Here is a 115,343-nt window from a genome sequence, read left to right as displayed (position 1 = left end):
AAAATAAAAGATGAGTATGTAGCAGCTCAAGAACATCTCTTTAAAGATGGTAAAAATTCTTTTTATGAAACTTATGCAAAATATCAAAAAGAATTAGAAATTTATAATTCTTATGTTAAAGAAATAGAAGCAGGTAAAAGAAAAATAAACGATCCTGAATATCTAGCTAGTCTTGATAAAATCAATTCTTTGGCAACAACATTAAAAAATCAAAGAGATGCGGTAAATGGCATAGCTACTAAGCTTAATGATGAAAATATAGCAAAAAATGAATACGGCTATACTAATTTTAAATTTACAGGGGATTTTGCATTGGATTTTGTACATAATCCGCAAAGCCCTGATGTAGATAATCCGAATAAACCAGAATTACCAGATACAGATTTAGAATTTAAACAAACTGCTTCACTTAACTTAATAGGCGATCATGCTATTGAAGAAGAAGAAAGTAAAGAAGAGATAGATGAGAGTTCTTTAAAGCAAAAAGGTCTTACATGCATAGTTAGCGATAATTTTAAAACTATGAATCCTTGTATAGTTGGAGGATTATAAAATATGAATAAACAAAGTAAATTCACAAGTCATATCATACTCTCAGGTGTAACGGTATCAATGTTATTTTCTCCACTAATGGCTTTACCTAGTGGAGGTAAATTTACTCATGGGACTAGTGGGACTATAACTTCTGGCAATGGTCATATGCAAATTAATGGTAAAGGACCAAACTCAGTCATACAATGGGGTGGTGGCTTTAATATAGGTCAAGGAGAAAGTGTAAACTTTGGAGGTAATAGTAAAAACTACCTAAACATTGCTCATGGAGCGGGTAAATCTACCATAGAAGGTATATTGAATGCAGGTGGTAATAATGTCTTTTTAATCAATCCTAATGGAATAATCATTACTAAAACAGGTAGGATTGACGCTAATCGCTTTGTGGCATCAACTAGTACATTAAATAACACAGATTATGAGAATTTCTTTAAAATGGCATCAAATTTTTCTCCGGTATTTAAAGGCGATAAACTTGGCAATGTGGTTAATATGGGCAATATTGATGTCAAAGAAAACTTAATCTTACAAGGTAATAAAATCATACTCAAGGCAGAAGTTAATAAAGGAACACTAAATCAAATTAAAGCTGGAAATAAAATTCACCTTGATGCAAATGAAATTTATGCAGATATTTCAACTATAAAAACACCTAGTGTAGAAACATCACATGCAAATAAAGGGGATTTGTATTTAAGTGCTACGGGGTATTATTTTAATCCTGAAAGAAAATATAATGAATTTGATAATATTAGTAATTTAAATAAAAGTTATAAAAACTATGTTGATATAGGTTCTGTGCAGGATTGGTGGTATTTTGCTAAAGGTTGGAATGATAATAAAAAAGGCTTTAGAGAGACTGCTAATGGATATAGACTTACTAATGATATAGATTTTAAAGGCGAAAACTATGCTAATTATTGTATTGATGGGCAATGTACAAATATGATAATTGGCTATGATAATGAAAAAGTTTTTAATAAAAATTTCGATGGACAAGGTTTTAGTCTAAAAAATATTAAGATCGATTTTACTGCAGATCCAAATAGGCATTATGAAAAACATACTTATGTTGGGATTTTTGGATATGCGAAAGATTCTACTATTAAAGACTTTAGAGTTGATTATGCTAACAATAGCATAAGTGCTAAAAATGTTGATTATGTAGGTGGTGTTTTTGGAAAAACCGAAAATAATACTATCTCACAAATAGAACTAAAAAATATATCTAACATTACTTCAATAGGTAGAGATAAGGGTTTATTTTTTATAGGTGGTTTTGCAGGACTTGCCGGAGGAAATTTTTCAGATATTAGTTTAGATACTATTGAAAATATAAGAGCTGAAAAAGGACAAAGTTCTGTAAATTTAGGTGGTTTCGCAGGTAATGCAAGAGGAAATTTTGAAAAAATATCTATTAAAAATATAGATAATATTATTGCAAAGGGTAATCCAAATTTACCAGCTTTTGTTGGAGGATTTGCTGGGCAGTTGTATAGTGGTAATTACATCAGAGATGTAAGAATGGAGAATGTAAAAAATATAGATGTAACTTCTAGTGGATCTTTTGCTAATGTGGGTGGATTTATAGGTGAAATTGGAAGTAAAAATGCAAAGCTTAGTAATATTTACATCAAGAATTTAGAAAGTATAAAAGTAGATAATAAAAAACAACAAGGTGTAGCTTATGTAGGTGGATTTGCGGGAAAAAACTATAGTGCAAATTTAGAAAACATAGCTTTAGAAGGTAAGATAAACATTGATGCAAAATCTACAGATTCTATATACACTGGTGGATTTTTAGGATGTAATGGCGCTAATTCTTGGGGATGTTCAAATAGTGGTGGTTCTATAAAGAATGTTTCGCTATATTTTAAAGACGGGTCTTCTATAAATGCTAAGTCTTATCAAAATAAGACTGTAAATACAGACTTATTTATAGCTAATAAAGTTGGAACAAATAATTCTAATACAGTATATCATTATGCTAATGACTTTGGGGATTTTTCAACTAGTGGGGCAAGTGAAGTCAGTTATATAAATAATGATAAATATAGTGAATTCACATCAAAAATCCCGACTATAACAGACCCTACAAAACCTAGTGAGGTATCTAGAGTTGATCTTGATAACGATGTGTTTTTAGATAATGAGGATTTGTATGAAGATATTATTAATAATGAAATCATTTCAGATCTAAAAAAATACTTAACTATTAATGCAAATAGTGATTTAAAAAAGCTTTTAGAAGCGTATGGGAATTTAACAGATAGAAAATCGAAAGTGCAGTTTATAGCAGAGTTTTTGTTAGATGATAGATATGATGATAAAACAAGCGAAGCTGAAAAATTAATGCAAAGTATGGATTTCTTACTTGCATACTCGAAAAATAACAAGATTGATTCTAAGTTTAAAGAAGGGGTGCAAGATAAATTCAACAATTTAAAACAAGATGCTAAAAAGCATTATGATATCACTATGGCAAACAAAGATAAGTTGATAAGTTTCATTAGAGATTTGCAGAGCAAAGTGGAGAATATTAATGATTTAAAAGATAAATATAACAAAACAAATTATCAAAAACAAATCGATGAACTCGCAACTAGGTATAACATAATAGTATCCACAATCAATAGCAATAAAAATTTAAGTGAAGATTTACTAAATAATTTTTATAGAGAATTAAGTTCTATATCTTCTGAAATAAAAAATCTTATGTTTTTAGCACAACTTGATAAAAATAAAAGTGATATTTCTATAGATGATTTTGAATCATTAAAAGCTAAAGCAAACCAATATGAGTATTTTACGCTCAATGGAAACTTTGACAAGGTTAGTAATGTTGGTATTCCTATCTTAGATTCCATAAAAAATAATGGAGATAATGGTGGTGGAGAAATAGAAATACCTTCAATACCTATCGAACCAGTAGAACCACCAAGTAATGATTCGGATAATTCCTTGGTGTTTGAGCAAACTTCTAATTTGCATTCAATAGGCAATAAAACATTAGAAGAGGAAGAAGATAAAAATGATATTGATGAAACTGCACCTATGCAAAAAGGAAAAATCTGCATAGTTAGTGATAACTCTAAAACTATGAATCCATGTATAGTAAGTGGAATATAGTTATACACACTAGGATTTATCCTAGTGTAATAACGAGTATATTAATGAATACTCGTATTAAATAATATTTTGATTAATCAATAATAAATATTAAAAAACAAAAACTCTTAATTTTAAAAATATATAAATAAAAGGAAAAAACAACCATGAAAAAACTTTTACTTAGCACTATAGCACTTAGCTCTTTAGTCTATGCTAATAATGGAAGTATTACCATAGCTAAAAATGATATAGAAAAGGTTATAGAATTATCCCCTGATAGAAACCTCCCTCAAAACAAAGCTATCAAAGAAAATCTAAAAACCAAAGATGATTATATAAAAAGCCAAGAAGCTAAAAAAGACTTTGAAGAAAAAAAGAAAGCTTTAAAAGAAAAATTCAATCAAGAAGATGAAGCTAATGAGGAAACTAACAATCAAACTAATAATGACACTACCAATCTAAATAACCAAACTAATACTAATACAAACAATGATAAAACTAATACTAGTGTAAAAGATGAAACTAACAATTCTAACTCAACTAATAACAATACAAACAACCAAACCAATAATAGTTCTAACACTAACTCTACTAATTCTAACACTAACACCACCACTAAAAAAGTAATAACCAAATACAAATTTGTTATCACTAATGAAAACACTAGCTTTAAAAAGCTAGGTATTAAAGAAGAAGATTTACAATTACTTATTAGTGAGTTTAGTACTAGAAAATTTAGCTTACAAGATTTACAAGATATATCTAATATCATTGCTTATTATTTCCAAGTTAATGGCTATCCTGCAGCAACAGCTTATGTACCCCAACAAGAATTTGAAGATAGTGTACAAATAAACATAGCCTTAGGAACCTTAGGTAAGTATATAGTAAAGAATAAAACTACTATAAAAGATTATTTCATAGAAAGTAAGCTTAATGAAAGAATCAAAGGTAAAATCATCTCTACTAAGTTAATAGAAGATAGTGTGTATAAAGTCAATGAAATGTATGGAGTACAAACCCTAGCAGGCTTACAAGCAGGAGAGAATGTAGGAGAAACTGATGTAGTTATAGAAGTAGTGCCTGATACTAAGGCTAATGTATTATTATATACTGATAATTATGGTATTGAAAGTGCAGGGGATATTAGAGCTGGTATTAGTATGGGATTTAATTCTATATTTAATATGGGAGATTATTATAATTTTTACTTACAATCAAGTAATGAAAATCAAATCAACTATGGAGCTAGTTATACTTTCTTTTTAGGAAATTTAAAAATTACTCCAAGCGTATCTCAAGGCTCTTATTCTTTAGGTGGGGATTATGAAGGCTTAGGTTTTAATGGTACTTCTAGAAATTTTGGTATAGACTTTTCTTATCCTGTATGGATTAATACTAATTCCTCTTTATATTTTACTTCAAGTATTTATCATAAAATACTTAGTGATGTAACCTTAGATCTTTTAACCTTTGATAAAAGTTCTAATGTAGGTAGTATGGGTTTAGAAGGTTTATTTAGAGGCTTTGAGAATAATACCTTAAGTTATAGTGCTAAGATAAGTGTGGGTAAGGTATATGATGATGGTACTACTATATTTGGAGATACCTCTAAAAGTGGAGGCAAAGGCTTTGGTTGGTTTAGAAAACTCAATGCTAGTGTGAATAATTATTATAGTATTAATGAATACATTACTCATACTTTAAATATAAACTATCAAAAGGTATTAGGGAATTTTGAATTAGATTCTTCTGAGAGTTCCTCTTTAGGTGGAGCTTATGGAGTAAGAGCTTATGATAATGGAGAAGGTGATGGAGATAATACCATAGTAGCTAACTTTGGTATAAGAATAAATATACCAAATACTAATTTTTATTTTACTCCTTTTTATGATGTAGGTTATGCTTGGTATGAAAAAGCTTCAGGGGATAGATTAGCAGATGAGCATTTTTTAGATGCAGTAGGTTTACAAATACTTTATAATAAAACTAATGAGTATTATATAAAACTTGATGCAGCTAGAGCATTACATCAATATAAATACGATGATGATCATAGAATGAAATTATATTTAAGTGGTGGGGTGTATTTTTAAAATACACCACTTTTATAATTAAAGCCCAAAGAAAATTTCAGGTTTTAATCTAAGCATTAAACAATATGCAGCCAAACTAGCTTGTTCTCTTGTGTAGTTTCTATTGCCTTGTATGTGAATGCATTCTTGTAAAAAGGTTCCATCTTTATACATAGCTCCTATGTAGATGGTGCCTGCTTTGGTGTTTTTATCATTTTCTTCTCCAGCCACTCCACTAAGTGCTAAAGCAAAATCACAATTTGTAGTTTTAAAAATCCCTTTTAGCATAAAATAAATACAACGATCAGAGTATTCTCCAACACTTTCTAAGGTATCATTACTTACCCCAAGCCAAGAATTTTTCAAACGATTAGAATAAGTGATCAAAGAACCCTCAAACACACTAGAAATTCCTGAATTTTCAGCAAATTTTGAAGCACAAAGTCCAGCCGTGCAACTTTCTGCAAAGGAAATTTTTAAGTTTTTTTCCAAAAGTTTTTTAGCTATAAATTTAATAGGATCATTCCCTAAAAATACTTTACCCGTAAAAAGTTTAAAAACTCCCTTTAAAAAGCCTTCTAGTTTTCCATACTGACTAGCGCTTGCTCTAATGCAAATGAGATTATCTAACAATGCACTTGAGCTAGTTTGAATTTCAAAAGAAGTAGTAAGTGTATTAAGTAAGATATTTGCACTCGTTTCATCTATATCTAAAAGACAAAAATACGCATAGTCAAGCTCAGGATTTTGTAAAATTAAAGGCAATTTTTGCTCTATATTTATGTTTAATAAATTAATATGACATTGCTCAAAAGAACTTAAAAAGGAATTTTTTTCACGCAAAGCTTTTGAAGGCACTAAGGTGTCATTTTCTAATATTAAAACATCATCATTTAAGGTTGCTATGATTTTAGCTATAGTTGCGTAGTATTCGCTAATGCTAAAAATGGTTATATGGTTATATTCTTTAGAAAGTTTTTCAAGTAAAAAAGGAAGTTCCTTGTCAGGTTTGTTTATAAATTTTAGCTCATGAAGTTCTAAAAAATGTTTTTTGTATTCTTCTTGTATATAATGCATATAATTTTCATTGATAATAATTTCACTACCTATAATGATGATAAGATGTTTCATGGTTTTCCTTTTTTTCTTGCGATTATAACAAAAAAATAAGTGCAAATTAAAAGTATTTTAAGTAGAATTTACTATTTTTAAATTTTTCAAGGTGGATTATATGGATTATAAAGATACGCTATTGCTTCCAAATACGACTTTTGCAATGCGTGCAAATTTAGCAGAGCTTGAGCCTAAGCGTTTTAGTAAGTGGTTTGAAAACAACTATGCTTATGATAAAATGAAACAAAAAAGACAAGGGGTAAGTGAGAGTTTTACTCTGCATGATGGCCCTCCTTATGCAAATGGACATTTGCATATTGGCCATGCTTTAAATAAAATTTTAAAAGATATCATCATCAAAATGCATTATTTTCAAGGTAAAAAAGTGCGTTTTACTCCGGGTTGGGATTGTCATGGTTTGCCGATAGAACAGCAAGTAGAAGTTAAGCTTAAAGATAAAAAGCAAAGTTTAAGTAAAAAAGAAATTCGTGAGTTTTGTAGAGAGCATGCGAGAGAATTTGTAAATATCCAAAGAGATGAATTTAAGTCTTTGGGTGTGATTGCTGATTGGGATGAGCCATACTTGACTATGAAAAATGCTTTTGAAGCTGACATTTACAAAGCTTTATGTAAAATCGCTAAAAAAGGACTTTTGCTAGAAAGAAGTAAGCCTGTTTTTTGGAGCTGGGCTGCTAAGAGTGCGTTAGCAGAAGCTGAAGTAGAGTATGAAGATAAAGAAGATTATTCTATTTTTGTAGCATTTGAGCTTGATAAAACTTCCCTTGAAAAATTAGGAGTTGAAAAAGCAAAAGCAGTGATTTGGACTACCACGCCTTGGACTTTACCGGCAAATCAAGCTATATCTTTAAATCCAAATGAAAAATATGTTATCACTGAAGAAGGTTATATTTTTGCTAAAGCCTTGCTTGAAAATATGGTCAATAAAAACTTCACTCAAGGAAAAATTCAAAAAGAACTTTTAGGTGTTGAATTTGAAAATTTAAGTGCTATTAATCCACTTAATCAAAGAAAATCTACTCTTATTTTAGGCGATCATGTTTTAATGGAAGGTGGTACAGGGCTTGTGCATACTGCACCAGGTCATGGTGAGGATGATTATTATGTGTGCTTAAAATATGGCATTGAAGTGATTATGCCTGTAGATGATGGTGGGTGTTATGATGAAACGCTAAGAGCTAAAGGACTTTTACCAGAGCATTTATTAAGCGAGTTTATAGGACTTCATATTTTTAAAGCAAATGAGCGTATTTTAGAATTGCTTGGCGAAGCTTTGCTTGAGAGTTCTAAATTTACACATTCTTATCCATTTTGTTGGAGAACGCATAAACCGGTTATTTATAGAGCTACAAAACAATGGTTTATCTTAATGGATGAGAAAAAGTTAGATGGAAAATCTTTAAGAGAGCTAGCGCTAGAGCAGTTAAATAATGTGAAATTTTACCCAGAAAGTGGGGTAAAAAGACTTAGTTCTATGATAGAAAATCGCCCTGATTGGTGTATATCAAGACAAAGAGATTGGGGTGTGCCTATAGCGTTTTTTAGAGATAAAGCAACCAAAGAAGTGATTTTTGATGATGATGTTTTAGATCATTTAGTGGGAATTTTTGAAGCAAATGGAGCTGATGCGTGGTGGGATTTAGAAATAAAAGATTTATTACCGCCAAATAGCAAATATGATCCAAATAATTTAGAAAAAGTTTATGATATTTTAGATGTTTGGTTTGATAGCGGTAGTACTTGGGAAGCGGTATTAAACTCAGCAAGATATGACGCAGGAGAATATCAAGCTTCAATGTATCTTGAAGGAAGTGACCAGCACCGTGGATGGTTTCAAAGCTCGCTTTTAATTTCTACCGCGATCAATCACAAAACCCCATATAAAAACATACTTACTCATGGCTTTACCGTAGATGAGAAGGGTCAAAAAATGAGTAAATCTAAGGGTAATGTGATCTTACCTCAAAATGTAGCTAAAAATTATGGGGTAGAAATTTTAAGACTTTGGATAATGCTTAGTGATTATTCAACGGACTTAAAAATTTCAGATAATATCTTAAAACAAGTAAGTGAGCAATATAGAAAGATAAGAAATACTATAAGATTTTTACTTGCAAATACTAATGATATGGAACTTTTAGAAACAAAAAATTTCACACTTTTAGATAAGTGGATTTTAATGCGTGCAAAAGTTGCTTTTGAAGCATGTGAAGCTGCTTTTGAAAAATATGAATTCGCAAAAGGCTTTAGTGTGCTTTTAAATTTCTTAAGTGCGGATTTAAGTGGAATTTATTTAGATGTGTGCAAAGATAGATTATATTGTAATGCAAAAGATGATACAAAAAGAGTAAGTGCGCAAAGTGCTATGGTGCTAATAGCTAGAAAACTTTTTGCGCTTTTAGCTCCAAGTTTAACTTATACCATAGATGAAGCATTAGAGCATGCAAATGTGGCTATTAAAGAAAATGCTAAAGATGTGTTTGATTTGGTGTTGAAAAATGGGTTTGATTATGAGTATAAAATCGAAGATGAATTATTTATAAAATCAAGAGAAAAATTCTTTGAGCTTGTTGATGTATTAAAAAAAGATAAAATCATCAAATCAACTTTAGAGTTAAGTTTGCAAACAAGCGCAAATGAGCTTTTGAGTGAAGATATTGAAGAAGTAGCTGATTGGTTTATGGTAAGCTCGGTAGAAAGCTTAGATGAAAAAGAAGCTTTGAGTGAGTTTAAAATAGATGATCATAGTTTTAAAATCGTGCGTTCTTCGTTACACAAGTGTCCAAGATGTTGGAAATTTTTAGCAAAAGAAGAAGAATGCTTATGTCCAAGATGTAATAGCGTGGAAAAAGCAAAAAATGTTTGAGCAAGCTTTACCTTTTAGCGTAGTGGTGATTACTTTATTGAGCTTTTTATTGATCACGCTTTTTTTGTTTTATTTGGTTAAAAAATTTAAGGATAAATAATGGTAACTTTAAAAGAAGCTTTGAAATTTTCAAATGAAGAATTAGAAAATCTAAAAAAAGAATTAAATGAAAAAGCACATCAGCAAAAGCATTTGGGTGCTTATTTAGAGCAGTTTTTAAATAAAGACTTAAGCACTTCAGGTGCTGGTGTACCAGTAGCTATAAAAGATAATATTAGCGTAAAGGATTGGAAATTAACTTGTGGTTCTAAAATTTTACAAGGCTATGTGGCTCCTTATGATGCAAGCGCTATTGTAAATTTACGTAAAAATAATTTTGCCCCATTTGGAAGATGTAATATGGATGAGTTTGCTATGGGAAGTACGAGTGCGACTTCTTTTTATGGTAAGACTTTAAATCCACTTGATAATGCTAAAGTCCCAGGTGGAAGTAGTGGAGGGAGTGCTGCTGCAGTTGCTGCGGGGATAGCTTTGGCAAGTTTGGGTTCGGATACAGGTGGTTCGGTAAGACAGCCTGCTGCATTTTGTGGTTGTGTTGGTTTTAAGCCAAGTTATGGAAGAGTTAGTAGGTATGGTTTAGCAGCATATTCTTCAAGCCTTGATCAAATCGGAGTTTTAACGCAAAATGTTGAAGATGCTGCGATTTTATATGATGCTATTGCAGGTTATGATGAAAAAGATAGCACAAGCGCAAACATAGCTTTTGAACCAACCGCGCCAAAACTAAATGCAAATAAAAAGCTAAAAATAGCTGTGATTAAAAACTATATAGAGCAAACTAATGATGATGTAAAACAAGCCTTATTAAAAACCATAGATATGTTAAAAGCAAATGGCCATGAGATTATTTATAAAGACTTAATGGATTCTACATTTGATGTTGCAGCTTATTATATCATAGCAGCGGCTGAAGCAAGTGCAAATTTAAGTCGTTATGATGGTGTAAGATATGGCAGAAGAAGCGAAAAATGTGACAATCTTAGCCAAATGTATGTAAATAGCAGAAGTGAGGGCTTTGGAGAGGAAGTAAAAAGAAGAATTTTACTAGGAACCTTTGTTTTAAGTAGTGGGTATTATGATGCATACTATATCAAAGCACAAAAGGCTAGAAGATTTATCAAGCAAAAATATGAAGAAATTTTAAATGATTGTGATTTGATTTTTATGCCAGTTGCTCCAAGTGTTGCTTTTGGCTTTAACGATATAAAAACTCCAGTACAAATGTACTTAGAAGATGTATTTACTATTTCAGTGAATTTGGCAGGACTTGGTGGCATTAGTGTGCCTGTAGGAAAAAATGAAAATGGACTTAATATCTCTGCTCAACTTATATGTAAAGCTTATGATGAGCAAACTTTATTAGATGGTGCTTTGAGCTTGGAAGAAATTATCAAAAACAAATAAAGGAAAAATTATGAAAATCATAAAACGCGCTTTGACTTTTGAAGATGTTTTGCTAGTTCCTCAATATTCTGAGGTTTTACCTAAAGAAGTAGATATTAAAACAAGGCTTACAAAAAATATCACCTTAAATATGCCTTTGATTTCAGCTGCTATGGATACAGTTACTGAACATAGGGCAGCTATCATGATGGCAAGGCTTGGTGGTATAGGGGTAATCCATAAAAATATGGATATAGCTTCACAAGTTAGAGAAATAAAAAGAGTTAAAAAAAGTGAAAGTGGCGTGATTATGGATCCTATTTATATAGGGCCTAAAGCAAGTGTTAAAGAAGCACTAGAACTCATGGCCGAATATAGAATTTCAGGCGTTCCTGTGGTAGATGAGAATAAAACTTTAATAGGAATTTTAACTAATCGTGATTTGAGATTTGAAACTAATTTTGATAACTTAGTAGAAAATGTAATGACAAAAATGCCTTTAATCACTGCTAAAAAAGGCTCTACTTTAGATGATGCAGAAAGGATTTTTTCTACTAATAAGGTAGAAAAGCTCCCTATTGTAGATGAAAATAATCACTTAGAAGGCTTAATCACTATAAAAGATTTAAAAAAACGCAAAGAATATCCAAATTCAAATAAAGACGCTTATGGAAGATTAAGAGTGGCTGCAGCTGTGGGTGTAGGTCAGCTTGATCGCGTAAAAGCTTTAGTGGAAGCTGAAGTTGATGTTATAGTAATGGATAGTGCGCATGGACATTCTAAAGGGATTATTGATACATTAAAAGCGATTAAAGCTGAGTTTAATGTAGATGTGATAGTAGGAAATGTTGCAAGTGCAAAAGCGGTTAAAGATCTATGTGAAGCAGGTGCGGATGCTATTAAGATAGGTATAGGACCTGGTAGTATTTGTACTACGCGTATTGTTTCAGGTGTAGGTGTGCCCCAAATTTCAGCTATAGATGAATGTGCGATAGAAGCAAGTAAATATGGTGTGCCAGTAATCGCTGATGGGGGTATAAAATATTCAGGCGATATTGCAAAAGCTATTGCAGCAGGTGCAAGTAGTGTGATGATAGGTTCACTTTTAGCAGGAACTGATGAGAGCCCAGGTGAGTTATTTACTTATCAAGGAAGACAATATAAGAGTTATCGTGGTATGGGAAGCTTAGGTGCTATGCAAAAAGGAAGTTCAGATAGATATTTCCAAGAAGGTACAGCTCAAGATAAACTTGTGCCTGAAGGAATTGAAGGTAGGGTGCCTTATGTAGGAAGTATAAAAAGTGTAGTGCATCAACTTTTAGGTGGGCTTAGATCTTCTATGGGTTATGTAGGTGCAGTAGATATCAAAGCTTTCCAAGAAAGAGCTGAATTTGTAGAAATCACCGCAGCAGGATTAAAAGAAAGCCATGTGCATGATGTAACTATCACTGCTGAAGCACCAAATTATAAGGTAAGTAATTAATGGAATTTGAAGATCACATTAAACAAGCTGAGCTTTCTTTGGAAAAACTTAACGATAAAGATCTAGACCTTAAAACTTGTGTGGAAATTTATAAAGAAGGTTTAAAAAGTATCAAACAAGCAAGAACTATGCTTGAAAATGCTAAATTAGAAATCGAGCAAGTAGATGAGTAGTGTTGTAGCTTTACAATTTCCCACTTTGGCTTTGAGCGAATCAAGGCTTGATTATTATCTAAAAGCTGCTAAAGAAAGTGGTGCGAATTTGGTGGTTTTAGGTGAGTATGTTTTAAATAGCTTTTTTAGTGAGCTAAAAACTATGCCAAAAAGTATGATTAAAGAACAAAGTCAAAGCAAAAAAGCAAGCTTGATAAAACTTGCTAAAAAGTATGAATTAAACATTATTGCACCTTTCATAAGTGTAGAAAATGATGGCTTAAAAAAACTATGCTTAAAAGTAAGCCCACAAAATGTAAAAGCGTATGAGCAACAAATTTTAATGCCTTATGCACACTGGAATGAAGAAAAATTTTTTAACAATAAAAAAACTGATAAACTTAAACTTTTTACTTTCACACATGAGGGCTTAAAATGTGCTTTGCTTTTTGGCTTTGAGGCACATTTTGATATCTTTTGGCAAATGATTATGAAAAAAAAGATAGACCTAGTCATCATTCCTACAGCTAGTACTTTTGAAAGCAATCAAAGATGGCTAGAGCTTTTAAAAACAAGAGCCTTTTTAAACTCAACAAGCATTTTAAGGGTTAATCGCATAGGTAATTTAAAGCAAGAAAATGAGTGGAAATTTTATGGAGATAGCTTTTTTATCAATGCTTTTGGAGAGGTGCAAGAACAACTTGGCGATCAAGAAGAAATGCTTGTAGTAGAAGTTAGCAAAGCAAATGAAGCTAGAAATTTATGGGGTTTTGATAAGCTTATCAAAAATTATGAAGAATAAAATTTATTTTAGTTTTTTAGAAAGTAAAAACAATGAGTAGATTTTATCTCTAAGGGCTTTTTATATTTTATTTTTAGTAAATAAATGATAGAATTTTGCCTTAAATTTTCAAAAAATTTGAGGCAAGAATGCAAAAAATTCATTTTATAGGTATAGGCGGTATTGGAATTTCAGCTTTGGCGAGATTTTTAAAAGAACAAGGCTTTAAGATTAGTGGTTCTGATATCAAAGAAAGTAAAATCACAAAAGAATTAGAAAAAGAAGGTATAGATATAAAAATTCCTCATCATAAAGACAATGTCAAAGATGTGGATTTAGTGGTGTATTCAGCTGCTATCAAAGAAGACAATGAAGAATTAATCAGCGCAAAAAAACAAAACATCACAACACTTTCAAGAAAAGAAGCCTTGCCTATGATTTTAAAAGACAAAAGAGTTTTTGCAGTTGCGGGAGCTCATGGCAAAAGTACAACTTCAAGCATTTTAGCAAGCTTGATAGAAGCTTCTGTGATTATTGGTGCGGTGCTAAAAGAAAGTGGCACTAATATGCTTTATAAAGAAAGTGAAAATCTCATCTTTGAAGCTGATGAGAGTGATAGTTCTTTTTTAAACTCAAATCCTTATTTGGCTATAGTGACTAATGTTGAAGCGGAACATTTGGATCATTATGGAAACGATCTTGCAAGATTACATAAAGCTTATGAAGACTTTTTGCGTTTGTCTAAAATTCAAGTGATTAATGCTGAAGATGAGTTTTTATCAAGTTTAAATTTAAATAACGCTAAAAAGCTTTACCCAAGTAAAGATATCACAAATATTTATATGAAAGTAGAAAATTTTAAGCCAAAAACCTATTTTACACTTAAAGATTTAGGTGAATTTAGTGTTTTTGGTATGGGTGAGCATGTAGCGATGGACGCTGCTTTGGCTATTTTGGCTGCGAGTGAATTTATAAACATAGAAGAGTTAAAAACTAAGCTTTTAAAATATCAAGGGATTAAAAAAAGATTTGATATTTTGTTTGCAAATGAAAATATGGCTTTGATTGATGATTATGGACACCATCCAACAGAAATCAAAACAACTTTAAAAGCAGCAGGTGAGTATGCAAGGCTAGCTGGGTATGAAAAAATCATAGCTATTTTTGAGCCTCATCGCTATACACGTTTAAGTGCAAATATAGAGTATTTTAGTGAAGTTTTAGCAAATGTTGATGAGCTTTATATTTTACCTGTGTATGCAGCAGGAGAAACTAAAATAGAAATTAATATGCAAAAATACTTTCCAAAAGCTAAATTTATAAAAGAAATTAAAAGAGAAGAAAGCGCTATTTATCTTGATGATGAGTTGATTGAAAATGGTTTGGTAATAGGCTTTGGTGCGGGAGATATAAGCACAAAGCTTAGGGGTAAGTATGTTTAAGATTTTTTTATATACCTTAGCTTTTTTTGCGATTTTACTTTTTTTTGTTTTTTTACGTAAAAAAATAGGTAAGATTAGTAATTATCTTTTGATTTTAGTGTTGATTTTAATGATTGCTTTTGCGATTAAATTTGAGTTAAGTGCCACAAGAAGTGGGGTTTTAAAAAAAGAAACACTCAATGCATTCTTGCAAGGACAAAGTTTAATTTGTAAAGATATTAATGTCACTAAAGAGTATTTTAACTTTGAGCATGGAACGCAAAGTTTTATTTCAAATGGTAAAAATAAACAATTTAAAGCCTATGTTTTTGATATAAAAGATTGCAAGGTAGATAAATAATGCAAGAGCAATTTTTTAAAAAGCTAGATTTAGATGGCTATATAGAAGACTTTAGGGGACTTTTTGCAAGAGATAAAGAAATTTTTTTACAAGGTGATAGCAAGCTTCATTATAAAAGGATTAACGAGCTTTCGCTGATTGATTTTAATCCTCCTCCTATGATAGAAGAGTTAAATAGTGCTTTAACTCATCTTAGCAAGCAAGGAATTTTACATTTAAGTCAAAGCTTTGAATTTATTAAAATCTGTATGTATTTTAGATACTTAAAGGGCTTAAAATTTGAAGAAAGTTTAAAAGAATGGCTTTTAAAAATAGAAATTCCACAGGTTATTTTAGAGCTTTTTGAGTATTTTGATGAAAAGGGTGAGATTAAAGAAAGTGTTGATGAAAGACTTGTTAATCTAAATTTAGCTCTAAAAATGAAAAAAGAAAGCTTGGTAGCTGAGTTTAAAAAACTTACCTATACTAAAAGTCTTAGTGCGTATTTAATCGATACTCAAATCCATCTTATCGATGGTATGGAAGCCTTGCTTTTGCGCGGTGGGTTTAATCATGTCTTAAAAGCAAAAATCATAGGTAGAAGTAGTGGTGGTGGATTTTATGTGGTGCCTTTGAGTGTAGAAAAAATCCAAAGTCAAATAGATGAAATCAAAGATGCCAAAGAAGAAATTTTTTATGAATATGCTAAAAAAATCAGTTTGGTTTTTTATAAAAATTTGATGTTTTTGAAATTTATCAATAATGCTTTTGATTTATTTGATCATTATAGCGCTAGAGTTTTGATGGCTAAAAAACATGATTATGAGTTTGTTTTAGCTGATAGTTCTAATAATTTAAGCTTATATAACTTCGCACATCCAGCTTTAAAAAATGCAAAAAGTGTTAATATAGAATTTAATAAAAAAGTTTTAATCATCACAGGTGTAAATGCAGGTGGTAAATCTATGCTTTTAAAAGGAATTTTAAGTGCAGCTTTACTTGCAAAGCATTTGCTTCCTATGAAGATTAATGCACAAAAAAGCCAAATAGGAAATTTCAAGGAATTTGATGCGATTTTAGAAGATCCGCAAAATGTAAAAAATGATATTTCTACTTTTGCAGGAAGAATGTTGCATTTTTCTAAGCTTTTGGGTAAGAAAAATGTTTTATTAGGGGTTGATGAGATAGAGCTTGGGACAGATTTTGAAGAAGCTGCGTGTTTATATACTGAGCTTATTTCTAAGCTTTTAGAGCAAGATAATAAAATCATCATCACAACCCATCATAAACGCCTTGCTATGCTTTTGGCCAAAAATTCACAAGTAGAACTCATCGCTGCTTTGTATGATGAGGAACTATCACGCCCAAAATATGAGTTTTTAAAAGGCACCATAGGTAAATCTTATGCATTTGAAACGGCTTTAAGATATGGTATAAGTGCAAATTTAGTGCAAAATGCTAAAAAGCTTTATGGAGAAGATAAAGAAAATTTAGAAGAAATGGTAAGTAAAAATATCAATCTTGAACTTTCTTTGCGTAAGAAAAATGAAGAACTTGAGAAAAAAGAAGCCAAAGTAGATGAAATTTTACTTTCACTCAAAGATCAAAAAGAAAAAAATGAGCAAGAATTTAAAAAGCTTATTTCTAATTTAGAATTTAAATATCACAAAGCCATAGAAGAAGCTAAAAAAACGATAAATCTAAAAGATATCAAAGAAAAACAAAGAAGTTTAAACAAAGCCAATGAACTTAAAAAAAGTATTGTTTTACCAAGTATGGGGCAAAATGAAGAGCTTAGAGTTGGGGATTTTGTAAAATATGAAAAAATCAAAGGTAAAATCACTGCAATTTCAAAAAACGATGCGATGATTCAAAGTGATGGTTTGAGTTTGCGTGTACCATTAAAGTTGCTTAAAAAAAGCAATCAAACCCCAACACAAAATGTAAAATCAAGTGTTAATATAACCCGCCCAAGTGCTTTAAATATGACTTTAGATTTACACGGCTTAAGAAGTGATGAGGCACTTGAAAGATTAGATAAATTTATCTCTGATGCTTTGATAGTAGGTTTTGATGAGGTGATAGTTTATCATGGTATAGGCACGGGAAAACTAGCTTTTGCGGTAAAAGAGTTTTTAAAAGCTCACAAAAGTGTAAAAAGCTTTAATGACGCACCAATTAATCAAGGTGGCTTTGGTGCTAAGGTGGTTAAGCTTTAAGTAAAATTATAGTAAAACCTTTAAAACAATAATGAGGTTTATTGAATGAAACAAGTGATGATTTTAAGCGGAGCAGGTTTGTCTGCTCCAAGTGGTATAAAAACTTTTAGAGCTAGTGGTGGATTATGGGAAGAGCATGATGTGATGGAAGTTTGCTCAGCAACTGGCTTTAGAAAAAATCCTAAAAAAGTTTTGGAATTTTATAATAAAAGAAGAAAAGAACTAGCTAATGTTAAGCCAAATCACGCACATGAAATCATCGCTTTATTAAAACAAAAATTTCCAAAACAAATTAGCATTTTAACGCAAAATGTAGATGATTTGTTAGAGCGAGCAGGCTGTGAAGAAGTGGTGCATTTGCATGGCTTTTTACCTGAGCTTAGGTGTTTAGAGTGTGAAAATATTTTTAACATAGGCTATGAAAGTAGTGATGATAAAATTTGTCCTAAATGTCAAAGCAAAAGTGTAAGGCACAATATCGTGATGTTTGAAGAAATGGCACCAAATTATAAAATTTTATATGAAAAATTACAAAATTGCGATTTATTTGTATGTATAGGTACAAGCGGGCAGGTTTTGCCCGTGGGAGAGTATGCAAGAGTATGTAAGCAAAGTATATTAAATAATCTTGATGAGGATAAATATTTAGAAAGTAATTTCATAAAAGTTTATATAGAAGATGTTTGTACAGCCATTGATAAAATCAAAATCGATATAGAAAATCTCTTGGAAGAAAAATGTTAGAAGTAATCTTACAAGGCATAGTTTTAGGTATGGGTGTGTCTGTGCCTTTTGGACCTGTAAATATTTTGATCTTAAATACTGCTTTATCTTCTTTTAAAAATGCTTTTTGCGTTGGACTTGGTGCTTTAAGTGCTGATATACTTTTTTTGATTTTGATTAATCTTGGGCTTTTAAGCTTTGCAAATAATGAATTTTTTTATAAAATACTAGCTGTTTTTGGCTTTTTCTTTTTGAGTTTTATGGTATTTTTAATGCTAAGAAAAACAAGAAAAGTCGATCTTAACAAGGTAAATAAAACCCATCCTTTAAAAGGTTTTAGCAAGGGATTTTTCTTAAATGTTACAAATCCTTATGTGATAGGCTTTTGGGTGAGTGTAGCAGGACTTAGCATGCAGAGTAAGAACTCTTTTGCCTTGCTTTTTGGTTTGGTGGGTTTTATTGTGTTTTGGATTTTTACTTTATCGTTTTTTGTGTCTAAATTTAAAGCCCTTGTAAAAAACAAACATATATTTTACATTAACCTTTTTTCAGCATTTATTTTAGAGTATTTTGCTCTTTCTATGCTGTATAAAGCTTTTATAGGATAAAACATGCAAGTAGTTGAAATTTTTAAAGAATTGAGCAAATTTAAATCCATCACTCCAGATGATGATGGAGCGTTAAATTATATCGCAGTGGAGTTAAGTGATTTTGAAGCTTTTTTTATAGAAAAAGAAGGTGTGAAAAATCTTTTGCTGACTAAAAAATTTAGTGATGATGGCGAGCATTTGGCTTTTGGCGGACATGTGGATGTAGTGCCTGCGGGAGATGGTTGGAGCAGTGATCCTTTTGAGCCTTTAGAAAAAGATGAGTTTATTTATGCAAGAGGCGCACAAGATATGAAAAGTGGCGTGGCTGCTTTTATGTGTGCGGTTAAGGAAGTAGAAAATTTTAAAGGAAGAATTTCATTAATTTTAACAAGCGATGAAGAGGGTGAGGCTAAATTTGGTACGCTTGAAGTGCTTAAATTTATGCAAGAAAAAGATATGCTACCTGATTTTGCTGTGGTTGCTGAGCCAACTTGTGATAAAAAATTTGGAGATAGTATTAAAATAGGGCGTCGTGGTTCTATCAATGCAAAATTACTCATCAAAGGTAAGCAAGGCCATGTAGCATACCCGCAAAAATGCATTAATCCTGTGCATAATTTTGCTTCAGCTTTGAAATTTTTAGCAGGATTTGATCTTGATCCAGGTGATGAGGTATTTACACCATCTAAAATTGTCATTACTGATATACGCGGTGGTATGGAAGTGTGCAATGTAACCCCAAATGATTTAAAATTGATGTTTAATGTGAGAAATTCTCCACAAACTAGCATTGAAGATATAAAAGCTTATGTAGAAAAGACTTGCGAAGGGCTTGATTATGAGTTATGTTTGGAACAAAGTTCTAAGCCTTTTTTAACACAAAGTGATTCTAAAATCGTACAAAAACTAAATGAAAGTGTGCAAAAAATCACTCAAGTAGTGCCAGAACTTAACACCAAAGGTGGCACAAGCGATGCAAGATATTTTGCTGAGTTTGGCGTGAAAGTAGTAGAATTTGGCGTGTGCAATGATAGAATTCATGCTATTGATGAAAGAGTGAGTATAGAAGAGCTTGAAAAATTGTATTTAGTTTTTAAAGATTTATTAGAGAATTTTAACTAGAAAAAAAGCATGGATATAATAGGAATTTAGAGTAGCCTCTCATTTAAGAGTACCTTGCAGCTACCGGCAAGTTAGCCCTCTAAACTTCTAAAATTATATCATTAATTTTTTAAAATGGAGTTAATAGGAAGTAAAATGTCTTTTGAGCTTGATGTAAGTAGCTATGAAAAAATAGAAAAGCTATTTATCAATTTTAAATTAAAATGTGATTTTAAATTTAGAATGATAAAAGGGATCAATGTTTTGCATTTTGGATATTTGTGGGGAGCTTGCAAAGAAGCACAAAAGATTTTAGAAAAAAATCAAAAATGCGAAGATTTGTTTGAGTTAATTATGAAAATTTATTCCAAAAGACGCAAAAATCATCAAGCAAATTTTTTACTTTTACAATGTTATGAAAATGCTCTAAGAAGTACTTTAGCAGTAAAAATAGCAAATTTGTATAATAAGTTAGATGATGATTGGTTTAAATCTGGTGAAGAAGTTTTTAATCCTGCTTTGAAAAATCTTTTAAAAAAAGTTAAAAAGAGATGTCAAAAAATAGATGAATATAATAGTACTTGGCAAATTTTTGATGATTTTTGTTTGATTGATTTAGAAGAGATATTGATAGATCATTGGAGTGAATTTGCTTATATATTTAAAGATAAAAAAATATATAAAAATCAAGTCTTACCAAGTTTTGGCACCAAAGAACATCTTAAGACAAAACTAAGTCAAATAAGAAAAGCTAGAAATGAAACCTATCATAATAAACCTACAAAAATAAAATTTAAAAAAGATTTGGAAATTTTACTTTTGAGACTTGGTTATAATTTAGAAGATGCTATTGATATTGGAGAGATAAAAGAAGCTATTATTTTAAGATTTAATTATAATAATGCAAGCGAGTAAGTATTTTAAGTAAAATAAATAAAGGTTTTAAATGATTATCAATGGGCAAAAGCTTGAGTTAAAAGAGCTTAGATTTATGGATTATATTAAAGAAAAGCAATTAAAAATAGAATTTATCGCTTTAGAATTAAACGGAGAAATTATCCCAAGGGATAAATTTGAAAATTTAATTTTAAAAGAAAATGATAAAGCAGAAATTGTTACTTTTGTAGGTGGTGGTTGATGAGAATTAAATTTAATGGTAGTGTGATAGACACGCATTTTAAAAATACTTTGGATTTTTTTCAAAGTGTGAGTAAAAATGAAAATGATGTGTGGATAATCAATGGTTTTGCGACAAAAGAAAGTTTGGAGCTAAAAGAAAATGATGAGCTTTTTTGTATAGAAAAAAATACTTTACCCCCATATGAAGCTCTTGATGCGATGATGAGGGCAAGACACACTCCAAAACTTCATGATAAACTTAAAAAGGCAAGTGTAGCAGTGTGTGGACTTGGTGGACTTGGTTCGCATATAGCTATAAATTTAGCAAGAAGTGGGGTTGGTAGGCTTCATTTGATTGATTTTGATGTGGTGGAACCAAGCAATCTTAACCGTCAAGCTTATATAGTGGAAGACTTGGGTAAATTTAAGGCTGAAGCTTTAAAAGATCAAGTCGCTAAAATTAATCCTTTTATAGAAGTATTTGCACAAGTTTTAAAAATAGAAAAAGAAAATATAGCCGAACTTTTTATAAATGATGATATAGTCTGTGAAGCCTTTGATAATGCAAAATACAAAGCCCTTTTAGCGCAAAATTTTCACCAACACTATCCTCAAAAAACATTAATTTGTGCTTCTGGTTTAGCAGGATATGGCGATAGCAACAGCATACAAACAAGAAAAATTGCAAAAAACTTTTATGTTTGTGGTGATTTAAAAAATGAGGCAAAAGTAGGCAATGGACTTATGGCACCACGTGTAAATATTTGCGCAGGACATCAAGCAAATTTAGTTTTAGAACTTTTAGCGAGCGAGTAATGGAAAAATTAAAAATAGGAAAATATGAGTTTAATTCCAGGTTTATTCTAGGTTCTGGGAAATTTTCTTTTGAGCTTATAAAATCATCTATTGAAGAAGCAAAAGTTGAGATTATTACCTTAGCTTTGCGTAGGGTAAATGATAAAGGTATAGAAAATATACTTGATTTTATCCCAAAGCATATTAAGCTTTTACCAAATACTTCAGGTGCAAGAAATGCTAATGAGGCATTGCGTATAGCAAGACTTGCAAGAGAGCTTGGCTGTGGAGATATGATTAAGGTTGAAGTAATTAGCGATAGTAAATATTTATTACCGGATAATTATGAAAGTATAAAAGCAGTGGAACTTTTAGCAAATGAGGGTTTTATACCTTTAGTTTATATGTATCCTGATTTATATGCAGCGCGTGCTATGGCAAGTGCAGGAGCTTCTGCTATAATGCCTCTTGGAGCACCTATAGGAAGCAACAAAGGCTTAAAAACTAAAGAATTTATACAAATTTTACTTAATGAAATTAGCTTGCCTATTATAGTAGATGCGGGCATAGGAAATCCAGCACAAGCTTGCGAAGCCATGCAAATGGGAGTAAGCGCAGTGATGGCAAATACTGCCATAGCCCAAGCTAAAGATGTAGCAAAAATGGCAAAGGCTTTTGCTTTAGCTATAGATGCAGGATATAGTGCGTATTTAGCAGGCATAGCAAATGAAAGCACGCCAAGTGCAAGCTCGCCTTTGAGTGGTTTTTTAAGAGATTAAAATGCAAAAATATCCTCATATGCAAAGTATTGAAAGTGAAATTTTAACTAAGGTTTTAAAGGAAGTTGAAAATTTTGACGAAAATAAATTTAGCGCTTTTGATGTAAAACAAGCTTTAGTTAAGGATTATCTTAATATAGATGATTTAAAAGCCTTGCTTTCAAGCACAGCAGAAGATTTCATAGAAGATTTAGCACAAAAATCAAGCAAGATTACTCAAAGACACTTTGGAAATTCCATTTCACTTTTTACACCTTTATATCTTTCTAATTTTTGCAATAGCAAATGCACTTATTGTGGATTTCAAAAAGGAAATAACATTAAAAGAGCTAAGCTAAATGAGGTCGAAATTCACAAAGAAATGCAAGAGATTAAAAAAAGTGGCTTGGAAGAAATTTTACTCTTAACAGGTGAGGGTAGGGAATATGCTAGCGTAGAATATCTTGCCAAAGCTTGTGAAATAGCAAAAGAGTATTTTAAGGTTGTTGGAATTGAAGTTTATCCTATGAATGTAGATGAGTATGCACTGCTTCATGAAAAGGGTTGTGAATATGTAAGTGTTTATCAAGAAACTTATAATCAAAAAACTTATTCTAAAATTCATATTGAAGGTGAAAAAAGTGTATTTGAGTATCGTTTTCATGCGCAAGAGCGAGCGTTAAAAGCGGGTATGAGAGGGGTTGCTTTTGGAGCTTTACTTGGTATAGATGATTTCAGAAGAGATGCTTTTGCCACGGCTTTACATGCGTATTTTTTACAGCAAAAATACCCTCATGCTGAAATAGCTTTATCTATCCCTAGACTAAGACCTATTATTAATAATAAAAAAATTCATCCAAAAGATGTAAGCGAGACAAGACTTTTGCAAGTTTTGTGTGCTTATAGATTGTTTTTACCTTTTGCAAGTATTACGATTTCTACGCGTGAAAGAGCAGGATTTAGAGACGGGGTTATTAAACTTGGAGCTACTAAAATGAGTGCAGGTGTGAGCGTGGGAGTGGGTGAGCATCAAGGCGATAAAAAAGGCGATGATCAGTTTCAAATTAGTGATATGCGTAGTGTTGATGAGGTTTTAGCTATGCTAAAAAATGCAAATTTGCAAGCTATAATGAGCGATAGTATTTATGTGGGATAAAAAAATTATTGCTATTAGTGATAGTCAAAATACGCAAGGAGATTTTTTAAATTTTATTGAAAAACTAAGTCAAAGTAGTATTGATGCTTTGGTACTTAGAGAAAAACATTTAGATGAGTTAGAATATGCTAAATTAGCCAAAGAAGTATTAAAAATTTTTAATAAAACTCAAAAGATTTGCTTTTTGCATTATCATTATGAAGCTTGTTTAAAATTAAATCATCAATTTTTTCATGCTCCTTTATTTGTTTTGCAAAATTACCCACAAAGCTATAAAAAATTTGATCTTTTGGGTACTTCCATCCATTCTAAAGAAGAATTAGATTTAGCTTATAAGCTTAAAGCAAGTCATGCTTTTTTTGGGCATGTATTTAAAAGCTCTTGTAAGACTGATTTGGCTCCAAAAGGTATAAAAAATTTAAAAGATTTATTAGAAGTTTCAAAAATACCCATTTATGCCATAGGTGGCATAAATACTCAAACTATAAACCACTTAAAAGATTTAAATTTAGTAGGTATATGTATAAGAGAAGCTTTGTATAAAAGCGAAAATGTAAAAAAATATATTTTAAGATGTAAAGATCTTTTAGTCCAAAAGGACTAAAAGATTATAGCCAGAAGAAATATGCAATCACCGCAAGTGCGATTGAGCAAAAGATGTTTAATATAATACCAACTTTTACCATTTCTTGTTGTTTAATATGTCCTGTACCAAAAACTATAGCATTTGGTGGTGTAGCAACTGGTAGCATGAAAGCACAAGAAGCACCGATGGCAATGATTAAAGCAAGTCCTAAAGCAGGAACACCTAAAGTATCTGCTATAGAGATAAATAAAGGCACAAGCAAGGCTGCTGAAGCGGTGTTTGAGGTAAATTCTGTTAAAAATACTATAAAAAAGGCTACGATTAAACCTATAACAAATAAATGTCCATTTTCTATAAATGAAATAATAGTATCAGCCATAACTTTGCTAGCACCTGAATCTTTTAGTACTACACTTAGAGTAATACCTCCACCAAAGAGCATTAATACACCCCAATCGGTATTTTTTTGTATATTCTTCCAATCAATTACCTTAAAAGCACATACTAAAACAGCCGCAAGTAGGGCGATAATCGCATCAAGATTTGCTATTTTATGTCCAAAAATGCTTGTAATGATAGGACCTATATTGCCACTAAAAATCCAAGATAGAGCAACCACTAAAAAGATTATTAAAGTGATGATTCTAGGTCTTGTAAGTTCTATATTTTCAGTGTGTAAATCAACTTGTAGATTAAATTTAGGTTTGAACATAAAATACAAAATTAAAATCATTGCAGGTAAGAAGATTAAAACAATAGGAATACCATATTTTAACCACTGTGCAAAACTAATGTGTAATTGGGTAGCAACAATAGCATTTGGCGGGGTTCCTACTATAGTGCCTATACCACCTATACTTGCACTAAAAGCTATACCTAAAAGGATAAAAACATAAGTATTTCTATCTTTTTGCGGATCAAGTGAAGCTAGCATACCTATGGCAAGTGGAAGCATCATGGCTGCGGTTGCAGTATTACTCATCCACATAGACAAAAATGCAGTTGTAATAAAAATATATAAACTTGATAAACCTAAATGTCCTTTTGCTAGGGTTAAAATTTTATGTGCGATCAGTTTATCTAATTTTTGATGATGCATAGCTGCTGCTAGAGCAAAACCACCAAAAAATAAAAAGATATTTGAATCAGCAAAACCAGTTAAAGCTTTAGCAGTAGGCAATAATCCTAAAATTGCTGCTAAAACAGGTACTAAAATAGCTGTAATAGTAACATGTAAAGCCTCGCTAAGCCATAAAACGGCGATAAAGATTAATAAAGATAAGCCTTGATTCACTTTGGTTTCACCAAAAGGGGAAAAGTAAAGCAAAGCGATAAATAACACCAAATCAGCAATGACTATGAGTGTTTTTGTATTTGAACTCATTTAACAACTCCTTTAAAATATTGTAGTTTTGTAACATATTCTAAATGAATTTTCATTTAAATGTCAATTTTTATATAATTTTTTTTATATAAAATTCTTCTTGTGTGAAAAAAAGTAAGTTTTAGTAAATTTTATATGTTTTTGGTATAATTTTTGCTGTTTTAAAAAATTAAGAGATAATTCCTAAAGGAAATAAGATGTTTAAAAAAATATTTGTATTTATCTTGGCTTTGTTTTTTAGTGCTTGTGCGGTAAATTCAAAAAATCAAAGTATTGCAAGAGTTAATGAGGTTATAAAAGTTCAAGCAGAGTGCTATGAACCTTCTAATTCTAAGGCTTATGAGGCAAAAATAAAAGGTCTTTTATATATTAGCGATGTTGGGCTAAAATATTGTGGCAACAAAAGAACAATAGACAAAAGTGTTTCTTTGAAAAAAGTATATATTCACAGAGTATATGATTTAAATGAGAATTTAAAATATGCTTCTTCTGATGGATATAATTATTATATTAATGAAAATTTTAACTACTATTTTTATGTGTTTTTAAAAGAAGAATTAGAAAATAGAGGTATAGTGGTGGTTGAAAATACACAAGATTCTCCTTATGTTTTAAGGGTGGATTTAAGTTTTAACGATTTTTATTCAAAATTTGATTCTAATTCTTTATTTTCAATTATTGCTAGTCAGTTAACATTAAAAGATATTAACACTAGTAAAACTATTAATATCAAAACCAAACAAGAAGTTAAAGGTTTTTATAATATAAAAGATCTACCTTTCTTCACTCAGCTTCTTATTAAACAAGTGGCTAATAAATCCGCAGATATCATTAGTTCTTTGTGAGGTGTTTTAATTGTCATGGATTTTCCTTTGCGAGCTTTTGTCCAGCTTGCAAGGAAGAGCTTTTAGAATATTCTTTGGGTATAAGAGAACTTGAGGGAAATTTTAAAGTTTATTATTTTTATCAATATGAGCAAATTAAACATCTAATTTATTTTAAACACAAATTTCAAGGATATTTTGTTTTAAATGCGCTTGCAAAATTAAGCTTTGCTAAATTTAAAGATTTTTTTCAACCTTCTTGTGAAATTAATGCCATAGCTTTAGATGATAAAACATATAAAAATTACTCTCATACTGCTATTTTAACCAAACATTTAAAAACTCAATTTATAAAGCCTATGTATCATGCTTTACAAGCTAGTTCGCAGCATAAATATAGTGGAAAAAGTTTGCAATTTCGTAAAGATAATAAAAGAACTTATAAGCTTTTAAAGCGTCCAAAATATCCTGTAATTTTAGTAGATGATGTGGTAACTACGGGTTTAAGTTTGCTTGAAGCAAAAGAGTTTTTAGAAAAAAATAATATCGAAGTACTTTTTGCTTTAGTTTTAGCTAATGCAAAATTTGATACAATATAGGCATTAATTTTAAGGATTTTTATGGAAAATATTTTTACTAAAGATTCAGATATTGAAAATATAGATATAGAAAGTTCTATAAAAAGTAGTTATTTAGATTATTCTATGAGTGTTATTATAGGCCGTGCTTTGCCTGATGCTAGAGATGGGCTTAAACCTGTTCATAGAAGAATTTTATATGCTATGAATGATTTAGGTGTTGGAAGTCGTAGTGCTTACAAAAAATCAGCACGTATAGTGGGCGATGTAATTGGTAAATACCATCCACATGGTGATACAGCTGTATATGATGCTTTAGTAAGAATGGCGCAAGATTTTTCTATGCGTTATCCAAGTGTGGATGGGCAAGGAAACTTTGGTTCTATTGATGGTGATGGTGCTGCTGCGATGCGTTATACTGAAGCTAGAATGACAATTTTAGCTGAAGAGCTTTTGCGTGATATAGAAAAAGACACAGTTGATTTTATACCAAATTATGATGATTCTATGAGTGAACCTGATGTTTTACCTGCTAGGGTGCCAAATTTATTACTTAATGGTTCAAGTGGTATTGCAGTAGGTATGGCTACTAATATTCCTCCGCATAGTTTGAATGAGCTTATTGATGGTTTGCTATATTTAATTGACAATAAAAATGCAAGCTTAGAAGAAATCATGCATTTTATCAAAGGCCCTGATTTTCCAACCGGTGGTATTATTTTTGGTAAAAAAGGTATTATAGAAGCTTACCGTACAGGTCGTGGTAGGGTAAAAGTAAGAGCAAAAACCCATATTGAAAAAAGAGCTAATAAAGATATTATCGTCATAGATGAACTTCCTTATCAAACTAACAAAGCAAGATTAATAGAGCAAATTGCTGAACTTGCTAAAGAAAAACAAATCGAAGGTATTGCTGAAGTTAGAGATGAGAGTGATAGAGAAGGAATTCGCGTGGTGATTGAACTAAAACGCGATGCTATGAGTGAGATTGTGTTGAATAATCTTTTTAAATCTACCACTATGGAAAGTACTTTTGGTGTGATTATGCTTGCTATACATAACAAAGAACCAAAAGTTTTTTCTTTAATCGAGCTTTTAAATTTGTTCTTAAATCATAGAAAAACTGTAATTATTAGAAGAACGATTTATGAATTGCAAAAAGCTAGAGCTAGAGCACATATTTTAGAAGGTTTAAAAATTGCACTAGATAATATCGATGAAGTGATAACCTTGATTAAAAATTCTCCTGATAATCCAACGGCTAAAAATTTATTGATGGAAAAATTTGGCTTAAGTGAGCTTCAATCAAACGCGATTTTAGATATGAAATTAGGCCGTTTAACAGGACTTGAGAGAGAAAAGATTGATAATGAATTAAGAGAATTATTAGCAGAAATTGAAAGACTTGATCAAATTTTAAAAAGTGAGACTTTACTTGAAAATTTAATTAAAGATGAGTTAAAAGAAATTAGAACTAAATTTGATGTGCCAAGAATCACCCAAATTGAAGATGATTATGATGATATTGATATAGAAGATTTAATACCAAATGAAAACATGGTAGTTACTATCACGCATCGTGGTTATATTAAACGTGTTCCAAGTAAGCAATATGAAAAACAAAAACGTGGTGGCAAAGGCAAGGTTGCGGTTACAACTTATGATGATGATTTTATAGAAAGCTTCTTTACAGCAAACACGCATGATACTTTGATGTTTGTTACTGATCGTGGACAACTTTACTGGCTTAAAGTTTATAAAATTCCTGAAGGAAGTAGAACTGCTAAAGGTAAAGCCGTGGTTAATCTTATTAATCTACAAGCAGATGAAAAAATCATGGCAATTATCCCAACCACTGACTTTGATGAAAGTAAATCATTGTGTTTCTTTACAAAAAATGGTATCGTAAAACGCACAAATTTAAGTGAGTATCAAAACATTAGAAGCGTGGGTGTAAAAGCGATTAATTTAGATGAGAATGATGAGCTCGTTACTGCAATTATTGTAGCAAGAGATGAAAATGAAATCGCAAATATAAATGCAGATGAAAATTTAGAAATAGATGAAAATCTAGAAAATGAAAGCAGTGAAAATAGTGAAGAATTAGAAAATATTACTAGTGGTAAAATGCTTTTTGCGGTAACTAAAAAAGGTATGTGCATTAAATTCCCACTTGCTAAAGTTAGAGAGATTGGTCGTGTAAGTAGAGGGGTAACTGCGATTAAATTTAAAGAAAAAGATGATGAGGTTGTGGGAGCTGTTGTTATAGAAAATGATGCCCAAGAAATTTTAAGCGTAAGTGCCAAAGGCATAGGCAAGCGTACTGATGCTGGAGAATACAGACTTCAAAGCAGAGGCGGCAAGGGTGTTATTTGTATGAAACTTACTGCTAAAACAAAAGACTTAATCGGTATAGTTATAGTTGATGAAAGTATGGATTTAATGGCATTAACAAGCAGTGGTAAGATGATACGCGTTGATATGCAAAGTATTAGAAAAGCAGGTAGAAATACAAGTGGTGTAATTGTTGTTAATGTTGAAAACGATGAGGTTGTAAGCATTGCTAAATGTCCTAAAGAAGAAGATGAGGAATTAGATGCTGAAGCTAATATGGATTTAAATTTAGAATAGTAAAATTTTTGGAATGCTTTTTGCTGTTTTAATAAAATCAAATAAATTGAAGGTGTAAAAAATGAAAAAAGTTGTTTTTATGTTTTGTTTGGCTTTGGGTTTTAGTGCATGCGCACTAGATCAAAGAGGTGTGAATCCAAATCAAACTCAAGCTGCTCAAGCTTCAAGTTCTGATGTTGTGATTCAAAAGGTTGATAAAGATGATGTGCGTAATATCATTAGAGAAGAAAAAATGCTTGCAAATGATACAAGTACAGACAATGATCTAACTTTTACAGCAGTGGGTGAAGGTATTGCTCCTTTAAATACAGTTTCTGTTGGTCAAGCTTTAGCTTTAGCTAAAAGAGCAGCAATCACTGATGCTTATAGACAATTAGCTAGTAAGTTATATGGTGTAAGAGTTAATGGTAAAGATACAGTAAAAGATGCAATGCTTAAAAGTTCAACTATCACAGCACAAGTAAATGGTTTGATTAAAAATGCAAGTGTAGTTGATCAAGACTTTAAAGATGGTCTTTATAGAGTAAATGTAGAACTTAAAATCGATGCTGACAAGTGGAAAGAATTGTTTGCTTATTAATCCTTATATTTTTTAATGCTACTGCCCAAGATGAATTTATATTTTGGGCAGAACTCTCTAATAAAAATTTTATCCTCTATCATCAAAATGAAACTATTTCTATGGCTATGACTAAAAGTAAAAATAAAAATTTAGAATATGCTTGTGAGTTAGTATATACACCAAGTGATTTAAAATCTTTAGTACGCAATGATTTTGGTATGGTGGATGAAGAGAAAATGACAAAGTTAGATAAATTTAACTTTTTAAATGCTCATAAAAATGATTTAATTGATTGCTTTTTTAATTCAAAAATAGATGTAAAAGACTTTGTAAAAAGCGAGCAAGCAAGCGCACAAAGTGAAACTTATGTAAGAATTTTGCCTTTAAGATTTATAGTTGAATTTCACGATAATAGTGCCTTTGTATATTATCTTAAATGAATACAAAGCTAGCTTTTATAAAAATCAAGTTAAAATACTTAAAAAAATATTAAGAGTAGAAAATGCAAAAAAGTATTCCTCATTATTTATTATTTAAATATTTGCGTTTTGATAAAGATCAGCCTTTTATCATGCTTTCAAAAATTTTAGCCTTTTTAGGTGTAAGCATAGGTCTTTGCGTGCTTTTAGTTGCAATGGCTATCATGAATGGCTTTGATAAAGAATTTGAGAGAAAACTTTTTACGATGAATTATCCTATCACTATATTACCGCGTTTTGGAGCAAGTGTGGATGATAAATTATTGCAAGAATTAAGAGCTAAATTTCCAAATTTATTATTTAGTCCTTATATTGCTACTCAGGTTATAGCAAGAAATGATTTAAAATTAGAAGGCGGTATGCTTTTTGGGGTTAATTTTGAAGATGAAAAAAAAATTAATGAAGTTGTAGCGCAAGCTTTAGAAAATAAAAAATTAGACAATTTTGATATTTTAATTGGCAAGGGTTTAAAGGATGAATTTGGACTTGATTATAATGAAAAAATAACTCTAATTTTTTCAAATCTAAATGCTAGTGGACTTTCACTCATTCCACAGGTTAAAAGATTTGATGTTAAGGCTGATTTTTCTTCAGGATTATTAGCTTATGATAAAGCTTATATGTATACAGATGCTAAAGCCTTAGCTAAAATTTTATCATATCCCCAAGGAAATTATGATGGAGTGCATGTGTATTCAAATAAACCTTTTGAGGATATTAAACAAATTGAAGCTTTTTTGGGTGCAAGGTATGCTAGCATAGGTTGGTGGGAACAAAATGGGAATTTCTTTGCAGCGCTTGCTTTAGAAAAAAGGGCGTTGTTTATTGTGTTGATGTTGATTATTTTGGTCGCAAGTTTAAATATAGTAAGCTCTTTGTTGATGATAGTGATGAATAGACGTAGCGAAATAGCTTTATTGCTTTCCTTAGGAGCTAGTAAATTAGAGATTAAAAAAACCTTTTTTTCTTTAGGTTTTTTAATAGGTGGAAGTGGCATTATAGCAGGTGTGATTCTTGCAGCTATAGCTTTGTGGGTGCTTGGAAATTTTGACATTATTTCATTGCCAAGTGATGTTTATGGTATGAGTAAATTGCCATTAGAACTTTCTTTAGTTGATTTTTGTGCTACACTTTTTGGTGCTATTGTGATAGTGAGTTTATCTTCTTATTATCCTGCCAAAAAAGCAACTCAGGTAGATATTTTAGATACTCTAAGAAACGAATAAATTGTAAAAATTTATTCGTTTAAGAATTTTTGAATTTCATTAAAAAAGTTTTCATAGCTAATATCTTTGATGGTTTTAATAAATTTTCCATTCTCATCGATCAGATAAAATTCACCACTATGTGCTATAGAATATCCCATAGCAGAATTTTTAAGATTGATTTTTTCATATACTACGCCATAATTTTTAGTAACTTTTTCTAATTCTTTTTCATCTTTAGCAACCAAAGCAGTAGAATTTGGATAAAAATATTTTACCCATTGACTAGTTTGAGTTAGATTGCTATCTCTTGCTGGATCTAGTGAGATAAATACTACATGAGCTTTTTCCTTGTTTGGCATTTTTTCTAAAACATTAGCAATCAATGCAAGCTCACTAGGGCAAACATCAGGACAATATGTATAACCAAAATATACAATCAATTTTTTACCGATAAAATCTTTTAAACTAAGCATGCCTTTTTCAGAATTTAAGTGAAAATTGTATTTGTTATTTTCAAAATACTGCACAGATATAAAAAACACCCCAAAAATTACCACAATTAATAAAAAAATATTTATTTTTTTCATATTTTACCTTTTTACATCAAAGTCAAAATAAAAATCTAGCGGAGCTTCATCATCAAAAAGTTCTATTCTAAAACGCATTACATCTAGTGTGCAAGAACTTAAAACTAATTTAGCATGGTAAGTGTTGTTGATTTTTTTAAATTGTGGAACAATATCTCCCATATACATATTAAGTCCATAAACTCTAGCATTTAGTTTTTTAAACTCACCTAAATTAGTGATATTTAAATCAAGCTCGTTTAATGCGGCTATAGGCTTTGGATTTAAATTTACCAATACCTTTTTATCTTTAAAATTATACTCACACTCTTGAGCGTTTAGATCACATGTTAAAGGCGTTAGAGTGGTGATTAACTCTCTTTTTTTTCCAGAATTTGATGAGTTAGTATAAAAATAAGCCCCGCATATAGCAAAGATTATAGCTAGGGCAAAGACAAGTAGATTTTTCATTATTTTTTAATGCTTCTTGACTTGATGTCTTTTAATTCAATTGTGCTATTATCATCAAAATAAAGCGTTAAATTAGCTTTGGTTTGTGGTGTGATATTTTCTTTAAGATTTAATACCATAATATGCTTACCACCTGGTTTAAGTTCAGTGCTTGATTTTGCTTTTATAGTAATTTGAGGAATTTGCACCATCATTTTTTTACCATTTTCCACGATATGATCATGAATTTCAGTCGTGTCACTTAATGAGCTTTGAGCTTTTATTAGTTTTATATCTTTATCAGAGTTATTTTTAAGCTCTAAAAAAAATGCTGTGGTTTTAGAATTTGGTGGAGTTTGTCTTACATAAGGATCATTTATGGTAACTTCGTTTGCGATAGCAAAAGCACTTAATATAGTTAAGCTAAGTAATTTTTTCATTATTTTACCTTTATTGTTTTTTAATCAATTATAAACATTATACACGGAAAAAATTAAAAATATATTTATTGTAAAAATATTATAATTATCTCTTTGTTGTTTTAAATTTTAGTAGAAAGGTATAAATTGTTTAAAATTATATTAGCATTATTTAGTTTAGCCATATTTGCAAATGCAAATAATCTTGCAAAAATTTATTTAAATCAAGGTATTGATGCAGTTGAAAAGGTGCTAGAACAAGAATTAAGTAAAAAAGATTTTTGGCTTGATGAGATAAAAGATAAAAATGTTAGCCTTGGTTATTATGAAGAAAATGTTGCAATCGTTTTAACTAATAAAAGCGATAAGATTATTAGAGTTTATCATTATAATGATGGAAAAGTAGAAAAGAAATTTATTCAAAAAGATGTTTTAACCGGTTTAGCGGGTGATAAAGAAATAGAAGGAGATTTAAAAACTCCTATAGGTTTTTATGAGCTTGGAAAGAAATTTTATCCCGGTGATCCATATTATGGACCATTTGCTTTTGCAACAACTTATCCAAATGTTTTAGATAAAACTTTAGGTAAAACAGGCGGGGGAATTTGGATTCATGGTTATCCTTTAGATGGAACGCGTTTAGATACTTATAAAACTAGAGGTTGCATTGCTGTGCAAAATGATTTGCTAGAAGATTTTAATAAATTAGTAGCTGATAGAAAAGCTTATGCAATGACAGAAGAAAAAAATAAAGTAAGAGCAAATCATGAAGAAGTTGCTATTTTGTTAGCAAATTTATTTGCTTGGAAAGACAGTTGGCAAAAAAGTGATATTAATAAATACTTGTCTTTTTATGATAAAAATATATTCAAGCATAAAAATAAATTTTCATATGAGCAGTTTGCAAAAAACAAAGAAAGAATTTTTGCCAAAAAAGAAGAAAAAACTATTAAATTTTCAGATCTTAGCATAAGTCCTTATCCAAATGAAAAAAATGAAAAGATTTTTAGAATAGGGTTTTATGAAGACTATCGTAGTACTAATTATAAATTCAAAGGGGAAAAAGTTCTTTATGTTAAGTTAGTTGAAGACAAAATGCAAATTTTAGCTGAGCAATAATGGCTTATATAAAAATCGATCGCTTAGCTTATGAGTATAATCTTGATCTAATAGCTTCTAAGGCTGGAGGTTATGAAAAAGTAATCTGTGTTTTTAAAGATAATGCTTATGGACATGGAGCTAAGCTTTTAGCTCCTATAGCTAGAGCAAAAGGTATAAATTTTATAGCAGTAAAAAACGAAGCTGAAGCAAAAGAACTTGAAAATATTTTTGATAATATCTTAATTTTATCTCATCATCCACATGGTGATGAAAGTGAAAAATTTATTTATGCCTTAAATGATAAAAATGATATAAAAAAACTCAAAAAAAATACCAAAATTCATTTAGTTATAGATACAAATATGCATAGAAATGGAATTTTACCTGAAGAAATTCAAGAAGTGATACAAGAGCTAAAAAGCAATAATTTGATACTTCATGGAGTGATGATGCATTTTGCAGGAAGTGATGAAATAGACGCAAGTTACTTTGTGCAAAAGCAAAAATTCCAATATGCTAAAAAAATAATTTATAATTTATTGCGGGAAGAAGCTAAAAAATTAGTGTTTCACTCTCATAATTCTGAAGCCTTATTTAGAGCAAATGCTTTAGAGATTGATGAGTATTGTAGAGTAGGGCTTGTGCAATTTGGTTACGCATATTTTAACAAAAACTTGCGCAAGGTTTTGAGTTTATGGGCTGAAAAATTAAGCCAAAGAGTGTTAAAAAAAGGCCAAAGTGTTGGCTATGGTGGAATGTATAGTGCAAAAGAAGATCTTGTAATAGCAACTTATGATTTAGGTTATGCAGATGGACTTTTACGTTATGATGGAAAAAAAGATTTTTTTCTTCCTAATGGAAAAAAAATACTTGGAAAAATGTCTATGGATAGTTTTTCTTGTGAAAATAGTGGTGATGTAATTTGTGTTATGAATGATGCAAATATTATGGCTAATTTTTTTAATACAATTAATTATGAAATTTTAGTCAAACTTTCTCCAAGTTTAAAAAGAATTGTAATTTAAGATAAAAAATACTAATATATCTTTAGAAAGGCGAAATATGGCATTTTTAAATTGGGCTATTTTGATTTTATTTTTATTCATAGTGTTTTTGCTAATTAACCGTTATGAAAGAAAAATGAAAATTTTATATAAAAATATAGAAATCTTAAAAAATGAGTGTAAAAAAAATAGCGAAAATATAGAACAAAATAGAATTTTGATAGAAAAAAATAGATCAAAAATTGAAGATATAAAAAATCAAGATTAATAAAAATTAATCTTGAAGTAACTTTGCTATTAATTCTAAAGGGTGTAAAAATTGTGTAGAAATTTTTTCATGCTCTAATGCATTTGAAATTTGCATTCTACAAGCTGAGCATTCTGCGCTAATGATTTCTACATCACTTTTTTGTATGTTTTGAGCTTTTTTTATGCCAACTTGCAAAGCTTTTTCATAATGATCAGTTTGCATGCTAACTCCACCAAAACCACAGCATTCATTTGACTTGATAAGTTCTTTAAAGATATAATTTTGCTTTAGTAAAGCTCTTGGCTCTTTAAAAACTCCTTGCATTTTTCTTGCATGGCAAGGATCATGATATGCAATTTTTGTGTTTATTTTTTTCTTTGTTTTTAAAAGTTCTTCTAAATTAGTGTATTCATAAAAATATTTTGTTGCAAGTAGTATTTTACTGGAAATATTTTTAGCTCTTATTACCCATTCTTTATCATTTTGCATATGAAAAAAATGTTCATAGTCTATATTAATCATCGCAGAGCAGGTTGCTTCTGGGATAATAATATAATCTAGTGTTTTTAATTTTTCCTCAAAATAAATGATATTTTTTTTAGCTAAGTTTTCTACACTGCTAAAATCTCCGGTAAAATAATGAGGAGCGCCACAACAAGATTGATCTTTTAATAAATCCACATTGATTTTAAGATGCTTACAAATTTCAAGCAAAGCAAAACCTGTATTAGTGTAAGAATAATTAGACAAACACCCTATAAAAAGACCTATGGTTTTTTTACCTTGATTATTTATAAAATCAGGATTAGAGGCTAAAAAACTTTTTTTAGCTAAAGAAGGAAGCAAACGATCTTTTTTGATTAAAGGTAGGCTAAATTTAGCTTTCATTCCTAAATTTTTATCTTGCAAGCTAAAGGCACAACTTTGAAAAACATAGCCTAATCTTGCTAGGATATCTAAAATCTTTCTGTGTCTTAAAAAAAAGAAAGCAAGTTTTTTATACCATGCTATGCCAAATTTTTGAGCTATATCAAAGCGTACTTTTTCAATAGCACTATCTACTCTTAAATGATTTGGGCAAACTTCAACGCAATTTGTGCATAAAAAACATGATTCAAAAGTTTTTTTAAGATTTTTATCAAGTTCTAGTTCTTGGTTTTCATAAGCACTAATTAAATCTAAAAAACCACGAGGAGAAGTGCTCTCATCGCGGTTTATCTCATGTATAGTGCAAACTGGTATGCATTTGCCACATTTTACGCAGGCATTAGAAATTTCATTAACATTTAGCATATTAAACCGTTTTAGAAAATACTTTTTTATCTTCGCTAATGCGTTTTAAATATTTATCAAAACACATAGCAATATTACGTATTAAAAGTACTCCTGTTTCATTAACTTTGATATAATTTTCATCTATAGTAACAAATTCGCTAAGTTCTTCAAGCTCTTTTAAATCTTGTTGAAAATATTCAAAAAAATCAATCTTAAATTTATTTTCTATATTTTTTATATTAAGGGCAAAATTACTCATAAGTTCCATAATAACAGCTTTTCTTAATTCATCATCATCATCAAGCATAATGCCTTTTTCACAAGGTAATCTACCCTCATCAATAGCTTTTTCATAACTTGGCATGTCTTTGAAATTTTGCATATAATGTCTTTGTCCTTCACCTATACTTGTTAAGCCAATGCCAATTAAATCAGTTCCACCTTTGGTGGTATAGCCTTGGAAATTTCTATGCAAGCTACCATTTTCTAAAGCTTTAAAAAGTTCATCTTGTGGTTTTGCGAAATGATCCATTCCTATCATTTTATAACCATTTTGAGTTAAAAATTTTTCACAGTATTCTAAAATCTGAAGTTTTACATCAGGGCTTGGCAGTGTACTTTCATCAAATTTTCTCATGTTTTTTTTAAGCCAAGGCACATGTGCATAGTTAAAAATAGCAAAACGATCAGGATTGATTAGCAATGCTTTTTCTAAAGTTTGCTTAAAACTTTCTAGGCTTTGATAAGGAAGACCATAGATTAAGTCCATATTTACTGAGTTAATCCCCTTTTTTCTTACCATATCTACTGCATTTTTGGTTAATTCAAAAGGTTGAACTCTATGAATCTCCTTTTGAACTTTTTCGTCAAAATCTTGCACACCAAAACTAATACGATTAAAACCATTTTGGATTAAAACATCAGCTTGTTCTTCGTTTAAAAATCTAGGATCAATCTCACAACTTACTTCGCTATCTTGGGTAAAATTTGGAAAAATGCTTTTTATTTTTAAAATCAAACTTTGTAATTGTTTAGCGCAAAAGAACGTAGGTGTACCACCACCAAAATGCATTTGAGCTACTTCTCTTTGAGTATCGATGATATTTGCTAAAAGATCAAGCTCTTTAAAAAGATAGTTTAAATATCTTTCTTTGCTTTCTTCTTTAGCGGTATATATTACATTACAACCACAAAAATAACAAGCGCTTCTGCAAAAAGGCAAATGAAAGTACAAAGACAATTGTGCTTTTTGATCTTTTAAAATTTGTATATAATCTTCATATTTAAATTGAGTGTTAAACTCCACTGCGGTAGGATAGGATGTATATCTTGGGCCTGCTTTAGAGTATTTGACAAAGCTTTTATAATCTTTCATTTTGTTTTACCTTTTGCATCATTTCTTTCATATCAATAAATAAATTAGGATGTTTTATATGAATATTACTAATTAATTGATCTAAATCAATATTTACTTCTTTTACACCTTTAGCAACTTGATGTTTAATTTCATCCATAGCAACTGTCCAAACATCGTTAAAATCAATAGGAATTTGTTGATAAATAGCCTTTTCTAATTTAAGTTCAAAATTATCTTTTTGCATTTCTTTGGCATTTTGTAAAAACTCAATTAAGGTTTTTACGGAAAACATGGTTTTAACATCATCATTTTCATCTACTATAAACCATGGCTCAGGTGCTAATTCATGTCCATTTTTTAGACTTAATTTTTTTTCTTTTTCATTAATATGGGTTAGATGAAATATAGTTTGATTGTGTTTTTCTATACCTAAATGGCTTGATAATTCGTTGATAATATCTTGAGAACTTTTTTTACTTAGACTACTCAATCTTACTCCTTGTTTAATAATTTTGCAATTTCTTTTGCATGATAAGTTATAATAAGCTTAGCTCCTGCTCTTTTAAAAGCAAGCATAGTTTCAAGCACTATTTTTTCATAGTCAATCACTCCTGCTTTTTGACCTGCTTTCAATAAAGCGTATTCTCCACTTACATTATACACACAAAGTGGAAGTTTGGAATGATTTGCTATATCTTTAACTACATCTAAATACGCAAGTGCTGGTTTAACCATCAAAATATCAGCACCTTGTTTTTCATCTTCTAAGCTCTCACATAAGGCTTCTTTGCCATTAGCAAAATCCATTTGATAGGTTTTTCTATCTCCATAACTTGGTGCAGAATCAGCCACATCTCTAAAAGGTCCATAATAAGCTGAGGCAAATTTGGTAGAATAGGCCATGATAGGTAAATTCTCAAAACCATTTTCATCTAAGGTTTTTCTTAAAGTTTCAATAATACCATCCATCATACCGCTTGGTGCTATCATATCAGCACCATTTTTTGCATGAATTAGGGCTTGTTTGGCTGAAATTTCTAAGGTTAAATCATTATCTACACTTTTACTTTTTGGATCAATAATGCCACAATGACCATGGTCAGTATATTCACAAAAACAAAGATCAGTAATCACTACTAAATCAGGAAATTTTGCCTTAATAGCTCTTAGACTTGTAGCTATCAAACCGTCATCACTTAATGCATCACTGCCACAGCTATCTTTTTTAGAGCTTTCTAACACACCAAATAAAATAATCGCTTTAATACCAAGATTAACTAACTCTTCGCATTCTTTTAAAATTTCATCTAAGCTCATTTGAAACACACCTGGCATAGATGCGATTTCATTTTTAATATTAGTGCCATTGACAACAAAAAGTGGATAGATTAAATCATCTGAATTTAAGGTATTTTCTTTTACTAGGCTTCTAATATTCTCATTAAGTCTTAATCTTCTAAAGCGTTTAAACATAAATTTCCTTTTTGTTTGTTAAAATTGCTTAAATTCTAGCATATTTTTTATAAAAAGGTAAAGTAAAATAATGACTATTCAAATTTCTGAAATAGCAAAACTTCCTACTCGTTTTGGAGAATTTAATATACAAAGTTTTAAAGAAAATGATAAAGAACACCTTTGTATTTTTAAAGGAAAATTAGATAAAGAAGTTAATATTAGAATTCATTCAGAATGTTTAACGGGTGATGTTTTGGGAAGTTTAAAGTGTGATTGTGGAGAACAGCTTGATTTTTCTTTAAAATACATTCAAGAATACGGTGGTATGGTAATTTATTTAAGACAAGAAGGCAGAGGTATAGGGCTTTTTAATAAAATTAATGCCTATGCATTGCAAGATAAGGGTTTTAATACTATAGAAGCAAATCATCAATTAGGCTTTAAAGCAGATGAGCGTAGTTATGAAATAGTGGATTTTATACTTAAGCATTATCAGATTTCTAAAATTAATCTTTTGACTAATAATCCTGAAAAACTTAGTTCTTTAAAAGAAAAAGTAAATTTAAGAATTCCTATTTTAATAGAAGCAAATCGTTTTAATAAAGATTATTTAGAAATTAAACATACACAAATGGGACATTTAAATTGAAAAAATACGAAGAACAATTAAATTTTTTGCAAAATTTCAATAAAGATGATTTTTTCAAAAAAATCACGCTCTATAAAGAGTTATTAGAAAAATTTAATGCTGTGCATAATCTAACTCATCTTGAAAACATAGATGATAATGTTATCGATAGTATAAAAATTTTAGACTATTGTGATTTGACTGATAAAAAAAAGATTGTTGATGTTGGAAGTGGGGCTGGTTTTCCTGCGATATTTTTAGCCTGTATTTTACAAGAAAGTGAATTTTTTCTTTTTGAGCCTAGTGCTAAAAAAGCTTCTTTTCTAAGGGTAGTTAAAACTGAACTTAATTTAAAAAATATAAACATTATAAAAGAAAAAATACAAAATTACCAGTCCTTTAAAGCAGATTTAATCACTTCAAGAGCTTTAATGGATATAAAACCTTTAGTAGAAATTTCAAATGGTTTTTATGATGAAAATACTTTGTTTTTGTTTTATAAAGGTAGTGAGGTTTATGATGAACTACAAGGAATGAAAGATTATAAAATTTTCAACCGTGGTTTTAGAAATTATTGTCTTTTAAAGATAAAGGAAAAAATATGTTAATTTTTGGACATCCTTTGATAAATATGCAAAAATTTAGTCATTATGAAAATATTTTTATTAAAACCAATGTGAATTGTTTTGATTATAATGAACAAAATATAAAAAGCGCAAAAGAAGAAAAGGTGGATTTTGCCATATATGCTAAAAATGATGATGAGGTTTTGCTTTCTAATGCTTTAGGAGCAAAATATATTTTAATAGAAGATGAGAATTTGGCAATAATTGCTTCAAAAATGGCCGAGTTTTATATGTTTGATTCTAAAATTTTATTTTTACTTGATACTTTTAAAAACAATCTAAAAAAAGCTTACGAGTTAAGTGTTGATGGGGTTTGTTTAAAATCTTATATTAATTAAACTAAACCCACTAAGGGTTTAGTTTAATTATTTAAAACTTCTTCTTCCTAGCATCCTCTAAGATATCATTAGCTATTTTATTTACATTATCAGATATAGCTGCACTATCTTTTGCTATCTTTAAGTTCTCTTGGGTTACATGATCAATTTGTGCTACAGCATCATTTATTTGAGTAATACCTGTAGTTTGTTCTTTAATACTCTCACCCATTTCATTAATAGATTGAACTAAGATATTAGTATTAGCTTCAATCTCACCTAAAGACTTTTGAGTTCTTTCAGCTAGGTTTCTAACTTCATCTGCAACAACAGCAAAGCCACGACCGTGTTCTCCTGCACGAGCTGCTTCAATAGCAGCATTTAATGCAAGCAAGTTAATTTGATCTGCAATATCACCTATTATAGAAGTAACATTTTTAATCTCTTCACTTTGAGCAATAACTTCACTAGTTTTATGCGATACATTTTGCATAGAAGAAGTAATCTCTTCTAGTGCTGCTGCTGTTTCTTCTAAAGAAGAAGCTTGAGAAGATGAAGAATCTGTTAAGTTCTTAACAGCACTTTGTAATTTACCACTTTCATCTGCTAATAAAGAAGCAAATTCAGATGATTGTCTTAGCATAGCTACGATTTCTTGACCTAATACATTAGTAGTTACTTCAACTCCACCTTTAGCATTTTTAACTTCAGTAGTAAAGTCTAATGCCTTATAGCTATCAAATACTCTATTAATTTCATTCATATTAGAACCAACCTTTTGTTCTAATACATTAAGCATTTCATTAATATAATTTTTTAACTCGAGTAGCTGAGGATGTGCAGGAATTGCAGTAATTCTAGCTGTTAGATTACCACCTTCTACCTCCCTAACAGTATCTACTGATTGTTCTACTGCTTTAGCATCTTGTTCTAATGCATTTTTAGTTTTGGTGATGTTTTCATTGATAGCTTTTGCTATAGCACCAAGCTCATCATTTGTTTTAACATCTATCATAGCTGAATCTTTAGTTTTATGATTGATGAAATCAAAGAAAGAGTTGAGGCCGGTTTGTATAGCTTGCAAAGGTGATAAATAATAAGAAATAATAAAGTAAAGTAAAATAATGCTAGCAATACTTGTAAAAATAACTATAGTAGTTTGAATATAAGCAATTTTTAACGCAGGGGTTTCTATTACTTCTACATCTTCGCCAGCACAAGTTGTATAGCCATCAATTTTTACACAAATACCAAATCTATCGCCACCATTTTGAGTAGTATAATTAAAAATGTTATAATTTCCAGCATTTTCATAAGCTTTAGCTACTGTAACTATATCTGGATTTTGCTCTCCGCCAACTAATGATTTATCAGTTGAAGCAAATACAGTATAAGCATGGTCAAATACAAAAGTTCTTCCTGGTAGTTCGTTAAATTTTTCTTGTAAGTCTTTAACTAAAACATCAATTGCTAATACTCCTATAAATTTACCATCTTTAATTAAGGGCATAGCATAGGTAAAACATGGCAATCCTGTTGTTGCATCAATATAAGCTGCTGTGATATATAAGCCATTTTTCTTTCTAGCTTCTATATAGAATTCTCTTGTGGTAGCATCATAATTGTCAGCTTTTCCATAAATTCCATAGTCTAAACCTTTACTATCACTATCTGGATCGCTTACTATTAATTCTCCATTTGATTGAGCTATATAGACAGCCAAATAGCTGTTTATATCTCTAACGGTTTTAAGTAAATCACCTGTGTTTTCCATAAGCTTTTCTTGGGTATTAAGTTCGTTATATGGAAGTCTTAAAATAGCTTGAGAAAGTTGCTCTAAAGAATGAGTATGGAGACTTTTAAAATCTCTCATTGATTTTTCTGCAACTTTTACATAGTTAGTTTCAGCATTAACCACTTCATGATTTAAAGCTTTTTTTGTGAATATATAGCTAATAATACCAAGGATAATAAGGCAAATAATAGCTATAATATTTGCAATTAATGAAATTTTTAATTTAATACTTTTCATTGATAAACTCCTTTTGTGTTATAGTAAGATTTAAGTGAGTTTATTATAGCACTAAAAATTAAAAAAAGAACCAAATATTATTTAAATGATAAATTTTTATAAAGCGTATTTAAAAGATTAGAGCATGCTTTTGAAAGTATAGTATAAGTTTCATCAAAATCTCCACTATACCAAGGATCAGGAACTTCATCATATCCTAATTCTAAAGCATAAGAGGTGATTTTGTGAATTTTGTGTTTAAAATTTGGAAAATTTTTAACTACATCATTATAATTAGAATTATCCATAACAATGATAAGATCATTTTCTTCACACATTTTTAAGCTCAACTTTTGACTGCAAAATGGCTTAGAATTGATATTTTTACTATTTAACATGGCTTTGGTTTTAAAGTGCATATCCTCTCCATCATGATAACCTGAAGTGCCTGCACTAGAAACAATAAATTTATCGTTTAAATTTACTTTTATTAAAAGATCTTTCATAATAAATTCAGCCATAGGGGAACGACAGATATTCCCTAAGCAAACAAAAATAATCTTAGTCATTTTTACCTCAAAAATTGTGTAATTTTTTTCAAAATTATAGCAGTATTTTAAAATATTTTTTAAGATTAATTAAAACTAAGATATAATTTTTCATTAATGGGGAGCTTTTGCTGAGAGGAAGTTAGACTTCGACCCTTGAGAAGTTTGGTAATGCGAACTTTGAATTCTTGCAAAAACTTTCCTTTTTTATAAAAAAGGATAAAAATGATACAAGCAAAAACAAAAACTAAAATTCCTATCTTAACTATAGCAGGAAGTGATTGTAGTGGTGGGGCTGGCATACAAGCTGATTTAAAAACCTTTAGTGCACATAATTTATTTGGTATGAGTGTAGTTTTAAGTGTTGTGGCTGAAAATACTGCAAGGGTAATTTCTTGTTTTGATATACCTACTAAGATAATAGATGAGCAGATATTGGCAGTTTATGAAGACATAGAACCAATGGCTGTGAAAATTGGAATGCTAGGTTCAAAAGAAATTATAACTTGTGTAAAAGAAAATTTATTACGCTTTAAAGCTAAAAATGTAGTGATAGATCCTGTGATGTTTGCAAAAAATGGCTATGCTTTAATGCCTTTGGAAAATTGTCAGTTTTTTAAAGATGAAATTTTATCTTTAGCTGATGTACTTACTCCAAATATACCTGAAGCTGAGTTTTTGTGTGATTTTAAAATACTTAATGAAGAGGATATGAAAAAAGCCGCTATAAAGCTTCACAAAGAAGGTGCAAAAAGTGTTTTGATTAAAGGTGGGCATAGTAAAGATAATACTAATGATGTTTTTTATGATGGAAAGGAATTTAGTATTTTTAAAGCAGAAAAAATTGATACAAAAAACACACATGGCACAGGTTGTACATTAAGTTCAGCTATAGCTAGTAATCTTGCCTTAGGTAAAGAAAAACATGAAGCTATAAAGCTTGCTAAAGATTATGTATATGGGGCTATATTTAATTCCTTAGCACTTGGAAAAGGTTGTGGTCCAACTAATCACTTTTTCCAATTTGATAAGGAGTAAAAATGATTATCAAAGCAGTAAGAGAAAAAAATCCTTTGATCCATCATATTACTAATTATGTTACAGCCAATGATTGCGCGAATGTAACTATAGCAGTGGGAGCAAGTGCTGCTATGGCTGATTTTTATGAAGAACAAACTGATTTTGCCAAAATAAGCTCAGCCTTAGTATTAAATACAGGTACAATTAATCAGCTTGTAGCAAATTCTATGTTAAAAGCAACCAAAGAATATGCTTTATTAAATAAACCTATAGTTTTTGATCCTGTTGCTTTGGGTGTGAGTAAGGCAAGAGATGGGATTAATTTTGAATTGCTTAATCTAAAAGGCATTAGTATTGTTAAAGCAAATGCGTCTGAAATGGCTAGTGTTATAGGTTTAGATGGTAAAGCAAGAGGGGTTGATAGTACTTTTGTGATTAATGATGAGTTTTTAGAAAAAGCTAGAGAATACTCATATAAAACTAAGCGTGTTTTGGCTATAACTGGAAAAATTGATTATATTATAAATCAAGAGCGCATTGCAAAAGTTTATAATGGCTCTATTATGGCTACTAAAATAACTGGAGCAGGTTGTATGTGTGCTTCTTTGTGTGGAGTTTTTGCAGGAGCATTAGAAGATAAATTTCAAGCTAGTTTATATGCTTTGCTTAGTTTTGGTATAGCTAGTGAAATCGCTCAAGATCTTTCTAGTGGAAGTGGTAGTTTTAGAGTGAATTTAATCGATGCTTTAAGTAATTTAGATGATGAAGAAATTAAAAAAAGAGCTAAATATGAAATCATTTAAAATTTATCTTGTTGCAAGCAAGGGTGAGAAAAGTGAAAGTGAGTTTTTAAATATTTTAGAAGCTTCTTTGAAAGCTAAGATTGATATTTTGCAACTTAGGGAAAAAAATCTTAGCACTTTAGAATTTTATAATCTTGCTTTAAAAGTTAAAGCTTTGTGTGAAAAATATAATACGCCTTTTGTGATAAATGATAGAATCGATATAGCCATGGCTGTGAATGCAAATGGAGTGCATATAGGACAAAAGGATATGCCTTTAAAAAAAGCAAGAGAACTTTTAGGCGAAGATAAAATCATAGGACTTACGATCAATCATAAAAGCGAGCTTGCTAATATTCAAAGCGCTACTTATCTTGGAGTAGGGGCTGTTTTTGCTACGCCTAGTAAGCAAGATTGTATTGTGCTTGGTATAGATGGATTAAAAGAAATTACTAGTTTAAGTTCTTTACCTATTGTAGCTATAGGTGGGATAGATGAGGCTAATTTAAATTTGCTTAAAGATTGTAATATACAAGGTGTAGCTGTTGTTAGAGCGATAATGCAAGCAAATGATCCTTATATGGCAACTTTAAATTTAAGATCAAATTTTGATAAAACTTTTATAGGAAAATAATGATTTATTTTATAGGGGATAAAGAATTTGATGGCGTTAAGACTATAAAATTAAATGAAATTAAATTTCTTGATTTTGAAGTTAATTTAAAGGAATTTGATTGTTTAATCATTAGCTCCAAGAATGCATTAAAAGCATTAATGTCAAGTAAAAACAAAATTAATTTTGATATTAAACTTTATGCTGTGGGGCAAAAAAGTGCTGATTTTGCAAAAGAACTTGGTTTTAAAAATGTCAAATATCCCAGTAAAGCTTATGGTAAAAATTTAGCTAGCGAGTTTTTATCTGAGTTTAAAAATAAAAAATGTCTTTATTTAAGAGCTAAGAAAATTAGCTCAGGCCTTGATGAGGTTTTATTAAATGAAAATATCTCTTTAAAACAATTAATTGTTTATGAAAATGTAGCCATAGAGCCCAAAAAAGATGAGTTAAAAATACAACATCCTAGTGTTTTTATCTTTAGTGCTCCTTCAGGCATAGAACAATTTTTGAAATTTTTTACATTAGAAAAAGAAGATAAAGTTGTAGTTATAGGTCAAAGTACAGCTTTAAAACTTCATAATTTTAAAAATTTGCATATATGCAAAGAGCAAGATCTAAACTCTTGTTTGAAATTAGCTAAGAGTTTAGATCTTTAAAAGTTTTATATAGTAAATAAGAAGCAATAAACACCATAAGAACCTCGCTTGCAAAAGAAGCAAGCCAAACTCCATTTAAGCTAAGATAATATGATAATACCTGTATAAAGATAAAAGGTAATACTAAACTTTGTATGATGGATATGGCTAAAGAAAGCATAGGTTTATCTAAAGCGGTAAAAAAAGATGCGCAAAGTTTTCCAAGCCAGCTTAATAAAAAAGAAAAAGAAAACAATACAAGTGCATTTTGCGCTAGATTTGCAAAACTAATATCATTATTTTTATTAAAGAGTGAAACTATAATTTCGTTGAAAAAAAATGCAAGTAAAAATACAAATATTCCAAATACACTAGATGCTATAAACATTCTTTTAAAAATAGCTTGAATTCTTAATATGTTTTTATATCCATAGTTGTAACTTATAACAGGTTGCATAGCTTCACACATTGATAAGATTAAAGCAAAGGTAAAGGTACTTAAATAAAGTATAATGGAAAATGCAGCAAGTGCTTGATTTCCTGCTATTTTTAATAATATAGCATTAGCTAGTATAGTATAAATAGAGCTTGATATATTTGAAAAAAATTCAGATGAGCCATTATAGATGATATTCTTGAGTATTTTTAAACTAATTATAGGTTTTTTAAATTTTAGAATTAAATTTTTAAAAACAAAAGGTATAAAACCTAAAATAGTACCCAAAAGCATTCCTAGACAGGTTGCTAGAGCAGCTGAAAATAAGCTCCACTCAAGAATAACTATAAAAAGCCAATCTAATATTATATTGCTTAAAGCTACTGTGATATTAACCACCATGCTATAAAATGTTTTACCGCATATTCTTAAATAATTATCCATAGCAAAAGCTAACATAGTAAAAGGTGCAAAAAGAGCAAAAATTTGCATATATTCAGTGGATAAATTTTGTATGTTTTCATCAGCACCCATAAAAGCACTTAAAGGTTTTGCTAAGAAAAATCCTAATATTCCCATTATGCAAGAAATTACAAAAATAAGAACGATGCAAAAAGAAAAAATAGCTCTTGCTTTTTCGATTTTTCCTTTGCCTAGGTTGATTGCGATTTGCACTGATGAACCTATGGCTATCATATCTGCTAAGGCAAAGCTTATCATGATAAAGGGCATTACTAAATTCATAGCAGCAAGAGCATCTGCTCCTAAGTATCTTCCAACAAAAACCCCATCAATGATAACATAAAGATATATAAATGCAGCACTTGCCATGTTAGGTAGGGCGCATTTGTAAAACAATATAGTAGCGTTTGTATTAGTATAAAAATTGTGTAATGACATAGTTTTCCTTATTAGTGTTTATTTTGCGTTCTGTTTGATAATTTACGAATAAAATAAAGCTAATAGAGAGATTCTATGCCTTCTATAGTATCTTTAAAATATGGATCTGAAATTTCAATAAAATAATCTTTGAAAAACATAAATCACCTAAATTTTAAAAATCCTATATTAATATAATACAAATATTATATTGTAAATGTCTTTATTTTTGGCTTAATATTCATTTTATTTCTTTTTATCCGATTTTTATAAACCCACAAAAAAGGAGCAAGGATGCAAATAAATTCGTATTCACGTGTGGCAGTGGAGTCGCAAGTTGGCAATAGGAAGGCTAATTTGAATACAAAACTTGAAGATGCCAATACTAAAAGTGCTAATAGCACAAAAAATATTGATGAGGATAAGCTTAGTAAGCTTGCTAGCATAGGTGGAAAAGGCATAACAGAACTTTATGCTATGAGTTTTATGCAACAAGCATTTAGTATGAGTTCCTCTAATGGTTTGGCTCAAGTTGGGATTTTTCAAGGAGCTCAATCTAAGGATTCTTTAACAGCTATTTTATCAAATGTAGATTTTAAAGCTATAGGATATGAAGGTAAAGATATACTTAGTTTAAATGCTGATGAGGCAAAAGAGCTTATTGGGGAAGATGGATATTTTGGTGTAGCAAAAACATCTCAAAGATTGGCTGATTTTGTTATTAATGGGGCTGGTGATGATATGGAAAAACTTCAAAAGGGTTTAGAAGGTCTAAAGGCAGGATTTGCGCAAGCGGAAAAAATGTGGGGTGGCAAACTTCCTGATATCAGCTATGAAACAATTGATAAGGCTATTGAAAAAGTAACTCAAAAAATCAATGAAATGGGTGGAAATTCTTTAGATATCAATGCATAAATTTATATCCCTAGTTCTAAGCTAGGGATTTAGTCTATTTTTAAAACACTTAAAAATGCTTCTTGAGGTAAATGTACTTTACCGATAGCTTTCATTCTTTTTTTACCTTCTTTTTGTTTTTCAAGAAGTTTCCTTTTTCTAGTAATATCCCCGCCATAGCATTTTGCGGTTACATTTTTACCCATAGATTTTACATTTTCTCTTGCGATGATTTTATTTCCTATACTTGCTTGGATAGCAACTTCAAAAAGCTGCCTTGGGACGATTTCTTTCATCGCTTTTACTAATTCTCTACCCTTGCTTAGTGCCTTTTCATTTGGCACTATGATGCTTAGTGCATCGACATTTTCACCCGCTACTTTAATATCAAGTTTTACAAGATCACCCACTCTAAATTCAATAGGCTCATAATCAAAACTAGCATAACCTTTAGTGAGTGATTTGAGTTTATCGTAAAAGTCCATAACGATTTCATTTAAAGGTATATCATACTCAAGTAAAACACGCTCAGGGGTAATATAATCCATCTTAACCTGCATACCACGTTTGCGATTTAAAAGAGTGATTAAATTTCCTAAATATTCACTTGGAGTTATGATAGTTGCTTTTACATAAGGTTCTTTTATGTGATCAATTTTATTTACCGGAGGTAGTTCGCTTGGATTTTGAATTTTTAAAACTTCTCCATCAGTTTGATAAATTTCATAAGTAACAGTTGGAGCAGTAGCAATCAAATCAAGATTAAACTCACGCTCAAGTCTTTCTTTAATAACCTCCATATGCAAAAGACCTAAAAAACCAACCCTAAAACCAAACCCTAAAGCTAGTGATGTTTCAGGTTCATAGGTAATAGAACTATCATTGAGTTTTAATTTATCTAAAGCATCTCTTAAATCTTCAAATTTATCTGTTTCTATAGGGTATAACCCTGCAAAAACAAAAGCTTTAGCTTTTTCAAAACCACCAATGGCTTCTTTTGCTTTGTTTTTGGTAAGCGTTATAGTATCACCCACTTGAACATCAGCAACATTTTTAAGTCCAAGCACGATAACACCTACTTCACCTGATTCTAATTTTTTGGTTTTTATAGGGCTTAATGGGTGAGGGTAAAAAAGATCTTGCACAAGATGTTTTTTATCTGTACTCATAACTAAAACTTCATCATTTTTAGCTATATTTCCTTCATAAATTCTAACCAAAGCCAAAGCTCCAAGATAATTATCAAACCAAGAATCATAGATTAAAGCTTTGGTGGGTGCTTCATCATCGGTTTTTGGCGCAGGAATTTTTGTAATAATGGTTTCTATGAGTTCTTTTATGCCCGCACCTGTTTTTGCGCTAACGCAAATTGCATTAGAGCAATCAATGCCTATAATATGCTCTATTTCGTGTTTAACTTTTTCTATGTCAGCCGAAGGAAGATCGATTTTATTAATCACTGGTATGATTTCAAGATCATTTTCTAAGGCTATGTAAACATTAGCTATAGTTTGAGCTTCTACTCCTTGTGAAGCATCAACAACAAGCAAAGCTCCTTCGCAACTTGCTAAAGAGCGACTTACTTCATAAGAAAAATCAACATGGCCTGGAGTGTCTATCAAATTTAATACATATTCTTCATTATTGAATTTATAATTTAAACGTACAGATTGAGCTTTTATGGTTATACCGCGTTCTTTTTCTATATCCATAGTATCCATTACTTGAGCGCTCATTTGTCTATCGCTAATTGCACCACATTCACTAATAATTCTATCAGCTAGTGTACTTTTTCCATGGTCAATATGAGCTATGATAGAGAAATTTCTAATATTTTTCATTCAAAACCCTTAAGATTGTCTCATTTTTCTTTTTGCTAGACCTATTTGCTCATAAGCATCTATTTCCTTTTTTAAGGCCTTATAACGCTTTTTTAGTTCATTATTTAAAAATGAAATATTTTTAGGAGTGGCATTAGCATTAGCTGAAATTGCACTAATAAAATCAAGTTTTCTTTTGGTTGCGCTATCTTTTGGATTGGAACCAAATTTTTGTGAATTTAAAAATTGCAAGATTAAAGCCTGAATTTCTTGAGAATTTTTTGCTCCATTGGCTTTGGAAATAAAGTCTTCTATATTGCTTATTTTTGGAGCTTTGGTTGCATTAGATTTGTTGGGTTGTTTATCTTTATGGGTAAAAAATAATACCAAAAGAACACCAAGTATAATAACAACAACTAAAGCTACAATTAAAAATATAAAAAGAGAATTATTCATTTAAAACCTTTCTATAATTTTCTTGCATAGGATCTTTTGAAATAACTTGCTATGCTTAGTGCTACCATAAATAAAAAGCCCCAATATACATAATCAGGAATTTTTACTGAATCTCCTGCTGCGTAAGAGTGCATGCCAGTTAAAAAGTAATTTACTCCAAAATAAGTCATGATAATTACCCAATATGCAAACATAGAGCAAACTGCAAAAGTATATTGATTTGCCCATTTTGGCACCATTCTAATGTGTAAAATAGCAGCGTAAACTAAAATACTAATTAAAGCCCAGGTTTCCTTAGAATCCCAGCTCCAATATCTTCCCCAGCTTTCATTTGCCCATATAGCACCTAAGAAATTTCCAACTGTAAGCAAGCAAAGTCCTAAAATCATAGCCATTTCATTAATTCTTGTTGCTTCTGTAATGTTTCTTAAAATATTTTCATTATGTTTACTATTGATTTTTAGCATACATAATAAAACAAGTACAAATATACCCAATAATGCACATAGTCCTAAAAATCCATAGCTAGCAGTAATAACTGAAACATGTATAGTAAGCCAGTATGATTGCAACACTGGAACTAAGTTGGTAATTTGTGGATCCATTTGGCTAAGATGAGCTACACCTAAAGTAACTCCTGCTAAAATAGAAGTTAAAGAAAGCGCAATAGGACTTTTTCTAGAAAAGAAAATTCCAGATAACGATAAAGCCCAAGCTATATAAACCATACTCTCATAGGCATTACTCCATGGAGCGCGACCTGCTATATACCAGCGCAAAGCCAAACCTAAAGTATGGATGAAAAATGCCACAATGTTAAATACATAAACACATTTAAATATAAAATCAATACGAATTTTTGGCAGCAGCATTTTAACAAAAACTATAATTAAAAGCAAAAATCCAGCACATAAATAAAGCGGAGCAAGATTTACAAAAATTTGACTTTTATTAAAAAAGATCTCCGTACTAATTTTTTTAGCACTTGGCATAACTTCATGGCCATATTTTTCTTGATAGTTTTTAATAGTATTTAAGTTTTTAGTTGCTTCATCCCAGTTATTGTGTGCAATAGAGTTACTAACTGCGTTGAAATAATTTTCTAAAATACTTTTAACTTCTGCGCCTTCTGCTCCTTTTAAACCTATATAAGCTTCGCGTGGTGCCACCCATTGATTATTGGTGCTATTTTGCAAAGGAATAAATCTAAAAATATCACCTGAGAAGATTAAATTTACAATATTAACCCTTTCATCAAGCTTGATGATTTCTTTATCAAAAACACTTCTACGGTTTGGATTTTTTCTATTAGCATTTTCTACATATTTTTGTAGTTTATATGAATCTGTAGTGAAAAAATCTTTAAAACTAGTATAGGCTCTAGGCTCAATTTCTAAAATTTTAGAAATTTCTTCATTAACCAAACGACTTTTTGGCATGAAAATGATGTCTTTATCATACCATGCACTACCATCAAAAATCATCGATATAATTGTTGCTTCAGCGCTTTGTCCTTGAAAGGTTGTGTTTTTGTATATTTTTTCTAAAACTTCCATGGCTAAAGTATTAAAAGGCACCATTCTACCATCAGGTTTTTGCACTACTAAAGAAGCAAGTTCTTTAGCATGTGCCTCATCTACCTTGATAGGTTCATTTGCGTAAGTATTTTGGCCTGCAAATAAAACTAATATAAAAGCCAAAATAGCACTTGTTTTTTTTAAGGTGTCTTGATTGATTAATTTAGCTAAGGTTCTAAATCTTGAATAAGGATTTAAAATATTTAAAAACATTCCTAGTGTGAGTAAAAAATATCCTATGTATGTAGGAATTTTACCTGGATCTTTATTAACTGAAAGTATGGTGCCAAGCTCATCTTGATCATATGAGCTTTGGTAAAATCTATAACCTTGATAATCTAAAACATTATTCATGAAAATTTTATATTCTAGTTTCTTATCAGCATTGTCAATTTCTACATAACTTGCATAAGACATAGGCGACATCGAGCCAGGATAGCGTTCTAATTCAAAGTCTTTTAGGTACATTTCAAATGGCATTTCTATTCCTTTAGGGCCCCATCTTAAAAAGAAAGGTTGGCCTGCTACATCAATACGGATAGGCGAGTTGTATTCTACTAGGAAAACTTCTTTAGTTTCTCCTTTGTAGCTTAGTTTTAATTTTAAAGCATTAATGGCATTATCCGAAAGTTGAGTTGGCATATATTTAGTACTTTGTGCAAAGTCTTTGAAATTATTTAATAAAGAATTATTCCAGTATTTTGCCTCGCCAAATAAAGAAATCAAAGCATTACGTCCTAGCTCTATCCAACTGTTTTTAAACCAAGTAAAAAAACTTTCATCTTGAGCTTGATTGATACCTTCTAAAGTTTTTTTACCATGCAAGGAAGCAAATTTAACCACTAAATTAATATCATTAAAAGAATACAATCTTAAATCTTTAGCTTGTGCTTTTTGATTTGCTTTTAAAATATTTTCTTTTCCATCGCTCATTGACATGTATTTTAAATCAAAATCAGCACTAAGTTTTAAGTCTTTATCGATTTTTATATAAGGACTTGGAACAGAGTCATTTAAAAATGCTATATTAATGCCATTAATATTTTCAATATCTCCTGCCTGAAAAAGTAATTCTTTAGACTCGTTATTTTGTGAAAGCATTAAAGATAAAAGTGGGGCAGAATTGTTATCATCAATATAAATTTCTTTTGCATCTAAGATTAAATTTTCATATGCAATTTGGGCTTTTTCATCAGGTAAGATTAAATCAAATGAAAAATCATTTACAAAAGGTAGGGTTGCAATATATTCAGATTTTGAAGCACTATATACTTTATCATCTTTTAAGGTTGCTATGTAAATATAACTTTTTGAAGTTTCAATGATGTTGTTTTTTTCATTTTCTCTAATGTGTAAATTTCCTTCAAATCCCATATATCTAGTCATAGCTGAGCCTAGTAATATAAATAAAAATGAGATATGAAAGATTAAAAGTGGTATTTTTTTCTTATTAAACATTTTGTATTTAAAAAGAGCTGATAAAAGATTAATCCCTAGTATGAGTTGTATAAAGCCAAACCAAGAAGAACCATAGATCATCGCCCAAGCTGTTGGTGTATTGTAAGCGCTTTCTATGAAAGTAGCTAGGGCGCAAAATAGGGCAAAAATTAAAAATAAAAAAATAGAAATTTTTATATCCCCAAAAGCTAAAAGTTGTTTTTTCATGAATTAAGCTCCAAGGTATTTTTTTCTAATCTCATCATTACCGATAAGATCTTTTGCAGGTGCATGCATAGCAATTTTACCATTTTCCAAAACATAAGCATAGTCACTAATTTTTAAAGCTGAAAATGCATTTTGTTCTACTAATAAAATGGTAATTCCTTCTTCTTTTAATTTGACTATAATATCAAAAACCTCTCCAACTATTTTTGGAGCAAGACCTAATGAAGGCTCATCAAGCATTAAAAGTTTTGGCTCACTCATAAGCGCTCTTGAGATAGCTAGCATTTGAGCTTCCCCACCACTTAGAGTTCCTGCAAGAGCATTTTTTTTATCTTTTAATCTTGGGAAAAGTCTATACATTTGATTTTTTAAATGCTCGTAATTTTCTGCATTATTAAAAGCACCAATTTTTAAATTTTCTTCTATGGTAAGATTTATAAAAACCCTCCTTCCTTCAGGTACTAAGGCGATACCTTTTTGAACTAGAGTGTGCGGTAAGTGTCTTTGAGTATCATAGCCTAAAAAGGTTACTTCGCCGGTTTTTTTAACACAATTTAGCATAGCATTAAGTGTTGAGGTTTTTCCTGCGCCATTTGAGCCTATTAAGCTAACTATACTTCCTGTTTTTATAGTAAAATCAATACCTTTAACAGCCTCTATTAAACCATAATAAACATGTAAATCTTTAACTACTAGCATTAAAATCTCCCAAATACGCACTAATTACTTCAGGGTTTTGTACCGCATCGTTTGGTTTTCCCTCAAAAATAGTTCTACCATAATCAAGCACCATAACTCTATCACAAAGTTTATTTACAAATTTCATATCATGCTCTATAAGTAAAACACTAATTTTTTTGTTATCTCTTATGTTAAAAATTAACTCAGCTAAATCATCGCTTTCTGTAGAATTCATCCCTGCTGCAGGTTCATCTAGTAATAAAAGCTTAGGATTTGTTGCCAAAGCTCTTGCTATTTCAACTTTTCTTTGCTGACCATAGCTTAAACTAGTAGCTTTTTCATCAGCCAAATGAGCGATATTGAGCTGTTCTAAAATTTCATAAGCTGCTTTTTTTGCATTTTTTTCTGCTTTGGAAAATCTTCCAAGGTGCAAAAAAGCTTCAAAAATATTATATTTAATGCTCTTATCAAAACCAATCAATACATTTTCTAAAACACTCATGCTTGAAAAAAGTCTGATATTTTGAAAAGTTCTTGCTATACCTAGATGAACTATTTTGTGTGGTTTTAAATGATCAATTTTTTTTCCTAGAAAAAAGACTTCTCCGCTACTTGGCTTATAATTTCCTGTGATAATATTAAATAGTGTCGTTTTTCCTGCGCCATTTGGACCTATAAGCCCAAAAATTTCACTTTCTCTAATAGCAAAAGAAGTATTTGTTATAGCGTTAACTCCGCCAAAATTTTTATGAATTTCTTTAAGTTCTAAAATCATTTCTTCTTCCTTTTAGAAAACTTAAATAAAATATCTGTTAGTTCTTTATCGCCCATTATTCCTCTTCTTGCAAAAAGCATTACTAAAATTAATATAACAGAAAATACAACCATTCTAAGACCAGGCATAGCAGGGGTTTCATAGCCAAAAATATTCATACTTTCATCTAAAAATCTTAAATACTCACTTCCGCCTATTACCAAAATAGCTCCGATGATAGCACCGGTAGTTGAACCCAAACCACCTAAAACAATGATGATTAAAAGTTGGAAGGTAAATAAAAAGTCAAATTGCTCAGGTGAAACTGAAGCTAGCGCACAAGCAAGTAAGCCTCCGCCGACACCTTCTAAAAATGCTGAAGTGCTAAAGGCTAGGGTTTTGATATTAAAGGTGTTTATACCCATTGCTAATGCTGCATCCTCATCATCTCTTACGGCTTTCATAGCTCTACCAAATTTTGAACTAACAATATTTAAGATGATAATAACAGAAAATATGGCAATCCCGCCACTCCAGTATAATGTGGTATGTTTAGGAATATCATTTAAACCTAAAGAACCATTTGTAACAGAAGCAAAGTTAATCGCCATAAGTTTGATGATAATACCAAAACCTAGTGTTACAATAGCTAAATAATCCCCTCTAACTCTAAATACCGCAAAGGCCAAAACTAAAGATAAAAGCATAGCACAAAGCCCAGCAGCAAGTAAAGCCACAATAAAACTTGGTGAATGAATCATCAAAATAAAGCTACTTGGATCTTCTAAAGAAAACTGGTCGATTTTGCTTTCACTTGTAAGTAAAACTAAAGCTGCAACATAAGCTCCTATAGCTACAAAGCCATTTGGTTCTAGTGAAAATTGTCCTGTAACCCCATTGATAAGATTATAGCTTACTGCCAAGATAACAAAAATAGCAATATTGCTTAAAATTCCTATTTTATAATCATTGAAAAAATAAGGAGATATAAAAAGAAAAGCAAGTGCTATGATAAAAAAACTTAAATGTGTAATTTTTCTTGCAACCATCTTAAAACCTACTTTTTTCAAAATTAATACCTAAAATTCCGGTTGGTTTAAAAAGTAAAATCAATACTAAAAAGATAAACGCAAAAGCATCTTTAAAACCAGAAAGATCAGGGAAAATAGCAACTACAACAACTTCTGTAAATCCTATAATCAAGCCACCTAAAACCGCTCCAGCAACCGAACCAATACCACCTAAAACAGCAGCGCCAAATGCCTTAAGTCCTATAAGAGTTCCCATGCTAGGTTCAACAGAAGGATAACTAACAGCCCAAAAAATACCACCAATAGCAGCTAAAGCCGAGCCCAATGCAAACACAATAGCAATAATACGATTTGCATCAATTCCCATTAAATTTACAGTATGAATATCAAAAGCTAAAGCTCTAATAGCAATGCCATATTTGCTTTTATAAAGTATAAATAAAACTACTAATAATATAAAAAATGTCAAAATAGGCACTAAAATACTATTAATGCTAATGCTGATATTATTAAAATTAATCACTGTTTCAAGATAGCTTGGCACAGGAAAATATTTTGGGGTTGAGCCAAATAAGACATTAAATACATTTTGTATTAAAAAGCTTATGCCTATGGCTGTGATAAGTAAAGAAATTCTAGGTGCTTTTCTTAAAGGTTTATAAGCTACCCTATCAATAGCTATACCTAAAGCTGCTGCAAATAACATAGCCAAAGAAAGAGCTCCTAAAAAAGGCACATTCATACTTGTAACACAAAATAAAGCCGAGTATGCACCTACCATCATGATATCACCATGTGCAAAATTAATCAATCTTAAAACACCATAGACCATTGTATAGCCTATAGCAATAAGTGCATACATGCTACCTAAGCTAAAACCATTTATAATTTGCTGTAAAATTAAAGAACTATCCATTGAACCTCTTAAAATTTTATTTACGGAAAAATCGTATCTTTATAAATTTGCTTTTGATTTTCTATTGATTTTATAACAATTGAACGCGTAGCATTACCTGTTTTATCAATGCTAATTACTCCACTAACACCTTCAAATTTTGAAGTAGTGTGGATATTGTTGTTGATACATTCACTGTTAAAATCATTAATACATTTTTGCATAGCTTCAAAAATCACAAAATACGCATCTGCACCCATAGCTGTGAAATTTGGAACTTCTTTACTTTGTTTTTCTTTTTCATAAGCTAATATAAAGTCTTTTGAAAGTTGTGTTGGGGGATTGTGATAATCAAAGCTATCGGTAAATAAATATCCTTCAGCTGCTTCTTGAGCTAGATTAATAAAAGTTTCATCAGCCACCCCATCTGCTGAACCCATAGGGATATTTATACCCATTGCTTTTGCTTGGCGTGCAAACAAAGAAGCCTCGGTGTAATATACCGGAAGATAAATAAAATCAGGTTTTAAATTTTTAATTTGTGAAAGAATAGCTTTGAAGTCTTTATCGCCTGCTGTAATTCTAAATTTATCTAAAATTTTTCCACCTTGTTTGCTAAATTCTTTTTCAAAGGCTCTAGTTAAACCTAAAGAATAATCCGCACTTTGATCGCTAATTATCACAGCTTTGGTGTAATTTAGCTTATTTTTTACATAATTAGCTAAAGATGAGCCTTGAAAGCTATCCATAAAACAAACTCTGCTAGCGTATAATTTTTTATTTAAAATTTTATCAGCAGTAGCTGCAGGAGCAACCACTGGGATCTTTTTTTCCTCACCAATTCTTATCACTTGCAAAGTATTAGCTGTTAGCATTTCTCCAATTAGTGCATACGCTTTGTTTTGTGAAACTAGTCTTGCACTAGCATTTGCACTTTCTATTTTATCGCCTTTTGTATCAACTACTACTAAATTTACTTTATCTCCATTGCTTAAAGTGTTTTTCATAGAATTTGCAATTTTCACTCCATCTAAAGCACTTTGCCCATAAGCTGCAGTAGAGCCTGTTAGAGGTAAAACTACGCCGATGTTAATTTCTTTTGCTTGTATGATATTACTAGCTATGATAGACAATATAGCTATGCTAATTTTTTTCATAGTTTAACCTTTCAAGGATTGATAATAGTTTTATAAACTTGTTTTTGTTCTTGTATTTCTTTTATAACTACAGAACGACTTGCATTGCCACTAGCGTCTATGCTTATAACTCCACCTACGCCTTCAAAATTATTTGTTGAATGAATTTTTTCATTAATGCATTGTGCGTTAAGATTATTCGCACATTCATTCATTGCATTTACCATTACATAATATGCATCAGCTCCCATAGCAGAAAATGCTGGAAGTTCTTTTGTGCCATGATCTTTTTCATAAGCTTCAATAAATTTTTTAGAAAGAGTTGTCGGAGGATTATTATAATCAAAACTATCGGTAAAGATTACTCCATTTACAGCATCACCGCCAAGCTCGATAAAGGTTTTATTATTTACTCCATCGCCTGCACTTAAAAGCTTGTTAAAGCCAACTGCTTTTGCTTGTCTTGCTATTAAAGCAGCTTCTGGGTGATAAATTGGCATATAAACAAAATCAGGGTTGATACTTTTAAGTTGTGAAACAATAGCTTTAAAGTCCTTATCGCCTGAAGAAATAGTTAGTTTTTTAAGTACTTTTCCACCATTTTGTTTAAATTCTTTTTCAAAAGCTCTTGCCAAACCTAATGAATATACATTGCTTTGATCAACTATCACAACCACGCTTTTTAAATTTAAATCTTTATAGGCATAGTTAGCAAATTTATCTCCTTGAAAACTATCCATAAAGCAAACTCTGCTAGCATAGCTTTTTTTATCTAAAAGTTTATCACCTGATGCAACTGGAGCTATAGCAGGAATTTTTCTTTCTTCAGCTATAGATAAAACTTGCATAGTATTTGGTGTAACAGCTTCGCCTATAAGGCCTAAAACTTTATCTTGAGAGATAAGTCTAGTAGTAGCATTTGCTGCTTCTATTTTATCGCCTTTTGTGTCAATAGCTATGATTTTAACACTATCTCCATTTTTTAAATTTGGATTTAAAGTATTAGCTAGTTTAATACCCTCATATACATCATTGCCATAAGCTGCCAAAGTACCAGTAAGTGGTAAAACAATGCCTATTTTTACTTCTGCGGCATAAATTGAACTAGCACAAAGTAAGCTAGCTAGCAGTAGATTTTTTTTCATGAAAACTCCTTTTTTTGTTATTTTAAAAATGTATTGTGCTTGGTTTTTGGTGCAGGCTCTTCTTCTAAAAGATCTTTTTGATTAAGCTCTATAGAAAAATTTTGTCCTTTCAAATAAGCAATAATGTGATTCATATCACTATCACTTAATTTTTTAGCATACAAACTCATTTGAATATTATCGCTTGATTGATTTTTGAAATATCCATTAGCATAGTCTTTTAAAGCGCCTTTGATCTCTTCTGGGCTTAAGTCTTTAATGGCTCTTTTACCATAAGAATTTTTTTCTCCATTTTCTCCATGGCAAGTATTGCATTTGTTTTTAAAATAAATTTCTTTAGCTTTTTCTAAGTCATAGCTAATGTTATCATTAAAAGTATAAGTAAATAAAGATTTTACATTAAAAGCTAATAGTGAATTGACAAATAAAATACTTACAATAAACAAGCGTAACATAAATATGCCTTTTTTAAATATAAATAAAGCTCGATTATATCTAAAAAAAATAAACAATTTTACTCCACTCTCACTTTTTTAAAAAATTCCAAAACTTTAAGCCATTTTGCAAAAGCTTATAGGGGTAAAATGTTAAGAATATTAGCAAATAAAAATATACATAGTAAAGAAGCTTTGCTTGAAAACTTACCTAATGATTTAAAAATAAAAGAAATTAAAATACAAGGATTAAAAGAAGAGATAATTTTAGATATAGTAAGCTAAGCCTTTTGGCTTAGCTTTTATAATTAGAATTTATATAGAGCTTCAAGTCTGATGAATTGATCGTCAGCATCCTGATCTTTTACACCATTATGATTATCTTCAGTTAAGTAAGAATAGAAGCCACTAAATGTAAGTTTTGGGCTGTATTTATAAGATACTCTTGCTATGTATTCGTTTTTATCTGTATCAGGGATACCTGCTGCATATTCAGTTTTACCACCGATATAGTCAAATCCTACTCTTACAGTTTCAGCAAAAGTATAACCTAAACCTGCAAAATAGAAGAAGTTTTCACCCATATCTCCAGTTAATTTACTACCATCAGAATAGAAAATTTGTTCACCTGGAGCAATCACTCTACCTTTATCTTCTAATACAACAATAGTATTTTTGTCTTTTTCACCATAACCAACTACACCAGCTTGGAAATCAAATGCTGAAATATTTGCTTGGATTTGAGCAGCGTAGAAGTTACTATTGTCTGCATTTAAGCGTTTTTCTGTATCGCTATCAACACTATTTCCTAGATATTGACCTTGGATTTTGAAATTAGCATCATTAAATGCAAATTTATAGCTAGCATCTATTGCATATAAGAATGCATAATTATTTGAGTAAGCTGCCCATAATTGGAATGCAAATGGATCAAAATCACCTAATACAGCAGCACCATATAGTGAAGATTTAGCCATATTGATTCCATCTTCAATTGCAGTATCACCATCATCTTCAGCATTAAAGCTATCAAACCAATAACCTGCGAAAGTTAAACCTTCAATAGAAGTGTTTACTACTTTAGCTCCTGTTCCTACTAAGTCATCAGTCCAAATAGAGCCAACTTCCATTTTACCGAAAGTTACATTTGTAGCGTAAGCTTCGTTAGTGTATTCTAAGTAAGCTTGTTGAACATTGAAAGTTTTATTTGTAACTGTTTGATTACCTGTACCAAAGCCAGCTTCATTTGTGCTGTATTGGAATTGAACAAAAGCTTTAAAGTTATCATCTAAAGCTGCTTTGAAGTTTAATTGAGATTTAAATCTGTGTTTGTTTTCTTTGGTGTTGTTATAACCTTCCGCTTGAACTGCATTACCAATTTCTTGTCTATCAGATTCAAATCTGTATCTGAACATTCCTGATACATCAACATCTTTTATAGCTTCTTCAAGTGAAACAGCGTTAGCTGCTGAAAAAGCACCTGCAGCTAAAGCTGCTACTAAACTAAGTTTAACTAGTTTCATGAGAATTCTCCTTATTAAAATTAAAACTATGGCTTGTATTATAGCATAGTTTTATATAAGAATTCTTAAAGTAAATAAAAACAATATAAAATATATTAGATTATATAGTATTAATATAAGTAGATAGATATATCTTTAAAGATCTAGTTTGAAACTAGATCTTTAAAAACTAAGGAGTTATCTATGAATGTTTGCTTTTACAAATGTAATTATGCTCTTTGATAGTTAATGTATGGAAACTGAGGGAGTTAGCATTTTAATTTTTTGATAATACTATCTAATTTTTCACTATCTCCATCTTTTAGATCTTCTAAAGCTTCTATAGCTGGAGCAAAATCTTCCATTTCATCAAGATAATTTTCTAAAGCATTGCGTAAAATTTCAGCTTTTTTCTTTTTAGAAAATTTCGCAGTTTGACTTAAGCGTTCATAAAGTTCTTCTGAAAGGGTTAAGGTGTATCTTTTATTCATTGTGTAGCCTTTATTTTAGTCTTATTGCTTCTTGGCAAGTTTTGCACTTATAACTTGCATTCGTTTTTTGAATTTTTTGATGAATTTCGCAAGGCACTTTATGGATTTTATCAGCACATGAGCAAATATACTCATAAAATTCTTGCAAATCTTCTGAAGTTGTTTCATTGTCTTTTTTGTTTAACTGTGTTTGATGCCATTTTTCTATTTTCATATCTTCTCTTAAGATATGCTCTAATAGCCATTTTGATGCGATGATATTGAGTTTTTCTTTTAAATCATTAGTGCTTTTGATATTTTGAATTAAATCTATCATAGATTGAATAATGCTTTTGTGAATTTTTTGATGATTAGCAAGTTCAGGATAGCCTATTTTTGCCATATATTTTTCTTCTTCAGCGAAATGTTCTTTCATATAGTTAAAAAAATCTGCAAGTAAAAATTTGATTTGTCCTTTATGAATGGGTTTATCTGAAATCATCTCAACATTAGCAGCGAGTTCAAAAAGTTTTTTGTGCTGTTTGTCGATTTCATTATTGTGAATACTGTATTTATCACACCATTTTGGTAGCATGTTAACTCCTTGTTTATATTTGGCAGAGTTTTGCAGGCATTATAATTTACAATATTTTAAACTATGATTAATTTTTGTTAAATTTCAGTTTTTTCTTTGCATAAAATTAAATTAGCAGAGCATTCTTTGCATTTAAATTGTACTTTAGAATATTGCATTTTTAAATGAATATCATAAGGGACTTTGTGAGTTTTTCCTTCACATTGACATTGATATAAAAATTTTTTTGGTTTTGGTTTTTCTTCTTCGAAAGTGTCTGAAGAATTTTTTACTTGTGTGCTTTGTCTCCAGTGTTCTATCATCATATCATGCTGAATAATATGTTCTATAAGCCATGAATTAACCACTATATATAATTTTTCTTTTAAGTCATTAGTGCTTTTTATGCTTTGTATGAGTTTTATCATTGAGCTGGTGATTTGCTTATGCATAAGTTTGTGTTGGTTTAAATAGGGATAATTAATCTCAGCCATATAGTTTTCTTCATCTTGAAAATGAATTTTAATATAATTAAAAAATTCAGCAATGAGTTTTTTAAGTTCTACTTGATAGATTGGTCTATCAGAAATTTCTTCAACTCTAGCAGCAAGTTCAAAGAGTTTTTGGTGCTGGGCATCGATTTTTACATTATTGATACTATATTTTTGATCCCATTCAGGTAGCATAACAAATCCTAAGTACAAATTATAAAACGGTTAATATTTTATAAATATTTGGCTTTAACTCCGCTAAATTCACACTTAATTTACACAAAAAAAATATAATGTTTTAAGTAAATATAATAAAAAGGTTAAAAATGGCCACACAAATTCTTTTGCTAGAAGATGATATTAATTTAGGAGAAATTGTTAGTGAGTTTTTAGAAGAAGAAGGTTTTGTAGTTACTTTAGTGGATAATGCTCAAGATGCGCAAGATAAAGCTTATGAGAAAAATTTTGATTTATGGATTTTAGATGTAAAAGTTCCACAAGGTGATGGTTTTAGTGTGCTTAAAAATTTAAGAGAAGCTGGCAAATATACTCCGGCTATTTTTATGACTTCATTAAATACTACTATGGATTTACAAAAGGGATTTGAAAGCGGTTGTGATGATTATATTAAAAAGCCTTTTGAATTGCAGGAGTTAAAAATAAGAATTAATGCTATTTTAAAGCGTTCTTTTGCTCATAAAAATGAAGATTATGAAGACTTAGGAAATGGTTTTAAATTTGCTTTTGTTTCGCAAACTTTATACCAAGATGACAAGCCTTTAACCCTGCCTTTAAAAGAGTTAAAGCTTTTATCTTTACTTTTAAAAAACAAAGGTAAATTTATAGATACTGCTTGTATTTTTGAAGAAATTTGGGAGTATGATCAAGAGCCAAGCGAACTTAGTTTAAGGGCTTATGTAAAAAATTTACGAAAAATTTTAGGTAAAGATAGCATTGTTAATCAAAGGGGAAGAGGGTATTGCTATGTATGAAGCCAAGCGTGTTGCATGGCAAATTCTTTCTTTATACTTGGTAAGTATAGGAAGTGTTCTTATAGTGCTTTTTGGTGTATGGTATGCAAAGTTAATAGAAGAATTAGTAACTGAGCATAGTATAAAATTAAGACAAGAACACCGTTTTGTAATTTTACAAATGGAAAAATTACGTTTTGAGCCTATAGAAAAAGGTGCTAGAAAAATTGCTCAAATTTCTAATATAAAATTTGCAATATTTGATAGAACAAAAGTTTATTTTTCTAATCTTGACTTGCCTGCTCAAACAACTTTTTTTAAACTCAATAATGCAAATATTTATAATAATAACACTCTAATTTATGTAGCTGATGTGAATTTAAATAATTTATTGCTTGCAAATACTCAAGGACAAGATGCTTTGGAGGTCTTAGGTGATGTTAATCGTTTGAGAGTTTTAGTACAAGGTGATGATATTTCTAAAGAGCTTGGATTTATAAGGTTTAAAGTAGCTTTGGCTATGGTTTTTTCTTTGATTTTTGTAAGTATAATGGGGTATTTAATCCTTAAATTTGCGCTCAAGCCTTTAGAAATGAGAATAAGATTTTTAAATAATTTTATAAAAGACACTACTCATGAGATTAATACGCCAATTAGTGCGATATTAATGAGTGTAGAGAGTTTGGAAAGAAAAAAGAATTTTGAAGAAATTAAGGCTTTAAAGCGTGTAAAAATAGCTGCTTTGACTTTGAGTCATTTGTATTCAGATTTAACTTTTTTAAATTTTTCTCAAGCTTATGAGGCTAAAAAAGATTGGATATTTTTAAAAGACTTGATTAGAGAAAGAATGGAATATTTCAAGATATTTTTGGAGCAAAAAAATATCGACTTAGAGCTTAGCTTAGAAAATGATGGAAAAATTTATGCTAATAAAGAGCAATTTTTTAAAATGTTTGATAATCTTGTTAATAACGCTATAAAATATAATATAAAAAATGGTCATATCAAAATAACGCTTTTAGAGCAAAAACTTATAATAGCAGATAGTGGCTGTGGTATAGCAAAGGAAAATTTGGCTAATATTTTTGAACGTTATTCAAGATTTAATGAAAATCAAGGTGGTTTTGGTATAGGGCTTTCTTTGGTAGATAAAATTTGTAAAGAGCATAATATAAAAATAAAAGTAGAAAGTGAGCTAAATAAAGGAACAAAATTTATTTTAACTTGGAAAAATTAAAATTATTTATTACTCATTTTAGCTTTTTCTTTAGCATTTATAAGCGTTGTGATAAGTTCATTTAAATTTTTAGTATCGTTTTGAGTTAGAGTTTGTGGGGTGTGATTTAGCATTTGAGTGATTAAAACTTCGTTGCTTAAGTCATTATCGCCAAATTCTCTAGCCTTTTGTAAAATTTTTAAAGCAAGCAAATTTTTTACTTCATACATTTTAATCCTTTAAATAAATCACGCTAACAATGCGCTTTGGAGTTTGGTTTTTTCTATAAGAAAAAAATCTCTCATCATCAAAGGTGCAAAGATTGATATCAAAAATATCATTAATACCTAATTCTTTTGCTTGAAATTTAACTAATGCTTTTAAATCAAGCTTATTTTCATGTAAAAAAGGTGCAAATTTTTCTTTGCTATAGTTTAAAACATCGCCATTAATTTCATAATTTTTAGCACAAATTCCTGCTGAAATGATGAGTTTTAAATTCTTTGTTTGAGTGTTAAAGTTTTTTTGCATTTTTAAAACAGCTTCTTTTAAGATATTTTCAAAACATCCTTTTCTGCCTGAATGCAAAGCTGCTATGGCTTTATTTTTATCATCATATAAAAGCAAAGGCAAGCAATCAGCACTTAAAATGCACAAAGCTATATTTTTTTCATTGCTAATTATTCCATCAGCATTAAAGTGAAAATCTTTATTATAATGAGTGATGATATTAGAATGAATTTGATTTAAAAATACACACTTTTTTATAGAATTTTCCCAAGGAAAAATATTATCATGAATTTTTGCTCTAAAAATATTATAATCTTGATCAAAGGCTACAAAAGCTTTTACAAAATCATTTTCTAATAAAGTGATGCAATCTTGTCTATTTGTTGCCATGAAATTTCTTTTTTATAATTTAATTGTCTGTGTATGTATCTTGCTAAAAGATCACTTTCTATATTAACGCGTCTTCCTATGGTGTAATTTTTAAACAAGGTTTCATTAAAGGTTATAGGAATGATAGTTAAGCGAATACCATCTTTTAAAACTTCATTGATAGTCAAGCTCACTCCATCTATAGCTACACTTGCTTTATTTGCCATATAAATTTGTATATCATCAGGACATTTAATATAAAAATCAACTCCATTTTCTTTTTTAGAAATATTAGTAATTTCACCTATACCATCAATATGCCCTTGCATTAAATGTCCATCTATTCTATCGCCATAAGCTAGTGCAGGTTCAATATGTACGTAATCTTTTAAATTTTCAATAGCTATGTGGGTTCTTGTTTCATAAGAAAGTTCAAGATTAAAACCATCATCAAAAAGTTTTGTTACGCTCAAACACGCACCATTAACTGCTATGCTATCGCCTAGTTTTGGTTTGTAATTTGCTTTTAATCTTAAAGTGTTGTTTTGATATGATTTAACAAAGGCTAATTCGCGGATTAATCCATTAAACATTCAATACCTTTAATTTTTATGAGATTTTATCTAAAACTTTTAAATTTCAAAAAATATTTTTAGTGTTTTATTTTAAAAAATATTATATAATTTTTGCCTTTTTATAAAAATGAGGTCAAAATATGTATGATATAATCGTAATTGGTGGCGGGCATGCTGGAGTTGAGGCTAGTGCCGGGGCTGCTAGAATGGGCAAAAAAACTTTACTTTTAACTACTTTAATCGAGCAAATTGGTGCTGCAAGTTGTAATCCTGCCATAGGTGGTTTAGCAAAAGGACATTTAGTAAAAGAGCTTGATGCTATGGGTGGACTTATGGGGCAAATTACCGATGAGGCTGGAATTCAATTTAGAATTTTAAATGAAAGCAAAGGTGTTGCAGTGCGCGGAAGTAGAGCGCAAATTGACATGGATGCTTATAGAATTTGTGCTAGAAATAAGCTTTTAAAACTTGAAAATTTAGAAATTTCTCAAGAGCAAGCTTTGTCTTTACTTATAGAAAATGATGAAGTTAAGGGCGTTAAAACTAATTTAGAAAATACATATTTTGCCAAAAAAATCATACTTACAACAGGAACTTTTTTAAACGGACTTATCCATATAGGTGAAACCAAGCTTCAAGCAGGTAGGGTAGGTGAGCTTGCGTCTGTAAATTTGGGAGATTACTTAAAACAAAGTGGATTAAAAGTAGGAAGATTAAAAACAGGAACTTGTCCAAGGGTTGATGCTAAAAGTATTGATTTTAGTGTTTTAGAAATTCAACCTGGAGATGAAAACCCTAAAGCTTTTAGTTTTAAAACAAAAAATTTCAAGCCTAATCAACTTCCATGTTATATAGCAAGAACAAATTTAAAAACACATGAGATTATAAAAAGTAATTTTTACCGTGCTCCGCTTTTTACAGGGCAAATTGAAGGTATAGGACCAAGATATTGTCCTTCTATAGAAGATAAGATTAATCGTTTTGGTGATAAAGAAAGTCATCATTTATTTATAGAGCCACAAACTAAAGATGCGACAGAGTATTATATTAACGGTTTTTCTACTTCTTTACCTTATGAAGTACAAATTGCAATGCTAAGAAGTATAAAAGGTTTTGAAAATGCTAAAATCACGCGTTTTGGTTATGCTATAGAGTATGATTATATTGATCCAACAGAGCTAAAACATACTTTAGAAACCAAAAAGATTAAAAATTTATATTGTGCTGGGCAAATTAATGGAACTACTGGTTATGAGGAAGCAGCTGCGCAAGGTTTTATGGCAGGAGTAAATGCGGTTTTAGCAATTGATGAAAAAGAACCTTTTGTGTTAAGGCGTGATGAGGCCTATATAGGGGTGTTAATTGATGATTTGGTGATGAAAGGCACTAAAGAGCCTTATAGAATGTTTACTTCAAGAGCTGAGTATAGACTGCTCTTAAGAGAAGAAAATGCTATTTTAAGACTTGGAGAATATGGATATAATTTTAAACTTTTAAGCCAAGAAGATTATGCATATATTGATAATATAAAGCAAAATGTTAGCAAAGGACTTGAGTTTTTACTTCAAACCACATGGACACCAAGTAATCAAAATAATGAATTTTTACAAAGTATTGAAGAAGAAAAGATCACTTCAATAGTGAGTTTACAAAAAATTGTTGCAAGAGCTAGTTTTAATATAGAAAAATTAAAAGCTTTAGATGAAATGTTTAAAAATATGGATGAGTATTCTTTGAATGAAATTTTAAATGAAGCAAAGTATTATCATTATATTGCAATGCAAAAAGCACAAATTGAAAAAATGAAAAATTTAAATGATTTGAAAATCCCTGAAAATTTTGACTTTAAAAGTGTGAGTGGATTGAGTAATGAAGTAGTAGAAAAACTGCAAAAATTTAATCCACCAACTATTTTTGCTGCTTCACAAATTAGCGGTATTACTCCTGCTGCTTTGGATATTTTACATATTTATATCAAAATGAAAAAATGATAAATAAAAATTTTAATGGCTGTAAAAAATAAAGTCTTTGAAGTAGCTACTGTGTTTGGCGAAGGCTCTGTAGCTGCTACATATTATGATGACAAGTTTTATAGAATTCTTCTTCCTGATGTTATTGCTTATAAAAATTTAGAAAACAATGAAATAATTGAAAATAAAATATTAATAAATAAAATTGATTCTGATACGACTTATTATCATCAAACATTCAAAGAAAAAACTATAATGAAATTAAAAGTAAAAGAAATTAATAACAAAACCTTTGAGTTTATTGATGTAATTGAAAATAATTACAAAGATGAGGAATTACAGAATATTCTAAATAGTTATTTAGAGCCTATTTATTACAAAGATGAGGTGTTGGGAAAATTTACACTAAATAAATCATTAAATATTTTTGAAAAAGATTTTAGTTGGATTAATAATATAACAGTTCTTATTCATTTTAATAACGATAATAAACAGCAAACTTATATAAAAACTGCAAGAAAAATAATTGAAAATAGAAATGAATTAGATAAAAAAGTTAAAGAATATGCTTACGGGCAATTAGTGGGTAAACTAAACGATAAAAAGTTATCAAAAGAAGAATTTATAAATTCATTAAGTTTTGAATCTATTGATATATCAAATGATACTATAGAATTTTATATAGATGATAGAGGACTTTTTGGCTGGCATGTTATTATAGTTGAAAGTAGTCTTAATTTTGATTTAAAAAAAGTTAAACTAGCTGGATAAAATAGGGGTAATAAACATGGAAGATAGAGAAATAAAAGAATTTAATAGTCAGTTTGAAGATGAAATTTTAGATATTGCCTTTGTATTAAAAGAATATGCTGTTGGAGCTGGAAAAGTACCTAATAAAGAAAAATATTATAAAGTATCTATTTTGGCTATTGCATATAAAAATTTTGCTGATAATATAGTAGTAGAAAATGAAAATATATCAATTGAACAAAAATCTGATGATACTAAATATTATTTTGATACATTCAAGAATAAAACTATAGTAAGATTAAAAGTAAGAAAACATAAAGATTTTGATAGTGCTTTATATAAAAGATTTTTGCTTGTTGAATTAATAGAAAATAATTATAAAGATGAAGATTTAAAACCTATACTAGATGAATATATAAAGCCTATATATTATAAAGATGAGGTATTAGGAATTTTTGAGCTTGATAAGGGATTAAATACATTTATAAATAATATTAATTGGGTTGATAAAAAGAAAGTTGAAGTTACCTTTAATAATGATAATATTGAAAATTCTATACAAATACTTAGAAAAATATTTGAAGATAAAAAGGAATTAGATAAAAAAATAAAAGAATATATTGCTAGTCAATTATTAGAAGAAGCTAATAGTTATAATGAAGATGCTGATAAAAAGAAAATCAACGAAAAGCAATTTGTAAAACTTTTAACTTTTGAATCTATTAGTATAAAAAGTAATGGTATAGATTTTTATGTTGATGATGGTGATGTTTTCTGGGGACATGTTGTTATAGTTGAAAGCGATTTTGATTTTAATTTTAAAGATGCTTATATAGCAGGTTGATCTTATTTTTGGCATATAAAAAATTTTAATTTTTATCTATGAAAGATTAAATTTTATATAAATGTTTTTCAAAAGAAAAAATTTATCATTTTTTAGATAAACTGCTGTGTTTTACATACAAATCAAAACAAAGGAAGTAAAATGGCTACATCTGAAAGTAGACGAAGCTTTATGGGCTTTGCCTTTGGAACAGTAGCTGCTGTGGGTGGTGCTTTTTCATTAGTTGCAATGAAAAAAACATGGGATCCGCTCCCAAGTGTAAAAGCAGCAGGTATTACTACTGTGGATCTTTCTGGTATGAAAGAGGGCGAGCTAAGAACAATTGAATGGCGTAAAAAGCCTATATTTATCTTAAAAAAAGATGCAGATATGGCAAAAGATAGCAATAGAGATGTTGTTGTAGGTGATGTTGCTTATACTGTAGTTATTGGTCTTTGTACGCATTTAGGCTGTATTCCAGCTTATGCTCCAAGCGAAAAATTATTTAAGTGTGCTTGCCATGGTGGTGAATTTGACACTAGTGGTAAAAATGTATTTGGTCCTCCTCCAAGACCTTTGGATATTCCTCCTTTTAGAATTGATGGAACAAAATTAGTATTAGGCGAAGAAGGTCCAGAATATAAAAAAATGATCGCGGAGGCTTAATATGGCACAGATAAAAAAAGCAAACGGTATTGTAGATTGGCTTGATCAAAGACTAGCGGTAAATAAGCTTTTTAATGTTTTAATGGCTCAATATTGGATACCAAAACAAATTAACTTTTTATGGGCGATGGGTGTTATTTTAACTACTCTTTTTGCTATTTTATTTATTTCAGGTCTATTTTTGGTAATGTATTATAAGCCAGATGTGGCTTTAGCTTTTGATAGTGTAAATAAAACTATCATGCAAGAAGTAGAGTATGGTTGGCTTTGGCGTCATATGCATGGTGTGGCTGCTTCAGTTGTATTTTTAATCATATATATTCACATGCTAACAGGAATTTATTATGGCTCTTATAAAAAGGGTCGCGAGATGATTTGGATTAGTGGTATGCTTTTATTTGTTGTATTTTCAGCAGAAGCATTTAGTGGATATATGCTACCTTGGGGACAAATGAGCTTTTGGGCTGCTCAAGTTATTACTCAGCTTTTTGGCGGAATTCCTTTTATAGGCGATGCGTTAGTTATTTGGATAAGAGGGGATTTTGCGGTTTCAGATCCAACTTTAACTAGATTTTTTATGCTACATGTATGTTTATTACCTATTGTAATTTTGGCAATTATTGCATTCCACTTTTATTCTTTAAGAATTCCTCACGTAAATAATGAAATTTCAGAAGAAATTGATTTTGATTTAGAAGCTGAAAAATATTTAGCAGGTGATACAAAAGGCTCTAAAGTTATTCCTTTTTGGCCAGGATTTTTAGCTAAAGATTTTATGTACATTGCATTATTTATGATTTTCTTCTTTTATTTGGTATGTTTTAAATTTAATTTTGCAATGGATCCAATCAACTTTGACCCGGCAAATTCTTTAAAAACACCTCCTCATATTTATCCTGAGTGGTATTTCTTATGGAGTTATGAAGTTTTAAGAGGATTTTTCTTTGATGTTGGAAGCATTAAAGCTTTTGATATAGGTCTTGCGGCATTTGGTATAGCACAAATTATTTTCTTCTTATTGCCTTGGCTTGATAGAAGTGATGTTGTAAAACCAGCACACGAAAGACCAATGTTTTTTGTATGGTTTTGGGTGTTGTTGATAGATTTAATTGTATTAACAGTTTATGGAAAGCTTCCTCCAACAGGAATTAATGCTTGGATAGGATTTTATGCTTCTATGGTATTTTTACTATTATTGTTAGTGGTCTTACCAATTATTACTATCATGGAAAGAAAAAGGGGCTAATAATGAGAGAATTAAAAATATTTTTTGTAGTTGTCTTTTTCACAGGTTTAGTTTATTGGGGTGTTGAGCCTTATGCACATTCAGTGATGAATCCTCCTTCAACTCCGGTTAATTTTGACTTTGCAAAAGCTGATGCAGAATTTACCAAAGGTGAAGTTACTTTAAAAGAAAAGGCAGCAATGGATGCTAATGCTTCAGGAAGTGAAAAAGCTATAGCTAATGCTCAAAAAGCATTAGAGCTTGCTAAAAGCCAAGAAGAAGCTACTAAGCAATTATGGGAAAAAATCGCAAAAATCGATTTTACTAAAGGCAATGCGCAAAAAGGAAAAGAACTTTTTGAAGGAAATTGTATTGCATGTCATGGTGTAAAAGCTGCTGGAATTCCTGCTACTATCACAGATTCTTCTTTAGGTGTAACACCTCCTGATTTAAGTGATGCGGGTGCTATTTATGATGAAAAATTTTTAACCGCACTTATCATTGATCCGGTTAAAGCTTTGCAAATTTCACATAAATTTAATGATGAAAATCCATTCTTAATGCCTGCTTATCCTTTAAGTGGCGATGAAGTACAAGATAATCAAGATTTAGCAGACTTAATTGCATTCTTTAAAAATACAGCTAGTGAATATGAAAAAGAATTTGATGCAAAATTAAAAGCTGATTTAGAAGAAAAATATGCTAAAAATCAAGAGCTTTCAGAGCAAGCAAAAACGGCTTTAATTGCAAAAGAATTTGATTTTGCTAAAAATAAACATACGTTTGAAAATGCTTGCGGAAGATGTCATGATGTAAAATACGATGGCTTTGTTTCAAGCTCAAATATGAGTGATTTAAAAAATTATCTTGGCATGACACCTCCAGATTTATCTATGATGATTCGTTCTAAAGGTGCGCATTATCTTGAAATTTTCATTAACGAACCTCAAAAGAAAATTCACGGTACTGCTATGCCAAGAGTTGGCTTAAATGAAAAAGCACAAACTCAAGTTATTAATTATCTTGAAAAAGTTGGTGATAGCAAAAAAGAAGAAAGAGAGCAAACAGGAATTTATATTATGATATTCTTTGCTATCTTAAGTATTTTTGCTATAGGTTGGAAAAGATCAGTTTGGTCTAAACTGCACTAATTTACCCAAAGAACGCCTCGTGGCGTTCTTTTTTCTTCAATAATAAGCTAAATATAAAATAAAATTTGATATAATATTTTTTCATTTCACACGCATTAATTTCCTTATTAGGTTGCTTATGGGTTAAAGAATGCGGAGGAATAAACCTAATTATTTTATTTATAAGGAGAATTTCATGGTAAGCATGAGAGATTTATTAGAGTGCGGTGTGCACTTTGGACACCAAACAAGAAGATGGAATCCAAAAATGAAAAAATTTATTTTTGGAGAAAGAAAAGGTATTTATGTAATTGATTTACAAAAAACACTTAGATACTTTAGATATACATATAATATCGTTCGTGATGCTGCTGCAGAAGGTAAGACAATTTTATTTGTTGGTACTAAAAAACAAGCAGGTGGTGCGATTAAAGAATATGCTGAAAAATGCGGTATGCCTTATGTAAATCACAGATGGCTTGGTGGTATGATGACTAACTTTGGAACTATCCGCCAATCTATTAGAAAATTAGAAGTTATAGAAAAAATGGAAGAAGATGGAAGCATTAAGCTTTTAACTAAAAAAGAAGCATTAATGCTTACTAGAAAAAAAGAAAAGTTGTTAGCATATCTTGGTGGTATTAGATATATGAAAACTCAACCTGATATGATTTTTGTTATTGATACCGTTAAAGAAAAAATTGCAGTACAAGAAGCTAATAGATTAAAAATCCCTGTAGTTGCTCCGCTAGATACAAACTGCGATCCTGACTTAGTTGATTTCCCAATTCCAGGAAATGATGATGCAATTCGTTCGGTTCAACTTTTCTGCCAAGAAATGGCTGAAGCAATCAATGAAGGTAAAGCATTAAGAGAGCAAGATGGTGAAGCAAATGAAGAACAACCAATCTCTGAAGAAGAAAAAAAAGAAGTTTTAGAAGAAGCTATGAGTGAAGAAGATTTTGAAGGAGATAAAGAATAATGGCTGAAATCACTGCACAAATGGTAAAAGAACTGCGCGAAAGTACTGGCGCAGGTATGATGGATTGTAAAAATGCTTTAAAAGATACAGATGGTGATTTTGAAAAAGCAGTACAGCTTTTAAGAGAAAAAGGACTTGGAAAAGCTGATAAAAAAGCTGATCGTTTAGCTGCTGAAGGTTTAGTAAGTGTAAAAGTAAGTGATGATTTTAAATGTGCAACTGTAAGTGAAATCAATTCAGAAACTGATTTTGTTGCTAAAAATGAACAATTTATCGCTCTAACAAAAGATACAACAGCACATATTCAAGCTAAAAGTCTTCAAAATGTTGAAGAATTGCATTCAAGTGAGATTAACAGTGTTAAATTTGAAGAGTATTTAAAAAGCCAAATTGCAACTATTGGTGAAAATTTAGTTGTTAGAAGATTTGCTACTTTAAAAGCAGGTGCTAATGGCATAGTAAATGGTTATATTCATACTAATGGTCGTGTTGGTGTGGTTATTGCTGCAGCTTGTGATAGTGAAGCTACAGCTAGCAAGTGTGGAGAATTTTTAAAGCATATTTGTATGCATATTGCTGCAATGAAGCCAAGTTATCTATCTTATGAAGAACTTGATATGGATTTTGTAGAAAATGAGTACAAAGCTTTAGTTGCTGAGTTGGAAAAAGAAAATGAAGAAAGAAGAAGATTAAAAGATCCTAATAAACCAGAGCATAAAATTCCAAAATATGCAAGTAGAAAACAATTAACTCAAGAGGTAATTCAAGCAGCTGAAGAAGCTATTAAAGCTGAGCTTCAAGCACAAGGAAAACCAGAAAAAATTTGGCCTAATATTATCCCAGGTAAGTTAAATAGCTTTATTGCGGATAATTCTCAACTTGACAGCAGACTTACTTTAATGGGTCAGTTTTATGTAATGGATGATAAAAAAACTATCGAGCAAGTAATTGCTGATAAAGAAAAAGAGCTAGGTGGAACTATTAAAATAGTTGAATTTATTCGCTTTGAAGTAGGTGAAGGCCTAGAAAAGAAAACCGAAGATTTTGCTGCTGAAGTTGCTGCGCAAATTGGTTAAAAATGGAACTTTTAAAAGCGGAAAATTTAAGCCATAGTTTTGATATTCCGCTTTTTGAAAATTTAAATTTTGCTGTAAATGCAAAAGATTGTATTGCAATATGTGGAAGTAGTGGATGTGGTAAATCCACTCTTTTGCATATTTTATCTACCTTATTAAAACCTCAATCAGGAAAAGTTTTTTATAATAATCAAGACTTATACGGTTTAAATGATGATGCTTTGCTAGAAATTCGTAGAAAAGATTTTGGAATTATTTTTCAAATGCATTATTTATTTAAAGGTTTTTTGGCTTTTGAGAATATAGAGCTTGCGAGTGTTTTAAGTGGACAGAATATTGATTATGAATTATTAAAAAAACTTGATATTGTAGATTTAATGAATCAAAAAATCACAAAGCTAAGCGGTGGACAGCAGCAAAGAGTAAGCATAGCTAGGGTTTTAAGCAAAAGGCCAAAGATTATTTTTGCTGATGAAGCTACTGGAAATTTAGATTTTAAAAATGCTTTAAATGTAATGGATATTTTGATTGATTATATTAAAGAAAACAATGCAGCTTTAATTTTTGTTACGCATGATCAAGAGCTTGCTAAAAAATGCGACAAGGTTTTTCGCTTAAATAATCATGGAATTTGTTAAATATTTAGGCGATGAAAATGTAGTTATTTTCATGCTTTTGTTTGCTAGAATGAGTGGGTTAATAGTTTTTTTCCCTTTTTTTTCTCATAATAGCATACCTTTGGTGGTAAAAACAACCTTAGCTTTATTTTTAACAATGTTTTTATATCCCTTAGCAAAGCTTGAAGGTAATACACCAGATTCTTTTTTTATTTTATATCTTTTAAGTGAAGTACTTTTTGGTATGATGGCAGGGTTGATTTTGCAAATGACTTTTGCTGTTTTGCAAATGGCAGGTGAGCAGGTTTCTTTTACCATGGGATTTTCCATGGCTAGTGTTATGGATCCTACAACTGGCACAAACACACCTGTCATATCACAAGTTTTAAATTTATTGGCTTTGCTTGTATTTTTGGCCTTTGATGGACATCATTTAGTTTTGCTTTTTATATCTAATTCATTAGAATATATTAGTTTAGGTGGGTTTTATCCGCATGAAAATTTAATGCTTTATTTAAATAAAGCCATGGTAAATATTTTTGTACTTGGTTTTTCTATGGCTTTTCCGGTTTTGGCTATATCTTTATTATCAGATGTGATTTTTGGCATGCTTATGAAAACTATGCCTCAGTTTAATCTTTTGGTAGTGGGGTATCCTATTAAAATATTCTTATCTTTTGCAGTGCTTATTGCTATTTTGCTTATTATGATGCAGTATTTTAAAAATTTAACAATGAAAAGTTTTGAACATATGGAATTATTATTTTTTAATATATAAGCAATAAATAATTAAAAATGTTTTAAAATAAGATATTTCTTTAATTTTGGGAGATGACAGATGAAGGTTTTGCTGATAAATTCTAATACGGCTGTTTCAAAGCTAATCAGTTTAGGGGTTCAAAAATTAGGTTATGATTTTGAAGAAATTACAAATACTGAGGAGCTTGGAGAATTTTATGATGTTATTATCATAGATCATGATATTGAAGCTAATTTAGATGATTTAAAAAGCAAATGTAATAGATTGATTTGTTTATTACCTAGAAATCAAGAGCAAGTTGAAGGCGTAGAATGTTTATATAAACCTTTTTTGCCAACTGACTTTATAGAGCTTTTAGGTGGTGAAAAAACTTTAAATGAAGATAAAAATAATATTTTAGAAGAAGATGAATTAAATTTTGATGATGATATTTTAATTGATAAAGATACGCCTTTAGATGGAAATGAACTTTTAGCTGGTATTGACTTGTCTGAGCATGAAGAGAGTTTAAGTGAAGATGATTTAAGTTTGCAAGAAGAATTTTTTGAAGAGAATTTAGATGATGAATTAAAAGCTGACAATATGCCTGAAACAACAGATGTGTTAGCGGTTGAAAAAAAAGATGAAGATGATTTGGCGTTGCTAGATGATTTACATGAAGAAAATATAGAAGAAAATATAGAAGAAAATATAGAAGAAAATATAGAAGAAAATATAGAAGAAAATATAGAAGAAAATATAGAAGAAAATATAGAAGAAAATATAGAAGAAAATATAGAAGAAAATATAGAAGAAAATATAGAAGAAAATATAGAAGAAAATATAGAAGAAAATATAGAAGAAAATATAGAAGAAAATATAGAAGAAAATATAGAAGAAAATATAGAAGAAAATATAGAAGAAAATATAGAAGAAAATATAGAAGAAAATATAGAAGAAAATATAGAAGAAAATCCTGCTGAATTGGATTCTTTTGATGAATTGCCTATAGTTGAAGAAATAGGTGAAAAGGAGATGAGTTTTGATGATTTGCCTGAGGATGCTCAATTTATTGGTGAAATAAAAGATGATGATAGCATTGCAGAAGAAAATGAACCTTTGGTGGAAGAGCTTTTAGAAGATGAAGCTATGGATTTTGAGCCTGAAGAAGAATTAAGCACTCAAGATAAAATCAAAGAAGAGCTAGCTGCTATTGATGAACTTGACGAAGAATTAAACGATCTTGATGAGGAAACGATGCAAGATTTTGATACCCAAGAAACAGGTAATAATGAAAATGCACAAGCTCTAGATATAGAGGAAAATATAGAGGAAAATATAGAGGAAAATATAGAGGAAAATATAGAGGAAAATATAGAGGAAAATATAGAGGAAAATATAGAGGAAAATATAGAGGAAAATATAGAGGAAAATATAGAGGAAAATATAGAGGAAAATATAGAGGAAAATATAGAGGAAAATATAGAGGAAAATATGGGCGCAATTTTAGATGATATACAAGATGAGTTTGCAAATTTAAATGAAAATGATATTATGTTAGCTTTAGGTGAAGAGCTTGCTCCAGTTATTGTAGAAAAGAAAGAAGAGAGCAAGATAAATGTTGAAGGAAAAGTAGAAAATTTACAAGAAGATGAAATGGTAAATGAACTTAGTAAAAGCATAGCTCAAACTATTACTTCAAGCATTACTGATGATACTTTAAAAGCAGCCCTAAAAGGCATGAAAATGAATATAAACATTAATATAAGCTTTGATGAGGATAAACATTGAGTGGTCAAATTTTAATTATCTCAGGACCAAGTGGAGCAGGGAAGAGTACCTTGCTTCAAAGGCTTTTTAAAGAAAAAGATAATATTTATTTTTCTATTTCAAGTACAACAAGAGCTCCTAGAGAAAATGAAAAAAATGGAGTAGATTATTTTTTTATCAGTGAAGAAGAATTTAAACAAGGTATAGAAAAAGGCGATTTTTTAGAATGGGCTTTGGTGCATAAAAATTATTATGGCACTTCGTTAATCCCCGTAAAAAAAGCATTGCAAGAGGGTAAAAGTGTTGTTTTTGATATTGATGTGCAAGGTTTTTGTATAGCTAAAGAAAAAATGCCTGAATATATTACTTCTGTCTTTATTACAACCAAAAATAAAAAAGAACTTGAAAAAAGATTGCTTAAGCGAAATACTGATAAAATAGAAGATATTAGCAAAAGATTAGAAAATGCTAGCGATGAAATGGCTTATTTGGATCGATATGATTTTTTAATCATAAATGATGATCTTGAAAAAAGCTATAGGGAGTTAGAAGCAGTTTTTGAAGCTTCAAAATTAAAAAGTACAAAACATGATTTAAAACAAATTCAAATTCAATGGAATAAAGGAGAATAAAATGCATATGCCAAGCGGAACTCAATGGTTGATTATATTACTTATTGTGGTGTTACTTTTTGGTGCAAAAAAAATTCCAGAGCTTGCTAAAGGCTTAGGAAAAGGTATTAAAACTTTTAAAGATGAAATGAACACAGAAGATGATAAAAAAATTGTTCAAGAAGATGCACAAAAAATTGAAAAAATCAATGAAAAAGATGTGCTTGTAAAAGAAAACAATGAAGAAGTAAAAAAAGCTTAAGGTAAAACATTGAAAACTTTAGTTTATAAAGAAATTAAAGAAAAACTAGGAAGAGATTTTATCTTAGAAAATCCTAAGAATAAAAATCTAGCCCACTTTGCTACACCTTTGGCTTTTTCTTTGGCTAAAGAATTAAAGCAAAACCCTATGGTAATTGCTAATGATATTGTTGCTAAGTTAAAAGATTGTGATTGTTTTGAAAGCGTAGAAGCTTTAAATGGTTATGTAAATTTTAAGCTTTCAAGAGCTTTTTTAAATTCTTTAACTACACAAGCTTTGAGCGATAGTGAGAATTTTGCAAAAGATGAGGCAAAAAACGAAAGTTTTTTACTAGAGTATGTTAGTGCCAATCCAACAGGACCTTTGCATATAGGACATGCTAGAGGTGCTATTTTTGGTGATACCTTAACTAGAGTTGCTAGACATTTAGGATATAAATTTGATACAGAATATTATGTTAATGATGCGGGAAATCAAATTTATCTTTTAGGTCTTTCTATATTACTTGCAGTAAAAGAGCATTGTTTGAATGAGCAAGTTCAATATCCTGATGAGTATTATAAAGGCGAATATATCATAGATGTAGCAAAAGAAGCTTTTATTGAATTTGAAAAAGGTTTCTTTGCAGAAGAAAACATTCCGCAATTAGCACTTTGGGCTAAGGATAAAATGCTTAAAATTATCAAGAAAAATTTGGCCGATGCTAAGATATTTATTGATGCTTATGTGAGTGAAACAAGTTATTATAATGAATTAGAAAATACCTTAAAAGCTTTAAAAGAGCATGGTGGTACTTATGAACAAGATGGTAAAATATGGCTTGCATCAAGTGCTAAAGGTGATGAAAAAGATCGTGTGATTATCAAAGATGATGGAAAAGGAACTTATCTAGCTGCTGATATAGTTTATCATAAAGATAAAATGAGCCGTGGTTATGATAAGTGTATTAATATATGGGGAGCTGATCATCATGGCTATATAGCTAGAATGAAAGCTGCTATGGAATTTTTAGGTCATGATAGTCAAAATCTTGAAATTATTCTAGCGCAAATGGTTTCATTATTAAAAAATGGCGAGCCTTATAAAATGAGCAAAAGAGCAGGAAATTTCATCTTAATGGGTGATGTTTTAGAAGAGCTTGGTAGTGATGTGCTAAGATATATTTTTATTAGTAAAAAATGTGATACACATTTGGAATTTGATGTAGATGAGTTTAAAAAAGAAGATAGCTCTAATCCTGTGTATTATATTAATTATGCTCATGCGAGAATTCATCAAGTATTTGCTAAAGCGGGTAAAAGTGTAAATGATATTATGCATGCTAAATTTGAGAGTTTAAATGAAGATGGCATGAATCTTTTATTCGAAAGCTTAAATTTAAAAGCAGTGCTTAATGACGCATTTGAGTCAAGAGCCTTGCAAAAAATTCCTGATTATTTAAAAAATTTAGCTTCTTTATTTCATAAATTTTATAATGAAAATAAAGTAGTTGGCTCAGATAATGAAGATGAGCTTTTAAAACTTTTTGCCATATGTGCTTTAAGTATTAAAACAGCTTTTGCACTTATGGGAATAGAAGCAAAAAATAAAATGAATCACGATTAATTTTGGTCGTGATTTTTACTTTTTTTAATACTTCTTGTCATCATAAAACTTTGTTCAAAAAACAAAAGCAAAGTCACACTTACTCCTACTGCTAAGGCTAATGTTACTGAAAGCGTTGTAAAAAAATAATCAAAAAACTGAATTAAGAAATTAGTCTTTTCGTTGATATCTTCTGAACGTATAAATGAAATAAGATATAAAATTGCTTTATAGGCATAAATTCCAGGTATCATAGGAATGAGAGCGGGAAAAGCTATGATTTCAGCAGGTGTTTTAAAGATCTTAGCTAAAAACAAACCAAGACAGCCTATGCTAAAAGAAGCTATAAAGGTTGCAATAGCCAAGGTTTGAAAGCCAAAATACCCCATCAAAGTAAAGCGTATGCCATGAGCTATAGCGGCTAATATGGCTGAGAGTATGAGTGTTTTAAAGGGCGGATTACACACATAAGCAAAGCCAAAACCTGTTAAAGCTGCAAAAAACATATCCCAAAGTATAGAAGAATAATCAATCATCTTAAAATCCCAAAATCACTAATACTAAGAGTAGTATAAATTCCAATGGCAATACAACACACCAATATCGCCACACTTATAATGCGACTAAGTCCCATGAGTATATGATCTTTTAAAATGTCTATAACGGAGTTTATAAAATAAACCCCAGGAATTAAATACAATATACTAGAACCCAAAGCAACATTAGCTTCTTGCACGAGTTTTAAATCTACCCCAAAAAATACAATAAAAGAGGATAAAAAAGAACAAATAATGTATTGAATTCTTAAATCAATTTTTATTCTAGTAAGTAAAACTCTCAGGCTAAAACCTACTAAAGTAGCCAAAAATACAAATAAACAGCCGTAAAAATCCCCTCCAAATAGCTTGCAAAATGCTGAGTTTGCCACTGAAACTAAAAATAAATTAGCTAAAAAAGGATTTTTTGTGCTTTGTTTGAGTTTTAAAAGAGAAAATTTAGCTTCTTCTAAGTTGTATTTATGATCATGAATTTGCCAACTTAACGCACTTAGTTCTAAAATCAGTTTAAAATTAATATGATTGTGCTTATTAGGTATGATATAGGTTCTTTGTATGGAATTATCACTTTTGTCAAAAATATTTAGTGTGGTATGGTGAAAGAAAAAATTCATATTAATCTCATAACCATATGCATTAGCTATTCTTCCAACGCACTTTGCCACTCTTGCTGTGTAAGTTCCAGCACTTAGAAAAACACTAATGTATTCGATTAAAAAATCCGTTAAATTTTGAATTGATGGTTTTTCCATAGTATTTTCTTTGAAATAATTTATAGGATTTTATCAAATTTTAAATATAAAATATTATAAAATTAATGATAATCTAAAAAAACTGCGGAAAATCATTTTCACTTTTTGAAAAAGTATAAAGTAAATTTTCACTTGGATAGGTAATTTTTTTAACTACTGTTTTTTTCTTTTGCTTGGAGATTTTTTCTAATATTATTGGCAGTTCTTTATTGATTAGCATTTTTAAGGACATACCCATACCATGTTCAAGATTTTTTATAAATTTTCCATCAACTTGACTTTCTTTTTCGATTATTGTTAAGTCAGCGTCAAAGCCAAGTTTTTTTAGTGTTTTGTAAAGTTGAATTTTATCTTCAGGCGGAGCAAATCTCAAATCTTGTATACTATGATAAGATCTATAAATGGTTTTTGGAAATTGTGCTTGAATTTGTAAATGCTCTTCGTCTAAAATGTTTACGTATTCTTCTAAAGGCTTTTGAAAAATAATAGGGTGAGTTAGGATTACTTGTAAAATGCGTTTTTGTAAAAGCATTAAACTTTAAGTGTTGGTAATTGTTATCCAATAAAGAAGTTTCATAGAAATTTATAAAATCAAGTTCTTTTGTAAAGCCAACTAAAGGTAGAAAAACTTTAGCATAAGATGAATTATCTATAACCCCATCAATTTCCCACGGCATTAATTTTGCCATTAGATGTGATACATATCCGCCGTGAGAAGTACCAACTAGTACAACTGGCAACTGTGTAGTAACTTTGTTATTAAAAAAAATATTTTTAGTAAAAGCCAAAGCTTGCAAGCAATCAAGTGCTTGCATGATACCAAAATTTTGATATTCATTTTTTGTTGGTTCAAATGTAATGCTGAGATTAATAATTTCATCTTTTGGAATGATATGGAGTTGTTTTAGTTTTTCTATTTCACTATTTAAAAACAATGCAATTTCATGAATACCTTTGAATGTTTTATTTTGAATATTGATATTATAAGTACTACAAATAGAAGCAATAATGTTTTGATCAAAGTTATCTAATATTAATTTGGCGCCATTTTGTGGTCTACATTGTATGCAAAAATAATCTACGCTTAAGCAAATTACATTATGATTTTCTAAAACTCTATAAATAAGTTTATTTTGGTATGCATCATTGATATCACCTCCTAAGCCAGGTAAAAGAAATACAATAGCTTCGATTTCTTTTTCATCATCATAATCAATTCTAAAATCCAATAAAGATTGTCTTTGTGTGTTAAGTTCTATATCATCAAAAGATGGAATTTGGAAAAATTTAGTTTGAAGCATGATTTTTCCTTTTTTGGATATAGATATAAATAACTACAATCATAGTGGTAAAAATAATACAAGCTATAATAACAAAATGCAGATATTCTTTGATTAGATCTTCATTTTTACCTAAAATATAACCTAATATAAGCAAAATTAAACACCAAATTCCAGCCCCCAAACTAGTATAAAATATAAACTTTTTCAAATTCATTCTTGCAAGTCCAGCAGGTAAAGAAATGTATTGACGTAAACCAGGGATTAATCTACCACTAAAGGTGGATATTTCACCATGTTTATTAAAAAAGGCTTCAAATTGAGCAAATTTTGCTTCATTAACTCCAAAATATTTGCATATTTTCAAAAGAACTTCCCGTCCTAAGAAATAACATAAATAATAATTAAGCAAAGCTCCTAAAAGAGCTCCAAAAGTCCCACAAAGCAGGCATAGCCAAAAGTTGAATTCGTTTTGATGGGCTAAATACCCAGCAGGTATCATCACTACTTCGCTAGGAAAGGGAAAAAAGGAACTTTCTATAAACATAAGAAAAATAATCCCCCAATAACCCCAATCTTTTGCAAGTGTAAGTAAAAAATCTATAATATCACTAAGCATAAATAACCTTTATTTTTTAAGCTAATGATATAAGTTTAGTTTTAATGTTTTAAAAATATAACATGGCTTTTGCACAAATGACTATTAAAATACATAAAATCAATGCAATCAAGTGAGATTTTAAAGGGTCTTTTCTTTTTAAAACTTTTATAAAAAATAAAGAGTAAAAAGTCAAAACTAGCATTGTTATTAATAATAAAAGTTTGATAAATAAAAATATGCCAAAATTGCTTGCAAAAAAATCCCAAAAAGAGTTAAACTCATAAAAGCTTAAAAGATAAAATCCACTCAATAAAAGCAAGATAAAAATACTAGCAAAGATAACAATGCTTGATTTAGTATAGGCTTTTTTTATTTTATCGCAATCTTCTTTGCTTTGGTGTTTATAAGCAAAGCGATAAACACATACATCAAAAAACACATAAGCTATAAAAAATATAGCACAAATAAGATGAATACAAATAAAAATAAAATGCATAGTTAATCTCCTTAAAAAATCATAGCACAATTTTAAGGAGATGTAAAATTAAAGTTTTTCTAAAATTTGGATAGTTTTGATTTTATCTCCTGCTCTAATGCTATCTAGTACTTCTAAACTTTCTTTGTCTTCAGGATTGATTTGTCCAAAGATAGTATGTACTCCATCCAAATGAGGTTGTGGGCTATGACAAATAAAAAATTGTGATCCACCTGTATCTCTACCAGCATGAGCCATAGATAAGCTACCTCTTAAGTGTTTGTGTTTTTGATCGTCGCATTCGCACTCTATCTCATAACCAGGACCACCTGAACCTATACCATAAGGGCAACCACCTTGTATTACAAAATTTGGAATCACACGGTGAAAAACAAGTTCGTTGTAAAAACCATCATTAGCTAGGTTGGCGAAGTTGCATACAGTTTGTGGTGCTTCATCAGGAAATAATTCTAGTTTCATATCACCTTTTTCGGTGCTAATAATAGCAAAATTGTATTTTTTTGCATCTTTTGTGTCGATTTTTTTAAGCATTTTTTGCTCCTATTCTATGTTGGTATAAACTGCTTGCACATCATCATCATCTTCTAATTTATCAAGCAATTTTTCAATATCAAGAAGTTGTTCTTCACTAAAACTTACAGGATTGTTAGCAAGGTATTCAAGTCCTGCTTTTTTAAGCACTAAACCTTTTTTTTCTATGGCATTGCTAAGTTCTCCAAAGGCAGTGTAATCACCTATAATTAGTAATTCTTCTTCATTTTGCTCAAGTTCTTCAAGCCCTGCATCAATGAGTTCAAGCTCAAGTTCTTCTAAATCTCCATCATATTTTTCAAGATGAAAAACAGCTTTATGTGAAAACATAAAAGTCAAAGAGCCATTTTGTAAAATTTCTCCACCATTTTTGCTAAAAATAGCTTTTACATTTGCTACTGTACGTGTAGGATTGTCGCTCATGCACTCAACAATGATTAAAGCTCCATGTGCTGCTTTTCCTTCATAGTGGATATTTTTAATATCAGCGCTATCTTTTCCACTTGCTCTTTTAATAGCTGCGTCAATATTATCTTTTGGCATATTGTTAGCTTTTGCAGTAGCTATGGCACTGCGAAGCTTTGGATTCATGTCAGGATCAGCTCCGCCTTCTTTTGCTGCTACTTGTATAGCCTTTGCAAGTTTTGGAAAAAGTTTGCTCATTTTATCCCATCTTGCTTCTTTAGAGGCTCTGCGATATTCAAACGCTCTTCCCATAAATTCTCTCTTTCTTATATTGTTTTAAAGTTAAAAGTATAAACTAAGAAGTCTAAATTTGATTTTAAAGGAGTAAAAGAGTGATTAGAAAAGCTAGGAAAGGTGACGCTAAAAAATGCATACAATTGCTTGCCTTGGCAATGGATCATTTTATTTATAAACTTAGTGGTTATGATGAGTATCAAAAAGCCATAGAGGTTTTGGAGAATTTTTTTATCCAAGAGAACAATCGTTTGAGTTATGAAAATGTGTGTGTATATGAGGAAAATGAGGAAATTTTAGGCGCAATTTGTTTTTATGATGGAGCTTTGGCAGATGAGCTAGATAAGCCTTTAAATGAACATTTAGAATTTTTAGGAATTAATGAAAAGGTTTTAAAAGAATGCGAAGATGAATTTTATTTAGACAGTATTTGTGTGGATGAAAAAGCAAGAGGAAAAGGTATTGCTAAGAAATTGATTGAATATGCTTTCAATGAAGCTTTGGATAATGGCAAAAAGCTTTCATTAATCGTAGAAGATGAAAATATAAATGCAAAAATGCTTTATGAAAAAATGGGCTTTAAATTTATAAAAAATAAAATTTTTCATTCTCATAAATATGAATACAGAGAAAAAGGAGAGTAAATGATTATAAAAACTAAAAATATTAATTGTCAAAGTTGTGTTAATTTAATCAAGGCTTCACTAGAAGATGAATTTGGTACCATACAAATAAATGTTGAAACAAAAAGCATAGAGATTGACTTAAAAGCAGAGCAAGTTGAAGAGTTTAAAAAACAATTACAAGAATTAGGTTTTGAAATAGATAATGCATGAAGTAAAATTAAAAATAGGCAATATGACTTGTGTTAATTGCTCTAATGCTATAGAAAAAGTTTGTGCAAAAATTGATGGAGTAGAAGATGTAAGTGTTTCTTATGTCAATTCTAGTGGAGTGTTTTTGCTTAAAGATTTATCTTTGGAAGCAAAAATCAAAGCAAAAATCAAAGCTTTGGGTTTTGAGATATTGCAAGAAGAGCAAAATTTATACGAGTTTAAACTCAAAGAGCTTAAAAATATGAAAATAAAGCTTATCATGAGTATAATTTTGAGCTCTATTGTGATGTATTTTGAAATGTTTGTTCAAGGAAATGTTTCTGCTTTAATTCAAATGTTTTTATCTATGATAGCGATTTTTTATTGTGGAAAAGGTTTTTTCATCCACGCTCTTAAAGGATTAAGACATAAAAATTTAGATATGAATACCTTGATATCTCTAGGTGCTTTTACTTCTTTTATATATTCTTTTTTTGTGTATTTTGAGGTATTTAGTAAAGATGGTTATTTGTATTTTAGTGGCGGAGCGATGATTATAAGCTTTGTTTTATTAGGTAAATACTTAGAAGAAAAGGCTAAATTTAAATCCTTAGAATATCAAAATAAATTAAAAAACATAGATATTAAAAAAGCTAATATAATCTTAGAAGATGGAAGTATAAAAAGCATACCTAGTGCTTTTGTAAAAGAAAATGATGTGATTTTAGTAAAAGAGGGTGAAAGCGTTGTCGCTGATGGGGTAATTATAGCAGGCGAGGCTGAGGTTGATGTGAGTTTTTTAACAGGAGAGTTTTTGCCACTTTTTAAAAAGCAAGATGATGAGATTTTAGCAGGAACTGTGCTGATAAATGGAAGCTTAAAGATTAAAGCTAGTAAAAAGGCTATTGAAAGTTCATTAGAACAAATCAAAGATCTTGTTTTTAAAGCAGGTAATGTCAAAACACCTTTAGCAAACTTAGCTAATAAAATTTCAGCTTATTTTGTAGCTTGTATTATTGTTTTATCGCTTTTTGTATTTGCTTTTTGGTATTTTAAAGAAGGAATCAACGCTGCATTTTTACATGCTTGTGCTACGCTTTTAATCTCTTGTCCTTGTGCTTTGGGCTTAGCAACTCCTATAGCCATAGTTAGTGCTTTAGCAAATGGAGCAAGAAATTTTATCTTAGTGAAAAATCCAGCAGTATTAGAGAATTTAGCTAGTATAAAACTTGCTATTTTTGATAAAACAGGCACTTTAAGTCAAAATGATTTAAGTGTTTATAAGCATAATCTCTCTCAAGAAGACTTTCAAAAACTTACCCAAATTGAAAATTTAAGCTCACACCCAATCGCAAAGGCATTTACTAAAGAATTAAATGTAAATTTAAATTTGCAGGGAAAATTAAGTGTTTTGGTGGGGAGTGGTTTGCTTTATGAGGAAAATGATGATGTGTATTTAATAGGCAATGAAAAACTAATGCTTGAAAATGGCGTTGATATACAAAAAAGCAAGCAATTTTTGCAAGAATTTGAAGATCAAGCACCCATATGTTTGTATTTTGCAAAAAATAAAATTTGTCTTGGCGGGGTTTGCTTGAAAAATGAACTTAAAAATGAAGCTAAGGATTTGATAGCAAATTTAAAACAAAAAGATATAAAAAGCATTATTTTAAGTGGTGATAATGAAAAAAGTGTTGCTAAAATAGCAAATGAGCTTAATATTGATGAATATTATTCTGACTTAAAACCCGAGCAAAAGCTTGATTTTATAAAACAAAAAATTAAAAAAGAAAAAGTGCTTTTTATAGGAGATGGTATTAATGATGCTCCTGCTTTAAATTTAGCTAGCGCAAGCATAAGTTTTACCAAAGCAAGCGAGCTTGCTAAAAAAAGCGGAGATTTGATTTTAATAAAAGATGATTTATCTTTAATAGCTTATTGTTTTGAGCTTTCTCAAAAAACTAAAAACATCATCAAGCTTAATCTTTTTTGGGCTTTTATTTACAATGCTTTGTGTATTCCTATTGCGGCAGGTTTTGTGCCATTTATAACACTTAGTCCACATTTGGCAGCTTTGGCAATGTGTTTTAGTTCGGTAACAGTTGTATTGAATTCTTTAAGATTGCGTTAGATATTTCAGTTTTGTTTAATATTCATTATATTATATTAATATAATTTTAACAAAAAGGAGTATCATAATGAATTGCAATTGCGGTTTTTCTATGACGAGCATAGTAAGATATTCTAAAATGATTATCTTACTTACAGTTGTCTCTTTAGCGGCTATTGTTGTTTTTGGCAATATAACTGATTATAATTCAAATTTTCAGTTTGTAAAGCATGTTATGAGTATGGATACTAAACCTGATTATTTAGGTAATGCTATTGTTTATAGAGCTATTACAAATCCCACTATTCATCATGTTGCTTATATTTTTATTATCTGTTTTGAAGCTTTTATTATGCTAACTGCTTTAAAAGGTGCTTTGGATATGTTTAATGCAAGAAATTCAGATGCAAAAACTTTTCATGAAGCTAAAAAATTTGGAATTATTGCTTTAACTTGTTGTTGTTTGCTTTGGTTTTTTGGTTTTCAAGTGGTAGCTGCGGAGTGGTTTGGTATGTGGATGAGTAAAACTTGGAATGGCTTGCCTGATGCTACTAGATTAGTAAATTATATGCTTTTAGCTTTAATTTATATTGGTATCAAAAACGATGATTGATTTATCAAACTCCTAAAAAGGAGTTTGATTGTTAAAGTTCGTTAACAGCACGATATGCTTGATCGATTGCTGAATGCATATAAGCTGACCAATCAGAATCTGAATTTGCTATAACGATATTGCCAAAAGGTTTTCTTGCAAGCTCTATAGTTTTTTGTGCTTCTTCGCTATCATCAAAAAGACTGTTTTCTGTATATGAATAGCAGTGTCCCCAACGATTTACAACTATAGCTTTAATGTCTTTTTCATGATTAAATCCAGCTGAGCCTAGCATACCTTGAAGCTGATCGCGAATAATTTTCTCATGCTCTTCAAAACTCATAGTAAATAATAAATTTCTGCCTACTCTAGCTCTATCCCTTGCATCCATTCCATCAAGATCAATCCCTTGAATGTTTGCAAAAGCTAAAGGAGAGCAAACCATGTGAACACAAATAGGCTTTTTAGGATCTCTTGGGTGGTGATATCCTCCCATATCCACAGGGTAATCAAGTTTAGTCCTAGCATAAGGCATTTTTGGTGAATAAATTTCATGAACCCCAAGTTTTATAAATGGCTCCCAATTGCTTATGATAACTTTAGTGTGTAAAAGAGAGGTTTTTACGTTTTTGCTTAAAGCATCTTTTTGATCTTGTGGCATGCTTGGTACTATATATGGAATCATACTATTATAATTTGCCATTACAACTTTTTTAGCTTTTACTCTGTAATTTTTGCCTTTATTAACGTAAGTTACTAAAGCTCCATCTTTTGTATTTTCTACATTTATAACAGTGCTGTTTAATCTTAAACGTACTTTGTTTTTAGCAAGATCAAGTTTAGAATAATCAAAATGAGCCAAGGTAATCTCGTCCATATCTTTACCTTTTTTAGATACATCAGGAATTAATCTTCTAACCATTAATCTAGCAACAGTAGCATTGCCATCAGCACAGTGATGGATATATGGCTCTTCCATTTCGGCTAAAGCCTCTCCTTCGATTGGATCAAGACCAAGTTTATCAAAACCAGGTAAGAAAGAAACTCTAGCATCTTCACAAGAAACAGCATCAATGCCTAAAGCTAAAAAGTCATCTGTCATACCTTCAAAGAATTTTACAGCTTGTGGTGAAAGTTTAACTTTTTCTTCTAAGAATTTTTTATAGCTTGTTTTTGCTACATATTCATCTCTTTGCTTTTTATCCATGCCTTTTAAATAGTCTTTTTCGCTTTTAAATAAAGCAATAAGGTCTTTTTTATCTTTATCATTAAGTGGAAAATCCCCTATAAAGGCTTCAATGCTTCTTCCATTGCTTTTTTCTTCAGGAATATCATCACAAATTACTTTTCTAGGATTGCCATTTACAACTTTGTCTACTCCAAATTCAGACTTAGAAAAATACACACCTCTGCTAAGTTTTAAATCAGGGTAAAAATTTACATCAAAACGTTTAGCAAGCTCATCAATATCCACACCTAAAGATGATAGTAAATCTACTACCTCTTTAGAATATAAAGCTTTTGGAGATTGGAAGGTTTCGCTACCACCATAACTTAAAATAGTACCATCTTCTAATTCTATTTCATTTCTTCTAGCGTGTCCACCAAAATCATCGTGATTATCAAGGATGAGAATTTTTTTATCTTTTCCAAATTTATTTTGATAAAAACAAGCAGCTGCTAAGCCACTAATTCCAGCTCCAACTACAACTAGATCATATTCTTGTTTAGGTTTGATAGCGCTAAAGTCAAATTTTTCACCATCTCTTAACATATGCGCAAACTCATAACTTGCATTGTTGCTACCTCTTAATCCAAGCCACTTTGGTGGGTAGTATTCTTTGGTAAAATCTTCAATTTTGGCTTCTTTACCGTATAATACTTGCAAAGGAGTCATTCCTGCTAGTATAGTTAAAGCCATTCCGTTTAAAAAGTCTCTTCTTTGCATGATTGTCCTTAAAATAAGATATATTACATCTTATTTTAAGGACAACTTTATATTATTTTTCTTAAACAATGTGTATTTTTGAAAGAAATTACAAAAAAGTTACTTTTTTTCTCTTTTTATAATTTTTATATAATTTAATAAGTAGAAAAATAAAGGCTAGGCTTAAAGCTAAAAAATGTGGAATTTGTGGTATTTTTGCAGATAAAAAATAATGCCAAGCTACTAGCAAAAAACAAAAATATCCGAGTTTTCTTATTTTACTTAATTTTTTTAAAAAATTAAAAGAGCTTATAAACATAAGTGAGAGTATGAAAAAGCATACAAAGCCACTAAATTCTAAATTTTTACTAAAAGTATCTTTGAAAAAAAGTATTAGATCTAAATTTTTTCCAAAAGCAAAATAATTTAAAAAGTGGATTAAAGCCCAAAAAAAAGCATAAAAACCTAAAAATTTAGGGTAATCTTTTGTGTGCTTATACTTTAAAAGTGAAAAAAATAGGCTTAATCCAAAAAAGATTAAGCCAAATATACCACTATAAAAATACAAAGATTTTACAATATCAAATTCTTGCTTGATTTGATAAATGCTAAAAATAACACTTAAAGTAAATGCTAAAAATCCGCCGATATTATAAACTTTTTTGTTCATTAAAAATTAACCTTTAAATCCATATCTTTATATAAATGCGCTACTTCTTTTTCATAACCATTAAACATTTGCGTAGGTTTAGTGAAAAAATCTCCCAAAGGACGTTCGTTCGCTTGAGACCATCTTGGATGAGAAACATTTGGATTAACATTAGCATAAAAACCATATTCTCTAGGGTTTGCTAACTCCCATGTGGTTTTAGGTTGTTCTTTGGTAAATTCTATTTTTACAATAGATTTGATACTTTTAAAGCCGTATTTCCATGGAACTACAAGGCGAATTGGTGCTCCATTTTGTCCTAATAAAGGCTTTTTATACATTCCTACGGCCATAAGTGTTAGTGGGTGCATAGCTTCATCTAATCTTAAGCCCTCTACATAAGGATAATCAAGAGTTGGGAAAAATGAAGCTTGGTCAGCAAATTGATTTTTATCAAAAAGAGTGGTAAATTTTATAAATTTAGCTTCACTTTTAACTTTGCATTTTTCTATCAAAGCGCGTAATTCAAAACCAACCCAAGGCACAACCATAGACCAAGTTTCAACACAACGAAATCTATAAATTCTCTCTTCTAAAGGAAAGGCTAATAAATCTTCCATAGTCAAAGTCAAAGGCTCTTCAACTTCCCCACTAACTTCTATTTTCCAGCCCTTTGTATTGAAATTTTTTGCAAGCTCAACAGCTCTTTTTTTATCAGTAGAAAATTCATAAAAATTAACATAATTAGTTGCAATTTTTTCATCGCTAAGTTTTAATTTTTCATTATTAGGATCAGGAAAGAAATTTAATGCCATTAATTCAGATTGAACTAAGGCTGAACTAACCAAAGCTCCAGCACCTAACTTTAAAAAGTGACGTCTTTTGTTGTACAATTGCTCGTTTGTGATATTCATAAAAATCCTTTATATATTTTATGATATTAAAACATATAAAGGAAAATGAAAGGATAATTTTTATTATTTTATAAAAAATATTTTAAAAAATTATTTCACTATTTTCAGATAAAGCAGGGTTGTTTTTTGGAAATGGGGAGGTATTGGTGTAATACTCTTTTTGTTTTTCATAAATTCCTTGATGAACCCCTTTTGGAATGATAAATTTTCTAGCGCTATCAGGATAAAGTTCTAAGTATTTTGTTAAAAATTCTTTAAAAACTGGAGCAGCAGTCCTTGCGCCACCTTCGATTTGTTTCATAGGTTTATTATCATCATTGCCATACCATATGATAGCTTCTATTTCAGGAGTTAATCCACAAAACCACGCATCAATACTTTTGTTTGAAGTACCTGTTTTTCCAGCTATTTCAATCCCTTCTACTCTAGCATTGCGCCCAGTGCCTTTTTTAACAACATTTTGCATCATATCATTAACTAAAAAGGCTTGCTCGGGTTCGCTGATTTTTCTTTCTCCAGAGTTAAACTCTACTACTATTTTGCCATTTTTATCGATTACTCTTTTAATGAGTATTAAATCTTTTTGCACCCCATAATTCCCAAATACTGTATAAAGTTTAGCATAATCATAAATAGAAATTCCAAAGCTACCTAAAACTATAGATAAATCAACCGGTATATTTTCAAAACCCATAAAACTAAGTTTATCGTGGATTACATCAAGTCCTAAAGCAAGAGCTAAATTTATAGTAGCTAGGTTTCTTGAGCCAGTTAGTGCTTCTTTTAAACTTATAAGTCCTAGAAATTTTCCACCAAAATTTTTAGGTTTCCAATCTTTTTCATCTTTTTTGGTACTTTCAAAAATCCTTGAAATATCAGCAATCTTACTCATAGGAGAATAGCCCATGTCAATAGCAATTTGGTATAAAAAAGGTTTAAAAGAACTTCCAGGCTGTCTTAAACTTTGAGTAGCACGGTTAAAATTACTTTTTGTGTAATTTACCCCACCTACTAAAGCTAATATATCTCCATTTTGGTGATTTGCTACTATCATAGCTCCATTAAGTGTGCTTAAATTTGCATCTTTATCTCTTTTAACTATTTCATCATAGCCAAATTTTAAAGCCTCTCTTGCAATGCTTTGTACATCAAGATCGATGGCAAGTTCTATTTTATAACCACCACTTTTTAAATCTTTAATTCCGCTTAGTTGTTTTAAAACTTCTTGAGTAACATAAGGAGCTGCATTTTGTGTTAAAGTATCATCATATACTTTTGGAATCTCTTTTAAGGCATTTTTATACTCTTCTTTAGAAATCCAACCAAGATTATACATCCTTTGTACTACGCTATTTGCTCTTGCTAAAGAAAGATCTAAATGTCTAGTAGGATCATAAGTGCTTGGAGCCTTTGGCATACCTACTAAAATGGCAATTTCTTTCAAACTAAGCTCATCTAAATTTTTTCTAAAATACCCAAGCGCAGCGGTTTTTACTCCATAATATCCATGTCCAAAGAAGATGAAATTTAAATATCTTTCTAAAATTTGCTCTTTAGTTAAAGTGCTTTCTATCTTATATGCAAGCAAAGCTTCTTTTAGTTTTCTATTTAAAGTGCGTTCAGGGGTTAATTCTGTATTTTTTATGAATTGTTGCGTAAGAGTGGAGGCTCCTTCCATGGTTTTTCCACCGCTTCTTATGATTTTAATAGCTGCTCTAAAAATCGCATCTATATTAACCCCACCATGTTCAAAAAAGCTAGTATCTTCAATAGCCACCAAAGCTTCTATAAGTCTTGGTGGGAGCTCTTCATAAGGAGCGTAAAAGCGGTGTTGCTCGAAAACATTTGCAACTAATTTTCCATTTTTATCAAAAATTTGTGTTGTAAGAGGTGGTTTGTAATCTTTAAAAGTGTATTGATTTAAATCAGAATCAGAAAACAAATAAGCAATAAATATAAAAACTCCAACCGCACACACTATACAAAAAGAAAGAAATATTTTTAAAATTTTTATCATAAAAATGCTTTCAAAAGTTCTATATTAAGCCCTAGTGCTGTACTTTGATGGCCTATGATTTTTTTAATGTATTTTTTATGAAAGCCCTCACACATCACAGCTCCGGCTTTACCTTGATAAAGTTTTGACTCAATGTATTCTTGCATATCTTTTAGATCAAATTTATTCAAAATCAAATCACACTTGCTAAGATTAAAAATCTTTTTATCTTCTAAAACCAAAATCATCGCGCTTAAAACGCTAATGCTTTTACCACTTTGCAAATTGAGCATATTAAAAGCCTCATTGTCACTTTTAGCTTTAGTTAGAATGATATTTTGAGCACAAACTATGCTATCAGCAAATAAAACATTTTTTAAGTCAGGATATTTTGCAAAAAACTGTCTTTCTTTTTCTAAAACAATTTTTTGCACATAAGAGCTTGGATTGTCTTTTTTTACCAAGCTCTCATCATAATCGATAATAATTTGCTCAAAAGCGATATTTGTTTCTTTTAATAAAGCAACGCGTGAAGGTGAACTTGAAGCTAAATAAAGCATTAAGCAAGACTTTCTTCTATGATTTTTCTAGCATGATCAAGTGCTTGTTCTATTTTGCTTGTATCTTTACCGCCAGCTGTTGCAAAATCATCCCTACCGCCACCGTTTCCACCAAGTATTTGCGCAATTTCTTTTACCAAAACACCAGCTTTTAATGAAGTGTCTTTAACACCTGCTGCGATGATGATTTTGCCTTCTTTTTCTTGTAAAAGTAAAATCACAGCTTTGTTAAATTTATTTTTAAACTCATCTATCATGGTTTTTATATCGCCACTGTCTATTTTTTGCACACAATATTGAATGCCATTTAGTTCTTTAGAGTTTAATTCTGCTTTGCTCGAATTTTTTAATTCATTTTTTAAACTAGCTATTTCATTTTTTAATTTTGCTACATAGCTTAAAATATCATGAGTTTTTAACTCTTCTTTAGCTTGGTTTAGTTCTTTTAAATTTTCATTAACATAATCAAGTGCAGCTTTGCTTACCACTGCTTCTATTCTTCTTACTCCAGCACTAACACCGCTTTCTTTGATGATGTAAAAACTTCCTATTTCAGAGCTATTTTTCACATGAGTGCCACCACAAAGCTCCTTACTAGCTCCTAGGGTTAAAACTCTTACTTTTTCTTGATATTTTTCACTAAATAAAGCTATGGCACCACTTTTTTTAGCTTCATCTAAAGCTAAAATTTCAATTTTAGCTTCGTTTGCTTGCATGATGTAAGTATTTACCAAAGCTTCTATTTGTTTTAATTCTTCTTTGTTTAGGGCTTTTGGGTGAGTAAAATCAAATCTTAATTTATTGTGTTCTACCAAAGAACCTGCTTGACTAATGTGTGAGCCAAGAATTTCTCTTAAAGCATGGTGTAATAAATGTGTCGCACTATGATGTCTTGCGATTTGCTCTCTTTTTTTAGTATCTATGCAAGCCAACACTTCATCATTTGTTTTAAGATTTTGTTTTAATTTCACTTGACTAAGATTAATATCAAAGAATTTTTGTGTATCTAAAACCTCATTTTCATTGATAAAACCTATATCAGCACTTTGCCCTCCACTTGTTGCATAAAATGGAGTTTTTTCAAGCATTAACCATGCTATATCTCCTGCCTTTGCTTCGGTTATGATTTTAAAATTTTCATCTAAAATGGCCATGATTTTAGTTTTTTCTTCATAATTTTCATAACCACTAAAAGTATTTTTACCAAATTTTTCTAATAAAACTTTAAAGTCTCCGCTAATTGCTTTATCCCCGCTTCCTTTCCAAGAAGCTTTGGCTCTGTCTTTTTGTTCTTGCATAAGCTCATTAAATTTAGCCTCATCTACACTAAGATTTTTTTCTCTTAGCATATCTTGGGTTAAATCAAGTGGAAAACCATAAGTATCATAAAGTTTAAAAGCTACTTCACCACTAAAAATATCTTTAGTTTTTTTAAGTTCTTCGTTAAAAATTTCTATACCATTTTCAATGGTGCTTAAAAATCTTTCTTCTTCTAGTTTAATCTGCTCTTTGATAAATTCTTTTTTTTCATTTAAGTAAGTATAATGCTCACCCATTAACTCGCACACTACATCTACAAGCTCATACATAAAAGCTCTTTTAAGACCTAATAAATATCCATGTCTTAAGGCACGGCGCATAATCCTTCTTAAAACATAGCCCCTGCCTTCTTTATCAAAACCAACTCCTTGAGCAAGTAAAAATACACTTGATCTAATATGATCAGCGATTACTCTATAGCTAGCCCCATTTTCATAAGTATAAGTTTTGCCACAAAGTTTTGCAATACTCTCAATAATAGGCATAAACAAAGAACTATCAAAATTGCTAAATTTTCCTTCTTTTATAGCACTAACTCTTTCAAGTCCCATGCCTGTATCAATACTAGGTTTTGGCAATGGAGTAAGTGTGCCATCAGCACTTCTTTCATACTGCATGAAAACGAGGTTCCAAATTTCTAAGAACCTATCTCCATCACCACCCATATAATCTTCATTAGAATTAAAATGCTCAGCACCTTGATCATAAAAAATTTCACTACAAGGCCCGCATGGTCCAGTATCGCCCATTTGCCAGAAATTATCTTTATCGCCAAATTTATAAATTCTTTCTTTTTCTATATGTTTTTGCCAAAGTTCATATGCTTCATCATCGCTCTCATGTACAGTTACATATAGTCTTTCTTTAGGTAGTTTTAAAACTTCAGTTACAAACTCCCAAGCATAAGCAATGGCTTGTTCTTTAAAATAATCTCCAAAACTAAAATTTCCAAGCATTTCAAAGAAAGTATGATGTCTTGCTGTGTAGCCTACATTGTCTAAGTCATTATGTTTTCCACCAGCTCTTATACAAGTTTGACAACTTGTTTTACGCGGAGGATTAGGGCGTGGTACTTCTCCGGTAAATATACTTTTAAAAGGCACCATACCTGCATTAGTAAAAAGTAAAGTTGCATCATCAGGAACTAAAGGGCTCGAAGGAGTGATTTCATGTCCTTTTGACTTAAAAAATTCTAAATATTCTTTTCTTATATCCATAGATTTTCCTAGCTAGTTTTTTGCTTAAAATAATACCAAAAATACTTTAAATTAAGTAAAACTATCTTATAATCATGATTTTAAATTTACTAAGGTAATACAATGAAAATTCCTTTTATAGACTTAAATGCTCAATATAATGCTTATAAAAATGAAATCGATGAGGCCATTAGTGAAGTTTTACAAAGCAGCTCTTTTATAGGTGGTGCAAAATTAGAAGAATTTGAAAACAATTTAGCTAAATATGTAGGTATTAAACACGCAATAGGTTGTTCAAGTGGTACAAGTGCATTATTTTTAGCCTTGATGGCTTTGGGCGTGGGTAGAGATGATGAGGTAATAGTGCCAAGTTTTACCTTTATAGCTACAGCTGAAATGGTTGCTCTAATCGGTGCTAAGCCTGTTTTTGTGGATATTGATTTTAAAGATTATAATCTTAGTTTAGAAAAAGTTCAAAGTGCTATCACGCCTAAAACTAAAGCTGTAATTGCTGTGAGTATTTTTGGGCTTATGCCTGATATGTTTGCTCTAAAAGAGCTTTGTAAAAGTCAAAATATTGCTTTGATAGAAGATAGTGCGCAAAGTTTTGGAGCTAGTCAAAAAGACATAAAATCATGTGCTATAGCTGATATATCTTGCACAAGCTTTTTCCCATCTAAGCCTTTAGGTGCTTATGGAGATGGTGGAGCGATCTTTACCCAAGATGATGAATTAGCACAAAAAATAAAAATTTATTTAAATCATGGACAAGTGCAAAGATATAAGCATAAATACATCGGTATTAATGGAAGGCTTGATACTATCCAAGCAGCTATTTTAAATGTGAAATTAAAATATTTAGATGAAGAGATTAAAAAAAGAGAAGCAATAGCAAAAGTTTATGATGAAAATTTAAAAAATTGTATTTTACCGCCAAGGAAAGATGGTTTTGTGAGTGCCCAGGCTCAATATAGCGTGCGTGTAAAGAATAGAGAAAATTTCATGCAAAAATTACAAGAGCAAGGCATACCTACTGCTGTGCATTATCCTTTAGGACTTCATTTGCAAGAAGCTTTTGATTATCTTGCTTATAAAAAGGGTGATTTACCAAATACAGAGCTTTTAAGTGATGAAATTTTATCCTTACCTATGAGTGCATTTTTAAAAGAAGAGCACCAATCTAGAGTGATTGAGGCTTTTAAATGAAAATAGGGCTTATGGGCCTTGGTAAAATGGGTAAAAACCATTTAAGAGAACTTGAGCGTAATTTAAAAGTAAAAGAAATTCATCTTTATGATCCTTTTTGTAAAGATGAATTTAAACACTTTTTGTATAAAAATTTTGATGATTTTTTAAAGCAAAATCTTGATGGTGTTATCATTGCTACGCCTACTCATACGCATTTAGACATAGCTTTGAAAGTTTTTCCTAAAATAAAAAATGTTTTGATAGAAAAGCCTTTGGCATTAAATGTTGATGAAATTTTAACTTTAAATCAAAAAGCTAGAGAAAATAAAGTCAGAGTAGGGGTGGGTTTTTGTGAGAGATTTAATCCTGCTGTTTTAACTTTAAAAGAAAAACTTTTAGAAGATGAGATTATAAGTATTAACATACAAAGAATTTCGCCTTATCCACAAAGAATAAATGATGTAGGTGTTTTAAGTGATCTTAGTGTGCATGATATTGACTTAGTTAGATTTTTAAGTCAAGAGCAAATTTTAAAAGCAAATATTTATAAAAGTTTTCATCATTATAAATTTGAAGATGAGGTAATGATAAGCTTAAAATTAGAAAATATTTTAGCAAGTATTCATGATAGCTGGAATGGACAATGCATTATAAGAAAAATCACACTTTTAGGTAAAAAACATACTTATGAACTTGATCTTAAAAATTTTGAACTTTTTATTAATACGCAAAAAATTCCAAATTTATATGAAAACTCTCCTTTGTATGCTGAGCATGAAGACTTTTTTGAGCTTTTGCAAAATGGGGTTTGTAAAAATTTAGCTAGCATTGAAGATGCTTTGAGAGTGCAAGAAATTTTAGAAGGTGTTTGATAGTGAAATATGTATTTTTTTTAAATATGGGCGGGGTTAATAAACTTGATGAATGTGAAGTTTTTTTAAAAAATATGTTTAATGATCCTTATATTTTAGGGATAAAAAATGTTTTTTTAAGAAAATTTGTAGCCTTTATGATAAGAAAATCAAGACTAAAAGCTATGAAGCAAAACTATGAAAAAATGGGCGGGAAATCCCCGCTTACTCAAATCACACAAAGTTTATGTGATAAATTAAATTCTAAAACTAAAGAATATAACTTTGATTTTATTAGTCTTTATGTGTCACCCTTTGCAAATGATGTTTTTTCAAAATATGATTTTCAAAAAAATGATGAAATCATTTTATTTCCTTTATATCCTCATCATTCTAAAACCACTGTAACTAGTTCTTTAGAAGTGGTGCAAAATGAGCTAAGAAATATCCAAAATCAAGCTAATGTAAAAGTCATTGATGTTTTTTATAAAGATGAACTTTATAATGAAATGATCATAAAGCATATTTTAGAAAAAAAGAAAGAATGTGATTATAAAACTTTGATTTTTTCTGCTCATTCTTTACCACTTTCAGTGATTAAAAAAGGTGATTTGTATGAAAAACATGTACAAGAGCATGTGAGTATTTTAAAAGAAAAACTTAAAAATGAATTTGATCAAATCATTTTATCCTATCAATCAAAACTAGGTCCAGTAAAATGGCTTGAACCAAATACAAGTGATATTTTAGAAAATTTAGACCAAAAAGCTTTGATTTACCCAATATCTTTTTGTATAGATTGTTCTGAAACGATTTTTGAGCTTGGAATTGAGTATAGACACTTAGCAAAAAGTGATTATGAGCTTATTGCTTGCCCTAATGATAGCGATGAATTTATAGAGTTTGTCTTAAATAAAACAGATATTTAATGGCTACATTCGTATAAAAAGAAATCAGATTGGTTGCTGTTTATAAGAGTTTTTGAAAAAGAAAAATAAGAATTTATTTTTGTAAAACCAACTTCTTTTAAATAATCTTCCATTTCTCCTTGTCTATATAAATGTATTTGAAAATCCATATATTCGCTTTTTATTAATTTATCTTCATCGTATAGTTCATATATGCTAGGATAAAATTGAGTTTGTGTTTTTTCGTCAAAGTAACTTTTATTTTTCAACACAAGATTGAAGCCGTTATGAGTTGATACCGATGATGTTATTTTATAGTTATCATCATTATAGCTTTTTGTGTTTATGCTGTCTACTGCAAATACAAATACTCCATCTTTCTTTAATGCGTTTTTTATGTTTTTTAAAACAATCTTGCATTCTGTGATATTAGTAAATAGAGAAATTGATCCTGATGGGATAAATATATAATCATATTTTTCTTTGAAATTATATTTTAAAAAATCAGCGCAAAATGTTTGCGCAAGGGGATATTTTTGTTTTAGTTTTCTTAACATTTCCTCAGAAGAATCTATTCCTATAATATCAAAACCTTGTGTTAAAAAAGGAATCATAAATCTTCCGTTTCCACATAAAGGTTCTAAAATTTTATATTCTTTTTTAGCATATGATAAATAAAAATCTAATTCGTCTTGAGGTGCTTTATTATGTAAAATATCATACATTTCACTACAAAGATTATTATAATAGTTAATTTCCATTAATTAATCCCTGTTGATTTGGTTTTAAATAACTTTCTTTTATCATAAGATTTACTGTATCTTTAAACATAGGTAAAGCACTTTGTGCAGCGTAATAACTATAAGCCTTGGTAGGATTTCTTACCAAAACCCCTATGGTATAATTATTTTTCTCATCATTTGCAAAGCCAAAAAATGAAGCATTGTAGCGATTTGAAGTATAGCCTTTTCTCTCAGCAATCCTAGCTGTACCTGTTTTACCACCTATGATAATGCCTTGAGTTTGTGCTTTTTTACCTGTTCCTTTTTCTATAACATTGATTAAAATTTGTTGCATTTCTTTGGCAGCTTTACTTGAGAGAATTTTTTCTTTTTTAACTTCATCATCAAGTTTTATTAAGCGTCCATCTTGATAAATTTTATTTGCAATTTGCGGTGTGATATAAATTCCATCATTGTTAAATACATTATAAGCAGCTAGAAGTTGCATGAAAGTTGTTTTCAGACCATAACCATAGCTCAATACGGATTTTTCTACCTCTCTTAATCTTTTTGGGTTTGGTATTTCTCCTTTTTGTTCATAAGGAAGATCAATACCACTTTTTTCTCCAAAACGAAAAATTCTAAGCCCTGAGATGATTTCAAGATTGCTTAATCTTTGGGCAATTTTAATCATACCAACATTTGAAGAGTAGGTGATAACTTCTTCCATGCTCATTTTATCTTTTCTATGATCATCGCGTATGGTAAAACGACCAAGCTTATATTGACCACCTTGGGTATTGATGATTTCATTGACTTTGATTTTATCAAGCATTAAAGCAGTGGTAAATATAAAAGGTTTTATAACAGAACCTGCTTCATAGCCATATTCTATTGCACTTGCATTAAGCACAGAAAGATCTTTTCCACGATTTTGTGGATCATACCTTCTTGAACTAGCAAGGGCTAAAATTTTCCCACTTTTACTTTCCATAATCGCAACTATAATTTCATTCGCTTTTAGATCTTCATTTCTTTTATCAATAGCTTTTTCTAAACCTTTTTGAAGTTTTAGTGAAATATTTAAGTATAAATTACAACCATCTATTTTCCGCTTTTCATAAGAGTGCGAATTCAATATAATATTACCACCTATATCTCTTAAGCCTTGAATTTTTGCATTTTGTAAAGGATTTAAACATTCGTTGTAGTATTTTTCTAAACCTTTTATACCTACATTTTTAAAAATTTCACTTTGCTCATCCATATAAGCTCTTGTATAACCTATGATTGGAGTAAGAGAATCTTTTGGCATATACACACGATCTTCTTTGTGTTCTATAATATCAAGCCCTCTTGTTTCAACCCTGCCATTACTATTTGTAAAAGACTTAAAAAATCCTTGAGTATAAAGTTTTTTGGCTAATTCTTTTAAATAGCTTGCATCTTTTGAATTAATATCTTGGAGCAAAATAAAACTATAGCTTCTTTTTTTCTTCACAAGCATTCTTTTTTTGATATCTTGCATTTGCTCATCGCTTGCGCCACTATAAATCTGAAAAAGTGTTAAAAATAAATCTTTTTTATCAGGATTTAAACTTCTTAGATCAATTTCAGCTCTATAAATTTGTCTACTAGAGGTTACTGTAAAATTATCGCTTGTGATGATATTACCTCTAAGAGCGGAAAAATATTGCTCTTTTTGGGTGTTTGGTATATGGCGTTTTGAGGTTAGAAAAAAAGTAGAAAGTAAAAACAAGGCCATAAAAAACAGAGCCATACAAAAAGCAAAAGCTACCTTTGAAACTCTATTTCTAATGGTGTTTGAAAGCATATATTAAATTTGAGTTCTTGAAATTTCTTTATATGCGTTTATAGCCTTATTTCTAACTTCAAGCATAAATTTCATACTTGATTCAGCTTTGCTAATTGCGATTGCTGCTTGGTGTAAATCTTTTACTTCACCTGTTGCAATGTCTACCATAGCAGCTTCAGCTGTTTCTTGCGTTTTGTTAAGGTCATTGATAGAATTTTTCAATAAATTTGAAAACTCATCGCCTATACTTGCGTTATTGTTATTGTTTTTGTTATTAATATTGTTAAATTGATTTATACCATTAATAGTGTTCATTTATTAACCTCTTAGTAAATCTATCGCACTTTGTGCTATAGTTTTAGTGCTTGTAAAAGCACTTACATTTGCTTGGTAAGCTCTTGTTGCTTCTATTAAATCGGCCATTTCAATTACCGGGTTTATATTTGGAAAAGCAACATAGCCTTGTTCGTTCGCATCTGGATGAGATGGATCAAATTTCATACGAAAATCTTTATCATCTCTTACAACTTTATCAACCACTACACTCATTATAGCAGGTTTTGCATCTTTTTGTGAAGCTGGATCATTTAAAGGATTTTCATATTCTAAAAAATTATTATCTTTAGCAATTTGTTTATTTAGCAATTCATTAAAATCAGTTGCTTTAAAAATCACTTCTCTTCTTCTATACGGACCACCTTCTGCTGTTCTGGTAGTGTTTGCATTAGCTATATTTGAGCTAATTACATTCATTCTAAAGCGTTGAGCACTAAGTCCGTATCCGCTAATATCAAAATCACTTAAATAAGCCATTATTTTTCTCCTAGCCTAATTTAGAGCTTGTGTCTATGATGGCTGAAAAAATATTACTTTGTCTTCTTAAAACACCATCTAAAGCAGTAATCATCATAGTATTTTTACTCATTTCAGTAGTTTCTACATCAAGATCTACTGTGTTTGCGTCATTTCTTGCTAAATGTCCATCTCTTAAATAAATAGTTGATTTATTAGGATCTGGAAATTTCCAAGGTTTTTGATGATTTGCATCTGTACTTGCTAATTCAAGCTCTTTAGTATCTTTCTTTTTAAAAATTTCATTTGCTCTATTAACTAAAGCAGTTTCAAATTCTATATCTCTTGCTTTATAAAAAGGAGTATCAACATTTGCAAGGTTAGAATTAATCATTTGACTTCTTAGGTTTCTTCCTGCTAAAGCATCAACAATAAGTTCTTTTGATTTAAAAGGGCTTATCATAGTTTTTCCTTTAAAATAAAGCTTTTATAGACTAAAAGCAAAAATCATTCCAAAATATTTATGCAATTTTGTTTATCTATAAGTATATCTTTTTATAGTAAATTTTTGAAATTTTTAAAGCCACTTTCAAGCGAAACTTTTTTTTCTAGTGTTTTTAAAAAATCTTTTTTTGTCATTTCTTTAGCACCCATAAATTTTAAATGCTCGTTAGGTACTTGACAATCTATTAAAAAATCATATGGTTTTAAAAACTCACAAAGTCTTATTAGGGCTACTTTTGAGGCATCTTTTTTAAGACTTATCATGCTTTCGCCAAAAAATATTTTACCTATTATAAGTCCATATAAACCGCCGATTAAAACATCATTTTCATAAACTTCGACACTATGAGCTAAATTTTGCTTAAAAAGCTTTGTATAAACTTGTATAAATTCTTGACTTATCCAAGTTTTTTTTCTTTTTGCGCAATGACTTATAAGCGAGTTAAAATCAAAATCAAGTCTTATTTCATAAGTTTTTAAAGCTTTTTTTATGCTTTTTTGTATGCGCACTTCATCAGGTAAAAGCACCATTCTAGGAGAAGGGCACCACCAAGTAACAGGATTACTAGTCCATGGAAAAAGCCCTAAGCTATAAGCATGAGGTATAAAATCTACTTCTAGTTTTTCACTAATAAAAACAGGCGCATCATCAGGGCTTTTTAAAAGTTTAGAATACAAATTCGATTTTCTCATTTTTGGAAAGTTTGAGTTTTAATTTTCCACCATTTTTTAATTTTCCAAATAAAATCTCATCGCTCAATCTCTCTCCTAATTCTTCAGCAATAATGCGTTTTAGTAATCTTACTCCAAATTCTTTATTATTAGTTTTTTTAGCAAGAAATTCTTTTACTTTTTTATCAGCTTCTATGGTGATATTATTTAAATTTTTTGCCATTAAATCTAGCTCTTTTTGGACGATTTGTTCTAAAATTTCTTGATTTAAGTCATTAAAATGAATGATTTTATCTATACGGTTGATAAATTCAGGCGCAAAAAAATCTTTTATGGCTTTATTACTTTTTTCTTTATCACTGCTTAAAAAACCAAGCTCATTATTTTCTTTGAGACCTAAATTTGAAGTCATAATGATAATAGTATTTTTAAAATCAGCTTTTAATCCACTATTATCTGTCAAGCTTGCATTATCAAAAATTTGTAAAAAAGTATTAGTTAAATCAGGATGAGCTTTTTCTATTTCATCAAATAAAACTACACTAAAGGGATTTTTTCTAATACTATTACTAAGCAAGCCACCATCTTCATAGCCCACATAACCTGCTGAAGTTCCTATGAGTTTGCTCACATCGTGTTTTTGTGAGTATTCGCTCATGTCAAATCTTTCAAGATTAAGGTTTAAAATTTGTGCTAAATTTTTAGCAAGTTCGGTTTTACCAACCCCGCTTGAACCAGTAAATAAAAACACGCCTTTTGGGATATTTTTACCTTTTAATCCTGCATAGCTTTGTTTTAAAATAGAACATAAAGCTTTAATAGCTTCATCTTGTCCAAAGATGTTTTGTTTTAAATCATGCTCTAAGTTCTTAAGAATTTTACCTTGATCACTTTCATAAATTTTATGAGAATGCGTCATTCTTGCTAAAGTATTTTCTAAATCTTTTACTTTTACTATTTTTTTAGTTTTTTTATCTTCTAAAGCAAAGCTTGCGCCAAGCTCGTCGATTAAATCAATCGCACTATCTGGTAAAAATTTATCATGTAAAAATTGTTTTGCTAGTTTTATACTTGTTTGTAAAATTTCATCACTGATTTTGATTTTGTGAAAATTTTCATATTTGCTTTTTAAGCCTTGTAAAATCAAAAAACATTCTTCTTCACTTGGTTCATCTATGTCAATTTTTGCAAATCTTCTACTTAGAGCTTTGTTTTTATCAAAGGTATTTTTGTATTCTATAAAAGTAGTTGCACCTATACATTTTATATTGCCATTACTTAATGCAGGTTTTAATAAATTTGACATATCTGCATGACTTTCATTGCTTGCGCCAGTCCCTACTATGGTATGAATTTCATCTATAAATAAAATAGCATTAGGGATATTTTCCAATTCTTTAATGATGTCTTTTAGTCTTTTTTCAAAATCACCTCTGTATTTTGTCCCTGAAAGCAAGCTCGCCATATCAAGACTATAAATTTTTGAGTTTTTTAAGTGTTTTGGCACTTTTTCTTCAGCTATAGCTAGTGCTAGCCCATCTATAACAGCACTTTTACCAACACCTGGTTCACCAACTAAAATAGGATTATTTTTCTTACGACGGCTTAGAATTTGCATCATTCTTTCAAGTTCAAATTTCCTACCTATAACAGGATCGATTTTGCCTTTTTTTGCAAGTTCAACTAGCTCTATGGTATGGGTTTTTAAATTTTCAAATTCAGCATTTTGTAACAATTCTTTTATTTTTTCTTCTTCTATTAGGTGTTTTTTTAAAATATTATAAGAATAAGCTTTTTCTTCTTTGCAAAGTGCGATAATAAAATCAATCACACTTGTTTGGTTTTTTGCATTTAGCTTGTGCAATATATTTTCCAAGATTACAGAAAAAATAGGTTCTATTTCTTTTTTTAAAATTTCGTTATTTTTAGCTAAGTAGTTTTTTAACTCATTTTCAAAGCCTTGTAAATCACCATCTCCGATTTCTTCAAGTAGATTTTTAAAATCATTGCTAAGCTTAACTAAAGCAAAAAGCAAATGCTCGCAAGTGATAAATTCATGATGATTGATAAAGCTTAAATGTCTTGCATTTGGTATAAATGAGTCAATTAGTTCTTTATATTTCATTGTTCTTCTATCCTTGTTTGGAGTGGAAAATCATTGTTTTTTGCTGCCGTGTCAACTTGCTGTTTTTTGCTAAGTGCAATTTCTTCTGTGTATATACCACAAACTCCACTTCCTTGATGATGGATTTCAAGCATGATCGCGCTTGCTTTTTCAAAATCATGATGAAAAATATTCATTAAAATTTCAATTACAAAATCCATGGTGGTAACATCATCGTTTAAAAGCAAAACCTTAAACATTTTAGGTTCTGCTAGTTTTTGTTGCTCTAAAATTTCACTTTTTAGACCCATTTAATATCCTATTAATATCTTCTTGCATAATCTCAGTAGAAACTTTTCCAAGATAATATTTCACATAACTTTTTGAGTCTTTATTCCAAAAGTCTGTTAAATCTTGATAAACACCATCTTTTAAAACTACTTTAAAAGGAAGTTGTTCCATGCTTTGATAGTTGATATCTTTTAAAGCTTGTGCGACAATTCTATCATTTTCTTTAGAATTGCTTAAAAAATAATATGCCCCATATTTAATAGCAAAATCTTTAACAGTTTGATCGCTTACATTTTCAAAATGACTAAGCCCTATGATGATAAAATTATCTGTATTTTTTTGCCATAAGCTTGTTAGATGGGTAGCTTCTTCTTGGCAAGGTGTGCAAAAGGTTCCAAAAAAATCAAACATTAAAATTTTATTCTCTTCGCCTTTTACCATAAAACCATTTTGTGTTCTTACTAAGGTTTTTTCACCACCATTGACACTTTTTAAAAGAATTTCATCACCGATTTTATACTCAGCAAATGCAAATTCGTTTTCGATTTTTTCTTCGCTTGAGCAAGCACTTATTAAAAATGCAAAAGCAAATGTAAAAAATAAATAAGCAAATTTTTTCATCAAAATCCTTTTTTAATAATGATTTTTCATAGCAGCTCTTGCCTCAAGATCTGCTTGTTTTTTCTTTAAACTTTCTCTTTTATCGTGCAAGTTTTTTCCTTTGGCTAAGGCTATTAAAACTTTTACTTTATTTTTTTCATTAAAATAAAGTTCTAATGGCACTATAGTAAAACCTTGAGTGCTAATTTTACCAAAAAGCCTATCGATTTGCTTTTTATGCATTAAAAGTTTTCGCGCACCTTTTTCATCATGCTTATAAAAAGAATGTGTAGTACTAAGATGAGAAATATGAGCATTAAGTAAGAAAATTTCACCTTTGATAATACGCACAAAAGAATCTTTTAAATTTGCTCTACTAGCTCTTAATGCTACCACTTCAGAACCTTTTAAAACAATGCCTGCTTCAAATTTTTCCAAAATTTCATAATCAAAAAAAGCTTTTTTGTTTTTTACTATAGTTTTTTTCATCATTTAGCCTTAAAAACTCCACTTCCACTTCCACTTAAAAAATAAGCTTCATCAAGAAAAGTTTGCATTTTAGGATAAATTTTTACACAAGGAGCAAATAAGTCATTTAAATCAGTGTTTTTATACTCTAAAATTTCACTTGTTTTGAGTGTTTTAAGTGTTTTGGCTAAATTTAAATTCGCTGTTAAATCATATGAGCTTTCATCAAATGCTTTATATACTTTTGCGCTTGAGCATTCAATAGCAGGAAAAGTAAAATCAAGTTGAGTAAAATCATCTTCAAAATATTCTATAATCTCGCCACACCCACTAACATTTGCACTATCATATCCGCTTAAAAAAAAGATTAAATCAGAGCCGAGTTTTTGGCAGATTTGTTCAAGTTGTTGTTGGTTGAGTTTTAAATTTAAAGCTTCGTTGATCATAAGTAAAAATGTCACCGCATCAGTGCTACTTCCACCAAGGCCTCCACCTATGGGAATATTTTTAATAAGCTTTAAACTTTTGTCTTTAAAAAATTCATTTAATTCATTAGAAAATCCTAAATTTTCTAATTCTTTATAAGCTTTGTGTATGATGGTATCTTGGGTAAAATTTCCAGTGATTTCAAATCCTTCTTTTGTTTTTTCATCACTAAAGCTTAATTCATCAAAAATATCTTTTAGTAAAATAAAGCGTGATTGTAATAAATGATAAGATCTTGAATCAATTCCTATGATTTTTAAAAAAATATTAGCTTTTGCGTAAGCTTTCATTTTTTAAGCTTTTTACTCAGATCATCAAGTTTTATCGTTTCATCGCTAATTGCATGTAAATTTTCACTTTTTACTTGCTCGATAAGCTCTTTACGTAGTATCATTAAAGACTTTGGTGCTTCGATGCCTATTTTGGCATAGCCTTTACCTGTTTGAACTACTTTAATTTCTATATCATCTCCGATTTTTATACTTTCATTTTCTTTTCTTGATAAAATTAACATTTTAATACCTTATTTAAATAATATTGCACTTGATTATCTTGGATAGAAATGATAGAAAAAAAATCTTTTTCTTCTAAAATATAGCTACCTTCTTCTTGAATTTCCAAATCGTCCAAAAATATTTTTTGTCCATTGTGTAATTTTTGGGGGTATTTTATCGTATTTTTTCTAAGATTTAAATAAGCTAAAGGATTTAACTCTTTTTCATTCTCATAAAAAAACTTTCCTTCACTTAAGCGTTCTAATGAGCTTAGCGTGGCTTTAATACCAAGTTTTCTAGCAAATAATTCACAATAAGAGCGTATATAAGAACCCTCACTAACTGCTATTTCTATGGTTAAAAAGGGGTGGTTATAGTGTAAAATTTTAGTATAAAAAATTTCCATAACACAAGGTTTTAAATTGACTTCAAAACCTCTTTTTGCAAGCTCATAAGAGCGTACTCCATCTATTTTTTTTGCACAAAATGCGGGTGGGGTGTAGGTGATTTTACCTAAAAGTTCATTTTTAATTTGTTCTAAAATTTGCTCATCAAAAGCATTTATAAGATTGATTTCTTTGATATTTTGATTATCAAGGCTTAGTGAATGCACGCCTAGCCAAAGCGTTGCTTTGTAAACCTTTGGATTTTTATCAAAAAAGCGAAAAAGTTTTGTGTATTGATCAAAGGCTATGAGTAAAACACCTTTTGCAAAAGGATCAAGTGTTCCTGAAAAACCTGCTTTTTTGTTTTTATATTTTTTTTTGAGTTTGCCTAAAAAAGCATTAGAACTCATTCCACTTGGTTTGTAAGCTACAAAAAGTTTATTCATATCACTTTTTCCACAAAACTTGACATTATCATTCTTTCTATGCCTCCAAAATTAATCGTGAGTTTTTCTTCAGCACCTATTTTACTTACCCCAGTGACTCTGCCTATGCCAAAAATTTTATGTTTGATTAAATCGCCTTTTTTATAGCAATTTTTTTGATGATCTAGTGTTAATTCTTTTTTGATTACATTACTCTCGCCAAAAAATCTACTTTTTTCTAATCTTGTGCGACTTCCTTTATAAAATCTAGAATTAGCATAGCTTAAATAAAGTTTTTTCTTGGCTCTAGTGATTGCTACATAAGCAAGTCTTCTTTCTTCTTCTATATTGCTTGATTCGCTAGTGAGTGGGAAAAATCCTTCTTCTAAGCCTATGATAAAAACATAATCAAACTCAAGTCCTTTGCTTGCATGAATACTCATAATACAAATACTTTCTTTATCAAGTCCATCTTGCTCATTAAGTAAAGAAATTTCATTTAAAATATCATCTAAGCCATTATAATTTCCATGAGTGATTTTATCTTTTAAGTTAGCATAAAGTTCATCTATATTTAAAAGTTTATCTTCACCTTCTGGGTTATCTTTATAAAATTCTTTGATTTTAAATTCTTCTTCTAAGGCTAAAATCATTGCAAGCAAATCATCTTTTTCTTTGATTTTGTGTATGCTTAGTATGAATTTTTCTAATTCTTTGTCTGTTTTTTTACTAAAAAAACCACTCCCTTGCAAAACACATAGACTTTCAAATAAAGACAAATGGTTTTCTTTGGCATAATTTTCTAGCTTTTCTAAACTTGCATTACCAAAATTTCTTTTAGGACGGTTGATAATGCGTTTAAAAGAATAATCATCATTTAGATTTGAAAGTAATCTTAAATAAGAAATGATATCTTTAATCTCAGCTCTTTCATAAAAACGAATTCCACTTAGCAATTTAAAAGGAATTTTTTCTTTACTAAAAGCTTCTTCAAGAGCACGAGATAGGGCATTTACTCTATAAAGTATGGCTATTTCACTAGGATTAATCCCTGAGTTTAAAAGTTTTGAAACTTCTCTTGCAACCTTAAAGCTTTCAATTTTCTCATCATCATTTTGCAAAATTGTGATTTCTTCGCCCTCATCTTTGGTACAAATTAAAGTTTTCCCTAGTCTTTTTCTATTATGCTCTATAAGTTCATTTGCAGCTTGTAAAATAGCGCTAGTTGAGCGATAATTTTGCTCTAATTTGACTAATTTTACATTGTTAAATTGCTCTTTGAAATTTAAGATATTTTCTATTTTAGCCCCACGCCATCCATAAATACTTTGATCATCATCGCCTACCACGCAAATATTTTCATGAGACGTGCAAAGTTTTTTTAGAATTTGATATTGTAAGGCATTGGTATCTTGATACTCATCTACTGTTATATAAGTATATTTTTGACTTTGCTCTTTTGCAAATTGTTCATCTTCTAAAATTTTATTAGTTAGCATGAGTAAATCATCAAAATCCATGAAATTATTTTGGATTAAAAAATGTTCATATTGCTCATATAAATGAATGATTTCTTCGTAATTTTTGTTTTTTTCATCTTTTAAAAATTCTAATTCTTTGCGTATTTCTTGGGCGCTTTTGCTTTGATTTTTAAAATTTGAAATATAAGCACCTATGCTTGCTAAAGAGCTTTGTAAATTTTCGCTAGCTAAATCTTTTAGTATTTTCTTTTTATCATCTGTATCGATAATGACAAAATTATTTGCTCTATTAATTCTTTCGCTATAAAGTCTTAAGAATAACAAGCCAAATTTATGAAAAGTGCATAAAAGGGGATTGTGTAGATTTTGATCTTGTAAAAGTGCTAAGGCTCTTGCTTTCATTACATTAGCAGCTTTATTTGTAAAGGTTAGTGTGAGGGTGTTTTGCGCAGGAATACCTACATGATCGATTAAATAAGCAAGCCTAGTGGTAATGGTTTTAGTCTTTCCACTACCTGCGCCTGCTAGTATTAGCATAGCTCCATCAATATGCATGATAGCTTCTTTTTGGCTATCATTTAAACCTTCAAAAAAACTCATTTTTTAAATAAATCTTTATTGTTAGGATTATTTAAAAAAGCATTCATGGATTTTTCTTTTAATTTTTGATCATTTTGCTTTTTGAAATAGTTTGAAAAATTGACAAAAATGATATTATCTTCAACTTGAATTTGAGTAATTGCCCCTAAATCCACTTTCACAAAAGTTGCAAAATCATCAGGTCCAAAACCTGCATGAAATTCTATATGCTCATTTGCTAAAACTATGGATTTAAAAGTATAACCACCAAGAGCAAAAAGACAATAAGGATTTTTACTCACTACATCTAATTCTGGTGGTAAAGGGGGTTCGAGTGTAACAAATTTAGTATTTACAATGATATTAAACTCAATATCTTCTTGGATTAAAATTTGTAAACATTCATAAATGCTTTTTTGCATTAAACTTATAAAATTTTTATTGTTTAAAATTTTATCAATCATTGCTTAGCCTTAAAAATTCATCTACTAGTATTCTAACTTGCTCTAAACCTATATTCCAAAACTCATCACTTTCTATATCAAAGCCAAACATAGCTACAAGCTCTTTTGGACTTTTGCTTCCCCCGCTACTTAAAAACTCAGTATAAATCGAAGTAAAATCAGTACATTTACCACTTTTATATAGTCCATAAAGCGCTAAAACTAAAAGTTGTGCATAAGCATAAGCATAGCAGTAAAATGGAGAGTGTATAAAATGTGGTATATAAGAATACCAAAGGCCATAATTTTTGGTTAAAACTACACTATCTTGAAACATTTTTCTTGATTCTTCAAGCCAAATCTCACTTAGTTCTTGAGCGCTTAGTTCTTCTTTTTTAGCATGAAATCTGCGTTCAAAAGTAGTAAAATTAATCTGTCTATAAAGAGTAGCAAAAATATCTTCTATTTTTGCTGCATATAAAGACAAAAGCTCTTCTTTGCCTAAATTTTCTTTAATATAATCAAAAATCAACATTTCTGCAAACACTGAAGCAGTTTCTGCTGTAGTTAGCGGTGTATCTTGATTTAAAAAACTTACTTTATAGGAAAGTTTTTGATGTATAGTGTGGCCTAACTCATGTGCTAGAGTAAAAAGATCGCGTCTTTGGTTGGTATAGTTTAAAAGTATAAAAGGATGACTTAGTGGCGTGCTTGAGTGAGAAAAAGCACCGCTTTGTTTAAATTCTTTAGGGTAAACATCGATCCAATTATTCTCAAAAGCTTCTTTTGTTATCCTATAAAAATCTTTAGAAAATTTTTCAAAAGCTTTTAAAACTATATCCTTTCCTTGATCAAAATCAACTTGCATTTCCTTTCCAATAGGCGCATAACGATCATAATCTTTTAGCTTTTTATATCCTAGAATTTTTTTCTTTGCGTTGTAAAATTTAGAAACAATATCAAAACTATTTTCACTAGCACTAATAAGCACATCAACGCTTTTTTTAGAAATTTGATTTCTTATATGTCTTGGGGTTTCTGGACTTTCATAAGATCTTAACTCGCAAATACTAGCAAGTTCGCTTTTAATCATATTAAAAATATATACTAAAAGCTTGTTTTGTTTTTTCAAGGTTTTACTAAAGCATTTTGAAGCTTTTTTTCTAATGCTTCTATCTTTATCATAAAGCTTGCTTAGAATTTCTTCTTCGCTTAATTTTTGTCCTTCAAAATTAAATTTTAAAGCACTAAATGTCTCATCAAATAATCTTGCAAATGCATTTGAACCTGTACTTGATAGAGCTAGGATAACTCTTTCTTCTTT

Annotated in this window: 120 protein-coding genes and 1 pseudogene (2 of these 121 running past the window's edge); 61 read left to right on the top strand and 60 right to left on the bottom strand. The window is 30.1% G+C overall.

Annotated features, from left to right (window positions below):
- The 3 genes from CD56_RS06015 to CD56_RS06005 form a co-directional block, all read left to right on the top strand.
- On the top strand, positions 1 to 552 hold the 3' end of the coding sequence (locus CD56_RS06015) for a two-partner secretion domain-containing protein (RefSeq protein WP_047208498.1). Its footprint begins 2,520 nt before the window's first position; the window shows 552 of its 3,072 coding nt (coding positions 2,521–3,072); its start codon lies off the left edge, out of view; the stop codon is at positions 550 to 552.
- Positions 553 to 555: 3 nt separating this feature from the next.
- On the top strand, positions 556 to 3,681 hold the full coding sequence (locus tag CD56_RS06010) for a two-partner secretion domain-containing protein (protein ID WP_047208497.1): 3,126 nt from the start codon (positions 556 to 558) through the stop codon (positions 3,679 to 3,681).
- Positions 3,682 to 3,827: 146 nt separating this feature from the next.
- Positions 3,828 to 5,759 (top strand): ShlB/FhaC/HecB family hemolysin secretion/activation protein, encoded by a 1,932-nt coding sequence (locus tag CD56_RS06005; protein WP_235375832.1) that lies wholly within the window; start codon positions 3,828 to 3,830, stop codon positions 5,757 to 5,759.
- Between the two features lie 18 nt (positions 5,760 to 5,777).
- Here CD56_RS06005 and CD56_RS06000 read toward each other — a convergent pair whose 3' ends face one another.
- Positions 5,778 to 6,869 carry a CinA family protein gene (locus tag CD56_RS06000; RefSeq protein ID WP_047208496.1) on the bottom strand — a complete coding sequence of 364 codons (1,092 nt, stop codon included), beginning with the start codon at positions 6,867 to 6,869 and terminating at the stop codon, positions 5,778 to 5,780.
- Between the two features lie 100 nt (positions 6,870 to 6,969).
- On the opposite strand from CD56_RS06000, the gene ileS reads away from it, so the two are divergent.
- From ileS to CD56_RS05915, 17 genes are all read left to right on the top strand, one after another.
- Positions 6,970 to 9,735 carry an isoleucine--tRNA ligase gene (gene ileS / locus CD56_RS05995; protein WP_047208495.1) on the top strand — a complete coding sequence of 922 codons (2,766 nt, stop codon included), beginning with the start codon at positions 6,970 to 6,972 and terminating at the stop codon, positions 9,733 to 9,735.
- Between the two features lie 99 nt (positions 9,736 to 9,834).
- Entirely contained in the window at positions 9,835 to 11,199 is a 1,365-nt protein-coding gene (gene gatA, locus CD56_RS05990; RefSeq protein WP_047208494.1) for an Asp-tRNA(Asn)/Glu-tRNA(Gln) amidotransferase subunit GatA, read from the top strand.
- 10 nt (positions 11,200 to 11,209) lie between these two features.
- The gene (gene guaB, locus CD56_RS05985) at positions 11,210 to 12,661 is read left to right on the top strand and encodes an IMP dehydrogenase (protein ID WP_039618890.1); all 1,452 of its coding nucleotides are present in this window, start codon (positions 11,210 to 11,212) and stop codon (positions 12,659 to 12,661) included.
- Positions 12,661 to 12,834, top strand: a complete 174-nt coding sequence (gene xseB, locus CD56_RS05980; protein WP_039628709.1) for an exodeoxyribonuclease VII small subunit — start codon at positions 12,661 to 12,663, stop codon at positions 12,832 to 12,834. Before guaB ends, xseB begins: the two co-directional genes overlap by 1 nt.
- Positions 12,827 to 13,615 (top strand): carbon-nitrogen hydrolase family protein, encoded by a 789-nt coding sequence (locus tag CD56_RS05975; protein ID WP_047208493.1) that lies wholly within the window; start codon positions 12,827 to 12,829, stop codon positions 13,613 to 13,615. Before xseB ends, CD56_RS05975 begins: the two co-directional genes overlap by 8 nt.
- Positions 13,616 to 13,743: 128 nt before the next feature.
- Positions 13,744 to 15,036 (top strand): UDP-N-acetylmuramate--L-alanine ligase, encoded by a 1,293-nt coding sequence (gene murC, locus CD56_RS05970; protein ID WP_047208492.1) that lies wholly within the window; start codon positions 13,744 to 13,746, stop codon positions 15,034 to 15,036.
- Positions 15,029 to 15,376 (top strand): hypothetical protein, encoded by a 348-nt coding sequence (locus tag CD56_RS05965; protein WP_047208491.1) that lies wholly within the window; start codon positions 15,029 to 15,031, stop codon positions 15,374 to 15,376. The genes murC and CD56_RS05965 overlap by 8 nt, the downstream gene beginning before the upstream one ends.
- Positions 15,376 to 17,574, top strand: a complete 2,199-nt coding sequence (locus tag CD56_RS05960; protein ID WP_047208490.1) for an endonuclease MutS2 — start codon at positions 15,376 to 15,378, stop codon at positions 17,572 to 17,574. The genes CD56_RS05965 and CD56_RS05960 overlap by 1 nt, the downstream gene beginning before the upstream one ends.
- Before the next feature lie 45 nt (positions 17,575 to 17,619).
- Positions 17,620 to 18,318, top strand: a complete 699-nt coding sequence (locus tag CD56_RS05955) for an SIR2 family NAD-dependent protein deacylase (RefSeq protein WP_047208489.1) — start codon at positions 17,620 to 17,622, stop codon at positions 18,316 to 18,318.
- Positions 18,312 to 18,905 (top strand): LysE family transporter, encoded by a 594-nt coding sequence (locus CD56_RS05950; RefSeq protein ID WP_039628698.1) that lies wholly within the window; start codon positions 18,312 to 18,314, stop codon positions 18,903 to 18,905. The genes CD56_RS05955 and CD56_RS05950 overlap by 7 nt, the downstream gene beginning before the upstream one ends.
- A gap of 3 nt (positions 18,906 to 18,908) precedes the next feature.
- Positions 18,909 to 20,009 carry a succinyl-diaminopimelate desuccinylase gene (gene dapE / locus CD56_RS05945; protein WP_047208488.1) on the top strand — a complete coding sequence of 367 codons (1,101 nt, stop codon included), beginning with the start codon at positions 18,909 to 18,911 and terminating at the stop codon, positions 20,007 to 20,009.
- Positions 20,010 to 20,144: 135 nt separating this feature from the next.
- Positions 20,145 to 20,903, top strand: coding sequence for a hypothetical protein (locus CD56_RS05940; RefSeq protein WP_052243108.1), 759 nt, complete (start codon positions 20,145 to 20,147; stop codon positions 20,901 to 20,903).
- A 31-nt stretch (positions 20,904 to 20,934) separates the two neighbouring features.
- Complete coding sequence (thiS, locus tag CD56_RS05935) at positions 20,935 to 21,126, top strand: sulfur carrier protein ThiS (RefSeq protein ID WP_039618872.1); 192 nt, start codon at positions 20,935 to 20,937, stop codon at positions 21,124 to 21,126.
- Positions 21,123 to 21,923, top strand: a complete 801-nt coding sequence (gene thiF / locus CD56_RS05930; RefSeq protein WP_144411994.1) for a thiamine biosynthesis protein ThiF — start codon at positions 21,123 to 21,125, stop codon at positions 21,921 to 21,923. The genes thiS and thiF overlap by 4 nt, the downstream gene beginning before the upstream one ends.
- Positions 21,923 to 22,681 (top strand): thiazole synthase, encoded by a 759-nt coding sequence (locus tag CD56_RS05925; RefSeq protein WP_047208486.1) that lies wholly within the window; start codon positions 21,923 to 21,925, stop codon positions 22,679 to 22,681. Before thiF ends, CD56_RS05925 begins: the two co-directional genes overlap by 1 nt.
- 1 nt (position 22,682) lies before the next feature.
- Positions 22,683 to 23,816: a 2-iminoacetate synthase ThiH gene (thiH, locus tag CD56_RS05920; RefSeq protein ID WP_047208485.1), complete on the top strand. Its 1,134-nt coding sequence runs from the start codon at positions 22,683 to 22,685 to the stop codon at positions 23,814 to 23,816.
- Positions 23,806 to 24,420 (top strand): thiamine phosphate synthase, encoded by a 615-nt coding sequence (locus tag CD56_RS05915; RefSeq protein WP_047208484.1) that lies wholly within the window; start codon positions 23,806 to 23,808, stop codon positions 24,418 to 24,420. The genes thiH and CD56_RS05915 overlap by 11 nt, the downstream gene beginning before the upstream one ends.
- Positions 24,421 to 24,424: 4 nt before the next feature.
- Here CD56_RS05915 and CD56_RS05910 read toward each other — a convergent pair whose 3' ends face one another.
- Entirely contained in the window at positions 24,425 to 25,786 is a 1,362-nt protein-coding gene (locus CD56_RS05910; RefSeq protein WP_039628687.1) for a DASS family sodium-coupled anion symporter, read from the bottom strand.
- A 197-nt stretch (positions 25,787 to 25,983) separates the two neighbouring features.
- Here CD56_RS05910 and mapA point away from each other — a divergent pair, with 197 nt between their 5' ends.
- The 6 genes from mapA to CD56_RS05880 all read left to right on the top strand — a co-directional run bounded on the left by mapA (position 25,984) and on the right by CD56_RS05880 (position 32,086).
- Positions 25,984 to 26,631 carry an outer membrane lipoprotein MapA gene (mapA, locus tag CD56_RS05905; RefSeq protein WP_047208483.1) on the top strand — a complete coding sequence of 216 codons (648 nt, stop codon included), beginning with the start codon at positions 25,984 to 25,986 and terminating at the stop codon, positions 26,629 to 26,631.
- Complete coding sequence (locus CD56_RS05900; RefSeq protein WP_039618858.1) at positions 26,628 to 27,209, top strand: ComF family protein; 582 nt, start codon at positions 26,628 to 26,630, stop codon at positions 27,207 to 27,209. The genes mapA and CD56_RS05900 overlap by 4 nt, the downstream gene beginning before the upstream one ends.
- A 21-nt stretch (positions 27,210 to 27,230) precedes the next feature.
- Positions 27,231 to 29,819, top strand: coding sequence for a DNA gyrase subunit A (gene gyrA / locus CD56_RS05895; RefSeq protein WP_047208482.1), 2,589 nt, complete (start codon positions 27,231 to 27,233; stop codon positions 29,817 to 29,819).
- Between the two features lie 61 nt (positions 29,820 to 29,880).
- Entirely contained in the window at positions 29,881 to 30,399 is a 519-nt protein-coding gene (locus tag CD56_RS05890) for an LPP20 family lipoprotein (RefSeq protein WP_039641979.1), read from the top strand.
- Positions 30,375 to 30,821 carry a hypothetical protein gene (locus tag CD56_RS05885; protein ID WP_039618852.1) on the top strand — a complete coding sequence of 149 codons (447 nt, stop codon included), beginning with the start codon at positions 30,375 to 30,377 and terminating at the stop codon, positions 30,819 to 30,821. The genes CD56_RS05890 and CD56_RS05885 overlap by 25 nt, the downstream gene beginning before the upstream one ends.
- 62 nt (positions 30,822 to 30,883) lie before the next feature.
- Positions 30,884 to 32,086 (top strand): ABC transporter permease, encoded by a 1,203-nt coding sequence (locus tag CD56_RS05880; RefSeq protein WP_047208481.1) that lies wholly within the window; start codon positions 30,884 to 30,886, stop codon positions 32,084 to 32,086.
- A gap of 11 nt (positions 32,087 to 32,097) precedes the next feature.
- On the opposite strand, the gene CD56_RS05875 is transcribed toward CD56_RS05880, so the two are convergent.
- From CD56_RS05875 to CD56_RS05865, 3 genes are read right to left on the bottom strand one after another with little or no spacing between them, the layout of a single operon-like run.
- Positions 32,098 to 32,655 carry an SCO family protein gene (locus CD56_RS05875; RefSeq protein WP_047208480.1) on the bottom strand — a complete coding sequence of 186 codons (558 nt, stop codon included), beginning with the start codon at positions 32,653 to 32,655 and terminating at the stop codon, positions 32,098 to 32,100.
- Positions 32,656 to 32,658: 3 nt separating this feature from the next.
- The gene (locus CD56_RS05870) at positions 32,659 to 33,105 is read right to left on the bottom strand and encodes a hypothetical protein (protein ID WP_047208479.1); all 447 of its coding nucleotides are present in this window, start codon (positions 33,103 to 33,105) and stop codon (positions 32,659 to 32,661) included.
- Positions 33,105 to 33,524 carry a copper chaperone PCu(A)C gene (locus tag CD56_RS05865; RefSeq protein WP_039618845.1) on the bottom strand — a complete coding sequence of 140 codons (420 nt, stop codon included), beginning with the start codon at positions 33,522 to 33,524 and terminating at the stop codon, positions 33,105 to 33,107. Before CD56_RS05865 ends, CD56_RS05870 begins: the two co-directional genes overlap by 1 nt.
- Positions 33,525 to 33,650: 126 nt before the next feature.
- On the opposite strand from CD56_RS05865, the gene CD56_RS05860 reads away from it, so the two are divergent.
- Genes CD56_RS05860 through CD56_RS05850 form a run of 3 tightly spaced genes read left to right on the top strand, consistent with a single transcriptional unit; the run spans position 33,651 to position 35,876 of the window.
- Positions 33,651 to 34,622, top strand: coding sequence for a L,D-transpeptidase family protein (locus tag CD56_RS05860; RefSeq protein WP_039641969.1), 972 nt, complete (start codon positions 33,651 to 33,653; stop codon positions 34,620 to 34,622).
- Positions 34,622 to 35,629: an alanine racemase gene (locus tag CD56_RS05855; protein ID WP_047208478.1), complete on the top strand. Its 1,008-nt coding sequence runs from the start codon at positions 34,622 to 34,624 to the stop codon at positions 35,627 to 35,629. Before CD56_RS05860 ends, CD56_RS05855 begins: the two co-directional genes overlap by 1 nt.
- A gap of 37 nt (positions 35,630 to 35,666) precedes the next feature.
- Positions 35,667 to 35,876 carry a hypothetical protein gene (locus CD56_RS05850; RefSeq protein ID WP_039618841.1) on the top strand — a complete coding sequence of 70 codons (210 nt, stop codon included), beginning with the start codon at positions 35,667 to 35,669 and terminating at the stop codon, positions 35,874 to 35,876.
- Positions 35,877 to 35,882: 6 nt separating this feature from the next.
- Here CD56_RS05850 and CD56_RS05845 read toward each other — a convergent pair whose 3' ends face one another.
- The 4 genes from CD56_RS05845 to hemB are packed head-to-tail and all read right to left on the bottom strand — an operon-like array spanning position 35,883 to position 39,963.
- A complete protein-coding gene (locus CD56_RS05845; protein WP_047208477.1) occupies positions 35,883 to 37,151 on the bottom strand; it encodes a (Fe-S)-binding protein in 1,269 nt (422 codons plus the stop codon).
- A 1-nt stretch (position 37,152) separates the two neighbouring features.
- Positions 37,153 to 38,508: an oxygen-independent coproporphyrinogen III oxidase gene (hemN, locus tag CD56_RS05840; RefSeq protein ID WP_047208476.1), complete on the bottom strand. Its 1,356-nt coding sequence runs from the start codon at positions 38,506 to 38,508 to the stop codon at positions 37,153 to 37,155.
- Positions 38,495 to 38,980, bottom strand: a complete 486-nt coding sequence (locus CD56_RS05835; RefSeq protein WP_047208475.1) for a DUF2603 domain-containing protein — start codon at positions 38,978 to 38,980, stop codon at positions 38,495 to 38,497. The genes hemN and CD56_RS05835 overlap by 14 nt, the downstream gene beginning before the upstream one ends.
- Before the next feature lie 2 nt (positions 38,981 to 38,982).
- Complete coding sequence (hemB, locus tag CD56_RS05830) at positions 38,983 to 39,963, bottom strand: porphobilinogen synthase (protein WP_047208474.1); 981 nt, start codon at positions 39,961 to 39,963, stop codon at positions 38,983 to 38,985.
- A gap of 70 nt (positions 39,964 to 40,033) precedes the next feature.
- Between hemB and ribA the strand changes: the two genes are divergently transcribed.
- From ribA to CD56_RS05815, 3 genes are read left to right on the top strand one after another with little or no spacing between them, the layout of a single operon-like run.
- Positions 40,034 to 40,594, top strand: a complete 561-nt coding sequence (gene ribA / locus CD56_RS05825) for a GTP cyclohydrolase II (protein ID WP_047208473.1) — start codon at positions 40,034 to 40,036, stop codon at positions 40,592 to 40,594.
- Positions 40,591 to 41,181, top strand: a complete 591-nt coding sequence (gene rsmG / locus CD56_RS05820) for a 16S rRNA (guanine(527)-N(7))-methyltransferase RsmG (RefSeq protein WP_080956339.1) — start codon at positions 40,591 to 40,593, stop codon at positions 41,179 to 41,181. Before ribA ends, rsmG begins: the two co-directional genes overlap by 4 nt.
- Complete coding sequence (locus CD56_RS05815) at positions 41,175 to 41,537, top strand: hypothetical protein (RefSeq protein WP_047208472.1); 363 nt, start codon at positions 41,175 to 41,177, stop codon at positions 41,535 to 41,537. Before rsmG ends, CD56_RS05815 begins: the two co-directional genes overlap by 7 nt.
- Positions 41,538 to 41,568: 31 nt before the next feature.
- Here the strand turns inward: CD56_RS05815 and CD56_RS08550 are convergent, their stop codons facing one another.
- The 3 genes and pseudogenes from CD56_RS08550 to CD56_RS05805 form a co-directional block, all read right to left on the bottom strand.
- The gene (locus CD56_RS08550) at positions 41,569 to 42,009 is read right to left on the bottom strand and encodes a methyl-accepting chemotaxis protein (RefSeq protein WP_407044205.1); all 441 of its coding nucleotides are present in this window, start codon (positions 42,007 to 42,009) and stop codon (positions 41,569 to 41,571) included.
- 816 nt (positions 42,010 to 42,825) lie between these two features.
- Positions 42,826 to 43,290, bottom strand: a pseudogene (locus tag CD56_RS08545) (cache domain-containing protein); the annotation flags it as partial.
- A 335-nt stretch (positions 43,291 to 43,625) separates the two neighbouring features.
- The gene (locus tag CD56_RS05805; protein ID WP_047208470.1) at positions 43,626 to 44,096 is read right to left on the bottom strand and encodes a low molecular weight protein-tyrosine-phosphatase; all 471 of its coding nucleotides are present in this window, start codon (positions 44,094 to 44,096) and stop codon (positions 43,626 to 43,628) included.
- A gap of 204 nt (positions 44,097 to 44,300) precedes the next feature.
- On the opposite strand from CD56_RS05805, the gene thiD reads away from it, so the two are divergent.
- From thiD to CD56_RS05785, 4 genes are read left to right on the top strand one after another with little or no spacing between them, the layout of a single operon-like run.
- On the top strand, positions 44,301 to 45,113 hold the full coding sequence (thiD, locus tag CD56_RS05800; protein ID WP_144411993.1) for a bifunctional hydroxymethylpyrimidine kinase/phosphomethylpyrimidine kinase: 813 nt from the start codon (positions 44,301 to 44,303) through the stop codon (positions 45,111 to 45,113).
- Between the two features lie 2 nt (positions 45,114 to 45,115).
- A complete protein-coding gene (thiM, locus tag CD56_RS05795) occupies positions 45,116 to 45,898 on the top strand; it encodes a hydroxyethylthiazole kinase (RefSeq protein ID WP_039618821.1) in 783 nt (260 codons plus the stop codon).
- A complete protein-coding gene (thiE, locus tag CD56_RS05790; protein WP_047208808.1) occupies positions 45,885 to 46,511 on the top strand; it encodes a thiamine phosphate synthase in 627 nt (208 codons plus the stop codon). Before thiM ends, thiE begins: the two co-directional genes overlap by 14 nt.
- A complete protein-coding gene (locus CD56_RS05785) occupies positions 46,508 to 47,149 on the top strand; it encodes a uroporphyrinogen-III synthase (RefSeq protein ID WP_047208469.1) in 642 nt (213 codons plus the stop codon). The genes thiE and CD56_RS05785 overlap by 4 nt, the downstream gene beginning before the upstream one ends.
- Here the strand turns inward: CD56_RS05785 and CD56_RS05780 are convergent.
- Positions 47,130 to 48,464 carry an MATE family efflux transporter gene (locus CD56_RS05780; protein WP_047208468.1) on the bottom strand — a complete coding sequence of 445 codons (1,335 nt, stop codon included), beginning with the start codon at positions 48,462 to 48,464 and terminating at the stop codon, positions 47,130 to 47,132. The genes CD56_RS05785 and CD56_RS05780 overlap by 20 nt on opposite strands.
- A 273-nt stretch (positions 48,465 to 48,737) precedes the next feature.
- Between CD56_RS05780 and CD56_RS05775 the strand changes: the two genes are divergently transcribed.
- Positions 48,738 to 49,358, top strand: a complete 621-nt coding sequence (locus CD56_RS05775; RefSeq protein WP_047208467.1) for a hypothetical protein — start codon at positions 48,738 to 48,740, stop codon at positions 49,356 to 49,358.
- 29 nt (positions 49,359 to 49,387) lie between these two features.
- Here CD56_RS05775 and lepA read toward each other — a convergent pair whose 3' ends face one another.
- The 10 genes from lepA to CD56_RS05725 are packed head-to-tail and all read right to left on the bottom strand — an operon-like array spanning position 49,388 to position 60,952.
- Positions 49,388 to 51,178 carry a translation elongation factor 4 gene (lepA, locus tag CD56_RS05770; protein ID WP_047208466.1) on the bottom strand — a complete coding sequence of 597 codons (1,791 nt, stop codon included), beginning with the start codon at positions 51,176 to 51,178 and terminating at the stop codon, positions 49,388 to 49,390.
- 9 nt (positions 51,179 to 51,187) lie between these two features.
- Positions 51,188 to 51,613, bottom strand: coding sequence for a hypothetical protein (locus CD56_RS08110; protein WP_052243106.1), 426 nt, complete (start codon positions 51,611 to 51,613; stop codon positions 51,188 to 51,190).
- A gap of 11 nt (positions 51,614 to 51,624) precedes the next feature.
- Entirely contained in the window at positions 51,625 to 54,855 is a 3,231-nt protein-coding gene (ccsB, locus tag CD56_RS05760) for a c-type cytochrome biogenesis protein CcsB (RefSeq protein WP_047208465.1), read from the bottom strand.
- A gap of 3 nt (positions 54,856 to 54,858) precedes the next feature.
- The gene (locus CD56_RS05755) at positions 54,859 to 55,554 is read right to left on the bottom strand and encodes a high-affinity branched-chain amino acid transporter, ATP-binding protein (protein WP_039618807.1); all 696 of its coding nucleotides are present in this window, start codon (positions 55,552 to 55,554) and stop codon (positions 54,859 to 54,861) included.
- Entirely contained in the window at positions 55,541 to 56,311 is a 771-nt protein-coding gene (locus tag CD56_RS05750; protein ID WP_039618805.1) for a high-affinity branched-chain amino acid transporter, ATP-binding protein, read from the bottom strand. Before CD56_RS05750 ends, CD56_RS05755 begins: the two co-directional genes overlap by 14 nt.
- A complete protein-coding gene (locus CD56_RS05745; protein WP_039619660.1) occupies positions 56,308 to 57,339 on the bottom strand; it encodes a branched-chain amino acid ABC transporter permease in 1,032 nt (343 codons plus the stop codon). Before CD56_RS05745 ends, CD56_RS05750 begins: the two co-directional genes overlap by 4 nt.
- Before the next feature lies 1 nt (position 57,340).
- Complete coding sequence (locus CD56_RS05740; RefSeq protein ID WP_039628648.1) at positions 57,341 to 58,237, bottom strand: branched-chain amino acid ABC transporter permease; 897 nt, start codon at positions 58,235 to 58,237, stop codon at positions 57,341 to 57,343.
- A gap of 20 nt (positions 58,238 to 58,257) precedes the next feature.
- On the bottom strand, positions 58,258 to 59,373 hold the full coding sequence (locus CD56_RS05735) for an ABC transporter substrate-binding protein (RefSeq protein ID WP_047208464.1): 1,116 nt from the start codon (positions 59,371 to 59,373) through the stop codon (positions 58,258 to 58,260).
- Positions 59,374 to 59,384: 11 nt separating this feature from the next.
- Positions 59,385 to 60,497 (bottom strand): ABC transporter substrate-binding protein, encoded by a 1,113-nt coding sequence (locus CD56_RS05730; RefSeq protein ID WP_039618799.1) that lies wholly within the window; start codon positions 60,495 to 60,497, stop codon positions 59,385 to 59,387.
- A gap of 17 nt (positions 60,498 to 60,514) precedes the next feature.
- Positions 60,515 to 60,952 carry a c-type cytochrome gene (locus tag CD56_RS05725; protein WP_039618797.1) on the bottom strand — a complete coding sequence of 146 codons (438 nt, stop codon included), beginning with the start codon at positions 60,950 to 60,952 and terminating at the stop codon, positions 60,515 to 60,517.
- Positions 60,953 to 61,081: 129 nt separating this feature from the next.
- On the opposite strand from CD56_RS05725, the gene CD56_RS08470 reads away from it, so the two are divergent.
- Positions 61,082 to 61,216, top strand: a complete 135-nt coding sequence (locus CD56_RS08470) for a hypothetical protein (RefSeq protein ID WP_265183175.1) — start codon at positions 61,082 to 61,084, stop codon at positions 61,214 to 61,216.
- Between the two features lie 23 nt (positions 61,217 to 61,239).
- Here CD56_RS08470 and CD56_RS05720 read toward each other — a convergent pair whose 3' ends face one another.
- The 4 genes from CD56_RS05720 to CD56_RS05705 form a co-directional block, all read right to left on the bottom strand.
- Positions 61,240 to 62,454: a major outer membrane protein gene (locus CD56_RS05720; RefSeq protein WP_047208060.1), complete on the bottom strand. Its 1,215-nt coding sequence runs from the start codon at positions 62,452 to 62,454 to the stop codon at positions 61,240 to 61,242.
- A 248-nt stretch (positions 62,455 to 62,702) separates the two neighbouring features.
- Positions 62,703 to 62,924, bottom strand: coding sequence for a ribbon-helix-helix protein, CopG family (locus CD56_RS05715; protein WP_047208463.1), 222 nt, complete (start codon positions 62,922 to 62,924; stop codon positions 62,703 to 62,705).
- A 10-nt stretch (positions 62,925 to 62,934) separates the two neighbouring features.
- Positions 62,935 to 63,498, bottom strand: coding sequence for a bacteriohemerythrin (locus CD56_RS05710; RefSeq protein WP_047208462.1), 564 nt, complete (start codon positions 63,496 to 63,498; stop codon positions 62,935 to 62,937).
- 77 nt (positions 63,499 to 63,575) lie between these two features.
- Positions 63,576 to 64,163, bottom strand: a complete 588-nt coding sequence (locus CD56_RS05705; protein ID WP_039618789.1) for a bacteriohemerythrin — start codon at positions 64,161 to 64,163, stop codon at positions 63,576 to 63,578.
- Positions 64,164 to 64,294: 131 nt separating this feature from the next.
- Between CD56_RS05705 and dccR the strand changes: the two genes are divergently transcribed.
- Positions 64,295 to 64,960: a two-component system response regulator DccR gene (gene dccR, locus CD56_RS05700; protein WP_047208461.1), complete on the top strand. Its 666-nt coding sequence runs from the start codon at positions 64,295 to 64,297 to the stop codon at positions 64,958 to 64,960.
- A complete protein-coding gene (locus CD56_RS05695; RefSeq protein ID WP_080956338.1) occupies positions 64,923 to 66,176 on the top strand; it encodes a sensor histidine kinase in 1,254 nt (417 codons plus the stop codon). The genes dccR and CD56_RS05695 overlap by 38 nt, the downstream gene beginning before the upstream one ends.
- 2 nt (positions 66,177 to 66,178) lie before the next feature.
- Here CD56_RS05695 and CD56_RS05690 read toward each other — a convergent pair whose 3' ends face one another.
- The 3 genes from CD56_RS05690 to ribE are packed head-to-tail and all read right to left on the bottom strand — an operon-like array spanning position 66,179 to position 67,627.
- The gene (locus CD56_RS05690; RefSeq protein ID WP_047208460.1) at positions 66,179 to 66,385 is read right to left on the bottom strand and encodes a hypothetical protein; all 207 of its coding nucleotides are present in this window, start codon (positions 66,383 to 66,385) and stop codon (positions 66,179 to 66,181) included.
- A gap of 1 nt (position 66,386) precedes the next feature.
- The gene (gene pgeF / locus CD56_RS05685; protein WP_047208459.1) at positions 66,387 to 67,055 is read right to left on the bottom strand and encodes a peptidoglycan editing factor PgeF; all 669 of its coding nucleotides are present in this window, start codon (positions 67,053 to 67,055) and stop codon (positions 66,387 to 66,389) included.
- Positions 67,019 to 67,627, bottom strand: coding sequence for a riboflavin synthase (gene ribE / locus CD56_RS05680; RefSeq protein ID WP_039641917.1), 609 nt, complete (start codon positions 67,625 to 67,627; stop codon positions 67,019 to 67,021). Before ribE ends, pgeF begins: the two co-directional genes overlap by 37 nt.
- A 122-nt stretch (positions 67,628 to 67,749) precedes the next feature.
- Here ribE and mnmG point away from each other — a divergent pair, with 122 nt between their 5' ends.
- From mnmG to argS, 14 genes are all read left to right on the top strand, one after another.
- Positions 67,750 to 69,600 (top strand): tRNA uridine-5-carboxymethylaminomethyl(34) synthesis enzyme MnmG, encoded by a 1,851-nt coding sequence (gene mnmG, locus CD56_RS05675; RefSeq protein ID WP_039626645.1) that lies wholly within the window; start codon positions 67,750 to 67,752, stop codon positions 69,598 to 69,600.
- 15 nt (positions 69,601 to 69,615) lie between these two features.
- Entirely contained in the window at positions 69,616 to 70,350 is a 735-nt protein-coding gene (locus tag CD56_RS05670) for a DUF2262 domain-containing protein (RefSeq protein ID WP_047208458.1), read from the top strand.
- 16 nt (positions 70,351 to 70,366) lie between these two features.
- Positions 70,367 to 71,173 (top strand): DUF2262 domain-containing protein, encoded by an 807-nt coding sequence (locus CD56_RS05665; RefSeq protein ID WP_047208457.1) that lies wholly within the window; start codon positions 70,367 to 70,369, stop codon positions 71,171 to 71,173.
- A gap of 141 nt (positions 71,174 to 71,314) precedes the next feature.
- Positions 71,315 to 71,818, top strand: coding sequence for a ubiquinol cytochrome c oxidoreductase, 2Fe-2S subunit (locus CD56_RS05660; protein WP_039618773.1), 504 nt, complete (start codon positions 71,315 to 71,317; stop codon positions 71,816 to 71,818).
- A gap of 1 nt (position 71,819) precedes the next feature.
- The gene (locus CD56_RS05655; RefSeq protein ID WP_039618771.1) at positions 71,820 to 73,064 is read left to right on the top strand and encodes a ubiquinol cytochrome c oxidoreductase, cytochrome b subunit; all 1,245 of its coding nucleotides are present in this window, start codon (positions 71,820 to 71,822) and stop codon (positions 73,062 to 73,064) included.
- Positions 73,065 to 73,066: 2 nt separating this feature from the next.
- Positions 73,067 to 74,194, top strand: a complete 1,128-nt coding sequence (locus CD56_RS05650) for a c-type cytochrome (RefSeq protein ID WP_047208456.1) — start codon at positions 73,067 to 73,069, stop codon at positions 74,192 to 74,194.
- 175 nt (positions 74,195 to 74,369) lie between these two features.
- Complete coding sequence (rpsB, locus tag CD56_RS05645; protein ID WP_012661799.1) at positions 74,370 to 75,155, top strand: 30S ribosomal protein S2; 786 nt, start codon at positions 74,370 to 74,372, stop codon at positions 75,153 to 75,155.
- Positions 75,155 to 76,231, top strand: a complete 1,077-nt coding sequence (gene tsf, locus CD56_RS05640; RefSeq protein ID WP_047208455.1) for a translation elongation factor Ts — start codon at positions 75,155 to 75,157, stop codon at positions 76,229 to 76,231. The genes rpsB and tsf overlap by 1 nt, the downstream gene beginning before the upstream one ends.
- A 2-nt stretch (positions 76,232 to 76,233) precedes the next feature.
- Positions 76,234 to 76,869 (top strand): ABC transporter ATP-binding protein, encoded by a 636-nt coding sequence (locus CD56_RS05635; protein WP_047208454.1) that lies wholly within the window; start codon positions 76,234 to 76,236, stop codon positions 76,867 to 76,869.
- Positions 76,856 to 77,626, top strand: coding sequence for a flagellar biosynthetic protein FliR (fliR, locus tag CD56_RS05630; protein ID WP_047208453.1), 771 nt, complete (start codon positions 76,856 to 76,858; stop codon positions 77,624 to 77,626). Before CD56_RS05635 ends, fliR begins: the two co-directional genes overlap by 14 nt.
- Before the next feature lie 60 nt (positions 77,627 to 77,686).
- Positions 77,687 to 79,378, top strand: a complete 1,692-nt coding sequence (locus CD56_RS08330; protein ID WP_052768382.1) for a hypothetical protein — start codon at positions 77,687 to 77,689, stop codon at positions 79,376 to 79,378.
- Entirely contained in the window at positions 79,375 to 79,989 is a 615-nt protein-coding gene (locus CD56_RS05620) for a deoxyguanylate kinase / guanylate kinase (protein WP_039628617.1), read from the top strand. The genes CD56_RS08330 and CD56_RS05620 overlap by 4 nt, the downstream gene beginning before the upstream one ends.
- A 1-nt stretch (position 79,990) precedes the next feature.
- The gene (locus tag CD56_RS05615; RefSeq protein WP_039618758.1) at positions 79,991 to 80,230 is read left to right on the top strand and encodes a twin-arginine translocase TatA/TatE family subunit; all 240 of its coding nucleotides are present in this window, start codon (positions 79,991 to 79,993) and stop codon (positions 80,228 to 80,230) included.
- Between the two features lie 9 nt (positions 80,231 to 80,239).
- Entirely contained in the window at positions 80,240 to 81,835 is a 1,596-nt protein-coding gene (argS, locus tag CD56_RS05610) for an arginine--tRNA ligase (RefSeq protein WP_047208452.1), read from the top strand.
- On the opposite strand, the gene CD56_RS05605 is transcribed toward argS, so the two are convergent.
- The 8 genes from CD56_RS05605 to CD56_RS05575 form a co-directional block, all read right to left on the bottom strand.
- The gene (locus CD56_RS05605; protein ID WP_047208451.1) at positions 81,832 to 82,350 is read right to left on the bottom strand and encodes a threonine/serine exporter family protein; all 519 of its coding nucleotides are present in this window, start codon (positions 82,348 to 82,350) and stop codon (positions 81,832 to 81,834) included. The genes argS and CD56_RS05605 overlap by 4 nt on opposite strands.
- Complete coding sequence (locus tag CD56_RS05600; protein WP_039641899.1) at positions 82,347 to 83,123, bottom strand: threonine/serine exporter family protein; 777 nt, start codon at positions 83,121 to 83,123, stop codon at positions 82,347 to 82,349. The genes CD56_RS05605 and CD56_RS05600 overlap by 4 nt, the downstream gene beginning before the upstream one ends.
- Positions 83,124 to 83,196: 73 nt before the next feature.
- A complete protein-coding gene (locus CD56_RS08465; protein ID WP_265183177.1) occupies positions 83,197 to 83,574 on the bottom strand; it encodes a DUF2920 family protein in 378 nt (125 codons plus the stop codon).
- A complete protein-coding gene (locus CD56_RS08275; protein ID WP_052768380.1) occupies positions 83,519 to 84,424 on the bottom strand; it encodes a DUF2920 family protein in 906 nt (301 codons plus the stop codon). Before CD56_RS08275 ends, CD56_RS08465 begins: the two co-directional genes overlap by 56 nt.
- Positions 84,411 to 85,022, bottom strand: coding sequence for a DedA family protein (locus CD56_RS05590; RefSeq protein WP_047208450.1), 612 nt, complete (start codon positions 85,020 to 85,022; stop codon positions 84,411 to 84,413). The genes CD56_RS08275 and CD56_RS05590 overlap by 14 nt, the downstream gene beginning before the upstream one ends.
- 49 nt (positions 85,023 to 85,071) lie before the next feature.
- The gene (locus tag CD56_RS05585) at positions 85,072 to 85,500 is read right to left on the bottom strand and encodes a hypothetical protein (protein ID WP_047208449.1); all 429 of its coding nucleotides are present in this window, start codon (positions 85,498 to 85,500) and stop codon (positions 85,072 to 85,074) included.
- A 48-nt stretch (positions 85,501 to 85,548) separates the two neighbouring features.
- On the bottom strand, positions 85,549 to 86,031 hold the full coding sequence (locus CD56_RS05580) for a peptidylprolyl isomerase (RefSeq protein WP_047208448.1): 483 nt from the start codon (positions 86,029 to 86,031) through the stop codon (positions 85,549 to 85,551).
- A gap of 9 nt (positions 86,032 to 86,040) precedes the next feature.
- Positions 86,041 to 86,748 (bottom strand): YebC/PmpR family DNA-binding transcriptional regulator, encoded by a 708-nt coding sequence (locus CD56_RS05575; RefSeq protein ID WP_039618745.1) that lies wholly within the window; start codon positions 86,746 to 86,748, stop codon positions 86,041 to 86,043.
- Between the two features lie 80 nt (positions 86,749 to 86,828).
- Here CD56_RS05575 and CD56_RS05570 point away from each other — a divergent pair, with 80 nt between their 5' ends.
- The 4 genes from CD56_RS05570 to CD56_RS05555 all read left to right on the top strand — a co-directional run bounded on the left by CD56_RS05570 (position 86,829) and on the right by CD56_RS05555 (position 90,268).
- Positions 86,829 to 87,374: a GNAT family N-acetyltransferase gene (locus CD56_RS05570; protein ID WP_047208447.1), complete on the top strand. Its 546-nt coding sequence runs from the start codon at positions 86,829 to 86,831 to the stop codon at positions 87,372 to 87,374.
- A complete protein-coding gene (locus CD56_RS05565; RefSeq protein ID WP_047208446.1) occupies positions 87,375 to 87,566 on the top strand; it encodes a heavy-metal-associated domain-containing protein in 192 nt (63 codons plus the stop codon). It abuts the gene before it with no gap.
- The gene (locus CD56_RS05560) at positions 87,559 to 89,676 is read left to right on the top strand and encodes a heavy metal translocating P-type ATPase (RefSeq protein ID WP_047208445.1); all 2,118 of its coding nucleotides are present in this window, start codon (positions 87,559 to 87,561) and stop codon (positions 89,674 to 89,676) included. Before CD56_RS05565 ends, CD56_RS05560 begins: the two co-directional genes overlap by 8 nt.
- Before the next feature lie 67 nt (positions 89,677 to 89,743).
- Entirely contained in the window at positions 89,744 to 90,268 is a 525-nt protein-coding gene (locus tag CD56_RS05555; protein ID WP_047208444.1) for a DUF2165 family protein, read from the top strand.
- A gap of 31 nt (positions 90,269 to 90,299) precedes the next feature.
- On the opposite strand, the gene CD56_RS05550 is transcribed toward CD56_RS05555, so the two are convergent.
- The 6 genes from CD56_RS05550 to alaS form a co-directional block, all read right to left on the bottom strand.
- A complete protein-coding gene (locus tag CD56_RS05550; protein ID WP_039618739.1) occupies positions 90,300 to 92,195 on the bottom strand; it encodes an NAD(P)/FAD-dependent oxidoreductase in 1,896 nt (631 codons plus the stop codon).
- Between the two features lie 88 nt (positions 92,196 to 92,283).
- Positions 92,284 to 92,844: a ferric reductase gene (locus tag CD56_RS05545; protein WP_047208443.1), complete on the bottom strand. Its 561-nt coding sequence runs from the start codon at positions 92,842 to 92,844 to the stop codon at positions 92,284 to 92,286.
- Entirely contained in the window at positions 92,844 to 93,737 is an 894-nt protein-coding gene (msrP, locus tag CD56_RS05540; RefSeq protein WP_047208442.1) for a protein-methionine-sulfoxide reductase catalytic subunit MsrP, read from the bottom strand. The genes CD56_RS05545 and msrP overlap by 1 nt, the downstream gene beginning before the upstream one ends.
- Before the next feature lie 82 nt (positions 93,738 to 93,819).
- The gene (locus CD56_RS05535; RefSeq protein WP_047208805.1) at positions 93,820 to 95,751 is read right to left on the bottom strand and encodes a PBP1A family penicillin-binding protein; all 1,932 of its coding nucleotides are present in this window, start codon (positions 95,749 to 95,751) and stop codon (positions 93,820 to 93,822) included.
- On the bottom strand, positions 95,751 to 96,293 hold the full coding sequence (gene maf, locus CD56_RS05530) for a septum formation inhibitor Maf (RefSeq protein ID WP_047208441.1): 543 nt from the start codon (positions 96,291 to 96,293) through the stop codon (positions 95,751 to 95,753). Before maf ends, CD56_RS05535 begins: the two co-directional genes overlap by 1 nt.
- Positions 96,293 to 98,830, bottom strand: a complete 2,538-nt coding sequence (gene alaS, locus CD56_RS05525) for an alanine--tRNA ligase (RefSeq protein WP_047208440.1) — start codon at positions 98,828 to 98,830, stop codon at positions 96,293 to 96,295. Before alaS ends, maf begins: the two co-directional genes overlap by 1 nt.
- A gap of 108 nt (positions 98,831 to 98,938) precedes the next feature.
- Here alaS and CD56_RS05520 point away from each other — a divergent pair, with 108 nt between their 5' ends.
- From CD56_RS05520 to hemH, 3 genes are read left to right on the top strand one after another with little or no spacing between them, the layout of a single operon-like run.
- On the top strand, positions 98,939 to 100,015 hold the full coding sequence (locus tag CD56_RS05520) for a DegT/DnrJ/EryC1/StrS family aminotransferase (protein WP_080754593.1): 1,077 nt from the start codon (positions 98,939 to 98,941) through the stop codon (positions 100,013 to 100,015).
- Positions 100,012 to 100,869, top strand: a complete 858-nt coding sequence (locus CD56_RS05515) for a Gfo/Idh/MocA family protein (protein WP_047208439.1) — start codon at positions 100,012 to 100,014, stop codon at positions 100,867 to 100,869. Before CD56_RS05520 ends, CD56_RS05515 begins: the two co-directional genes overlap by 4 nt.
- A gap of 2 nt (positions 100,870 to 100,871) precedes the next feature.
- Positions 100,872 to 101,777, top strand: coding sequence for a ferrochelatase (hemH, locus tag CD56_RS05510; protein ID WP_047208438.1), 906 nt, complete (start codon positions 100,872 to 100,874; stop codon positions 101,775 to 101,777).
- Here the strand turns inward: hemH and CD56_RS05505 are convergent.
- The 16 genes from CD56_RS05505 to CD56_RS05430 all read right to left on the bottom strand — a co-directional run.
- Positions 101,774 to 102,517 carry a class I SAM-dependent methyltransferase gene (locus CD56_RS05505; protein ID WP_047208437.1) on the bottom strand — a complete coding sequence of 248 codons (744 nt, stop codon included), beginning with the start codon at positions 102,515 to 102,517 and terminating at the stop codon, positions 101,774 to 101,776. The two genes, hemH and CD56_RS05505, sit on opposite strands and share 4 nt — an antisense overlap.
- Entirely contained in the window at positions 102,507 to 104,312 is a 1,806-nt protein-coding gene (locus tag CD56_RS05500) for a peptidoglycan D,D-transpeptidase FtsI family protein (protein WP_047208436.1), read from the bottom strand. Before CD56_RS05500 ends, CD56_RS05505 begins: the two co-directional genes overlap by 11 nt.
- A gap of 3 nt (positions 104,313 to 104,315) precedes the next feature.
- Positions 104,316 to 104,609 (bottom strand): flagellar hook-basal body complex protein FliE, encoded by a 294-nt coding sequence (gene fliE, locus CD56_RS05495; RefSeq protein ID WP_039628574.1) that lies wholly within the window; start codon positions 104,607 to 104,609, stop codon positions 104,316 to 104,318.
- Positions 104,610 to 104,612: 3 nt separating this feature from the next.
- Positions 104,613 to 105,107, bottom strand: a complete 495-nt coding sequence (gene flgC / locus CD56_RS05490) for a flagellar basal body rod protein FlgC (protein WP_039618718.1) — start codon at positions 105,105 to 105,107, stop codon at positions 104,613 to 104,615.
- Positions 105,108 to 105,117: 10 nt separating this feature from the next.
- On the bottom strand, positions 105,118 to 105,549 hold the full coding sequence (gene flgB, locus CD56_RS05485; protein WP_047208435.1) for a flagellar basal body rod protein FlgB: 432 nt from the start codon (positions 105,547 to 105,549) through the stop codon (positions 105,118 to 105,120).
- Positions 105,550 to 105,641: 92 nt separating this feature from the next.
- Positions 105,642 to 106,283, bottom strand: coding sequence for a leucyl/phenylalanyl-tRNA--protein transferase (aat, locus tag CD56_RS05480; protein ID WP_039628570.1), 642 nt, complete (start codon positions 106,281 to 106,283; stop codon positions 105,642 to 105,644).
- On the bottom strand, positions 106,258 to 108,387 hold the full coding sequence (locus CD56_RS05475; protein WP_047208434.1) for an AAA family ATPase: 2,130 nt from the start codon (positions 108,385 to 108,387) through the stop codon (positions 106,258 to 106,260). Before CD56_RS05475 ends, aat begins: the two co-directional genes overlap by 26 nt.
- Positions 108,384 to 108,677 (bottom strand): ATP-dependent Clp protease adaptor ClpS, encoded by a 294-nt coding sequence (locus tag CD56_RS05470; RefSeq protein WP_039626581.1) that lies wholly within the window; start codon positions 108,675 to 108,677, stop codon positions 108,384 to 108,386. The genes CD56_RS05475 and CD56_RS05470 overlap by 4 nt, the downstream gene beginning before the upstream one ends.
- Positions 108,661 to 109,278 carry a thioredoxin domain-containing protein gene (locus tag CD56_RS05465; RefSeq protein WP_047208433.1) on the bottom strand — a complete coding sequence of 206 codons (618 nt, stop codon included), beginning with the start codon at positions 109,276 to 109,278 and terminating at the stop codon, positions 108,661 to 108,663. Before CD56_RS05465 ends, CD56_RS05470 begins: the two co-directional genes overlap by 17 nt.
- A gap of 12 nt (positions 109,279 to 109,290) precedes the next feature.
- On the bottom strand, positions 109,291 to 109,746 hold the full coding sequence (smpB, locus tag CD56_RS05460; RefSeq protein WP_039628564.1) for an SsrA-binding protein SmpB: 456 nt from the start codon (positions 109,744 to 109,746) through the stop codon (positions 109,291 to 109,293).
- Positions 109,746 to 110,501, bottom strand: coding sequence for a 4-(cytidine 5'-diphospho)-2-C-methyl-D-erythritol kinase (locus CD56_RS05455; RefSeq protein WP_047208432.1), 756 nt, complete (start codon positions 110,499 to 110,501; stop codon positions 109,746 to 109,748). The genes smpB and CD56_RS05455 overlap by 1 nt, the downstream gene beginning before the upstream one ends.
- Positions 110,498 to 110,725, bottom strand: coding sequence for a carbon storage regulator CsrA (gene csrA / locus CD56_RS05450; RefSeq protein ID WP_012661763.1), 228 nt, complete (start codon positions 110,723 to 110,725; stop codon positions 110,498 to 110,500). The genes CD56_RS05455 and csrA overlap by 4 nt, the downstream gene beginning before the upstream one ends.
- Positions 110,719 to 111,537 carry a pseudouridine synthase family protein gene (truB, locus tag CD56_RS05445; RefSeq protein WP_047208431.1) on the bottom strand — a complete coding sequence of 273 codons (819 nt, stop codon included), beginning with the start codon at positions 111,535 to 111,537 and terminating at the stop codon, positions 110,719 to 110,721. The genes csrA and truB overlap by 7 nt, the downstream gene beginning before the upstream one ends.
- Positions 111,534 to 113,597, bottom strand: a complete 2,064-nt coding sequence (locus CD56_RS05440) for an ATP-dependent helicase (protein ID WP_047208430.1) — start codon at positions 113,595 to 113,597, stop codon at positions 111,534 to 111,536. Before CD56_RS05440 ends, truB begins: the two co-directional genes overlap by 4 nt.
- A complete protein-coding gene (locus CD56_RS05435) occupies positions 113,594 to 114,040 on the bottom strand; it encodes a hypothetical protein (RefSeq protein ID WP_047208429.1) in 447 nt (148 codons plus the stop codon). Before CD56_RS05435 ends, CD56_RS05440 begins: the two co-directional genes overlap by 4 nt.
- A protein-coding gene (locus tag CD56_RS05430) for a M3 family oligoendopeptidase (RefSeq protein WP_047208428.1) crosses the window boundary here: on the bottom strand, positions 114,033 to 115,343 show its 3' portion. 411 nt of this gene lie beyond the right edge of the window; 1,311 of the gene's 1,722 nt are visible here — the last part of the coding sequence; its start codon lies off the right edge, out of view; its stop codon occupies positions 114,033 to 114,035. The genes CD56_RS05435 and CD56_RS05430 overlap by 8 nt, the downstream gene beginning before the upstream one ends.

It is taken from the genome of Campylobacter lari, from assembly GCF_001017575.1.
In the GTDB taxonomy this organism is placed as follows: Bacteria; Campylobacterota; Campylobacteria; order Campylobacterales; family Campylobacteraceae; genus Campylobacter_D; species Campylobacter_D lari_C.
The sequence above is the reverse complement of the archived record's forward strand: the minus strand, read 5'-3'. Positions and strand labels throughout refer to the sequence as shown.

Bases quoted from the DNA above. Each gene is read 5' to 3' on its own strand.
- CD56_RS05870 (WP_047208479.1), bottom strand. From the start codon at position 33,105: ATGAAAAATCTACTTGTCTTTGCCCTAGCTATAATCTTTGCTATATGC.
- CD56_RS05925 (WP_047208486.1), top strand. From the start codon at position 21,923: ATGGAAAAATTAAAAATAGGAAAATATGAGTTTAATTCCAGGTTTATT.
- tsf (WP_047208455.1), top strand. From the start codon at position 75,155: ATGGCTGAAATCACTGCACAAATGGTAAAAGAACTGCGCGAAAGTACT.
- CD56_RS05910 (WP_039628687.1), bottom strand. From the start codon at position 25,786: ATGAGTTCAAATACAAAAACACTCATAGTCATTGCTGATTTGGTGTTA.
- CD56_RS05440 (WP_047208430.1), bottom strand. From the start codon at position 113,597: ATGAGTTTTTTTGAAGGTTTAAATGATAGCCAAAAAGAAGCTATCATG.
- CD56_RS05465 (WP_047208433.1), bottom strand. From the start codon at position 109,278: ATGAAAAAATTTGCTTATTTATTTTTTACATTTGCTTTTGCATTTTTA.
- msrP (WP_047208442.1), bottom strand. From the start codon at position 93,737: ATGAATATCACAAACGAGCAATTGTACAACAAAAGACGTCACTTTTTA.
- CD56_RS08275 (WP_052768380.1), bottom strand. From the start codon at position 84,424: ATGCTTCAAACTAAATTTTTCCAAATTCCATCTTTTGATGATATAGAA.
- CD56_RS05555 (WP_047208444.1), top strand. From the start codon at position 89,744: ATGAATTGCAATTGCGGTTTTTCTATGACGAGCATAGTAAGATATTCT.
- CD56_RS05715 (WP_047208463.1), bottom strand. From the start codon at position 62,924: ATGAATAAAAGATACACCTTAACCCTTTCAGAAGAACTTTATGAACGC.
- CD56_RS05600 (WP_039641899.1), bottom strand. From the start codon at position 83,123: ATGGAAAAACCATCAATTCAAAATTTAACGGATTTTTTAATCGAATAC.
- CD56_RS05615 (WP_039618758.1), top strand. From the start codon at position 79,991: ATGCATATGCCAAGCGGAACTCAATGGTTGATTATATTACTTATTGTG.
- xseB (WP_039628709.1), top strand. From the start codon at position 12,661: ATGGAATTTGAAGATCACATTAAACAAGCTGAGCTTTCTTTGGAAAAA.
- flgC (WP_039618718.1), bottom strand. From the start codon at position 105,107: ATGGCTTATTTAAGTGATTTTGATATTAGCGGATACGGACTTAGTGCT.
- CD56_RS05505 (WP_047208437.1), bottom strand. From the start codon at position 102,517: ATGGAAATTAACTATTATAATAATCTTTGTAGTGAAATGTATGATATT.
- CD56_RS05805 (WP_047208470.1), bottom strand. From the start codon at position 44,096: ATGACTAAGATTATTTTTGTTTGCTTAGGGAATATCTGTCGTTCCCCT.
- dapE (WP_047208488.1), top strand. From the start codon at position 18,909: ATGCAAGTAGTTGAAATTTTTAAAGAATTGAGCAAATTTAAATCCATC.
- CD56_RS05750 (WP_039618805.1), bottom strand. From the start codon at position 56,311: ATGATTTTAGAACTTAAAGAAATTCATAAAAATTTTGGCGGAGTTAAC.
- aat (WP_039628570.1), bottom strand. From the start codon at position 106,283: ATGAGAAAATCGAATTTGTATTCTAAACTTTTAAAAAGCCCTGATGAT.
- hemB (WP_047208474.1), bottom strand. From the start codon at position 39,963: ATGTTTAAACGCTTTAGAAGATTAAGACTTAATGAGAATATTAGAAGC.
- CD56_RS05855 (WP_047208478.1), top strand. From the start codon at position 34,622: ATGGCTTATATAAAAATCGATCGCTTAGCTTATGAGTATAATCTTGAT.
- flgB (WP_047208435.1), bottom strand. From the start codon at position 105,549: ATGATAAGCCCTTTTAAATCAAAAGAACTTATTGTTGATGCTTTAGCA.
- CD56_RS05575 (WP_039618745.1), bottom strand. From the start codon at position 86,748: ATGGGAAGAGCGTTTGAATATCGCAGAGCCTCTAAAGAAGCAAGATGG.
- murC (WP_047208492.1), top strand. From the start codon at position 13,744: ATGCAAAAAATTCATTTTATAGGTATAGGCGGTATTGGAATTTCAGCT.
- CD56_RS05965 (WP_047208491.1), top strand. From the start codon at position 15,029: ATGTTTAAGATTTTTTTATATACCTTAGCTTTTTTTGCGATTTTACTT.
- gyrA (WP_047208482.1), top strand. From the start codon at position 27,231: ATGGAAAATATTTTTACTAAAGATTCAGATATTGAAAATATAGATATA.
- CD56_RS05660 (WP_039618773.1), top strand. From the start codon at position 71,315: ATGGCTACATCTGAAAGTAGACGAAGCTTTATGGGCTTTGCCTTTGGA.
- CD56_RS05670 (WP_047208458.1), top strand. From the start codon at position 69,616: ATGGCTGTAAAAAATAAAGTCTTTGAAGTAGCTACTGTGTTTGGCGAA.
- CD56_RS06005 (WP_235375832.1), top strand. From the start codon at position 3,828: ATGAAAAAACTTTTACTTAGCACTATAGCACTTAGCTCTTTAGTCTAT.
- ileS (WP_047208495.1), top strand. From the start codon at position 6,970: ATGGATTATAAAGATACGCTATTGCTTCCAAATACGACTTTTGCAATG.
- CD56_RS05940 (WP_052243108.1), top strand. From the start codon at position 20,145: ATGTCTTTTGAGCTTGATGTAAGTAGCTATGAAAAAATAGAAAAGCTA.
- CD56_RS08550 (WP_407044205.1), bottom strand. From the start codon at position 42,009: ATGCAAAATGTATCGCATAAAACTAGTGAAGTTATTGCTCAAAGTGAA.
- fliR (WP_047208453.1), top strand. From the start codon at position 76,856: ATGGAATTTGTTAAATATTTAGGCGATGAAAATGTAGTTATTTTCATG.
- CD56_RS05875 (WP_047208480.1), bottom strand. From the start codon at position 32,655: ATGAAAAAAATAAATATTTTTTTATTAATTGTGGTAATTTTTGGGGTG.
- CD56_RS05705 (WP_039618789.1), bottom strand. From the start codon at position 64,163: ATGCTACCTGAATGGGATCAAAAATATAGTATCAATAATGTAAAAATC.
- CD56_RS05775 (WP_047208467.1), top strand. From the start codon at position 48,738: ATGCAAATAAATTCGTATTCACGTGTGGCAGTGGAGTCGCAAGTTGGC.
- CD56_RS08330 (WP_052768382.1), top strand. From the start codon at position 77,687: ATGAAGGTTTTGCTGATAAATTCTAATACGGCTGTTTCAAAGCTAATC.
- CD56_RS05755 (WP_039618807.1), bottom strand. From the start codon at position 55,554: ATGCTAGTAGTTAAAGATTTACATGTTTATTATGGTTTAATAGAGGCT.
- csrA (WP_012661763.1), bottom strand. From the start codon at position 110,725: ATGTTAATTTTATCAAGAAAAGAAAATGAAAGTATAAAAATCGGAGAT.
- CD56_RS05740 (WP_039628648.1), bottom strand. From the start codon at position 58,237: ATGGATAGTTCTTTAATTTTACAGCAAATTATAAATGGTTTTAGCTTA.
- CD56_RS05780 (WP_047208468.1), bottom strand. From the start codon at position 48,464: ATGTCATTACACAATTTTTATACTAATACAAACGCTACTATATTGTTT.
- smpB (WP_039628564.1), bottom strand. From the start codon at position 109,746: ATGAAAAAAACTATAGTAAAAAACAAAAAAGCTTTTTTTGATTATGAA.
- CD56_RS05815 (WP_047208472.1), top strand. From the start codon at position 41,175: ATGTTAATTTTTGGACATCCTTTGATAAATATGCAAAAATTTAGTCAT.
- CD56_RS05655 (WP_039618771.1), top strand. From the start codon at position 71,820: ATGGCACAGATAAAAAAAGCAAACGGTATTGTAGATTGGCTTGATCAA.
- CD56_RS08110 (WP_052243106.1), bottom strand. From the start codon at position 51,613: ATGAATAATTCTCTTTTTATATTTTTAATTGTAGCTTTAGTTGTTGTT.
- mnmG (WP_039626645.1), top strand. From the start codon at position 67,750: ATGTATGATATAATCGTAATTGGTGGCGGGCATGCTGGAGTTGAGGCT.
- CD56_RS05665 (WP_047208457.1), top strand. From the start codon at position 70,367: ATGGAAGATAGAGAAATAAAAGAATTTAATAGTCAGTTTGAAGATGAA.
- rpsB (WP_012661799.1), top strand. From the start codon at position 74,370: ATGGTAAGCATGAGAGATTTATTAGAGTGCGGTGTGCACTTTGGACAC.
- pgeF (WP_047208459.1), bottom strand. From the start codon at position 67,055: ATGGCAACAAATAGACAAGATTGCATCACTTTATTAGAAAATGATTTT.
- dccR (WP_047208461.1), top strand. From the start codon at position 64,295: ATGGCCACACAAATTCTTTTGCTAGAAGATGATATTAATTTAGGAGAA.
- CD56_RS05730 (WP_039618799.1), bottom strand. From the start codon at position 60,497: ATGAAAAAAAATCTACTGCTAGCTAGCTTACTTTGTGCTAGTTCAATT.
- thiS (WP_039618872.1), top strand. From the start codon at position 20,935: ATGATTATCAATGGGCAAAAGCTTGAGTTAAAAGAGCTTAGATTTATG.
- CD56_RS05735 (WP_047208464.1), bottom strand. From the start codon at position 59,373: ATGAAAAAAATTAGCATAGCTATATTGTCTATCATAGCTAGTAATATC.
- thiH (WP_047208485.1), top strand. From the start codon at position 22,683: ATGCAAAAATATCCTCATATGCAAAGTATTGAAAGTGAAATTTTAACT.
- maf (WP_047208441.1), bottom strand. From the start codon at position 96,293: ATGCTTTATTTAGCTTCAAGTTCACCTTCACGCGTTGCTTTATTAAAA.
- CD56_RS05975 (WP_047208493.1), top strand. From the start codon at position 12,827: ATGAGTAGTGTTGTAGCTTTACAATTTCCCACTTTGGCTTTGAGCGAA.
- CD56_RS05880 (WP_047208481.1), top strand. From the start codon at position 30,884: ATGCAAAAAAGTATTCCTCATTATTTATTATTTAAATATTTGCGTTTT.
- ribE (WP_039641917.1), bottom strand. From the start codon at position 67,627: ATGTTTAATGGATTAATCCGCGAATTAGCCTTTGTTAAATCATATCAA.
- CD56_RS05550 (WP_039618739.1), bottom strand. From the start codon at position 92,195: ATGCAAAGAAGAGACTTTTTAAACGGAATGGCTTTAACTATACTAGCA.
- thiM (WP_039618821.1), top strand. From the start codon at position 45,116: ATGATTATCAAAGCAGTAAGAGAAAAAAATCCTTTGATCCATCATATT.
- thiE (WP_047208808.1), top strand. From the start codon at position 45,885: ATGAAATCATTTAAAATTTATCTTGTTGCAAGCAAGGGTGAGAAAAGT.
- ribA (WP_047208473.1), top strand. From the start codon at position 40,034: ATGACTATTCAAATTTCTGAAATAGCAAAACTTCCTACTCGTTTTGGA.
- CD56_RS05650 (WP_047208456.1), top strand. From the start codon at position 73,067: ATGAGAGAATTAAAAATATTTTTTGTAGTTGTCTTTTTCACAGGTTTA.
- lepA (WP_047208466.1), bottom strand. From the start codon at position 51,178: ATGAAAAATATTAGAAATTTCTCTATCATAGCTCATATTGACCATGGA.
- CD56_RS05590 (WP_047208450.1), bottom strand. From the start codon at position 85,022: ATGCTTAGTGATATTATAGATTTTTTACTTACACTTGCAAAAGATTGG.
- CD56_RS05950 (WP_039628698.1), top strand. From the start codon at position 18,312: ATGTTAGAAGTAATCTTACAAGGCATAGTTTTAGGTATGGGTGTGTCT.
- alaS (WP_047208440.1), bottom strand. From the start codon at position 98,830: ATGGATATAAGAAAAGAATATTTAGAATTTTTTAAGTCAAAAGGACAT.
- CD56_RS06010 (WP_047208497.1), top strand. From the start codon at position 556: ATGAATAAACAAAGTAAATTCACAAGTCATATCATACTCTCAGGTGTA.
- gatA (WP_047208494.1), top strand. From the start codon at position 9,835: ATGGTAACTTTAAAAGAAGCTTTGAAATTTTCAAATGAAGAATTAGAA.
- hemN (WP_047208476.1), bottom strand. From the start codon at position 38,508: ATGAAAGATTATAAAAGCTTTGTCAAATACTCTAAAGCAGGCCCAAGA.
- CD56_RS05515 (WP_047208439.1), top strand. From the start codon at position 100,012: ATGAAAATAGGGCTTATGGGCCTTGGTAAAATGGGTAAAAACCATTTA.
- CD56_RS05845 (WP_047208477.1), bottom strand. From the start codon at position 37,151: ATGCTAAATGTTAATGAAATTTCTAATGCCTGCGTAAAATGTGGCAAA.
- CD56_RS05690 (WP_047208460.1), bottom strand. From the start codon at position 66,385: ATGTATGAAGTAAAAAATTTGCTTGCTTTAAAAATTTTACAAAAGGCT.
- CD56_RS05725 (WP_039618797.1), bottom strand. From the start codon at position 60,952: ATGTTACGCTTGTTTATTGTAAGTATTTTATTTGTCAATTCACTATTA.
- CD56_RS05435 (WP_047208429.1), bottom strand. From the start codon at position 114,040: ATGATTGATAAAATTTTAAACAATAAAAATTTTATAAGTTTAATGCAA.
- guaB (WP_039618890.1), top strand. From the start codon at position 11,210: ATGAAAATCATAAAACGCGCTTTGACTTTTGAAGATGTTTTGCTAGTT.
- fliE (WP_039628574.1), bottom strand. From the start codon at position 104,609: ATGAACACTATTAATGGTATAAATCAATTTAACAATATTAATAACAAA.
- CD56_RS05865 (WP_039618845.1), bottom strand. From the start codon at position 33,524: ATGAAAAAATTACTTAGCTTAACTATATTAAGTGCTTTTGCTATCGCA.
- CD56_RS05605 (WP_047208451.1), bottom strand. From the start codon at position 82,350: ATGATTGATTATTCTTCTATACTTTGGGATATGTTTTTTGCAGCTTTA.
- CD56_RS05500 (WP_047208436.1), bottom strand. From the start codon at position 104,312: ATGCTTTCAAACACCATTAGAAATAGAGTTTCAAAGGTAGCTTTTGCT.
- CD56_RS06000 (WP_047208496.1), bottom strand. From the start codon at position 6,869: ATGAAACATCTTATCATCATTATAGGTAGTGAAATTATTATCAATGAA.
- CD56_RS05890 (WP_039641979.1), top strand. From the start codon at position 29,881: ATGAAAAAAGTTGTTTTTATGTTTTGTTTGGCTTTGGGTTTTAGTGCA.
- truB (WP_047208431.1), bottom strand. From the start codon at position 111,537: ATGAATAAACTTTTTGTAGCTTACAAACCAAGTGGAATGAGTTCTAAT.
- CD56_RS05955 (WP_047208489.1), top strand. From the start codon at position 17,620: ATGAAACAAGTGATGATTTTAAGCGGAGCAGGTTTGTCTGCTCCAAGT.
- CD56_RS05635 (WP_047208454.1), top strand. From the start codon at position 76,234: ATGGAACTTTTAAAAGCGGAAAATTTAAGCCATAGTTTTGATATTCCG.
- CD56_RS05850 (WP_039618841.1), top strand. From the start codon at position 35,667: ATGGCATTTTTAAATTGGGCTATTTTGATTTTATTTTTATTCATAGTG.
- thiD (WP_144411993.1), top strand. From the start codon at position 44,301: ATGATACAAGCAAAAACAAAAACTAAAATTCCTATCTTAACTATAGCA.
- CD56_RS05585 (WP_047208449.1), bottom strand. From the start codon at position 85,500: ATGCATTTTATTTTTATTTGTATTCATCTTATTTGTGCTATATTTTTT.
- CD56_RS05710 (WP_047208462.1), bottom strand. From the start codon at position 63,498: ATGCTACCAAAATGGTGTGATAAATACAGTATTCACAATAATGAAATC.
- CD56_RS08470 (WP_265183175.1), top strand. From the start codon at position 61,082: ATGTTAAGAATATTAGCAAATAAAAATATACATAGTAAAGAAGCTTTG.
- CD56_RS05565 (WP_047208446.1), top strand. From the start codon at position 87,375: ATGATTATAAAAACTAAAAATATTAATTGTCAAAGTTGTGTTAATTTA.
- CD56_RS05560 (WP_047208445.1), top strand. From the start codon at position 87,559: ATGCATGAAGTAAAATTAAAAATAGGCAATATGACTTGTGTTAATTGC.
- CD56_RS05960 (WP_047208490.1), top strand. From the start codon at position 15,376: ATGCAAGAGCAATTTTTTAAAAAGCTAGATTTAGATGGCTATATAGAA.
- ccsB (WP_047208465.1), bottom strand. From the start codon at position 54,855: ATGAAAAAACAACTTTTAGCTTTTGGGGATATAAAAATTTCTATTTTT.
- CD56_RS05720 (WP_047208060.1), bottom strand. From the start codon at position 62,454: ATGAAACTAGTTAAACTTAGTTTAGTAGCAGCTTTAGCTGCAGGTGCT.
- CD56_RS05470 (WP_039626581.1), bottom strand. From the start codon at position 108,677: ATGGGTCTAAAAAGTGAAATTTTAGAGCAACAAAAACTAGCAGAACCT.
- CD56_RS05580 (WP_047208448.1), bottom strand. From the start codon at position 86,031: ATGCTTAAAAAAATCGACACAAAAGATGCAAAAAAATACAATTTTGCT.
- CD56_RS05475 (WP_047208434.1), bottom strand. From the start codon at position 108,387: ATGAAATATAAAGAACTAATTGACTCATTTATACCAAATGCAAGACAT.
- CD56_RS05745 (WP_039619660.1), bottom strand. From the start codon at position 57,339: ATGGTTGCAAGAAAAATTACACATTTAAGTTTTTTTATCATAGCACTT.
- CD56_RS05915 (WP_047208484.1), top strand. From the start codon at position 23,806: ATGTGGGATAAAAAAATTATTGCTATTAGTGATAGTCAAAATACGCAA.
- mapA (WP_047208483.1), top strand. From the start codon at position 25,984: ATGTTTAAAAAAATATTTGTATTTATCTTGGCTTTGTTTTTTAGTGCT.
- CD56_RS05545 (WP_047208443.1), bottom strand. From the start codon at position 92,844: ATGAACAAAAAAGTTTATAATATCGGCGGATTTTTAGCATTTACTTTA.
- CD56_RS05455 (WP_047208432.1), bottom strand. From the start codon at position 110,501: ATGAAAGCTTACGCAAAAGCTAATATTTTTTTAAAAATCATAGGAATT.